Raw genomic sequence first — 92588 nt, forward strand, 5'->3', positions numbered from 1 at the left:
ACTGGCCGCCATCTCAACCTCCGGCGCTCTGCAGCACGCTGCAGGCTCCGCACGCCGCGCATCCGGCCTTCTGACCGCTACCGTGCATCCCGGCACGGCGCAGTTCAGCGGCGACGCGCCGGCTCACTTCAGCCAGCACCTGCGGTGCCGGTGGCCCGGCACCGTCGACATCGACCGCGAGAGTACCGGCCAGCGGGCGAAACGGTACAACGAACGGATAGACGCCCATCGCGATGAGTTCGCTTGCGCCAGCGACCAATTCGTCCGAGTCCTCGCCCAGCCCGACGAGCAGATAGGTCGACACTCGATTGCGGCCGAACACCCGCACGGCCTCGGTCCATGCGGCACGGTAGTCCGAAAGCGGGACCGTCGACTTACCGGGCATCCATCGCGCGCGGACGTGATCATCGAGCGATTCGACATGAATACCGATGGAATCCGCGCCGGCTTCCCGCAACTCGGTGAGTGCGGCCAGCTCGCTGGGTGGTTCGCATTGCACCTGGATCGGCAGCTGCGGCACCGCCGCCTTCACCGCCCGCACGCAACGCGCCAGATGCCGCGCGCCACGATCGGGTGCGGCCGAGGTTCCGGTTGTCATCACCATCTGGCGGACGCCATCGAGCCGAACCGCAGCCTCGGCCACCTCCGCGAGCTGCTCTGGGCGCTTGACCGCGATGGTGCTTCCGGCCGTCAGCGATGCCTCGATGGAGCAGAACCGGCAGCGCTGCTCCTCGTCGTAACGGACACAGGTCTGCACGACCGTTGTGGCCAGTACATCGGCGCCGTGCAGCTTCGCGATCTGGTCGTAGGCGATGCCATCCGCGGTGTGCAGGTCATAGAAGTGGGGACGCTGAACCGGCTCGATGACCATTCCGAGGTCGGTGCCGTCGAGTAGCAACCGGTTGTCGATGACCTCGTAGGGACTGTCGGACCGGATGGGGATGGCAGCGCCGACACCCCCGATCAGCACATGACCATCGTCGCTGGGACCGGCACCGGAGCGGCGCTGCACCGGCGCATCGGCACGGATACCAAGGAGTGCGAGATCTACCCGCGTGGACAAGTCGGCCATGGTTATCGGACTACAGCTGGTAGGTGGAGTTGATGATGGCGCCTTTACGGGCGTAATGGATCAGCGCGTCCTGCACGTCCAGAGGGTGCGCGGGGATCACGCCCTCGATGAGGTCTTCTTCGCGCGCACCGTGCAGGGCCAGGCCGAACCGGCACGCGAAGACCTTTCCGCCCTCGTTGATGAACGTGGCCAACGCCTCGTTGATGTTCTGCTCGCCGGGGAAACCGCTGTCGCCGGTGGTCGGAAAGCCGCGCGTACCAAGGCAATTGATGGCCCCAGGGCCATAGAAGTAGATTGCGGACTCGAAGCCCTTGCGCAGCGCGCGGGTCGCCTGAAGGATCGCCACGAAGCTCACCGACGACTCGTGCGCGATGCCGTGGACGAGCGTGAAGTAGGTCTCGCCGGCCTCGGCCTGGTAGTCCGGGAAGATCTTGGTCGACCCGTAGAGATTGGTGCCCTTGGGCAGCGACGGATGCGCAATTTCGGCCAACGATTGTGCGATGTTGTCCTCGATCGCCTTGTCGATCTCCGCGGTCGACTTCATTGCAGCAGACATGTTCGTTCTCTCCTGGAAGCGGTGCTGTGTAATCGCTGAATCGGCCGTCCGATCCGGTGGGGCTCGGTCTGATCGGCCGATGAATACAGTTCAGGCCGGGAATGTTTCCTGATGGTCACAACGGGAAGAATTGGGTATTTCACGGGTTAATCGTTCTCAGCACGCCGGGAAGTCTTCGAAATATGTTGCTACAGAACACATTTCAGTGACTGCGTGATTCCCGCAGTGATCATCCGCGATGCTTCGAGTCTTCACCACGTAACCGTCATTCTGGCGATTCGCCGGTGACCCGTAACAATTGTAAGCGGCGGATCCGGGTGTTGAAACATTCCCGTAACGTGAGCGCTCGGATTCGGTTCGATTTATTCTTCAAAAACGCGTCGGATACGACGCCGACACAAGACGGCACGAATGTTCGTATATTCACTCTCGGCGTTTCCGCGGCACGCGAAGCTGAACTCTCCGAGGCCATCCACTACGGACAACTTGCCATCGCAGGCGACAGGAAGTCGGTGCCTTCGATCCTCATGGTCTCCCGCGACCTGACCCCCGCACTGGCCGAGCTATACGCGAGCGAACTCAAAGCAAACGACTACCGCGAGCGACTGCAACTACAGCTCCCACCATCAGCTAGCGATCGAGTCACGTACAACTGGTACAACCCGTACACTCGAGTCCGCCACGCGAGTAATGCTGGCGGTGGGACGGCGTTGCGCCGACGCCCCACCTGGTGGGTTTACTTAGTCCACAGCCAGCGGACCAGCATGAGCGCCCCGGCGATCACGGCAGCAGCTACCACGAGCATGCCGTAGTCGACCGGGGTCTTGAGCACTGTAGCTTCACCGGTAGCACCAGAGCCCTATTACGCGAAGGGCGCGCACGCTCTGCGACGGCGCAAGGGTGGCGGCTCGATCTACTTCCGCACCCGCGACGGCTTGTGGCTGGGTACGTGACGATCGCGACCTCACCGCTAGGTGCTGGCTCGCCGTTCGAGGGCTGTGGAGATGATCTCGCGCGCTGCCGCCCCGGTGACGGACTGCTCACCAAGCGTCCTGAATGCCCGGCTGTAAGTTGCTATCTCGCGCGGCTGGGTGATGGTCAACTCTGCGGCTGTCCCCTCGACCATGACAAGCCTGTTGTCGAACATGACAAAGTTGGTCGACACGACCAGCGCTTCAGCCGTGGCCGGGACTATGCCAAGGGTGACGCGAGGCATCCCGAGTATCGAGGAAAGCCGATCAAGCTGTCCGATCATGACCGCGTCGGTGCCAACCGTCGTGTAGAGGGACTGCTCGCCGATGAGGAAATGAAACCGGTGGTCTCGCTGGTAGAGGATCCGTTGCCGCTCCATCCGCTTCGAGACAGCTTCGTCGACATCGTCGGGCACCTGGTGGAATTCGATGCCCCGCCTCAGCTTGGCCGCTGCGTACTCGGCTGTTTGGAGCAGACCGGGGATGATCTGTGGTTGATAGTCGCGGATGAACGTCGCTTCGGATTCGAGCTTCAGAGACTTCTGCTGTCGCCGCTCGAGGCCGGTGCCGAGGACTTTGCGCCATTCGAGGTATGCGGCGTCGATGTTGTGCAGCGTCGCCAGCAGGTCGGGAAGTTGGTCGGTTGCGTTGCCGTGAAGACAGTACGCTCGGATATCTTCGTCGGATGGCTTGATCCGGCCGAATTCGATCTTCGAGACCTTCGACTCATGCCAGCCGGATAACTGGGCAAGTTTCCGATTCGTGAGCCCAGCTGCGCGGCGAAGCTCCCGGAGCCGTGCCCCCAGAGCTTCCCGCGCGTCGTGAACGTTATTCATCACTGGCTGACGTACTCCGCGAACGGAATTGCCAATGACCATAGCCGGTCCTTGACGGCGCGGCAGTACCCGATAATCTCCGGATCGGCGGTTACCGCAAGGCCCGCCGGCTTCCCCTTCTGGTTGACCAGGTTGTAGACGACCCGCTCGTTGTCGATCAGCCACCAATCATCGGGCGGTACGTCGCCGGCAAGATGCCGCGGCAGGTAGCGGATATCTTCGCCCGCGGCCGTGTTGCTGTCGGTGACCGACAACAGCCAGCGGTGATAGTCGGTGTGGGGAACGGTCACCACTCGCACCCTGCTCACGGTCACGCCGCGGTCAGTTGTCTCTCTGATCAACTCGTTCCACCGGTCCTTGTGCTCGTCCAGCAAGGCTGGCTCTCCGGCGAGGAAGCGGCGGAACCGCTCAGACTCCGTGGGCACGGCGTAGGCGTCCCGGACCTCTAGATGGAACGCCTCGGCTGTGCAAGCACGGAACAAAGCCGCCCAATCCGGCGGCTCAGACTGAAGGTAGAGCACCGTAGAACGTCCTCCTGATCTTCGGAACTTCAATCGCAGTCTCGTTGTGCGCAAGGTCGAGCAGAGCCAGCGTCTCAGGCTCGACGATCGGACGACCGATGAGGGTGAAGGTGCCCCTGCCGGTGTCCGTCAACGTTGCCCCGATGAACGTATCGGCTTCAGCGAAACCGGTTAACAGGTGCGGGATTTCGATAGATTCTGGTGAGCCTGTCTGCCATCCCTGGACGAGATACGAGCCTTGGTCTGTGGCATACAGCGTTGGGCATCCGCCAACGTCCGAGCCACCCTTGCCGAGGAACTGTAGGCGCATGTTCGTGCCCCCCTGTCTAGTCCTGAGCACGAGTTTTCCCGTGCTACCTACATGATCCCTGGAGAAGCCTGGTTATGTTGGCTGATAGACGACTTCGAGCAAAGTCGTGCACACTTCTAGCGTTCCTGCACGGCAAACCCATACCTTTACCGCCAGCGCTCGGCGCCGGGGTGGTGCCGGACCCTTATCGGTGGGGACAGAGCCCTCGACGTCGAGCGCACACCAAGTGGACACGACGCGCAGAGGGGTACCCGAGATGCCCGCAATTCTTCCCGCCATCGTGATAGGTGTAGCCGGATTCGTGCTCACCGTCATCTGCTACGCCGCGGCGTACGTGGTCGACCGGCACGAGCGGCGCGACACCACCAGGAGCGAGCGGTGATGGCCCACGCTGGTCAGGAGGAAATCGACCGGTGGGAGTTGCGCGCCGGCAACTGTGACGCCGGGGTCGTCGTCGAGGGTGTAGAACACGCCCGCTGGCTGTTGGCGAGGCATTCCGGGCACGGTAGTGGCTGCCGGCCCTTCCAGGACGCGTTGAGCGCTGTCTCGGTGGCGATGGGATGAGCGAACCCATCGGGATGATGCAGTCCCACATCGACGGCACGATGTACATCGTTGGCGCGGACGGATTTCCATACACTGCCGAGGAGTACGCCGAGTTGCTCAGGGGCGCCAACGACGGCCGGTCACTGGATCAACTTCTGCGTTTCGCCGCAGCGCTCCGGGAATGGGCAGGGCCACGGGATGTCTCAGTAAACGATCATTAACCCGCCCTCGGCCGATACCGCAGTGGTGTGCACTCGTGGTTATTTCCATGCCGGGAGAGTCGGAAGGTCGCCGGTGAGGTCGGTGCCGGGGCTGCGGCCGAGGAGCCAGGCGGCGAGGGACGGGGCGGGGCCGGAGATGGTGTGGGTGGGGGCGGGGCCGATGGTGGCGGTGAAGTCGGTGTCGGTGGCCTGGATGGTGACGGCGAGGGGGGTTTCGGCCGTGAGACGGGTGAGGTCGGCGGTGGCCTGCGGGAGGATGCGGGCCACGAATGCGGCGGGCCAGTGGGCGGGGTGGTAGTTCGCGTTCAGGTCTACGTGGTGAATTTCGACCTCCTGCAAGCGCATCCACCGGACTTCGGTCGCGGGGATGCGGCGGCCCTGGCGGGTGCGGACCTGTGCTCGCCAAGCGTCGTCGGTGAGTGAGTGCGCGATGCCGAGAAATCGGGTCGCAGCGGCCTCGTTGTCGGCGAGTTGCTCGGCGAGCGGACGGGGTGCGCCCGCCTCGATGTCGGCGTCGCGCAGCAGCGGGTGGGCGTACTGCGGGATCTCGACGCCGGTGTGCGCCCACAGCAGGAGGTTCATCAGGCTGTCGGCGTTGCGGGCGAGATGGGACAAGACGTGGCCGCGGGTCCAGTCGGGCAGGAGGGAGGGTTCGGAGACGGCGTGCTCGTCGAGGCCGCGGATGGTGTCGAGCAGGCGTGCGGTCGCCTCGGCGACGGTGTCGAGTCGCACGGGGGTCTGCGCGGCGGTGGTCACGGTGTCGACCCTAGCGAGAGAGAACCTCGTCCGCCGCGAACGACGAGCCCCGAAACGTGATACGACCGAACCGCCGCGGGCCTGCCCGGCCATGCCGTTCGTGTCGGCGACGAACCGGAGCCCGGCTCAGCGCTGGATGCCTGGCAGGCGCCGGCTGGGGGAGAGAACCCGCGGGAAGCCCGCTCGGTGACCTACCCGCCGACGATCGCGTCGGCCTCGATCTCCACCAGCAAGGCCGGGGTGATGAGGGCCTTGATCTCGTACATCGCCGTGGCCGGACGAATCTCGCCGAAGACCTCGGCGTGCGCCTTGGCGACCTCGGGCCAGCGGGCGATATCGGTGACGAAGATGCGGGTGCGTACCACGTCGGTCAGGCTCGCACCCGCCTCCTCCAGCGCGGAGGCGATGCGCCGCAGGGTTTCCTTGGTCTGCTCGCCGATGTCGTCGCCGCCGATCGCCCTGCCGCCGGGAGCCGACGCGGTCGTGCCGCTGACCGCGACGACATCGCCGAGCCGGACCGCCCGCGAGTAGCCGACGATGTCCTCGAACTCCGAATCCGAGGCGATGTTCACGCGATCACTCATGTCCGAGAGCATCGCACACTGTTCGTCGGGGACGTTCGAAGGTTTCCGTTCCTCCACGATCACCGCGGCGGCCAGCGCGATCAACCACAGCGACATCGCCCCGACCTGGATCCGCTGGGCGATGCCGAGGGCATAGTTTCCCGGCAGGTTGTCGGCCACCAGCATCCATACCGTCGCGAGCGACCCGACCACCAATACCACCAGGCCGAATTCGCGCAGTACCCGCCAGCGCCGGTAGCGGAAGGCCGCGAGGCTGAAGGCGAACGCGGCAACCGCGATCGAGGTGACCGCCAGGGTGCTCGTCAGCGCGTGCGGCTGGTGCAGTTGCGGGAACAGTTCGCTGGGGCCGCCGCATCCGCTCTCGCCGGGGACGCAGTCGTGCAGTGGCAGCAGGACGTCGGCGACGGTCGCCGCGCCGAAGCACAGCAGCGCGACCCAGCCGACGTCGGTCAGCATGCGGCGGGGAAACAGCAGCAGCCCGGCGATGGCCCCGGGTATGAGCGCCGCCCCGACGATCAGGTCGGCGGTCGCGAACACCTCCCGGTACGGCTTGCCCTCCGCGTCCAGTTCGCTGAGGAACGTGTTGACCGGGTCGAGGTCGATGCCGAGCACGAATTGCAGTACCCAAGACGAATAGCAGACCCCAGCGATCGCGATCGCCGCGGCGACCAGCACCGTCGCCGGTCGCAGGCGCCGAACGGAGATCTTCGGGCCACTCGTCACGCCTTCATTCTGCTGGTCGCTCGAGCGCGCCCGACAGCGGCGGGCCGCACACATCATTACCATCCGGCACACAGGGTCTTGCCGGCTTCGCCCGGCACGCTGGTCGACAGCTGCAACTCGAGGAGGTCCACATGCTCGGTTTCGCAACTGCCGCCGCCGGAATCGCCGTCATGACGGTGATGGTGGCGTCCGGCTATCTGGCCGCACATGCTCCCCGTTCACTGGTGCGGGTGCGCCACCGCTGACAGCTCGGCCTGAACGCGGTCGGCCGCGCTGACGGGATCCTCGTGCTCCCAGACGCGGACCACGTGCCATCCCGCGGCGATGAGCGCCGCGTCGGTGGCCCGGTCCCTGGCGACGTTGACCGCTAGTTTGGCCGCCCACCATTCGGCGTTGTTCTTCGGATCGGTGGCGTGCTGCGGGCAGCGGTGCCAGAAACACCCGTCCACGTAGACCGCGACGCGCCTGCGCGGGAACACCAGGTCGGCGCGCCTGCGCTGTCCTCGGATCGGTGCGCGATCGACGAAATAGCGCAACCCGCGCCGGTGCAGTTCCCGGCGCAAGGCCAGCTCCGGGTCCGTTCCGGTGCGCCGCTGACGCGCCATCCGTGCGCTGGTGGCCGCGTCGGTCGTGGGCTTGCGGGTCATGCCGCCGATCCGCCCATCCTATCGAGGTGGCTTTCCACGTCGGCGAGAAAGCCCGGCGGGAAACGCAGACTGCCCATGGTGGTGCGGCGCAGGAATCCGGCCGTCGCGCGGGCGGAGAGCAACTGCGCGTCGGTGAGGTAGTGGGCCAGGTCCTCGTACGGCTCGTGCACCGGCCAGGTGGAGACCGGCACCCGGTATGCGGCGCCGTTGTGCCCCCACGCGGCGACCGGCCACGGGGTGCCCGGCGCCAGCGGCTGATCGCCGGAGATCGGTTCGAGCGGAGCGGCCAGCCGCGAGCCGACCCACGCCGCCATCCGGACGCTCACCGCGTTGCCCACCAGTTTCCAGCGATGGCCCTTCCTGATGCCGGGCACCTCGGTCGCGGGCGCCGTCCAGCCGGCGTCGAAACCTTGCAGACGTTCGGCGTCGGCGATACCGGGCGTGACGATCTCCCCGGACGGCAGTCGCACCGCGGGCGGGCTGGCGATGCCGAGCGCGGAGCCGCCCTTCAGCGTCGGAACCGCGTTCACCGCCCAGCCCAGCCCGCGCACCCCCTCGGTCCAGTAGAAGCCGCAGGGATCGGCCGCGGGGTCGCCGATCGCGCGGGGACCGGCGTCCTCGCCGAACAGCACCGCGCGCGGGTCCTCGGTGCGGGAGGCCAGCATCAGCACCCGCTGCCTGCGCTGCGGCAAGCCGAACGCGCGGGCGTCCACCACGCGGTAGGCCCAGGTGTAGCCGAGCTCGTCGAGCGCGCCCGTGATGTGCCGCATGGCCGCGCCGCGACCGAGTTGCAGCATGAACGGCACATTCTCGATCAGCAGCCAGCGCGGGCCCCGCTTGCGGCGGACCAGGCGGAACACCTCGTCGACCAGACCCGACCGCGTACCGGTGATACCGGCGGTGCGCCCGGCCTGGGAGAGGTCCTGGCACGGGAATCCCGCCGCGACCAGTTCCGTTCCCGCCGGGATGGCGCGCAGCCGGGTGATGTCGGAATGCAGCGGCACGTCCGGGAAACGGGCAGCGAGCACGCCTTGGGCCCCGGGCTCGATCTCGCACAGCAGCTCGGTGTGCCAGCCGTGTCTGCCGAGGCCGAGTTCGAGTCCGCCGATCCCGGCGAACAGCCCGACCATCCGCGCGCCCGTCAACGACCTTCCCTTTCTCGCGTCCACACCGGACGCCGCCCGCGCGTCCCGTGCCCGGGGAGCAGGTTACTCGAGTCGTCCGAAGCGATCCCCGAACAACGCGACCATCGTCCCCGGCACCTGGTACGGTCCGCGTGTCACGCCGTGCGATCGGTGCGCTTTTCCAATAATGCACAAGGAAGATCGCACCCGGACGTGATGACCGGCCGATCCGCCTGCGCTCCAGTGCCATCCGCACGGGCCGCCCACGATCCTGGTGGCGCGCTCGCGCATTGCTTTTGCTCGACGACGTTCCAGAGCGACGCCAGGGAAAGTGAGCGAGACATGCAGATGCCTTCCACCAGAAACGGACAGTTTCCCGCTGTCGTGGTCACCAGCCTCGCGGCGACCACGTCCATCGCGGGTGACGTGGATTCCACGTGGAAAGGCCTGCTCAACGGCGACAGCGGCATCGACGTCCTGGAGGACGAGTTCATCGATGAATTCGAGCTGCCGGTCCGGATCGGCGGGCATCTGAAGGTCCCGCCCACCGCGTGTCTGGATGCCGCGCAGGCCCACCGGCTCGCCTACGTGGAGCAACTGGCCGTCGTGCTCGGGCGAGAGGTCTGGCGCAACGCGGGCAGCCCGGAGGTGGACAAACACCGGCTGGGGGTGTCCGTCGGCACCGGGCTCGGCGGCGCGGAGGCGATCGTCCACGCTCGGGACAAGCTGCGCAACGGCGGTTACCGCAAGGTGTCGCCGTACACCGTCCAGGCCGTGATGCCCAACGGCGCCGCGGCCTGCGTCGCGATGGAGCTCGGAGCGCGGGCTGGGGTGACGACGCCGGTCTCGGCCTGTTCCTCCGGTGCGGAGGCGATCGCCAACGCGTGGCGGATGATCGTCCTGGGCGATGCCGACGTGATGGTCGCCGGCGGTGTGGAGGGTTCCATCCAGGCCCTCGCGATCGCGGCGTTCAGCATGATGCGCGCCATGAGCACCCGAAACGACGCGCCCAAGAGTGCCTCGCGTCCGTTCGACGCCGACCGCGACGGCTTCGTCTTCGGTGAGGCGGGCGCGCTGATGGTGCTGGAGACCGAGGAGCACGCCAAAGCGCGCGGCGCGACCGTTCACGCCCGGCTGATGGGCGCCGGCATCACCTCGGACGGCTTCCACCTGGTCGCGCCGGATCCCGAGGGCACCGGCGCCGCGCGAGCGATGACGCGGGCGATGCGGACGGCCGGTCTGGACAAGACGGATGTCACGCACGTGAACGCGCACGCGACCGCCACCCCGATCGGCGACACGGCGGAGGCGCGCGCGATCTGCGCGGCCGTGGGCAATCACGCGTCGGTCTACGCGCCGAAATCGGCGCTCGGTCATTCCATCGGCGCGGTCGGCGCGCTGGAATCGGTGCTCACGGTGCTCACCGTGCGGGACGAAATCGTGCCGCCGACGCTGAATCTGGACAATCAGGATCCCGCGATCGATCTGGATGTGGTGCACGGCCGCACCCGAACCGGCCGTATCGATTACGCCTTGAACAACTCGTTCGGATTCGGCGGGCACAATGTGGCGCTCGCCTTCGGCCGGTATTGACCGCCGGGTGGCCGGGACACCCGCTAGCCTTCCCGGCGCTTCGTTATCGACCGGTGTTCGATGTCATTGCACGACCTGAGTGATCGTGCGCTGGAAAAGGATAAGGCGATGATCGACGAAACCTTCGACGACTATCTGGACGATCAGGGCAATATCAGAATTCCCGGGGACAAGACCCTGATCGACTTCGTCGACAAGCACAGCGTGGAGAACGGCGACGATCTCGCCTACCGCTTCATCGACTATTCCCGGGAACGGGACGGTGAATACCACGATCTCACCTGGCGGCAGTTCGGCGTGCGCTTGCGCGCGGTGGCGGCCCGGTTGCAGCAGGTCACGCGCCCGGGGGACCGGGTGGCGATTCTCGCTCCGCAAGGACTCGACTACGTGGTCTCGCTCTTCGCCGCGGTGTACGCGGGCACTATCGCGGTTCCGCTGTTCGACCCGGAGGAACAGGGCCACACCGACCGGCTGCACGCGGTGCTCGGCGACTGCGAGCCCGCCGCGATTCTCACGGTGGGCTCGGCGGCGAGCGGCGTGCGGAAATTCTTCCGGCACCTGCCACCATCAGAACGTCCGCGCATCATCGCGGTGGAGGCCATCCCGGACGGTGTCGGCGCTTCGTGGGTGCGCCCGGATGTCGACATCGACAGCATCGCCTACTTGCAGTACACCTCGGGTTCCACCCGGACGCCCGCGGGCGTGGAGATAACCCACCGCGCGGTGGGCACCAACCTGCTGCAGATGATCGACGCCATCGGCGTCACCGAGAATTCGCGCGGGGTCACCTGGCTGCCGTTGTTCCACGATATGGGTCTGCTGGCGGTAATCCTGCCGACCGTCGGCGGCGGATTCATCACCATCATGTCGCCGAGCGCGTTCGTGCGCCGTCCCTATCGCTGGATCAAGGAATTGGCCGCCGCCTCCGACGGCGCGGGGACTTTCGCCGCCGCGCCCAATTTCGCGTTCGAGCACGCCGCGGCGCGCGGCAAACCGAAGCCCGGCGAGAAATTGGACCTTTCCAATGTGATCGGACTGATCAACGGCAGCGAGCCGGTGTCGGTGTCATCGATGAAGAAATTCAACGAGGCGTTCGCGCCCTACGGGTTGCCGGAGACGGCGATCAAGCCGTGCTACGGCATGGCGGAGGCGACGGTGTTCGTCTCCGCCACCAGGGCCCAGGACAAAGCGAAGGTCGTCCATGTCGACCGGGCCGAGCTGAACGCCGGGCGCATGGTGCAGGTCCCCGCGGACGCGGACAACGCGATCGCGCAGGTGTCCTGTGGATACGTCGCCCTGTCGCAGTGGGCGGTGATCGTGGATCCGGAGCACGGCACCGAGCGGACTGACGGCGAGGTCGGCGAAATCTGGCTGCACGGTGAGAACATGGGAATCGGATATTGGGGCCGCCCCGAGGAGACCGAGGCCACCTTCCGCGCCCAGCTGACCGCGCGGTTGCCCGAGGGCAGTCACGCGGAGGGCACCCCGCAGGACGCCAACTGGATGCGCACCGGAGATTTCGGCGCGTACCTCGACGGCGAGCTGTACATCACCGGACGGGTCAAGGACCTGGTCATCGTCGACGGCCGCAACCACTATCCGCAGGATCTGGAGTACTCGGCCCAGGAATCAAGCACGGCGTTGCGGCCCGGCTTCGTCGCGGCGTTCTCGGTGCCGGCCAACGAGCTGCCCGCGCTGGTCTTCGAGCAGGGCAGCCACTCCGGCCTGACGTTCGACGCCGAGGACACTTCCGAGCAGTTGGTGATCGTCGCGGAGCGCAATGCTCGCGCGGGCAAGCTCGAGCCGGAACCGGTCGCCGACACCGTGCGCGCGGCGATCGCGCGCCGCCACGGCGTCATGGTCCGTGACGTGCTGCTGGTGCCCGCGGGTTCGATTCCGCGCACCTCCAGCGGCAAGATCGCCCGCCGCGCCTGCCGGGCGGCCTATCTGGAGGGCACGCTGCGCGGCGGTCATCAGCAACAGGCTTTCCCGGACGCGCCCCAGGGTTGGGAGCCGGAGACCGCGGGCGTGGGCTAGAGCCTGATCTCGGTTCCGGCAGCCATCGGTGGCGCGGGCGAGCGCCACGACTTCCCGGCAGCTGTCGAGATAGCGGTCGCGATCGGTGACGCGCAGGTATCCGGCGACGATCAGCATGCCGGGGAGTCTAGATCCGCGCGGCTGGATCTCGGGTTCGCCAGAGGTGGTCGACTGGGTGGACGAGTGCCGAATCCGTCGCCGCGACGAGCCGTGCGTGCCGGGCGGCGGACGGAAAATCGGTTGGCCGGTGCGCGTTCTGGTGCGACCCTGAAATGTCGGACCCTGCTGCCAACATCACCGTGGGTCTCGTTCTCCGCCGCCAGCCACACCTCGAGGGGGAGTCTTGTCTGTCGCACTGGACGTTTCGTCGGCCGAACCGGAGGCCGACAGAACGGAGCGGCCCGCCGCCACGGGCCGCTTGCATTCCTTGCGCCGGTTCTGGCCGTACCTGCATCCGCATGTCCGCATGTCGCTCGCCGCGAGCGGTCTGGCGCTGCTGTCCGGCCTGACGGCCGTCGTCATCCCGCTGATGATCGCGCGGATCATCGATGGCCCGATCGCACGCCGCGATCTCGCGGGCGCGCTCGGGCCGGTCGCCGTGGTGCTGGCGCTCGGTCTACTGGAGGCCGGTGGCATGTGGGGACGCCGCTGGCTGATCGCGGCGCCCGCGACGCGTATCGAGATCACGCTGCGCGCCGCGATCTTCCGGAAGCTGCAAGCCTTGTCGATCGGCAGGCACGACGCGTGGGAGTCGGGTCAGTTGCTCTCACGTGCGATCGACGATCTGGCCACTATGCGCCGGTTCGTCTCGTTCGCGGGGCCGTTCTTGCTCATCCACTGCCTGATCATCCCGGTGGGCCTGCTCGTGCTGATCGGGCTGAGTCCGCAGATCGGCCTGATCTTCGCGGTGATCGCCGTCCCCCTGGTGTTCATCTGCGTTCGCTTCGAGCGCCGGTACTCGGTGGCGTCGCGGCGTTCGCAGGACCAGTCGGGGGACCTGGCCACCACGGCGGAGGAATCCGCCCAGGGCGTGCGGGTGCTCAAGGCGTTCGGGCGCGGCGTGTTCTTCGGTCGCCGTTTCACCGCCCAGGCGCAGGAACTGCGGCAGACCGAACTGCTGAAAGCGCGCCTGGACGCGACGTTGTGGTCGAGCATGCTGAGCATTCCGCAACTGGCCATCGCGTTCGCGCTCGGCTATGGCGGATACGCGGTGGCGCACGGCACGATGACGCTGGGCACCTTGATCGCGGCCATCACGCTCGCGACTTTCCTGCAGTGGCCGATCATCTGGACCGGCTTCCTGCTCGCGGAGCTGAACGACGCGCGCACCGCGGCGGACCGGTACTGGGAGATCATCGACACCCCGGTCGACATCACCGATCCGGCCGATCCGGTGCGCTTACCGGACCGCATCCGTGGCGAATTACGGCTGGATGCTGTGCGTTTCGCGTTTCCCGACGCGGAGCGCGAGGTGCTGCGCGGGGTGTCGTTGCGGGTGCGCCCCGGCGAGACCGTGGCGCTGGTCGGCGCCACGGGAAGCGGCAAGACGGCGCTGCTCAATCTGATTCCGCGCTTGTACGACGTGACGGGCGGCGCGATCACTATCGACGGCATCGACATCGCGGCGATGCGGGTCGCCGACCTGCGATCGCTGGTGTCGGTCGCGTTCGAGGAGCCGGTGTTGTTCTCGGCGAGTGTGCGGGAGAACGTCGCGCTCGGCGACCCGTCCGCCACCGACGCCGGCGTGCGCCGCGCGCTCGAGGTCGCGCAGGCCACCGAGTTCGTCGACGACCTGCCCTGGGGCTTGGACACCAGGATCGGCGAACAGGGCCTGAGTTTGTCCGGTGGCCAGCGGCAGCGTCTCGCGCTGGCTCGCGCGGTGCTCACCGGCGCGGGCGAGGGCAGGCGCAGCCGGATCATGGTGCTCGACGACCCGCTGTCCGCACTCGACGTGGAGACCGAGGAGCGGGTGCAAGCACGGCTGCGCACCGTGCTGGCCGACGCGACGACGCTGCTCGTCGCGCATCGTCCGTCCACGGCCGCGCTGGCCGATCGGGTGGCGGTGCTCGCCGACGGCCGGATCGTCGCGGAGGGCACCCACGATCACTTGCTGCGCACCAGCAGGACCTACCGCGAACTGATGGGAGGTGAGTAGTCGTGAGTACCACTATCTCGAAAGATGAAGCGCCCGTGGACGATCCGATGGGCGAGGAAGGCGCGGCCGACTGGCGCGGCATCGCGGGCGAGGACAAAGAGGTCACCGAGACCGGCAATCTGGTGCTGGCCGGACGCTCCCGGCGGCTGCTGCTCGACCTGGTCAAGCCCTACCGCACCCTCGCGGGGCTCGCGCTGGCGCTCATCGTGCTGGACAACGTCGCGAAAGTGTCCGCGCCGCTGTTCGTCGCGCACGCCCTGGACACCGGTATCGCGCGCGGTATCGCGGGCGATTGGGCGCCGCTGGCTCGCACCGTGGCCGGTTACCTCGGCTCGATCCTGCTCGGCTCGGTCTGTACGTACGCTTTCCTGCGGGTGACCGGCAAACTCAGCCAGAGCGTGTTGTTCGACCTGCGTGTGCGCGCGTTCACGCACGTGCAGCGGCTCAGCGTCGCCTTCCACGAGAAGTACACCTCGGGCAAGGTGGTGGCGCGGCTCACCGGCGACATCGAGACGCTGCAGGAACTGCTGGAGAGCGCGCTCAACCAGGCGCTGAGCGCGATCCTGTCGGTGCTGACCATCGCGGCGCTGCTGATCTACCTGGATCAGGCGCTCGCCGCGATCGTGCTGGTCGGGTTCGTCCCGCTGGTGCTGGTCACCCGTTGGGCGCAGCGCAGGCAGCGAGCGGGCTACCGGCGCACGCGCGCCGCGATCGCCAAGGTGGTCGTGCAGTTCGTCGAGTCGATGGGCGGCATGCGAGCGGTGCAGGCGTTCCGCCGGGAGCAGCGCAACGAGTCGGTGCTCGCGATCGAGGACTCCGAATACCGCCGGGCGACCACCGCGGCCATGCGCGGTATGGGCGACTACGCGGGCCTGACCAAACTGCTCGGCAACCTGACCACGGTCACCATCATCGTGGTGGGCGCCTGGCGGGTGATCGAGGGCGATCTCGCGGTCGGCGTGCTCGCGGCCTACCTGCTCTACCTCAACGAGTTCTATGGGCCGTTGGACGAGCTGGCGCAGGTGTTCAACGCCTACCAGTCCGCGGCGGCCGCGCTGGAGAAGATCTCGGGCGTGCTCGAAGAGGAGCCGTCGGTGCCCGAGCCCGCGCGGCCGGTCACTCTGCACAAGGCCTCCGGCGCGGTGCGGATGGAGAAGGTGTGGTTCGGCTACTCGGCTGGTTCGACCGCCGACGGCGGCCCATCCGCGGAGCAGGTGGATAAGGGCCAGGTGGGCGACGGCGTGCGCGCGGATCACCGCACGCGACCGGTGCTGCCGGAGTTCACCCTGGACATGCCGGCCGGCCAGGTGATCGCGCTGGTCGGTGCGACCGGCGCGGGCAAGTCGACGCTGGCGAAGCTGCTGACGCGGTTCTACGACCCGTCCGGCGGCGTGGTCACGCTGGACGGCATCGACCTGCGCGAGCTGTCCGACGTCGACCTGCGCCGCAATGTGGTGATGGTCACCCAGGAGTCCTACCTGTTCTCCGGTTCGGTGGCCGACAACATCCGGTTGGGCAGGCCGGAGGCCACCGACGCGGAGGTGTTCGCGGCGGCCCGCGCGGTCGGCCTGTACGACTTCGTGCGGGCGTTGCCCGAGGGCTTCGCCACCGACGTGCGCAAACGCGGCGGCAGGCTCTCGGCGGGGCAGCGGCAGCTGGTCGCGTTCGCGCGGGTATTCCTGGCCGATCCCGCCGTGATCGTGCTGGATGAGGCCACATCGAGCCTGGATATCCCCAGCGAACGGCTGGTGCAGCACGCACTCGAGACCCTGCTGCGCGGGCGCACGGCGGTGATCATCGCGCACCGGCTGTCCACGGTGGCGATCGCGGACCGCGTGCTGGTGCTGGAGTACGGCCGGATCGTCGAGGACGGCGCGCCGGATGCCCTGATCGCGGGGACCGGCCGGTTCGCCGGCTTGCACGCGGCGTGGCGGGAGTCGCTCGTGTGATGAGGGGCGCTTCTACGGGCCTGGGCCGGATGTCGCTTACGGTAGATACGTGATGACCCCAGCCTCCGACCCCGAGAGCCCCGCCGCGAGCACGCAGGAATCCCGGTGGCCGGCGATCCTCACCTGGCGCGCCCCCGACGCGACCCGGATGGAGTCGGTGCGGGTGCAGCTGAACGGCAACCGCATCCGCGCCACCGGGCGCATGATCGGCGGCGCGAGCGCGGACCATCCGGCGTTCAGCGCGTCGTACGACCTGGTCACCGACGAGAACGGCGCGACGAAACGGCTGTCGCTGCGCACCACGACGGCCGCCGGGGAGCGGCACGCCTCCATCGCCCGCGACGAGGAGAACTACTGGCTCGTCGACGCGGGCGGCAACCATGTGCGCTCCACCTTCGCCGGCGCCCTCGACGTCGACGTGGTGCTCAGCCCGTTCTTCAACACCCTGCCGATCCGCCGCTACGACCTGCAGCACGCGGTCGAGGACGTCCAGGTCCCGGTGGTCTACGTCCGCCTGCCCGACCTGCTCGTCCAGGAGGCCACCCTGGTCTACAGCAGCGCCGCCGACGGCATCAGTGTGCTGTCGCCGGTCTCCAGCGCGACGGTCACGGTGGACGCCGACGGGTTCCTGCTGGACTACCCGGGACTGGCCGAACGGATCTGACGCGGTCAGCTCAGCCGGGTGATGACCCCACCGCGCTCGCCTGCCGCCCGCAGGTCTTCCAGCCAATCGCGGTCGCCGGGACGGATGTCGGTGATCTCCCAGCGGCGCGCGGATTCATAGCGTTGTCGCGCGTTGTGCCCGGCCTCGACGAGGTCCGCGAGGGATCGCTTGTCGCGCAGGCTATCGCGCGCCGCGCCGAGCACGGTGAGTGTTTCGTCCAGAACTTCCAGTAGTGCCGCGGAATTCGGTTCGCAGATCGCGCGAACCAGGTCGGGCGCCGTGCCCGCGACGCGGGTGCCATCCCGGAACGACCCGGCCGCGAGTCCCAGCGCGAGCTCACCTCCGCCGGCGCCTGCCACAGCCAGTGCCTCGGCGAGCACGTGCGGCAGGTGGGAGATGCGGGCCACAGCGCGATCGTGTTCCGCGGCCACCACCGGTACCACCACCGCGCCGCAATCCAGCGCCAGCCGCACCACGCGGGTCCACGGGTCCACCCCCGTGCCCTCGTCGACGCCGATCGCCCACACCGCGTCCCGGAACAGTGCGGAATCGGCGGCTGTCCAGCCTGATTCCGACGTACCGGCCATGGGATGGCCGCCGACGTACCGGCGGGCCAGACCGTGGTCGCGCACAGCCGCCGCGACCGGCCCCTTCACGCTCACCACATCGGTGATGGCGCACTCCGGCGCGTAGCGGGCGATCGCCGAGAGCATGTGGTCCACCGCGGGCATCGGCACCGCGACGACGATGAGCGCGTCGGTCTCGGCGGCGCGGCGCAGCGCGGCAGGCAAGTCTTCGGTGACGTCGAATCCGTCGGCGCGGGCGGCCCGCGCGCCCACCGCGGAGCGGTTGTACCCCCAGCAGTCGTAGCCCGCGGCGACGGCCGCGCGCAACAGCGACCCACCGATCAAACCGGTCCCGAGGACGCACACGGGTGCTTTCTTCGCCGAAGTCACCGGAACAGATTGGCATACGACTTCAACATTTCAGCTCGAGCAGACTACCGTTGCGGCCATGGCAGCACAGCGCTCGGGCACGAACAGGGCGGCGTCGGACGATTACGACGACGTGGAGGGGTTCGCAGTGGCGGTTGTCCGCGAAGAAGGCAAGTGGCGGTGCAGTCCGCTGAGCCGGGACACGCTCACCGATCTGTCCGCCGCGGAAACCGAACTGAAGGCATTGCGCAGTTCCGGAGCGGTGTTCGGGTTGCTCGACATCGACGACGAGTTCTTCATCGTGCTCCGGCCCGCGCCGAGCGGAACCCGGATGCTCGTCTCGGACGCCACGGCCGCGATCGATTACGACATCGCCGCGGACATCCTAGAGGCCCTGAACGTGGAAATTCCCGACATCGATCCGGATGAACTGGACGACGTGGAACCGTGGGAGGAGGGCGACCTCGGTGTGCTCGCCGATCTCGGCCTGCCCGAACCGGTGCTGAGCGTCATCCTCGCCGAGACCGATCTCTATCCCGACGAGCAGCTCGGCATGATCGCCCAGCGTCTGGGCTTCGCGAACGAATTCGCCGCGGTGCTGGACAAGCTACCGCGCTGACGTGGGCGTTCTCCCGGACGCGTTCCCCTCGGACACTGACATGGTGCGCGCGGCCATCGATGCCGCGGCGGCCGCGGGGGAGCGTGACGTACCCGTCGGTGCGGTGGTATTCGACTCCGCCGGAAGGGAACTCGCTCGGGCCGCGAACGCGCGGGAGGCGTTGGGCGATCCGACCGCGCACGCGGAGATCCTGGCGCTGCGCCGCGCCGCCGCGGTCTACGGCGACGGATGGCGGCTGGAGGGCGCCACGCTCGCCGTCACGCTGGAGCCGTGCACCATGTGCGCTGGTGCGCTGGTGCTCGCGCGGGTGGGCCGCCTGATCTTCGGCGCGTGGGAGCCGAAGACCGGCGCCGTCGGCTCGCTGTGGGACGTGGTGCGTGACCGCCGGCTCAACCACCGGCCCCAGGTACGCGGCGGGGTGCTCGCGGACGAATGCGCGGCCTTGCTCGACGAATTCTTCCGCACCCAGCGCTGAGCCCACCGCACCCAGGTTATACAGGGGATTTAGTGATCTGGCACCGGTCCGGTATGGTTGTCGGCGGTGGCGTGTCCGAGCGGCCTAAGGAGCACGCCTCGAAAGCGTGTGAGGGGTAACCCCCCTCCGAGGGTTCAAATCCCTCCGCCACCGCCATAGCCCTTCATCTGTTTACACAGGTGAGGGGCTTTTTCATGCCGCAGTAGCGTCGGTTTCCTCGTCCGTGGGCACATTTTGGGCACACTCGCCCGGTCCATACGCCGCGTCGATGGCGTCCGCGAGCTTGTCCAGGTCGTCGTCGAACAAGTCCGCGTAGGTGTTCAACGTCTCCTTGGCGTCCTTGTGCCCGAGCAACCGGGCCAGCGCCAGCACGTTCGCCCCGGCCGAGACAGCCAGCGACGCGCACGTGTGCCGTAGGTCGTGGGGCGTGATCGGCTGCACTTGCGCCCGCTTCACGGCCCCGGTGAACCACCCGCCTTCCGTCTTCGGCCGCGGCAGGAACTTGGTCGCGTCGTCCGGATGCGGGAACACCAGCGCGTCACCCTGCTTGCCCTTCATGTGCTCCTTGAGCTGATCGAGGATGAACCGCGGCACGGGTACGGTGCGGATCTCCTTGCCCTTGGTCTGGCCCTCCGCGTGCTCGACGCCGAGCTGCACGGCGTTGTTCTCCACGGTGATGCGCCTGCGCGGAATGTCGATGTCGCGTACGCGTAGCGCGATCAGCTCGCCCCATCGAGGCCCGCAGTAGGCGAGCATGAGCACCAGGAGTCTGTGTCGACCGGCCTCATTCGCGAGCCGCTGCACGTCGTCGGCATTGAGGTAGACGTGGCGTCTCTTGCTCTTCGTCGGCAGGACCTTTGAGACCTGCTTGCCTCGAGCGTGATTTTTCGGAATGAGCCGCTTCGTGTCCACGGCCATATCGAGAATGCCCGCGAGAACTCCGAATGCGCGAATGATCACGGTCGCACCGGCATTGATGTCCGGCTTGCCCTTCTCCTTGGCGCGTTCCTGCGCGACCAGGCGCATGTCGATGATCCATTCCCGCACCGAATCTTGGGTCACGTCGCCGATTCGGATGTGTCCCCATCTGGGCTGTACGTGGTTGCGCCAAGCCGCCTCGAGCGTCCGGTAATTCGATGGTGCGACGCTCGCCTTCTTCTCCTTCAGCCAGTCCAGCGCCAACTCATCGTGCGTGATCCTGCCGAGCGACGGCGCGATGTAGTCGCCATCTGCCTTTTTGACCTCTACCCGGTTGGCGAACGCCTCGGCGTCGGTCTTGCGTCGGAAGCCGCGGCGCTTGGTCTGCGCGCCGTTCGGCTTGCGGTAGCGCACCATATAGCGGATCTCAGGCTTGCGGAGCTTGCCGTCCTTGCCGCACTTAGGTGTCAGTTCGTAGCTCTCAATCGTCGCCATCGTCTGCTTCCCCCTCATCGTCGGGTGCGGTGACCAGGAAGACGTTCGGTGCGCCCGCGACTCCTTGCAGGGTGGGGTCTGAGTTCAACCTGTACTGGGTTTGAGCTGCACGTATGCGGTCGGATCGCCCGAGCTTTGGAAAGGCCGCTTCCAGCATCTCGCCGAGAAGCAGAGGCCGCTCGCCCTTGCCCCAATCCCACACTTCCCACCCCGGCCGCATCTCCGCGCCCGTGATGGTCACGACGTGCTCAACGCTGGTCGGCGGTAGCAGCAATGCCAGCGGCGAGCAGTTCAGCGCGACACTGAGCGCAACTAGGTCATCGACTGTTACGCGGCGTTGGCTCTCCTCCATCCGCCGAACACCTACAGGTGAAATATCCCATTCGGCAACAGATTTCAGCCGTTCTGACACCTCCTTGTAGTTCAGATCCAGCGCCTTCCGCAGCCGAGCGATGTTCGCCCCGACTGTCTTGGCGGTCGGGCCATACTCCGGTTCTCTGCCTGCCATGACCGCGATACTTGCATAGTTTGCCATTCGCAATCAACAGTTGACTACGGAGAACTTTAGTGATTCCATGTCAATCATCGTCAAAGTAAGACGATAAGTGACATGTAACGACACTAAGAGGAGTTCGCGTGAAACGGACCCGCCTCCCGATCGAGAAGGCAGTCATCCCCCAAGAAACGACCGCGCCGGACAACGCACACGCCACACCTACCGATCTGGCGCGGCACTGGCAGACCACCGAGGCCGCCTTGGCGCAACAGCGATACCGAGGTGACGGGCCGGAGTACATGATCATCGGGCGCCGCAGGATCTTGTACTCCTGGGAGGCCATTCACGCCTACGAGGCCGAGAACACCGTCCGGCCAGGGGCCGCCTGATGCCCGATTCACCGCCCCGAAACGGGAGCGACCCGGGAGCGGATGCCACCGCGTCCCGGGCCGTCGAAAGAACATCACCCTCACCAAAGGATGTGCAGTGAACAGCGTACCCTTCCCCGGCCCGTCCACGGCAGCTGCCATCGGCATGGGCCACGTCGCCGAACAGGACCGCGAGTTCGGCCAGTTCGCGCGATCGGTCAACCACAAGGTCAAGCGAGCCATTGTCGAGTCCGGCCTGTCCATCTCGACCGTCAGCGCGCTGACCGAGATCACGGAGGACCGAATCAACGTCTGCTTGGACGGCAAAGAGCCGTGGCTGATCGATGAGGTCGGACTCATCGGCGCACATCTCGGCGTCAGCGTCCTGAGCTTGCTGGTCGGCCCCACCTTCGCCAAGGAGGTCGAGCTCGCGCTCGCCGATGTGGAACCTGCGGAGCTCACCGAGCAGCAACGCGACGGTCACGCTTGCCGCAAGTGCGGTCGTGAGTTCGGCGTCGGATCCACGTCCAAGCCCGCGGGCTACAGCAACGGACGCCAACTGTTCGAGTGCAGCGACGGCTGGGGCTGCTCGGCCGAAGTCGTCGAATGGATTGACCTACTCTGCTCGACCTGCACCGCGGTCGTCGGCACCGCACCTGCTCCGTTGCCGGATGTCGCGGTCAAGTGCCAACAGTGCAACCGGGCCGCCACCTGCGCGTTGTTCTGCAATCTGGGCGACGGACACCTGGGCGAGATGCTCGACGACGACAGGGTCTGCTGGGGACCTGACCACTTGGTCCCGCTGACGTTGGAACCCCAGTACTACCCCCAGGCAATGCCCGCCGTGGAGGTCTCTGCACATCGTCAGTGGGGCGGCAGGGACTCTGTCTACTTGGCGTGCCCGAACGGTGACGTGGACATGACGGTTGCCGAGGCCCGACGGCTCGCGGCTGTCCTGATGGAAGTCGCCGAACAGGTCGAAGCCGAGGGGGCGCGGTCGTGACTCACCCCCACGTGGCCCCGTCGATCGGTCGGCCGATCTGCTCGCCCGACGACGCCCGGGAACTGTGGCGCAAGCACTTCGGCGACCGCGCAGTTCCGGCCGACAACCCCCGGGTGCCCCGACGCAGTGAGCAGGCATGGCGGGAGCGAGTGCAACGGTCCCAGCTCGCCGCGCTGACCCAGCGGCTCGCCGCGGTCGACGGCATGTCGATGCCCGAGGTGGAGCGGGCATGGGCCGATGCATTCCGCACTGTCCGTGCGCTGTTCGGCAGCGACGAGACGACCGACACCCCGAAGGGAATCAAGCATGGATGACATGCCCGACGTGAGGCTGATCGTCAACGACGACGGCACCCCGCGCGGCGTCCTCGACGTCTCGCGGATCCAGTCCGCCGCGACGGTGATGATGTACGAATACGCCTGTGCCGCAGGCGATGACGCCGCAACCGATAGCGTCGGCATCGAATGGGCGCAGACCCTCCCGCCGGACGAACTCGGCTACACCACGGCCTGCGCGCTGGCCTTGCTCGTTCGGAACGTCATCGCGCCGATTTTGGAAGTCGTCGCCACGCTCGCCCCCGAGGTGGAGCGGGATATCCGCTCCAAGTTGGCCGAGTCTCGCGACTATGCGCAGGCCACCCTTGGCGGTGGCCGTTGACCGACACCTGCGAAACCCGAGGCGCTGCGGCTGATGCCGCTGCGCCTTCGGGCGCAATCCTCAGCGAACACACAGAAGCCGTTGTCGAGGCTCGATTACTGGAAGAGGCTCGGCGGCAGGGGTTCAGCCTTGCTGTCCGCTGCACGCGGTGTCGGCACTGGCTGATCTCCCGCCGAAGTGTCGCAACGCATTTGGGTCCGCGATGCCGCCGCAAGATCGCGCTCGAGAAGGACGGGCGGATTCAACTTGATGATCGCGGTGACAGCGCGATGGTCCCGAACCGGGGGGATGCCGCGTGACCATGCTAGAAGATGCGTTGACCTACGCGCGTGCCGGGGAGGAAGTGCTCCCTGTAGTTCCATGCGGCAAAAATCCAGCGACCGAGCACGGGTTCTACGACGCCACTGCCGACCCCGAACGGATCGCGACATTGTGGCGGATGAACTCGAACTACAACATCGGGATCCGTCCGCCCTTGGGCATCGTCGTGTTGGATGTCGACGTTCAGAACGGGGGCGCGAAGGAAGATCTTGGAGCACTTCCTCCCACGCGGGTTGCCCGCACCGGCTCTGGTGGATATCACTTGTGGTTCCGATACCGAGGTCCGGTTCGAGGTGCGCTCGCAGACGCGGTCGGCATCGACATCAAGTCGAACAACGGGTATGTGATCGTGCCGCCCAGCGTGCACAAGAGCGGTCGTCGCTACGAGTGGATCAGCCGGGCCCCGATCGCGATGCTGCCAACGCATCTTCGCCCTCGAGTAGCCAAGCCGAAGCCGCCGCGGCGCAGGGTGTCCGTGGAGCTGACATCCTCCGATACCTGGGTAGCTGGACTGGTTCGGACCGTGGCCGAAGCCGCGCCGGGCAACCGCAACCACCTGTTGTTCTGGGCGGCTTGCCGGGTGGTCGAGCGCGGCGCCGATCCGGCGGTGATGGACCTTCTGCGCGCCGCGGCTGCCACGGTGGGGCTCAGCGGCGGCGAGATCGAACGCACCGTGAATTCCGCAGAGAGGCGCCGGGCGTGACCGATCAACTACGAGGAGCGCCGCGGAAGCACTGCGCCGAACACCCCGACGGCCCGTTCGTCGACTGCCTGGACTGCACTGCGGCATGTGCCGCGCGAGAGGCGTGGATCCGCACCAAGCTCGACGCCGACCGAAGGGACTCGCCCACGCTGCTCGGTGGGCTCCGTGACGGCCGTTGGCTCGACGCGCAGGAGTTCCCGCCGCTGTCGTGGTGCGTCCCCGGCGTCGTGTCCGAAGGGTTCGGTCTGCTCGTCGGGCCGCCCAAGGCTGGCAAATCATGGATGGTCGCTGATGTCGCCCTGGCGTGCGCGCGGGGCGGGCTCGCCTTCGGCCGTATCCAGGTGCAACAGCGTCCGGTGCTGTACCTGGCGCTCGAGGACGGCCACCGCCGCTTGCAATCACGGTTCCGCACCCTGATGCAGGACCAGCCGATACCGGCCGGAATCTCGTTCATCGTCAAGGCCGAGCAGAACGTCATCATTGCCACAATCGCCGAATTCATGACCCGCAGCCACGGCGCGGCGCCGCTGGTCATTCTCGACACGCTCGGCAAGGCCCGCCCACCGAAGGCGCGCGGCGAAGATTCTTACGCCGCGGATTACGCGTTCGGTACCCAGTTGAAGAACGTCGCCGACAGCATGCCCGGTGCGTCCCTGCTCGTCGTGCACCACACCCGCAAGGCAGAAAGCACCGATTTCGTCGACGCCGTGAGTGGAACGCAGGGCATCGCCGGATCCGCTGATTTCGTGCTGGTGCTCGCCCGCAAACGCAAGTCCGCACAGGCAGTCCTCTCGGTCACCGGGCGGGACATCCCCGAGAACGAATACGCCCTCATCACCGAGGACGGCCGATGGTCGCTCGACGGCATGGACCTCATGGACGCAGCCGCAGCAGTCGAGACCCGGCAGCAGACAAGCCAGCTCGGCGACCGCACGATGGACGCTCTCGCGTTCGTTGCTGCCCGGCCGCTCGGCACCCGCGCAACCGACCTCGCCGAGAAGCTGGGCATCAGCAACGACGACGCGGGCAAGTACCTCCGCCGACTGCTCGACAAGGGCCTCATCGGCAAGCGGACACGCGGTGTGTTCGTACCTGTGTCCGAACTGTCCGAACGGTCCGAAGGACTGGATAACCCCATCTCCCAGGGTGATTCTGTTTCGGACACCGACCCGCAACTTTCGGACACTCAATCGTCAGTGTCCGAACGGGACGTGCATGTGTCCGAAACGAATAGCGTCGCTGACCTGCAAGAACGAATCGGTTCGGACCGTTCGGACACATCGGACAGGACGGTTACACCACTCGATGCATCACGCAGGAGCGAGCACCGCACACGTGTACGGAAACGCACGCGCGGTGGTGTTCCCACCGAAGGGGACGCGAGCTAGTGCGCGCCCTGCACGCCGGTCGCCGCGCGGTTGCTGACACCCGGCGACCGCACGGCGTCGGCACCCGGGGGGAGGCGAGCCTATGACGGGACTGAACCTCGATGGGATCGAGATCCGCGCGGCCTATTACTGCTTGTCGGAAATGATGCGCCACAGACGCCGTGCGGGTCTCCCGATCCCGGACTCGGTGCGGCGTCTGTATGACAAGCTCGATTGGGAAATCCGATTCGGCACTGAGCCGAGTTTTTCGCCGGTCGCTGAAATACCGGATGCGATCGGCACGGACGAAGCCGCGCGGATACTGTGCATGTCGAAGCGATACGTGCGGCAGATCGCATCCGATTTCGACGGCGTCCGAATCAGCGGCACATGGCATTTCAGCCGGAGAGCCGTAGAGGAATACGCGAATATGCAGCGGAAACACCGCCGACGGAACTGACTTCGACCTCTCTCCGCCAGTCTCGAGGAAACCCGGGACCGGTGGAAAGGGGCCGACGTCATGAGGAACTGGAACGGTTTCGCTGCGATCAGCGAACCACCGGTCGCGCCGATCGATTACCTACTCGACGGCGTCGTGAACTATCTGGCGTCGCTCACTGCGCGTGACCTCGCCGCGCTGCTGGCCCAGGTCCGGCCCCCGAACCCTCCCGGCGCCGAGTCGACGCCGGCCGGGCGGGAGGTCGCGTAAATGGCGGTAGAGGTCGCGACCGCGTACGTGTCGCTGGTCGTCGATACCCGTGGCATCCCTGCGCAGATTCGCAGCGCGTTCGGGCAGAGCGAGCGCGACGCGCAACAGAGCGGCCAGCGGATGGGCAATTCGTTGCAGCGCGGCGCCAGCTCCGGCGCGGGAGGTATCTCCGGGGCGCTGCGGCGGGTGTTCGGTATGGGTGAGCGGGACGCCGAGGCGAGCGGCCAGCGGATGGGCAATCACCTGGGCCGCGGCATCGGTGGCGCTCTGGGCAGTCTCGGCCCGGCGCTGCTCGGGACTTCCGCTGTCGCTGGGCTGGCTGCGTCGTTCGTGCAGGTCGTCAAGGTCGGCAACGAGTACACGACCAGCCTGAACACGATGAAGGCTGTCACGGGGGCGACAGCCAGCGAGATGGCCGCGGTGTCCGAGCGCGCCAAACAGCTCGGCAACGACATCACCCTGCCTGGTACATCGGCCAGCGACGCCGCTGCCGCGATGACGGAGCTGGCGAAGGGCGGATTCAGCGTCCAGCAGTCGATGGACGCCGCCAAAGGCTCACTACAGTTGGCGGCTGCGGCGCAAATCAGCGCGGGGCAGGCCGCGACGATTCAGTCTCAAGCGTTACAGGCTTTCGGTCTCCAGGCGTCCGACGCGGGCCGTGTCGCCGATGTGCTCGCCAATACCGCGAACGCGACTTCGGCCGAGATCACCGATGTTGCGTTGGGTCTGCAGCAGGGCGGCACGGTAGCAAAACAATTCGGCTTGTCGATCGAGGACACTGCCACCGCGCTCGGTCTTTTCGCCCAATCCGGTATCAGGGGATCCGATGCCGGAACCCTGCTCAAATCCGCGATGCTGGCGATCACCGACCGCGGCAAACCGGCGCAGGCCGCGATCGAGGAGCTGGGGCTCAAGCTCTACAACGCGCAGGGCCAGTTCGTCGGGTTGCGGAGCATGTTCGACCAGCTGTCGCAGGCGTCGAAGCGGATGTCGCCGGAGATGTATCAGGCGGCGACAAACGTGTTGTTCGGCTCGGACGCCATGCGGCTCGCGGCGGTCGCCGCAGATAAGGGCGTCGCCGGCTACGACCGGATGCATGACGCCATGAGCCGGACCGGTTCGGCGGCGGATGTGGCGAAGGCCAAGATGGAGGGCTTGCCGGGTGCGATGCAGACGGTCTCCAACGCCACCGAGAACCTGTCCCTGGAGGTGTACGACCTCATCAAGGGCCCGTTGGAGAAGTTCGCCACGAACGCCGCCAAGAGCATCACCGACGCCACACCGGGGATCGTCGACGGCCTGCACACCGCCTCCGACGCTCTTGTGTCGACCGGCCGGGCGGTCGGCCCGGTAGTCGGCTGGTTCCGCGGCTTGCCCGCTCCCGTTCAAGCCGCAACGGCCGCGCTGCTGGTGTTCAAGACCACCATGGTCGGAACGTGGGTCACCTCCGGTGCCGCTGCGCTGCAACGGTATGGGGCCGTGGCGAGCACGTTTGCCACAACTGTGGCGACCGCGAACGGCCGCGTCGTGCAGCTGGCCGGAGTGGGCGCAACAACCCTGGGCCGGTTCGGGTCCGCTGTCAACCAGCTCGGCACATCCGTGCCGCTGATCGGCCGGATGCAGACCTCGTTCTTGAATACGACGGCCGCGGCGACCGCTTTCGCTCGCACGCAGGGCACTATCGCCGCTGCGGCCACCGGTATGCGAGGAGCGGCCAGCGGCTTGGTCAGTTTCCTCGGCGGCCCCTGGGTGGTCGCTACCGTGGCTGCTGGTGCGGCGCTGTTCCAGCTGTGGTCGGAGATGAAGAAGGGTGAGGAGCACGCCAAAGCGCTGCAGTCGTCGCTGCGTGAACTCTCCACCACCCGTAGCGAACTCGCCGAAATTTTTGCGCTCAACGGTGGAGCGTTCAACGACCAGGCGATCCAAAATGTGACCCGGCAAATCGGGACCATGAAGAAAAGCCTGGACGATGCCGCGAATTTCAAGTCGGGATTCTTCGAGAAGGCCAAGGGGGCGGTCACATTCACCCTCGGCGACGCCTATAACAAGGACTGGTACGCCGAGCGGTGGGCGGGCGCGAAGAAGATCATCGACGACCTGAAGATGTCCGACCAGCAGCTCGCCGCGACCCTGGCCGATCAGTCGAAGTTCGATGATTTGGCGGGCCGGCTGCGCGGCATGGGGCAGGACGGCCGGTTCGCGCTATCGGAGCTGCAGGCGCTGCGCGACGGCATCGTGCGGATCCAAGACGCGGCCAAGAACACCACACCGGGGTTCGCGTCGCTGACCAATGCGGTGAAGACGCTGGCCGATGAGTCCGCCGACGCAGGCGACCGCGTCAACGCGATGAAGACCGCGCTGGATGTGATGTCCGGCAAGCCGATCGCCGCGCAGGACGCGCTGGCCCGCTACAACGATCAGCTGCGCGACACCGCGAAAGCCACCCAGGAGGCGTGGGACAACAGCCAAGGCTTCGGCCAGCAGTTGATCGGCCAGAACGGGCAAATCGACACCGCCACCGCGAACGGCGGCAGGCTGTATACCGAGCTGACCCGGATCCGTGACGCCACGATCACCGCGGCCGAAGCCGGGGTGGAGCTGGGTCCGGTGTTTCAACGCAACACCGACGCTTTCGGTGACCTGGCCCGCGCGACCGGTTTGACCGCCGAGCAGGTGCGGCAGCTGGCCGCCCAGGTCGGCTACCTACCGGACAACATCACCATCCTCGCGCAGCTTCGGGGCGCTGACAGTGTGGAGCAGCAGCTCATCGCGGTTCAGGGCCTGCTGCGCAACAACGCGCAGGGCGTCACCATCCCCACCGACGCGCTCACCGAGGAGACCAAACGCAAGCTCACCGACCTGGGTGTCCAGATCGAGGCCGTCAACGGCAAACCCGGAGTGGTGAAGGTCAGCGCCCCGGATGCGCAGGCGGTGATCGCGAAACTCGATGACCTGATCGCGAAGAATCTGCCCGACAAGACGCAGAGGGTGAAGGTCGAGTACGACGACAGCGGCTACCACCTGCCTCAGAGCACCCGTGAGCGGATGCACGAGAACATCGACTCCGTCCCGGTCGCACCCCGCGCCGACGGCGGAATCGACGGCCCCCTACCGTCGCAGGCCACCATCCAATCCCCGCGGGCACGCCTGTATCAGTGGGCGGAACCGGAAACCGGTGGCGAAGCATTTATTCCGCTCGGGCTGGGGAAGCGGTCGCGGTCGGTGGGCATCCTCGGCCAGGTCGCCGACATGTTCGGATTCGGGCTGGTGAAGATGGCCGACGGCGGCGTCATGCCCAAAGGCATCAAAGACGCCCTCGCAGCCGCCGGATCCGCGTCCGGGAAAAAGTACGTGTGGGGCGGCACCGGCCCGACCGGATTCGACTGCTCAGGGTTCATCGGCTGGCTGCAGCAGATCGCTATGGGCATCGTCGGTTCCACTCGCCGGATATACACCACGATGTCGCTGCTCGGTGGCGCGATGGCCGGATTGGAAGCGGGTCTCGGCCCGTCCGGGACCTGGTTCCGGGTCGGTGTCTCCCAAGAGCACATGGCGGGCACCATCAATGGGCAGGCCGTGGAGTCGGGCGGCGCGTTCGGCACCTCCGGGATCGGCGGCGGCCGCGCCAAGGCGGAGGACTCGCAGTTCCCGTTCAAATTCCACCTGCCGAACGAGCTGATCGCGGGCTGGGTGGAAGGCATGGACGCCGGCACCAGCGGGAGCCGGTCGAAGAGTAAGCGGAAGAAAGCCGAGTGGACCGACGCCGACGAAACGAACCTCGAAAGCGCGAATGTCGCTGTCCAGCAGGCGAAAGAGCGCCGCGACAAGGTGTATGCGGACAGCAAGAAGTCCGACGCCGACCGCCAGCAGGCCGACCTTGCGGTAAAGAAGGCCGAGGATCGTGTCGTCAAACTCCAGCAGAAGAAGGATGACGCCGCCGGGCAGGTGGAGAATGGCCCGGCGCCGCAAGCTCCCGCGCTGGAGCGGGCCTACAGCGACGAGGAGTTGGACCGCATCGACGCGCAAGTCGCTGTCGATCAGGCCAACGAACGCCGCAACGAGGTCTACGACGACATCGACGCCACCGACACCGACCGGCTGAAAGCGGACGCCGATTTGGCGCGCGCCCGCAACCGGCAGGCCGAGGTCGTGCAGGGCAAGAAGGACAAGGGCAAGGATTCGAAGGAATCCCAGATGTCGGGCAGGCTGCGGGACTTCGTCACCGGAATGGCCGGGATCGCGTTCGACGCGGTGCTGGAGATGATGCCGTTCGGGTTCGGTGAGCTACCGATCTGGAAATTCGACTGGTCGGTGTTCGACCCGAACAAGAACAAAGACAAAGACAAAGACAAGGACTCGAAGGCCGCGGAGAGTCCGCAGCAGGCGATCGGGCCGCTACCCACCTTCAACCAGGATCAGATCCTGCAGCAGTGGGGATTCAACCCCGCCGCCGGCACCCCGGACTGGGTGCCGGACTGGATACGCAACATCAAGGTCTTCGACACCGGTGGCTGGCTGGAACCGGGCGAGGTCGGTATCAACCTCAGTAGCCGACCGGAACCGATCTTCAACAGCCCCGCTCAACTGCAGCAGTTCGCGGCAGGAACCGTCAGTGCGTCCACCGGCCCGACGATGACCGTCAACAACTACGGCATGGACCCGCAATCGTCCGCGCGGGCGATGGAACGGCAGTGGCGCCGCCGAACTCTGGCCGACCAGTACGGAGGGGGGTTCGGGCGTTGACCATCGACCCACCGAACCCCACCACCCAACAAGGGAGAGAAAACATGACAAGCGTTCTCAACAACGACGGCCCGACCACCTACCCCAGCAACACCACGGCTCTCGCAATCGACCAGGCCGCCCCACCTGCCGACAACATCGCCACCGTGCCCGCGCCTTACTCGGTCGCACCCACGGTCAGCGGCGGCAGCGCCGTCGACCGCGCACAAGCCACCATCGAAGCAGTCGAAAACCAATTCGGGAAATACCTCGCCACCATCCGCGCCGAGCATTACAGCCCGGAAGGACTGCGCGCACAGATCCGCGCCTTCGCCGACACCCACGCCGGCCGCGCCATCGACAGCGCACTCGATGCCGCACGCCAGCGACGAGACGACGCACACACCGCTGTCGACCACGCACGCCGCGAACTGTCCCCCGACGGAGACACCGCCGCCGAACTCCGCGCCAGCCGGTACTGGAACCGCACCCAGCGGCTGCTCGACAGCCTCTCGCCGACCAAGGCCAGCGATGCCGCGACCACCCTGATCAAGGACGCAAACGCCGCCGAACTCGCCACCCTCCTACAAGAGCTGCTGCCCTACCTCCAGTCCCGCGGCATCGAAGCCGCCACCTACATCGACGCCGCACTCCGCGACCGCGCACCGGAGTACACCAACGCCAAGAAGCGCGCCACCGCCGCCGACAAGGCACTCATCGTCATGGAATACAACGCCAAAACCCTCCGCGAACGCATCAACGGGCTCACAGCACCGGGCGGATACCGACGCCCGATCCTCGTGGACGCTCGCCCGTACGACCCCGACCGCTGAACGGCCACCCGAGCAGTCACCGGCAATCGGCAGGCGGGCAGCCCAGGGGTGGCGCCCCACCCCCACCCAGGGCCCCAGCGCCACGGGTAGGCGGCTGCTGAAATCGCTGGCTACGTTTCCCCCTGATTCGGTCGGGGGGATGGCCTGGCGGCTCCAGGGAGGTGGCGCGGTTGGAGACGCGGTTGAATGCGTTGCGGTCGGGGCGTTCGGTGCTGGTGCATCGGTTCGAGTTGCCGCGGGCTGCGGTGGAGGGGCTGCCGGGGCAGTTGTTCGAGTTGCGCGGTGACCGCCTGTCGGTAGCCGAATACGAACGGGTCGGCTGACGGCACTGAACCGGAGTCCAGAGCAACCGGGCGCACACCTCCGCATAGAGAACCGGGGTACTCATACATGAGTACCCCGGTTCTGCGTTTCGGGATGCCGAGAGACGTTCACCATGAACGTCTCCTACAGCCCGACGCCGCGCTCCGTGCCCTGCCCCTCGCCACGCTCCTGTAGCCACCGCTGGGCGGACACCTTGCGCGGGCACGGCGGTGCGCAGGCGGCGTGGAGCTTCACCAGGCCGCGTGCGTGCTGCTCGTCGGCGGGCATGTTTCCGTCGTCGCAGTAGTCGTCGATCCAGTCGGGTTCGGTCACCGCTGATACTCCCGTGACGTGTCGGGCACCATCCGCCCGGCCGCGATGAGTGTGTGCCGCGCTGCCGCTTTCCGCGCGCAGCTGTCGGCGCGGCATCCTCGGTGCCGCTGCATGTCGCGGTGTGCGTCGGTCACGCTCATCGGGCCGGCGGGCGCATCGTGCGGCCCGGCCGGACGACCGGCCGCCCATTCCGCTTGCACGCGGTCGATGATCGCCTGCGGTGATGTCTCGTCCGGTTCGGCGTTGCGCCACCAATCGAACCCCATCGTGCACCCCTGTCGCGTTTCCCTGTGTGGTTGGTAGGCACCCGGCGCCGAGGAGTTCGAGACTCGACCCGACGCCGGGTGCCGATCTCAGTCTCAGGCGGTTCACCTACTTGTGACCCCGTTGCCGTGTTGACAGGTGTTTTCCATCGCTACCGTGAGGAAATGGACCAGGGGGCACTACTGCGTACGGCGCGCGAATCAGCGGGGGTGTCGCTGCGCTCGATGGCGCGGATGACGAACTACAGCCCCGCGTACCTGAGCCTCATCGAGTCCGGGAAACGTCCCGCCACACACGAGGTGGTCTGCGCCTACGAACGGACACTAGGCGCGGATCTCGAACGGCTGGCAGCGGTTTCGGAATCGCCCGCGAAGGTCGATTCGAGCAGCCTGGATGACGTGGCGGTCATGTTGTCAGCAACGCGACGCATCGAGGACGCTGCCGGTCCGGCGTCGGTTCTCGGCGTGGTGCAAGGCATGTCGACGATGGCGGAACGGTTCGCCGACCAGGCCCGCGCACGTCATGCTTCCCGCGCCGCGGCGCTGGCGAGTGAGGTCACGCAGTATCGCGGTTGGCTCGAGCACGCGACGGGTGCCGGTAAAGCCTCCCTGCGCAGCCTGGACCGATCCATTGCTCTGGCGGAGCAGGCCGGCGGTAGCGATCAGCTGGCGCACGGGCTCAGCTTCAGCGCGTATGTCCGGCTCGAGCGGGGACAGCTAGACGACGCCGCGCAGCTGGTCGACGCCGTCCTGTCCGTGCCGCGTCTACACCCCCTGATTCGCGTATACGAGCGCTACCAGCACGCGCGGGTGCTCGCGATGGCGGGCGATCGGCACGGCGCGGAGCGTGCCCTCATACAAGCCGATGCGGACACTGACGCGGCCGCAGACGAGCCACCGCCCGACGCCGGATACTGGTACACCCCGGGATTCTTCGGTCTCCAGCGTGCCCGGGTGTTGCGGACGCTGGGCAATGCCGAACGCAGCCGCGAACTCGTGGCGCAGTCGCTCGCGTCGATGCCTGAAGACCACCGCACTGCCGAATGGGCGGCGAAGTGGCGGCGCGCGGCGGCCGGAGACGACGACGTACCGCACTGAAGCGCGGGCACATTTTGGGCACAATGTGCCGCGAAATAGGGTGATCTGGAGTGAATTACAGTGATGTGTTTTTCCAGCTCAGAGCAGGTTTGATGCCCTGGCCAGGGTGGCGGAAAGGGTTCAAATCCCTCCGCCACCGCCATAGCCCTCCACTTGCTTCCCGCAGGTGGAGGGCTTTTTCTTGGAGCGGGTAGCGGCCCGGCCACTAGAAGTAGTCTTTGAGCATTTCCGTGGACCACGCAGCTTGCCGGGCGTCTCCGCGTGGGCCGAACTCCGCGAACCAGGGTTTGATGTCCAGCACGGGCGTGCCGTCGACGGCGTCCAGCTCGGCGACATGCAGGTCCAGGCCGTCCACTCGGAGCAGGCGACAGCGTGAGACGCCGAGCCAGTTGATGCGTCGCATGTTCCTGTGCCCGAAGATGCCGACCTTCGGCCATTCGGGATTGTCGCGGGCGCTGCGTGCACCGAAATGCAGGTCCGTCGGGTCGGTGAGGTGGAACCGGACACGATCTCCAGGTGGCTGAACTCCTCCAACCCCTGTACCGACTCTTCGGTGAAGCGCGGGTCGTCGACGCGAATGATCGCCTCGGTGCCGCCCCAGTGATCATCAGTTGGTTCACGTCGGCCACCTACCACGTGGGCGACCGGCACTACTTCGAACACCTCGTCAGCCATAAGTCCTCTGTCCTACTTCTGGTTTGCTGCTAGATACTCGGCTGCCTGCTCGTCGGTCTCGCGGACACCGGGAATGGACTGGCCTCGGTACGGTGCCAGCGTTGAGCGTATGTCGCGGGCGACGTTCCGGGTGCGCCCGGACTGCACCCCGCCCATCGCGTCGAGTGCGGAACGCCAGCTCGCGCAAGCCTGCTCGATTTCGCCGCTGCGGGCCTGCACCGTGCCGAGGTATGGATTGCGCCGGATTTCATCTGTGGCACACCGCGCCGGGATCGGCCGCGGGAGAGCGTCACGGGGCATCAACCGCTGGATAACATGTCGCGGAAGTGGTTCGGTTGGCCTGTGGGTGAGGATGAACCAGAGGTCGGCTGCTCCGTTCAGCGACGAGCGAAGTCGCCGAACAGGTCGCCGGAATGGCCCAGTTAGTACGCGCGGCCGAAGATCACTCGCTTGCCGTACTCCGCCGCGACGCCGCATCGCACGCATGTTCCGGTCTCCGGCTCACCGTTGAGAGGGATGCAGCGGGGGGTAGCGGCTGTTTCCGCTTTGATGTCCTCCTCGCACTCGCGCCGACCGCAGTGCAGAGCCAAGGCCCACCCGGTGGCGACGGCCGTGCCGAACGCCTCCCAGTCGTCGACCGTGGTGGTACGAGCGTCGCGGAACTCGGTTGCGCGCTGCAATAGGTACTGCTGGAAGTCGTCGAGGATTCCGGGCAAGACCTCTGGGGCGGTCGCGATCGGCACCGGTTGCTTTCCTTCGTCCCCGAGTCGTTTGACCATCAGCGCCGTGCCGGATTCGATGTCGCGGGGGCCAAGTTCGAGGCGGATGGGCACGCCGCGCTGCTCCCACTCGTTGTATTTCCAACCCGGAGTCAGCTGTGGCCGCGAGTCCATGTGAACGCGAATTCCAGCGGCCTTCAATCGCCTCGCGAGTTCGGTGGCCGCATCAAGGACCCGGTCAGCCTTGTCGCCTCGGGCGATCGGGACGATCACCACCTGGTAAGGCGCTAGCCGGGGCGGCAGCACCAGGCCGCGGTCGTCGCCGTGGGCCATGACGATGCCGCCGAGCATTCGCGTGCTCATGCCCCAGGATGTGGTGTGCGCGAAGGCTTGTCGCTCTTCTTGGGTGGTGTAGCGGATATTGAACGCACGCGCGAAGTTCTCTCCCATGTAGTGGGAGGTCCCCGCCTGCAATGCTTTTCCGTCCCGCATCATCGCTTCGATGGTGAAGGTTTGAACCGCGCCGGCGAACCGCTCGCCGGGTGTCTTCTCTCCGGGCACCACGGGGATGGCGGCCATGTCCCGGGCGAAGTCGGTGTAGAAGCCTAAGGCGAGCATGGTCTCGCGTACCGCGTCCGCTTGGTCGGCGTGCGCGGTATGGCCCTCCTGCCAGAGGAATTCGGTAGTGCGCAGCAGCATCCTGGGCCGCAACTCCCAACGCACGACGTTCGCCCACTGGTTGAGCAGCAACGGCAGGTCGCGATGGGACGTGATCCACTTGGCCATCATTTCGCCGATGACGGTCTCGGATGTCGGGCGGACGACGAGAGGTTCCTCCAACTCCTTGCCGCCCGCGTGGGTCACCACCGCGAGTTCGGGGGAGAATCCCTCGACGTGGTCGGCTTCCCGGTTGAGATAGCTCTCCGGGATCAGCAGCGGGAAGTAGGCGTTCTCGTGGCCGGTTTCCTTGATCCGGTGATCCAGGTCGGCTTGCAGCAGCTCCCAGATCCGGTAGCCGTACGGGCGGATGACCATCGTGCCTTTGGCAGGCCCGCGATCTACCAGCCCCGCCTTGGCCACGACCTCGTTGTACCAGGCCGAGAAGTCCTCATCCTGCGAGGTCACGCCTTGCTCGTTGCGTCCCATGGGCGCGCAGTTTACTGAGTTGCCGTCGCCGAGCCGGGTCCGGACCGTCGCTCTGGCTCGCTCGGCAGTGCGGGATTTCCTACTCGACGTTGGACTGCGGGTCCAGTATGTCCCGGGCGCGGTCGATTGCGTCGTCCTCGAGGATCTCGGCGTGCTCTTCGGGCGTGCGGGGCCAGCCATCCGGACCGACGTATTGCGCGGTTCCGTCGTCTGAGAACCCGCAGAACCGAAGTGTGTCATCGTGCGGCTGGGCTGCGTTCATCGCAGCGCCTTCGCCGGTTTCACGCGACCGGCCTCAACGAGCACCCGGAACGCAGCTGCCTTGCAGTCGCAACTTTCGGCATCGCAGCGGATCAACTTCTGCATGACGATCCGGGCCTGCGGAACCGTGAAGGGCACGACCGGTGCGGGATGGCAGTCGTATTCGGCCCGATCGGGTAGTCCACCGTCAGGAGTCAGGGCGGACCGCTTGTCGCCGCGCTCGAGGAATCGGGGCAGGCCGTCGAATATCAACCAGAGCCCGGCCAGAACAGCTGCGATGACGACGAGCGTGGTGATGAGCTCATCGGTCACGGGGCCCCCTCGGTGCGCTGTGGTGGTGTGGGTCGGCACCCGACGCCGGGGAACTCGGTGGCTCAGCCCGGCGTCGGGGCCTGCCAGGAAGGTTCGCGGACGGCAAGGTCACCGAGGGACAGTGCGGGGACAGCGGGCCGCGATCGATCTACCCTCGAGGCATGAGCGACAGCGTGGGGCAGCGGATCGCATCCGAACGGAAACTCGCAGGGCTCAGTCAAAGAGCGCTAGCTGCGCGCGCGACCTACAGCCTGAGCATGGTGAAAGCGGTGGAGCAGGGACGGGAACCCGCTTCCCCCGGCTTCATCTCGGCAGTAGCGCGTGCTCTACGGGTGACGCCGGAGCAGTTGACCGGCGCACCCTACGACGATGGAAAGCCGTTGTCCGACGCGCTGAACGAACTGTCTGTGCTGTTGACCGAAGGGCGGCACGCCCGCGCGTTCGACCCCGGTCTGCCGGCGCAGCTCGATGCCGATCTCTCGGCCGCGCAACTGCTGTACCGCCGCGACCGGACACGGCAGACCATCGAGGTATTGCCCGGCATCATCCGCCGATTGCACGGTGCCGTGCGCGAGCTATCCGGCGACGAACAGGCGCACGCCTATACCCTCCTGACAGCCGCGTACCTGCTCGCCGAGTGGTCGGTCCGGAGAACCGGTCACCTTCTGCTCACACTGCCCGCGCTCGACCTTGCCGACACCTACGCGTCGCTGGCCGATGATCGCAACTGGGGTGCGTTCTCCGTCCTGGCGCGTGCACGAGTCCTCACCCATTACGGGGAATCGGAGGTCGCCGGCCAACTCATCGACACGGCGATTTCTGCCGCGGACGACACCCGGGCCGGGCTGGTCTTGGGCGGGTACTCCCATCTTGCCGCTGCGGTGAACGAGGCCCGGAGGCTGAACTATCCGGCCGCGGTCGACCACATCGGCGCGGCGCGGACAATCGCGGCGCGGACCGGTGAGACCGACTTGTACATGACGGCGTTCGGTCCGCTGAACGTCGAGATCCACGCTCACGCTATCGAGATGGAATCCGGCGACCCGAACCGGGCCGCGATCGAGGGCGCGGAGCTGGTCTACTCGGACGGGGCACCGCCCACCCGGATCGGGCATCACTGGCAGGACAACGCCCGTGCCTGGTTGATGTCGGGGAAGCCGGACAAGGCGCTGGTTGCATTGAACAAGGCACGTGCAGCGGCACCGCAACAGACCCGGTTGCACCCCGGGGTGCGGGAGACCGTTCACGGGATCGCCGCGGCACAGCGGCGGCAGAGCGAGGGTTTGGTGGGGTTCGCGTCCTGGCTCGGAGCGACGCTGTGAGCAACGCCAAGATGAAAATTATCGGAATGGCCCGCTGCACCACCCGAATCCGCCGACCCGAACTTCGACAGCTCTGCTGATTTCGCCGCAGCCCGCCAGTTCTATCAAATCGAGTGTCTCGAGCGAGGGTACCAGCTTGTGGCATGGGGTTTATCGCAGAACACATGGCGTACCGGTGCGGGTTTGCTGGTTCCGTAGGATGAGTTCGTCACGGCTGAAGGAGGTCGAACGGTGACCGAATGCGACCACCACTACTGGATGAACCGGGCCATCGAGCTCGCGCGTTTGTGCCCGGTGGCGGAGGGCGCGTTCTCGGTGGGTGCGGTGATCGTCGCCGACGGTGTGGAGGTCGCCACCGGCTACTCGCGCGAGTCCGATGCCAAGGAGCATGCCGAGGAGGCCGCGCTCCGCAAGGTCGACCCGGCTGATCCTCGGCTGGCGCGCGCCACGATCTACAGCACGCTGGAACCCTGTTCGGAGCGGGGGACGAAGGGCCGGCTGCCGTGCACGGACCGGATACTGCGGGCCGGTATTCCGGTCGTGGTGATCGCGTGGCGCGAGCCGTCGACGTTCGTGGCGAACTGTGTGGGAGTGGAGAAACTGCGGCAGGCGGGCGTCGAGGTGGTCGAGCTTGCCGACCTGGCCGAGGCGGCGATGTCGATGAACCGGCACCTCGACCTGTCCTGATCAGTCGTAGTCCCAGTACTGCAACCAGCGCACCGACGCGAACAGCAGAAGCGTCAGTGCGTAGAGCACGACGACCACCGCCGCCCCGATGATGCTGATCCGCGGGCTCGCGCCGTCGACCGGATCGAGCCACCGGCGGAAACGCTTCGCGACCGCGGGCGAGAGGAAATAGCTCATCACGCCCACGCTGACGATCTGGCTGAGCCACAGCGCCAGCCACGGCCGCACTCCGAACCGGTCGAGCACCGGGCCGAGGAATCGGGACAGCACCATCACCGTCGGATACAACACCAGCAACACGAGCATGGCGGTCTTCCAGGTCGGCGTCATCCTGGTCTCGCCGTCGACCGTGCGCACGGTCGAGCCGAACGGTGTGGTGTGCGCGTCCACGGTGAAGTCTTCGGTCAGCTTCGAGCGCAATTCCGGCAGGGCGGCTGCGCGTTCGTCCGAGCTCAGCCATTCGGTCAGCTGCCGTTGCGTGCGGAATCGGAGCACCGAGAACCAGCGTCCGTCCTCCGCCGGGAAGAGCGCGGCGCCCTCGAATCCCGGAAATCTCGAACTGGCCGCGATGAGCCGCGCCTCCGTCGCCTCGAATTCGGATTCCTTGGCGCGCGCGACGCTGTGCCGGAATACGCAGATGCCCGGCGGTGGTGACTCGCCTTCGACGATGATCAGATCCGAACTCTTGTAATGGAAGCCGCGGGACGCGCCGTCGGACATAGTGGCCGCCCGTTCGGCCGAGTCCAGGAATTCGTGCAGCAATGGCTCGGATCGAAATGTGACGCTGAATCCCGGTTCGAGCAGCGGGCTCTCGGTCACCGCGACGGAGGCAGATATGAATCCGCGCATCGCGCGGGCGGTTTCGGTCAGCCGCGCCAGCCATTCCCGGAAAGCCGTGTCGTGCTCCGGTCGGTGAAAGACCGTTACGACGGTAGCGGCGGCGTTCATCGGCGCTATATGACGTCGACGCGACGGCCCCGCACGTAGACCTCGGTGATCGCGGGCTCGCGGATACCCATCAGCAGTGCGAACAGCGTCTGATCCCGGGCCAATACCGGGTCGTCGGAACGGATGCCGTACGCCAGCGCGCTTTGCAGCGCCGGAACACGCGCCGGTTCGACCACGAGGAAATCGGCTTCCTTACCGGTATCGAAATTCCCGAAACGGTTCTCCATATCCAAGGCGCGCGCACCGGCCAGCGTGCCGGTGAACAGCATTTCCGCGGGATGCATCGACACGCCCTGCTCGCCCGGTTCGGAGATGTGCACTTTGAAAGCGGCGGAGAGCACCTGCGGAATCAGCCATTCGTCGCCCCCGCCGTAATCGGTGCCCGCCGCCACTGTGACGCCGGAGGCGAGGGTCCGCTTCCACGGCATCGTGCCGGAGCCGAGGAACTGCTGCGAGACCGGGCAGTGCGCGACCGACGTGCCGGTTTCGGCCATCCGCCGCAGCTCGGCGTCCTGGCAGTGCACGCAGTGGGCGAGAACGGTGCGCCTGCCGAGCAGGCTCTTGCCGCCGATCGCCGACCCGGGCAGGAATTTCCCGTCGTAAGTGTCCAGGTAGGTGGCGACTTCGTAGGCCTGCTTGGTGGTGTCGACTTCGCCGGTCCCCGCGCGGTTGTTCTCGTTCAGGTGACTGTGGAAGTAGACGCCGCGTTCGCGTACCGAGTCGTAGAGATCACCCAGGTTTTTCAGCGTCGTGCGCGTGACCGCCAAAGAGAATCGCGGGACTATCGCCACGTGCAGCAGGGCCGTGTCCACGTCACCGGTGTCGGCGGCGTGCCAGGTGTCGATCTCTTCGCTCGTCAATCGGATGGCGTCGTCTTCGGTGGTGATCAGTGGCGCCGCCGCATCCGCTCCGGTCGTTTGGATACCACGACCCGCGACCATCCGCAGACCACGCCGCCGGGTTTCGGCGAACAGCGCGTCTTGCGCATGCGGGAACGCCGAGCCGAAGACCATCGCCGCCGTGGTGCCCGCGGCGATGCGCCGCGCACAGAATTCGATGGCCGCCGATCGCGCGAATTCGGGGTCGGCGTACCGTGATTCCGCGGGATAGATGCACAATTCGAGCCACTCCAGCAGCTGGCCGCCGCCATAGGCGTCGCCGGCGAAGGTCTGCGGGAAATGAATATGCGTGTCGACGAAACCGGGAAGCAGGAATCCCGGACGATGATCGAACACATTTTCGGCACGGTGCTCGGCCGGGATATCGGAGCGTGGTCCGCAGAATACGACCCGTCCGTTGTCGTCGATTATCAAAGCCCCGTCGGGCAGGTCGGCCAACGCGTCGGCCGCATCACCGGCAGCGGGACTCCCGGCGATGTGGAAAATGTGCCCCAAGTGGACTTGGCTCACCATTCGAGGAAAACACATATCGACCCGGCACGCGAGCGGATCGGATGAAATGCGGTCGGACGCCGCCGACTGCGCCGCAGCGGGAATCCGCGCTGTCGGCCACCACGTCGGCCTCGACGTGCCCAGTCGGGCGTGCGGCGCGCAGGCACCGGCCGGCCGCGCCGGATGCGGGGCGACCCGGCCGCCCTCGCTGAGAATCGCGGGCGCGCAGCGGTACCCGCTACCGCCCCGCGTCCCGGCGCAACACGACCTTGCGGCCGTCCAGATCGATCCCGACCAGCGGCGGCGCGCCCTGGTCCTGCTCGTCGCGCAACATCGACACCGATTCGCGGTGGTCGAGCTCCATGCGCTTGGTCGAATAGAACAGCGCGGTGAACTCGTCGGTGAACGTGCCGGAGACCGGGGTGCGGCGGCGCCTGCGGCGCTTGTTCACGGTCAGCTCGTAGACGGCCACCAGCACGAGCAGGATCACCCAGCCGGGGATCGTCCACTGGAACAGCGCTGCCATGCCACCGAAGCTACCAGCCGACGCGCCCCGGACCGGGGCGAAAACTGTCCGTTTCACGACGGGTAACCGATGCGATAGTGGGTATACGCCGGATACGCAAGTGCGGGAAGGACGCGATGCCAGATGCGCCGTCGGACAATCCGCGCGAGAACGATGCGCGAGTGAGATATGAGAATCGGAAGTGTAATCCTCTTGATCTGGTTGCTGATCGGCGTGGTCGCCGCAGCACAACGGCACTATTTCGACAGCGGGCCGGTCAACTGCGCCGGTGCGGGCACCATCGTCGTCACGGTCATCGCGGGGCCGCTCAACTACCTGGGCGTCAACCCGAAGATCGCGGATTGCAATGTCCCGCAACCGAGCCCGTAGTTCGACCGAGTGACCACGGACGGCCGGGTGGGTGTGCCACCCGGCCGTCCGCTTTTCGGTGCGCCCCGGTTCGCTGACCTGGCTGAAATCGTCGTCACCTGGTTGTGCGTTGGGTGACTGTCCGTGGGTCCGGGTATTCCCTCGACGGGGTGCACGGAAGGAACCGTTGAGATGCGCGATTACGAACGTCGTGGGCGTGATTACGATCGTCGTGCGCGTGCCGGGCGCGGCCCCGGCGCAGGCTCCCGGCTACTCGGGTTCCTGCTGCTGGCCTGGCTGGCGATCGGCTTGCTGGCGGCCGGTCAGCGCCATTATTTCGACAGCGGCCCCCCGAGCAACTGCGCTGGCTGGGGCACGATCGGTCTCACCGCCCTCGCGGGCCCGCTCAACTACCTCGGGGTGAATCCGAAGGTCGGCGACTGCGAATTGCCGCAACCGAGCCGATGAAACACAGTCGGCCCCGCATCCGGATGCGGGGCCGACTGCGTGATCTGCGGATCAGCCGACGCCGACCGGCACCTTCGCCGCCTCGGCGGATCGCCGCTGCAGCTCACGCAGCTTCGAGCCCTCGACATCGATGTCGGGCAGGATCCGGTCGAGCCACTTCGGCATCCACCACGACCACTTGCCCATCAGCACCAGCAGCGACGGAATCAACACCATGCGGACGAGGAACGCGTCCAGTAGCACGCCCGCCGCCAAGGCGAAACCGAACGACTTCACCGTCACGTCGGTTTCCAGCATGAAGGAACTGAACACCGAGATCATGATGATCGCCGCCGAAGTGACCACGCGCGCGCCATGGTGGTAACCGGCGACCACCGCGTCCTTGGCCGACCTGCCGTGCACGAACTCCTCACGCATCCTGGTCACCAAGAAGACCTGGTAGTCCATCGCGAGGCCGAACACCAGACCGATCAGCATGATGGGCATGAAGCTGACCAGCGGATGCGGATCCTCGATCAGGCCGAGCTTGCCCTCCTGGAAGATCAGCACGGTCGCGCCGAAGGTGGCGGCCATCGACAGCAGGAACCCGAGCGCCGCGGTGAGCGGCACCAGGATCGACCGGAACACCAGGATCAGCAGGACGAATGCCGCGCCCGCCACGATCGCCAGGTAGGGCACGATCTTGCTGAGCAGCACATGGTCCACGTCGGCGTAGATCGCCGTGGTGCCGGTGATGCCGTACTCGATGCCGTATTCGGCCTTCAGCCGGCTTTCGGCCGCCCTGGCGTCGCGCACCAGGTCCTTGGTGGCCTGATTGTTGGGCCCGGACTTCGGCACCCCGTTCAGCAGCGCGCCCTGCTGGTCCCGGCTCCACTGCGGCTCGGTCACGTAGTCCATGTCGGGGTAGGACGCGAGTTTGTCGCGCAGCGCCCGCACCGCGGCGTCCCGGTTCTCGTCGGGCACGGCGCTCAGGTCGGCGACCACGTTGAGCACGCCGTTGCTGCCCTCGCCGAAGCCTGCGGTCCGCAGCTCGTAGGCCTTCCGGATGGTGGAGGTCTTCGGCATGCTGTCCTCGCCGGGCAGGCCCAGGTTCAGACCGGCCGCGGGGGCGGCGAGCGCGCCCAGCACCACGACGCTCAGGATCAACGCCACCCACGGCGCGCGGCCGATCAGGCGACCGAAACGCATGCCGTTGGTCACCGAGTTCTCATCCTCGGGATCGTGCTGGGCGACCACCGGCAGCTTCGGCTTGAACAGGAAGCGGCCGAACGCGCCGAGCAGCGCGGGCATCAGCGTGATCGCGGTGAGCACCGCGAAACCGGCGGCGATCGCCCCGCCCAGACCCATGAACGTCATGAACTGGACACCGACGACGCTCAGACCCGCGAGCGCGATGACGACGGTCAGACCGGCGAACACCACGGCGGAACCAGCCGTGCCGAGCGCGGTGCCCGCAGCCTCTTCCGGCGAATCCTGCACCGCGAGTTCGTGCTTGTATCTGGACACGATGAACAGCGCGTAGTCGATGGACAGCGCGATACTGATCATCGAGGCGAGGAAAGGAGTGAAGCTGGGAATCTCGATCACCGACGTACCGAGCATGATCAGTGACGTTGCCGCGCCCAAGCCGATGATCGCGGTGACGATCGGCACGACCGCCGCGACGATAGCGCCGAACGTGACGATCATCACGACCAGCGCGACGGCCATGCCGATCACCTCGGACCTGCCGCTGGGCAGTTCCTGCTTCTGCGCGATCGAGCCGCTCATCTCGACCGTGAGCCCGGCGTTGCGGGCGTCGGCGGCGACGTCGTAGGCCGCTTCGCGGTTGGCGTCGGTCACGTCGGTGACCTTCGCGATCGTGAACGGGACGTTGATCACCGCGACGGTGGCGGGCGCGGTCCGACTGAGTATGTTCAGCGGGGCGCCACTGCACTGGGCGGGGTCGGGATTGCTCAGGCAGCCCATCTTCTCGGTCGTTTCGACCGGGTTGACGACGGGCTTGCCGTGGTCGACGATGTCGAGCCGGCCGAGTTCGGCGATGAACGCGTCCAGCGCCGCACGGTTGGCCGGATCGGTCAGCTTCTGTCCCGCCGGCGCGGCGGCGACGTAGGTGCCGGTGACCGCGTCGAATTCGAACGCCGCGGAGGCGCCGGGAAAGTGCTTGTCGAGGATTTCGTTGGCACGCTGCGAGGGCAGGTTCGGCATGCTGAAGTCGTTGCTCATCGGCTTGCTGAGCTGCAATCCCAGCCCACCGAGGAGCACGAACAGTACGAGCCAGACCGGAAGCACTATCCATTTCCGGCGGAAGGCGAACTTCCCCCATCTGTACAGATAAACGGACACGAGTGGTTACTCCTAGCGATGACTGGGATCGTGCTGGTTCTACGTGTAGACAGCACTCGCGGGGGTGCCCTGCCTGCCTCCGCCTCCACTGACGCTTTCTGCCTACCGTGCGGTAGGTAGACTACCCAGGCGATAAGCGGAGGTACAACCTCTGATTTGCGGGCGACCTTCGCCGCCTGCGAAGGTGATGAGAAGATCGTCGGATGGTTGGGCGTGACACATCCGGCGCTGTCGCAGCAGGTCGAAGCACCAAAAGTGCGATTCGGGACGCCGCGATGAAGCTGTTCGGAGCCAAAGGATTCGAACAGACGAGCCTGCGTGAGGTCGCCGATGCGGTGGGAATCACAAAGGCTTCGCTCTACTATCACTACGCCTCGAAGCTCGATCTGCTGCTGGCGATCATCGATCCGATCGTCGATCACATGCGTTCGGTGGTGGACGATCTCGACCGGCTGCCGCACGACACCGAGAGCATCCGCCAGGTGCTGCGGACATATCTGCGTGGTCTGATCCATCACCGTGACGCCGGAGCGCTGATCGTGCGCGATACGGTCGCGATCATCAATGCCATGGCCGACCGCTATCCCGATCTGAAGAACACCAACGAGGCGCTGCGCCAGTGGCTGGCCGGGCCGGACGCCACCGCGGCGGCGCAACTGCGCGCCTGCGCCGCGCTCGAGGTGATCTGTGTGGCGCTGGTGTCCAAGGAACTCGTGCCCGGTGCGGACGACGCACTGGTGGAAGCGTCCCTGCTGGACGCCGCGACCTGCGTGCTCGCAGGCAGCGGCGCCGCGTAGATTCGAGCCATCCCCCGATGCCAGGAGTCGCCGCCGTGCACATCACCGCGAAGGTCGATTACGCGGTGCGGACGCTGCTCGAGATCGCCAGTGCGCCGCGGCTGGACCAGTCCGTGGTCGCGCTCGGCGTACCCCTCGCGCAGGCCGCACCGGTGGTCAAGGCCGAAGCGATCGCCACCGCCCAGCGGATTCCGCCCAAGGTGCTCGAGTCCGTGCTCGGTGAACTGCGCCGCGCCGAACTGGTGATCAGCAGGCGCGGCCCGGACGGCGGCTATTGGCTGGCCAGGCCGGCCGCCGACATCTCCATCGCGGACGTGATCCGCGCGATCGAGGGCCCGCTCGCGTCGGTGCGCGGCGCGCGACCGGAGGACGTCCACTACGCTGGGGCGGCCGAGCCGTTGCAGCGGGTATGGATCGCGTTGCGGGTCAACATTCGCGCGGTGCTGGAGAACGTCACCGTCGCCGACATCGCGAGCAACCAACTGCCCGGATTCGTCGATGCCCTCACCGAAGACCCGGGCGCCTGGGCGCGCCGCTAGCACCGCACACCCCGACGGGAGAGCATCCATGCAGGTCGAAAATCCCTACGGCGTATCGCGCCGACAGCCGGTAGCCTGCGATTCATCATGCTGATCCGACTGCTCCGCACGCATCTGTACCCTTACCGCGCCCAGCTGGTGGGGGTCGTTGTGCTTCAGCTCACTTCCGTGATCGCGATGCTGTATCTGCCGAGCCTGAACGCGGACCTGATCGACAACGGCGTCACCAAAGGTGATCTCGGCTACATCTGGACCACCGGCTTGTGGATGCTCGCGGTCACGGGCGTGCAGATCGTCGCGTCGGCCGCTTCGGTCTATCTCGGCGCGCAGGCGGCCATGAGCGCGGGCCGCGATCTGCGCGGCGCCCTGCTACACCGCGTCGGCACCTTCTCCGCACGTGAAGTGGGCATGTTCGGCGCGCCCTCGCTGATCACCCGCAATACCAACGACATTCAGCAGGTTCAGCTGCTCATCGTGATGTCGGCCACCATCCTGGTGATGGCGCCGATCATGTGCGTCGGCGGCATCATCATGGCGTTGCGCGAGGATCTCGGCCTGTCCTGGCTGCTGCTGATCGCGGTGCCCGCGCTCGGTTTGTCCATGGCCGTACTGATCTCCAGGATGGTCCCCGGCTTCCGCGACATGCAGGCCAGGATCGACGAGGTGAATCGGGTACTGCGCGAGCAGATCACCGGTATCCGCGTGGTGCGGGCCTTCGTGCGGGAACGGCAGGAGACCTGGCGGTTCGGCCTGGCCAACACCGAGCTCACCGCTACCGCGCTGCGAGTCGGCCGGTTGATGGCGCTGATGTTCCCCACGGTCATGCTGATCAGCAACGTCACCGCGGTCGCGGTGATCTGGTTCGGCGGGCGCGCGATCGACGCCGGGCACATGCAGATCGGTTCGCTCACCGCGATGCTGTCCTACATCATGCAGATCCTCATGGCCGTGATGATGGCCTCGTTCCTGGCCATGATGGCGCCGCGCGCCGCGGTCTCGGCCGACCGGATCGGCGAGGTGCTGGAGACCGAGTCCTCGGTGCACCCGCCGCGCCTGCCGCAGCCGTTCACCGACGACCCGGCCGTCGTCGACTTCCAGTTCGCCGAGTTCGCTTTCCCCGGTGCGGAAAAGCCCGTGCTGAAAGCCATCCGATTCCAGGTGCGCCCCGGCACCACCACCGCGATAGTCGGCTCCACCGGCTCGGGGAAGACCACGCTGATCAACCTCATACCCCGGCTGATGGACGTCACCGACGGCGCCGTCTACGTCGGCGGCACCAACGTACGTCACGTCGACCTGGAGGTGTTGCGCTCGCAGATCGGCCTCGTCCCGCAGAAGGCGTACCTCTTCTCCGGCACGATCGCGAGCAACCTGCGTTACGGCAATCCGCACGCCACCGACGCGGAGCTGTGGCGCGCGCTGGAGATCGCGCAGGCCGCCGATTTCGTCCGGGAGATGCCGGAGGGGCTGCAAACCCCCGTCGCCCAGGGCGGTACCACTGTCTCCGGAGGTCAGCGTCAGCGGTTGGCCATCGCCCGAGCGCTGGTGAAGAAGCCGCGGGTGTATCTATTCGACGACTCGTTCTCCGCGCTGGACGTAGCGACCGACGCCAGGCTGCGGGAGGCGCTGAAGCCGGAAACCGCCGACGCCTCGGTCCTCATCGTCGCTCAGCGCATCGCCACCATCCGGGACGCGGACCAGATCGTAGTGCTGGAAGACGGCGCGATGGCGGGCATCGGCACGCACGAGCAACTCCTACGGGACTGCTCGGAGTACCGGGAGATCGTCGAGTCGCAACTGAGTGCCGAGGAGGCGCGATGAGACCCGGAATGCCCACACCCGGTGCGCCGGGCACCAAGGCGAAATCGTTCGGGCCCTCGCTGAAACGATTGTTGCGCAGGCTCGCTCCGGAGCGGTTGCAGGTCGCGCTGATCATCGCGCTCGTCATCATTTCGGTGGTGCTGAACACAATCGGCCCGTACGTACTGGGCAAGGCGACCAACCTGGTCTTCGACGGCGTTGTCGGCAAACAGCTGCCGCCCGGCGTGTCCAAGGAGCAGGCGATCGAAGCCCTGCGAGCCAAGGGTGACAACACCTTCGCCGACATGCTCGGCGCCATGAACGTGGTGCCCGGGGTCGGGGTGGACTTCGGCGCGGTCGGGCGAGTCCTCGCGCTGGTGCTGGTGCTGTACATCGGCGCGGCCGTCTTCGGATGGTTGCAGGCGTACCTGCTCAACATCGTGATCAACCGGACGGTGAAGCGGCTGCGCAGTGAGGTCGAGGACAAGATCCATCGGCTTCCGTTGCGCTACTTCGACTCCGCGCCGCGCGGCGACGTGCTCAGCCGGGTGACCAACGACGTCGACAACGTCTCGCAGGGCCTGCAGCAGACCATGAGCCAGCTGCTCGTGTCGGTGTTCTCGGTGCTCGGCATCCTGGTCATGATGTTCTGGATCTCCTGGCAGCTCGCGGTGATCGCATTGCTCACCGTGCCCGCCGCCGTCGTGGTCACCGCGCAGATCGCCAAGCGGTCCAAGCCGCACTTCGTCGACCAGTGGAAGTACACCGGCCTGGTCAACGCCCAGGTCGAGGAGGCGTACACCGGGCACGAGGTGGTCACCGCGTTCGGCCGCAACCGCGAGGTCGGCAAGGAATTCGACCAGCGCAACGAGCAGCTCTACCAGGCCAGCTTCAAAGCGCAGTTCATCTCGGGCCTGATCATGCCCGCGATCATGTTCCTGGGGAACGTGAACTTCGTGCTGGTCGCGCTGGTCGGCGGACTGAAGGTGGCCACGGGCAGCCTCTCGCTCGGCGAGGTGCAGGCGTTCATCCAGTACTCCCGTCAGTTCAGCCAGCCGCTGACCCAGCTCGGCGCGATGGCCAACCTGCTGCAATCCGGCGTCGCCTCGGCCGAGCGGATCTTCGAGATCCTCGACGCCGAGGAGCAGAGCCCGGACCCGGTGATGGCCGAAGCCCGCCCGGTCGACCGAGGCCGGGTGGAGTTCGAGGCCGTCTCGTTCCGCTACGAACCCGACAAGCCGGTGATCGAGCGGCTGTCCCTGGTGGCCGACCCCGGGCACGTGGTCGCCATCGTCGGCCCCACCGGCGCGGGCAAGACCACGCTGGTGAACCTGCTCATGCGGTTCTACGAACTGGACGCGGGCACCATCACCATCGACGGCGTCGACATCACCGAGATCACCCGCGACCACCTGCGCTCGCGCATCGGCATGGTATTGCAGGACACCTGGCTGTTCAAGGGCACCATCCGGGAGAACATCGCTTACGGCAACCCGAACGCGAGCGAAGAGGAGATCCTCGCCGCGGCGCGCGCCGCCTACGTCGACCGCTTCGTGCACGCGCTGCCCGACGGCTACGACACGGTGATCGACGACGAGGGCTCCGGCGTCAGCGCGGGCGAGAAACAGCTGATCACCATCGCGCGCGCGTTCCTCGCCAAACCGTCCATCCTCATCTTGGACGAGGCGACAAGCTCGGTGGACACCCGCACCGAGCTGCTCGTCCAGCACGCCACCGCCGCCCTGCGCCGTGACCGGACCAGTTTCGTCATCGCCCACCGCCTGTCCACCATCCGCGACGCCGACCTGATCGTCGTCATGGAAGCGGGCCGCATCGTGGAACACGGCTCGCACGACCGCTTGCTCGAGGAGCGCGGGGCGTACTACCGGCTGTACAACGCCCAGTTCGCTGGAGCTGTGTAGTTCGGCCGGCGGGCCGGAACGGCGAAAGCTCGGTCAGCTTCGCTCGGAACCTGGTGTCGCGGTGCGCTGGGCACGTCGACATTTGGGCAGGCCCAACGTGCGGGGAAGGCGCGTCGGAACAATTTTCGCCGCGACCGATGAATCCGCGCCAGAGCCGCAGTCCTCTCAGGTGAACGCGCTACCGGACAGCGCGACCGACCCTGGAGGAACGAACAATGACCACCATCGCCGCCGCGACCACCGCCACCGCCGTCCGCCCCGGCAAAGTCCGCAACCGTGTCCTGTGGGGATTGCAGATCTTCCTGGGCCTGTTCTTCATCGTCGCCTCGGGCTTGCCGAAGGTGCTCGACATGGTCCCCGAGGAGAACATGGCGGCGATGCGTGAGGCCGGTTTCGGCTCGCCCTGGTTCATGTACTTCGTGGGGACCTGCGAGATCGCGGGCGGGATCGGCCTGCTCGTGCGGCGCCTGAGCGGGCCGGCCGCGGTCGGCCTGTCGGTCCTGACCCTGCTTGCCGCGGCGACCAACCTCTTCCTCACGGATATGCCCGCCTACGCGCCCTTCCCGCTGGTGCTGTCGGGCATCTTCGCCTGGATCGCCTATGAGCGCCGCGACTCCATCCTCGCCCTGCGCTCGCTGCTCACCCGATGACACCACGATAGGCACGCAAAACGATCGGCAGGCTGCTGCGGCCCGCCGATCGTTTCCGGCGTCGCCAGGCAAGAGCGTTCAGGGTCCGCCCTTGCCCGGCAATACATTCGCAGGCCGACGCGGGGGCCAGGCGGGTCATGAGCCGCGCGTCGCACTCGACTTGCGGCGTACCGCGCTGCGGGTGCACCAGGAGCAGACCGAGCGGGTGTCGCGCCTCGGCGAATCCGACTGACCGGAGCCGATGCTTATGGTGAGCGGTGGCCTGGTTCGGGCGGCGTCCACCGAACTGCGAGGATAGCGGGGTGTCCGGTCCCGAATCCTTCTCCTTCACCGTCGGTACCCGCCTGGCGGGGCGGCACGGGCGGTCCGGGGTGATCGCCACGCCGCACGGATCGATCGCCACGCCCGCCTTCATCCCGGTGGGCACCAAGGCGACGGTCAAAGCGGTGCTGCCGGAGACCATGCGGGAACTCGGCGCGCAAGCGCTGCTGGCGAACGCCTACCACCTCTACTTGCAGCCGGGCGCCGACATCGTGGACGAGGCGGGCGGGCTCGGCGCGTTCATGAACTGGCCGGGGCCGACCTTCACCGACAGCGGCGGGTTCCAGGTGATGTCGCTGGGCGTCGGCTTCAAGAAAGTGCTCGCGATGGAGGCGGTCGACGTGCGCAGCGACGACGTGATCGCACCCGGCAAGGAGCGCCTGGCCACCGTGGACGACGACGGCGTCACCTTCCGCTCCCACCACGACGGCTCGGTGCACCGGTTCACGCCGGAGGTGTCGATGGGCATCCAGCACCAGCTCGGCGCCGACATCATGTTCGCTTTCGACGAACTCACCACGCTGCTCAACACCCGTGCCTACCAGGAACGATCGGTGCAGCGCACACATGAGTGGGCGCAGCGCTGCATCGACGAGCACGAACGCCTGACCGCCGCGCGCACGCATCGCCCGTACCAGGCGCTGTTCGCCGTCATCCAGGGCGCGCAGTACGAGGATTTGCGCCGGAAGGCATGCCGCGGCCTCGAATCGATTCGCGGAAACGGCGGAACGGGATTCGACGGCTACGGGATCGGCGGCGCGCTGGAGAAGCACAATCTTGGCGCTATCGTCGGGTGGTGCTGTGATGAGCTGCCCGAGGACAAACCGCGGCACATGCTGGGTATCAGCGAGCCGGAAGACATCTTCACCGCCATCGAGAACGGCGCGGACACCTTCGACTGCGTGAACCCGTCCCGGGTCGCCCGCAACGCCGCGATCTACGTCGACACCGGCCGGTTCAACATCAACACCAGCCGCTTTCGCCGGGACTTCACCCCGATCGACGCGAACTGCGACTGCTACACCTGCGCCAATTACACGCGCGCCTACCTTCATCACCTGTTCAAAGCCAAGGAGATGCTCGCGGCCACGCTGTGCACGATTCACAACGAGCGGTTCACGGTTCGCCTGGTCGACCGCATCCGGCACAGCATCGAGGGCGGCTACTTCGACGAGCACAAAGCGGAAACGCTGAGCCGCTGGAAAAGTAAGGGAGGGCGCGGTCCGAACGGATGACCGGTGGCTCGACAGCGTCTTCGATCGTCTCGTGCGGCCCGCGCCCTCTGGGGTGGCGCCGGGAATATCGTCAGGTGTGCAGCGGATCCGCTTCGGTCGGCGCGTAGCTCGGTTCGTGCTCCTTGAGCAACGCGATCACCCGGTAGGTGATCGGGAGCACGAACACCTCGCAAAGGGTCTTCCAGATGAAGCCGACGATCACATAGTTGACGAACTGCTGCCAGGTATCGATGCCGATGGCGCCCGCGGCGATCGAGCAGAAGATCAGCGTGTCGGCGAACTCGCCGACGATGGTCGACCCGATCAGCCTGGCCCACAGATGCCTTTCCTTCGTCCGCTCCTTGATCAGCACCAACGTCGCGGAATTCAGCAGCTGGCCGACGAAGTACCCGGCCAGACCCGCCATGACCAGACGCGGCGTCGTTCCGAGGACGGTGCGGAACGCCTCTTGGTTCTCGTAGAAACCCGCGGCGGGCAACTGGATCGCGATGGCGAAGCACACCACCGTCAGCAGCAGGATGGCGAAGCCGTAGTAGATGGCGCGCCGGGTGGCGCGGAAGCCGTACACCTCGCTCAGCACATCACCGAGGATGTAGGCGAGCGGGAAGAGGAAGAAGGCGCCGTCGGTGGCGATCGGAAGGATTTGCAGCGGCCCCAGCGACACCGACCGATCGCCGAAGAACTCCACCCCCTTGGTGGCGCAGATGTTGGAGATGATCAGGGTTGCCGTGAACAGGGCCACGATCGGTGCGTAGTACCCCCGCGCTACCTGGGCAAATGCCGCGTGGTCCGCGGGGCGCCCAGGCCCGCCGTGCTCTTGGGTGGTTTTCGACTCACTCACCCGCATCATCCAACCAGGTTGTGGAATACGCTGTAGCCATGACGAATCCCGGGGACTCCGACGAGTGGTGGAAGCAGTACGGTGGCCAAGGCGTGTCGCCGGAGTCCGGTGGACAGAATTCGGTCCCGCAGTATCCGAGCCCGGGGCAGCAGCCGTCGGGCTATCCGTCGGCGCCGCAGTACCCGGTGCAGTCGTCCGCGCAGCCGATGACGCCGCCTCCGCAGCCGCAGTACCCGTCCTACCAGCCGCCCGCGCAGCCGTACGCGCAGCCGCAATACGGCTACCAGACTCCGTACCAGCCCTATGGAGTCCCGGCCCAGGGCACCAACGGTATGGCGATCGGTGCGCTCGTTTCGTCGCTGGTCGGACTCGTCACCTGCGGGCTCGGCTCGATCGTCGGCATCATCCTCGGCGTGATCGCGTTGAACCAGGTCAAGCAGAGCGGCCAGGAGGGGCGCGGTATGGCGCTCGCGGGCATCTGGATCGGCGTCGGCGCGGTCGTGCTGGCCATCCTGTGGTTCGTCGTCGTGATCATCGCGGGGACGACCAGCACGTAGCGGCGCGGTCACCGAAAGCAACAGGGGCGCACCCGATTCGGGTGCGCCCCTGCGTGTTCGAGCCCGCTGCGGCGGATCAGGCCTTCACGACCTGGGTGCCGCCGGCGAACTTGTCGTGCCAGCCCTGCTTGTTCGGGTCCTGCGAGATGGTGACCATGATGTAGATCGCCAGCACGAGCGCGACGAGGTTGCCGATGCACGGGATAATGCTGGCCGCGATGAAGATGTTGCGCTTCAGCGAGGTAGCGGGGTCGATCTTCGCGGCGCCGCCCGGAGCGAGCACCTTCAAACCGAGGATCTTCTTACCGAGTGTCGTGCCCTGCGAGGTCTCCATGCCGACGAAGTAGCCGAGCTGGACCAAGGTCCACACCACGCTGAGACCGATGGTCAGGCCCAGCGACTTACTGACCAGGGTGTACAGGATGATGTAGGGGACGTAGAGGATGAGCGCGTCGATGACACGCGCACCGATACGGGTGCCGAGGTCGCCCGGTTGACCGCCGTAGTTGTTGAAGCCGGGCTGCTGCGGCGGGTACTGGCCGAACGGTTCCTGCCCGTACTGGGGCGGCTGCTGTCCGTACTGGGGCTGTTGCCCGAATTGGGGCTGCTGTTGCCCATATTGGGGCTGCTGTTGCCCGTATTGGGGCTGCTGGCCGTACTGCGGCTGCTGCCCGTACTGGTCGCCCCCCTGTGGGTACGGCTGCCCGTACGGCTGCCCGCCCTGCGGATACTGGTTGGGGTCGTACCCACCGCTTGTCATAGTTGTTTGTCCTCGTCGATTGATCAGTAGTTGGACAATGCGTACGTTACGGACATGGGCTGCTTCGCAACAACCCGTCCACGTCGAATACCGACGGTTCGCGGGGTAGCCGCCGGGTGTCGAAATGCTCGAGTAGCTCGGACGACGATGTCACGGTGAAGCCGAGCGAACCGGCCAGTGCCGAGATTACTTCCTCCGGCGTGTTGCCGAGCGCCAATCGTTCGCGGAGTGTCACCGCCCCATCCCGTTTCGCCAGCCGCCGCCGTTGCGTATTGAGCACCAGCGGCACATGGGCGTAGTGCGGCACCGGCAGATCGAGCAGCGTCGCGAGGTATGCCTGCCGCGGGGTCGACGGCAGCAGGTCGTCGCCGCGGACCACCTGGTCGACGCCCTGCGCCGCATCGTCCACCACGACGGCGAGGTTGTAGGCGGGGATGCCGTCGGCGCGCCGCAGCACCACGTCGTCGACCGGGCCCCGGTAGCGACCGTGCAGCTCGTCGTGCACCTCGAACTCGGTGGCCATGGCGCGCAGGCGCAGTGCGGCCGGGCGGCCCTGTGCGCGCAGCCGCTCGCGCTCCACGGGGATCAGCGTGCGGCAGGTACCGGGGTAGGCGCCCATGGGGCCGTGCGGCGCCGTCGCGGCTTTCTGTATTTCTCTTCGCGTGCAGAAGCATTCATAGGTGAGCCCGGCGGCGGTGAGGCGTTCGATGGCCACTTCGTACACCGGCAACCGATCGGACTGGCGAACCACGGGCCCGTCCCAATCGACACCGATCGCGGCGAGATCCTCGAGCTGCCGCTGCTCCGCACCGGGGCGAACTCGGTCCAGGTCATCGATCCGCAACAGGAAACGGCGGCCGGTGGAACGAGCGAATGCCCAAGCCAGCAGAGCGGTGCGGAGATTGCCCAGGTGCAGGTCCCCGGACGGGCTCGGCGCGTACCGGCCCGCACCCGGCTCAGTCACGGGCTCGCCTGGTGGTCGATGAGATGCGCACGTCGGCCATGGTAGAAGGCGTACCTCCGCCTTCGCTCCGGCCGTGCGCGGGGCTAAGGACGGACTACGTCCGGCTGCGCCCGTTCTGCGTACCTCCGCCTTCGCTGCGGCCGTGCGCGGGGTTGAGGACGGACTACGTCCGGCTGCGCCCGTTCTGCGTACCTCCGCCTTCGCTGCGGCCGTGCGCGGGGTTGAGGACGGACTGCGTCCGGCTGTGCCTTTTTATGCGTACCTCCGCCTTCGCTGCGGCCGTGCGCGGGGTTGAGGACGGACTGCGTCCGGCTGTGCCTTTTTATGCGTACCTCCGCCTTCGCTGCGGCCGTGCGCGGGGTTGAGGACGGACTGCGTCAGGCTGCACCCATTAGGCGATCAGCAGCGCAGCCGCGGCCGCAGGTCGGCGTCCGCCGGTTCGTCGCCCGCGTCCAGTGTGGCGAGCAGGGCCTCGGCGTGGGCGACCAATCCGGGGAGGTCGATATCGTAGGGCGCCTGCCCGCCGTCGAGTCGGTATGCCGTCAACCGCGACACCGCGCGGGCGAGCAGTGTACGCGCTCCCTTCGGATTTCCGCGCTGGATGTGCGTCAGTCCGACAGCGAACTGCGCGAGCGCCTGCCACAGCATCCGCTCAGCTAACGGCCCGCTCTTCCATGCGGCCTCTAAAACCTCGTGTGCATTGAACGCAAGTCCCTCGTCCAGCAGTTGCTGGGCGAAGGTCAAGGTTTGCTGGGGCGGAAGATCGAGATCGTCCGGAATTCGGGCAACTCCGGTGCTGCCGGGAGGCAGTGGGCGCCCGAGTCGGTCGCGCGGACGGGCGCTACGGGCGCGACCTGCGTCGTCTCGATCGCGTTCGACCATAGATTCCATCATGCACGGCCGCTGCGCGTCCGTCGACGCGGCCTGATGCGCGCGGTGAATTGCCGCTGATAACAGAGCAATCACATCCGCCAAAAAAATTGTGGTACGCCAGTGTTAGGAATGAATACCAGGGGTCTGGCAATGTTCCCGCAACTCTTCTGATCCGGAGGTGTCTTCGGTCGCGATGATTGAATAGGCAAGAGATGGGCAAACTTTCGAAGGACCTGCTAGTGTTACCGCGCGAGGACGGGCCTCGCGCGAGGTCAATTTCCGCTCTAACTCGATGTGCGATATCGACGCACCGGGAAAGTGGGCTCCGGCAAAGGGTCCACCACGGGATTCGACTTTCCAGTCGGGTGCCGATGCTAGCTGGAACGATGTCAGGAGAAATCTCGCTCTCGACGCAGCAAAGGAGCTAGTACCGTGGAGGTTGGTTGGACGGACGCTGGATGGCGCAAGAGCACATACAGCGGTCCGGATGGAGCGTGTGTGGAAGTCGCTTTTCTCATCGACGGCCGTGTCGCGGTTCGTGACACCAAGCACAGTGGACGTGGCCCGGTCTTGGCGTTTGCGCCGGGCGAGTGGGATACATTCCTAGTGGGGGTCTCGACGGGAGCGTTCCGGCGCGGCTGAACTGCTTCGGAATCGCCTGAACAAGGCAAAGCGGGCCCCGGGTCGCGTGGACTCGGGGCCTTCGCGGTTTTCCGGCGGGTTGCGCGCCGGGTCGAATGTTCAGTGCGCAGTACCATTTCCGTCGCCGTTCGCCCGTTCCTGGACCTTGCGCAGCACGGCGAGCTGCTTGCGTTCCTCTTCGTGCTCGATTTCGAAGTGCCGGTCGCTCTCGTCCCGTGGATCCGCGCGCAAGAAGCTGCCGGTGCCCGGCTTGCCCGCCGCACCCAGCTTGCTCATCTTCTTCGGCACGGGCGCGCCCTGGTACGCCAGCGGGATCGGGTGACCGTGCCCGTCCACCGGGCCCAGCGGCTGATGCACCTCGATGTACTCACCATGCGGCAGACGCTTGATCACACCGGTCTCCACCCCGTGCTCGAGCACCGCTCGGTCGCTGCGCTGCAGGCCGAGGCAGATGCGATAGGCCAGGAAGTAGGCGATCGGGGGCACGAGCAGCAGGCCGATGCGTCCGGCCCAGGTCGTCGCGTTGAGCGAGATGTGGAACTTGTACGCGATGATGTCGTTGACGCACGACAGCGTCAGCACCGTGTAGAACGCGATGGCCATCGCGCCGATGGCCGTGCGAACGGGCACGTCGCGGGGGCGCTGCAACAGGTTGTGGTGCGCGCTGGTGTCGCCGGTCAGCCGCTTCTCGATCCACGGGTAGGCGATGAGTACGGTGAAGACCAACCCCATGATCACGGCGACCCAGAACACCGCAGGCACGGTGTAGCGGCCCGGATACAGCTCCCACGGCGGCATCAACCGGGCCATGCCGTCGGTCCACATCATGTAGAAGTCCGGCTGCGAACCCGCCGACACCTGCGACGGATTGTACGGACCCAGGTTCCAGATCGGGTTGATCTGGAAGATGCCGCCGAGCAGGCCCACGATGCCGAGGGTGAAGGCGAAGTAGGCGCCCTGGTCGGCGGCGAACACCGGCACGATCCGCGCGCCGACCACGTTGTTCTCCGTGCGGCCCGGGCCGGGGAACTGGGTGTGCTTCTGGTACCACACCAGCGCCACGTGCGCGGCGATCAACGCCAGGATGATGCCGGGGAACAACAACACATGCGCGATGTACAGCCGCGGAATGATGATGTCACCGGGGAAATCACCACCGAAGATCAGCCAGTGCAGCCAGGTGCCGATGATCGGGATCGAGATCGTGATGCCAGAGAACGCGGCGCGCAGGCCGGTGCCCGACAGCAGGTCGTCGGGCAGCGAGTAGCCGAAGAAGCCCTCGAACATCGCCAGGATCAGCAGCAGCGAGCCGAGTACCCAGTTCGCCTCCCGCGGCTTGCGGAACGCGCCGGTGAAGAAGATCCGGAACAGATGCACGATGATCGACGTCGCGAACAACAACGCCGCCCAGTGATGCACCTGCCGCACGAACAAGCCACCGCGCACCTCGAAGGAGATGTTCAGCGCCGTCTCGTACGCCCGCGACATGGTCACCCCACGCAGCGGCTGATAGGCGCCGTTGTAGACGACCTCTGTCATCGATGGGTCGAAGAACAACGTCAGGTACACACCCGACAGCAGCAGGATGATGAAGCTGTACAGCGCGATCTCACCGAGCAGGAACGACCAGTGCGTCGGGAAGACCTTGTTGATCGACCGCTTGACGAACGCGGCGGCCCTATATCGCTCGTCCGCCTCATCGGCTTGGTTGGCGATTTTGCGAGCTGGATCTATAGCCATGGCCGGCACCCCGCCTGGATGAGTGGTATCCGTTCCTACTACAGACGGTAGCAGAGCCGCGTCCCGGAATCGATGGGGTTTTTCGGAGGTAATTGTGGAACAAGATCATTCACATTGCTCGGACCGACGGACACGATCGGGTCGGCGTCGATATCGTTTTACTCGTGAGCGCGATGGCACCGCAGGACGCGACGATGTATTGGCTGTCCGAACGCACGCGCAACGACCTTTTTCTGTTGTACTGCTTCGTCGATCGCGGACTGCCCACCGCGGAACTGCGCGCCGCCGTCGCCGAACGGAGCGCGCGTATCCCCGATCTTCGGGTCCGGCTGCGCAAACTGCCCGCGGACATCGATTACCCGTCCTGGACACGATGTGAATTCGAGGCCGAGCAATTCGTAGAACATGTACTAGTGGAGCGCAGATGGTCGTGCTTGCTGAAGGTTCTCGGCGATCTGCTCGGCACCGGCGTCGATGCCGCCGTGCACCCGTGGCGACTGCATGTGTTCCGTGCGATCGACGACGCTCCGGGGCTGGACGGCGAGCCCGCGCTGGTGGTGGTACTTCAAATGTCGCATGCCCTGGCCGATGGACGGCGGTCCTCGGCGATCGCGCGTGCTCTGTTCTCGGCGACTCCCGCGGTCGAGGACGCAAGCCGGACCGGCTCTGCGGTGCCCGATACCGGCATAGAAGCGGATGAGGCCAGCAGCGCGCTCGGATCGCGGCTGTCGCGGTGGCCCTGCGGGCGAGAGGTCGCGGCACGTGGGCGGACCATCGGTGCCGCGGTGTCGGCGAGCCTGTCGTCGGCCGGGGTGCTGGTCGACTCGGCGGCCGGGGTGCTGCGCACGCCGGTTCGAGTGGCCGCGACCGCGGTGCGCGGCTACCAGGCCTTCCGAGCACAGCAGCGGCTGGTGGAGTTGACCGAGTCGGGTGACGTGCCGCCACCTGCGGACGGTTTCCCGCCCAGTGTGCTGAATCGATCGTCGACGCACGGCATAGCGCGGCACGAAGCTCGGATGCTGGTGTTCCCGTCCGCCGACTTGCGGGTGCCCGGCCGTACCGTCACGGTTGTCGTCCTCACCGCGGTGTCGCTGGCGCTCGCCCGCTACCTGGCGGAGCTGGACGAGCCGGTGCGGCGGCTCGGTGCGCAGGTGCCGATGGCTCTTCCCGAGGCCACCCGCGCACGTAACAACTATCGCGGCCTCGGCGTCGACCTGTTCATCGACGAACCGGATCTGCGCCTGCGCGCCGACAAGATCGCCGCGGCGCTGGCCGACCGGCGCCTGCGCGCACGGCACCCACTGCTGTCCGCGCAGGATCGGGTCACCGCGGCCATGCCGGCCCCGCTGCTGCGCCGGGACGTGGATCGCTACCCCCTCGACGCCGTCCCCGACTCGATCGCCGGCCACACCGTCGTCTCCAGCGTCGACCGCGGCCCGGCCGATCTTTCTTTCGGTGGCGGCGCGGTGCGTTTCACGGCCGGGTTCCCGGCTCTCGGCTCCGTCATGCATCTGACTCACGGTGTGCACGGACTCGGCGACACCGTCACCATCTCCCTGCACGCCGACCCGGCAGTGCTGCCCGGCCTCGACGCCTACGCCGCCCACCTTCGTGTCGCGCTGCTCGAAGCGCACGGCACCCGCCTCGACCCCGCTCCGCCGTCGTCATCGGCGTGACGAGCTCGCCGGTCAGGAACGGGCGAGGGCGGGCTGCGGCGCGGCCTGGTGCACCTCGGCGGAGATCCTGATATCCAGCTCCAGCCGGGTGGCGTTGATGACCGACCGCTCCTCCTCGACGGTGTTCTCGATCGCCCGCGACCACAGTGCCTGGATCTCGGTGATCTCTTCGGGGGTGGCCTCCCCGTCGAGTTCGATCCGACGGCGCTGCAAGCTGATGTTCAGCGCCGCGGTGAGCGTACGCATCAGATCCTCGCAGCGATTGGGGATCTTGCGATGCGACAGGACGCGCAGGTTGCTGATGTAACCGCGCGAGCCGGTGATGAGCTGCCGGATCTCCGCATCGACCGCATCCAGTTCGTCCGCCTCCCAGTGCTCGCAGTGCAACAACTGCCTGCGGACGTCGCTGGAAATCGACAGCACGGACGAGACCGCGGTCAACACCGACTCCCGCCGCCACTTGTCGTGCTCCCGCCGCTCGGCCGCCGCGTTGGTCGATTCCACCGTGCGCTGCGCCGCGTCCAAGGTGACCCGGTTCCGCTCGTCCGCGGCGGTGAGCGCCGCCCGGTTCGTGCGGTTGTTGACCAGCACGCCGACCAATGCCGCCATGGCAACGATAAGAGAAGCGAAGAGCGGAAGCCACTGAGTCACGGAGAAGATCATTCCATCGGAATGGGAAGTCGCACAGCCCAGATCGCGCGACTGGGGCGTCAGCTTCGTGCGGCACCTTCCGGCCACACGACATCGACCGGCACACCGCGCGCACGCGCGAGTTCGACCACCGTCCCGGTGCCCGCCTGCTGCCCGGCATCCCCATCCCACACGGCGACCAGTCGATCGACCGACCCGACCACGACATCGTTGGCCGCCTCGTACGCTTCGCGTCCCGCGTCATCGAATTCCAGCACCCGCACGGTGGTCGCGCGTTGCACCAGATCGTCGAACAGCTCGGCGTGATCCGGTTTCACTTTCCGCTCGCGGTAATTCCGGGACGGCAACACCACCTCCAGCCGGCCGCCCGCATCGAGCACCGCTCGAGCGAAGCCGCTTGGGAAACGAATGTCCGCAGCTCCAAAAATGCTCTGAGCAGGACTGATGGCAAGCAACGCTGGATATTCGCCGGTGTGGACAGATTACGGAAAACGCCTCTGACCAGGAAATATGTTCCGGTCAGAGGCGTTTGCCCTGGCGGAGGATAGGGGATTTGAACCCCTGAGGGCGTTAACCCAACCCGCGTTCCAGGCGAGCGCCATAGGCCACTAGGCGAATCCTCCGTGGAGCAGCATACCGGTAGCCCCCGGCCGGTCGCCAAATAGGTGGGGTGACGTGGGGGAAAGGTCTGGTCGGCCGGGGTGATGGACCCGGAAGTCGGGTTTGCGGGCGGGAGGCGCTACACTGGCCGACGGATCCCGCGCGGCGCGCATCCTGTGAACCCCCCCAGGGCCGGAAGGCAGCAAGGGTCAACGGGCTCTGCCGGGTGCGCGGGGTCCCCTTTCGAAGGCCTCGCGCGAGTGCCAGGCCGGTGCGGGTCGCGGACGGGCCCGGCTCGGTGCCGCCTCTGCCTCCGTCCCTCGGATAACGCCTCCAATTCCGGGCGCTGCACGGGTAACGTGAACACCGTCCGCGGATGCGTGTGCGTCTGCGCGGACAACTGTTCGGTCGCCGCCGCACATCGGTCCGGCCAAACCATCGTCCCTTCGCTGCTTGAAAGGCTGCCCAGGATGCCCCGGCAAACGCAGATCGGTTTGATGAGCCATGAGGAGCTCGTGCTCGAGCACGACACCCAGACCGCGAACTACGCGACGCTCGAGACCGAGAAGCTCACGCTGGACCTGACCCGGGGAAAACCTTCGCCGGAACAACTCGACCTGTCCGCCGAACTGCTGCGTCTGCCCGGTGACGGCGATTTCCGCGACGGCAGCGGCACCGACTGCCGTAACTACGGTGGCCTGCACGGTCTCCCGGAACTGCGCGCCATCTTCGGCGAACTGCTCAACATCCCGGTGGACAACCTGCTCGCGGGCAACAACGCCAGCCTCGAGCTGATGCACGACGTGATCACTTACGCGATGCTCTACGGCACCAACGATTCCGAGCGCCGCTGGGCCGCCGAGGACACCCTGAAGTTCCTGTGTCCCGCCCCCGGTTACGACCGGCACTTCGCGATCACCGAGGCGCTCGGCTTCGAGATGATCCCGATCCCGATGCGCCACGACGGCCCGGACACCCACGTCATCGCCGAGCTGCTGGCGAACGACCCGCAGATCAAGGGCCTGTGGGCGGTGCCGAACTACTCCAATCCGACCGGCGTCGTCTTCTCCGAAGACGTTGTCCGCGAATTGGTTTCGATGCCAGCCGCGGCGCCCGACTTCCGGCTGTTCTGGGACAACGCGTATGCGGTGCACCCTCTCACCGACACCGCGGCCCCGGTGATCGACGTGCTCGGCTCGGCCGCCGCCGCCGGGAACCCGAACCGCCCGATCGTGTTCGCCTCGACTTCCAAGATCACCTTCGCGGGCGCCGGCGTCAGCTTCATCGGCGGTTCCACCGCGAATCTGGACTGGTACCTGAGCCACGCCTCGAAGAAAAGCATCGGCCCGGACAAGCTCAACCAGCTGCGCCACCTGCGCTTCTTCCGCGATGCCGACGGCGTGCGCGCGCACATGCAGAAGCACCGCGCGATTCTGGAGCCGAAGTTCGCGCTGGTGCTGAAGATCCTCGAGGACCGCCTCGGCGCGTCCAAGGTGGCGTCCTGGACCGAGCCCAAGGGTGGCTACTTCATCAGCCTGGACGTGCTCGAGGGCACCGCGGCGCGGGTGATCGCCCTCGCCAAGGATGCGGGCATCGCCCTCACCGCGGCCGGTTCGGCCTTCCCGTACCGGAACGATCCGGAAGACAAGAACATTCGGATCGCCCCCAGCTTCCCGAAGCTGCCCGAGCTGGAGAAGGCGATGGACGGCCTGGCCACCTGCGTGCTGCTGGCGGCCACCGAGAAGCTGCTCGGCAAGTAGGAGCGGCCGCGGACAACGCCCGGCACGGATCTCGTGCCGGGCGTTCCCGTCTATATCGAACGCCGGAGGCGCGGCCGAATGAAGGAGACAGTGTTCCCCGATCGAGGCGGGACGGCTGGCCGCGCTGCCGGGGAGTCCGCTTCGAGCCGTGCTGCGACGCGTGCACCGCCACGCCTCGATGGCGCGTCGGTTGCGTGCGCTGCCGGGGAGTCCGCTTCGAGCCGTGCTGCGACGCGTGCACCGCTGGGCGCCGCACAGTTGGCAGCACTAGCGGAAACCGTGCCGCGAACGGGACCTGACCGAGACCCGACGCCTACCCGGTCTCCAGCAGTTCCTTCAACCGCGCCAAGTCGGCGCGATTCGCCCGTCGAATCGCTGCTTCCAACACGGGTGCGGCGAGCTTGCGGAAACCGCGCGGCTCGCCCCGGTTGCGCAGCGTCATGCGGGTGCCGCCCTCGGGCGTATCGGCCCAGGTATAGGTCGTCTCCATCGGAAACGGCCCCTGCGCGGTGCGCATGACCAGCCGCACGCCGGCCGCGTAGTCCGCCACCTCATAGGTATAGGTCAGCCTGCCGCCCAGGAAGTGGGCGACGAACGTCATCCGCGAGCCCACGCGCAGCGGCGGCTCCGTTACCCAGGTGACGCTGTGGATGCGCGAGTACCAGGCCGGAGCGTGCGTCGGATCGGCCGAGTACGCGGCGACCAGCTCGCGTGATCGGTCGATCACGACGTCGGTCAGTACGTCGACGGCCATCGGCCGGTCAGCGCGGTTTGTGCGCGAGGACGGCGAACATGGTCACCGAAAGGTGGATGTCGCCGTTGTCGGCGCCCGCATCCAGGTCGGCGAGCAGGCGATCGCGCTCCGCTTCGGTGATCGCGCCGCGCGCGACCGCCATCGCCGAGATCCTGGTGATCAGCGACCCCGCGCCCACACTGCGGTCCTGCACCAGAGCCTCCGAGCCGATGTCGTCGACCACCAGGCCCGCCTTGCTGAGCAGACCGGGCAGACGACGGCCCGACAGCGGATTCGTTGTCGCCGACACGAGCGTGTCGATCACCTCGCGGACGACGCGCCGGTCACCGGGGTGCACGATCGCCGTGCCCCAATCGCTGTCCACCACGACCACGCGGCCGCCGGGACGCAGCACGCGCGCGATCTCCTTGGCCGCCCGCGCCGGGGCGGTGAGGTGCTGGAAGACGCGCTCGCACAGAACGGCGTCGAAGCAGTCGGCGCCGAACGGCACGCCGTAGGCGTCCCCGGATTGGAATTTGGCCGCCGAGCCGACCTCGGCGGCACGGCGCTCGGCGGAGGCGAGCAGCTGCGGGTCCGGCTCGACGCCGACCGCGCTGCCGTTCGGGCCGACCGCGTCGGCGAAGGTGATTACCTCCGATCCCGTGCCGGAGCCGATGTCCACGGCGTGTTCGCCGGGCCGCAGCGCGAGCGCTTCGTGCGCCCAGGTGCGCAAGCGGCGGATACCGGGCAGCGCGGCCTGTAGGTCGCGCACGTCGACGAGCTGATCCTGGCCCGCTCGGTCGAACCGATCGGGGCGCACTGCGTAGGTGTTCATGGGCCCGTGTCCATCCCTGGCCGTTGCCGTCGTCTTGGTCGGTGTCGCCGTCGTCTGAGGCATGGCCTGGAGCCTACGCGGCAGGTCATGTACCCGCGCGTAGGGGATGTGAGGTGAGTCACTATGGTTTCTGAGTAGTCTGGTACGGCCCGAAGATACGGAGAGGCGGGACAGTGACGCGCACGCTGTGCCTGGCGCAGGACGCCGAGGCGGACCAGCTACTGACCGAGGACCATTTCGCCACGCTGCTCGGTATGCTGCTGGATCAGCAGTACCCGATGGAGCACGCCTTCCGCGGCCCGAAGAAGATCGCCGACCGGATGGGCGGGTTCGACATCCAGCGCATCGCCGAGGCCGATCCGCGGGAATTCGAGGAACTCGCCGCGACCCCGCCCGCGATCCACCGCTACGGCCGGTCGATGGCCCGGCGTGCCCAGGAGCTGGCTCGCTACGTCATCGAGCACTACGACGGCAAGGCCGAGAACATCTGGACCTCGGGCGACCCGGACGGCGCGGAGGTATTGCGCCGCCTGAAGGACCTCCCCGGCTACGGCGAGCAGAAGGCGAAAATATTCCTGGCCCTTCTGGGTAAGCAACGGGGCGTGCGGCCGGAAGGCTGGCGCGCCGCGGCGGGCGCATACGGTGACGAAGGCTCGCGCCGTTCGGTTGCCGACGTGACGGACGCCGAATCCCTCGCGCAGGTAAGGGAATTCAAGAAGCAGGCGAAAGCGGCGGCCAAAGCGAAGTAGCTCGGTGAGCGTAACCTCACGGTTTCCTATTTGAAATCGCCCTGCGTTTTTTCCTCGTGATCACGGGATCGGTGCCCGATGCTTTTGGCTGGTAGGGCTCCACCTGAGATGAGGGATTGCAGGACATGAGGATGAGAAAGCTCGCCGTGGTCGCGGCGCTGGTGACCATTGCGACCGGAGTGGCCGCGGGTACGTCGGGTGCGGCGCCGGCGGAGGGAACCGCCGACAGCGGCGTGGTCAACTACACCGCGGAGGCCAACCCGGTGTCGACCATTATCAACACCGACGCCGGCTCGCTGGTCAACGAGGATGGCGTGTTCAAGATCAAGGCCGCCAATGGGACCACCGTGGCCGGCGCCGAGCTGAAGTTCCGCGTCGACGACTTCGAGTTCCCGATCGCCGCCGACATCTCCGACCACACCGCCGTCCTGACCCCGCAGTTCGACAAGGAGCACGCGGTCTACAAGCCCGTCGCCCTGCCGTTCGAGGACAAGGCGCCGTGGAAAACCGAGTACGACCGGGAGCTTGCTGCCTGGAACCGCCTGACCAGCACGATCTCCGCGGGCGCGACGGTCGGCACCCTGGTCGGTGGCCTCAGCGGTGCCGCCCTCGGCTGCCTCGCGGGCGGTGCCGCCGGCCTGGCGCTGACCGGGCCGCTGCTGGGCCTGTTCGGCGCGGGCCCGATCGCCGGCTGCATCGCCGGTGCGGCCGCCGTCGGCTTCCTGGGCACCCTGGCGGGCCAGCTGTTCGTGACCGCTCCGGTCGCGATTCTCGCCGCGATCCAGTACTTCACGACGATCAATCAGCCGTTCGTGCCGGCGAAGTAATCCTTCCGCGGGAAAGACTCCGCTCCGCCCGTCTTCCGGGGGGAGCGGAGTCTTTTCGCGTGCTCGCGACCTGGGGAAACAATGTGCGTAAGCGCACAGCGGCGCGTCCACGATTGGTGCGTCGCGGAAATCGGTGTTAATTTCAATGACATGTCTGCCGGCCGATCGAACCTCCTGCGCGTCACTTATGTGACCGCCTCGCTGGGTCTGCGGCTGCCGCTGACGCGCGAACTGTGTCGCCTCTCTTGCTGCAGCTGAGCTGTTTTTCCTGCTCATTTGCTGCCTCCTCGCCCATGTAGGCATGTCCCGTTCGATTTCGGGACTTCAGCAAGGATCTGCACAATGTCCCTTCCCATTCTCGAACGATCCGTCTCCAGGGTTGCGAGCAGCCGTGCCCGCGTCCAGCGCCCGGTCGTCGCCCCCGAACTCCGCATCGGCGACAACCCGGCGGCCGCGGTGCTGCGCGCCGCGACCGGCGGTCCCGTCTCCCGCGACAACGCCGCGCGGACAACGGGTTTGAGCATCGCGACGGTCAATCGGCAGGTCTCCGCACTGCTCGCGGCCGGCCTGCTGCGGGAACGTCCCGACCTGACGGCCTCGGGTGCGGTCGGACGCCCCCGCGTCCCCTTCGAAATCGATCACGACGCCTACCTGACCATCGGCATCCACATCGGCGCCGCGGTCACCAAGATCGTCGCCGCGGATTTGCGCGGCCGCATCCTCGGCGGCCTGGCCATCGCCACCCCACAGACCGGCCAGGAATTCGCCACCACCACCGTCGCCCGTAGCGCGAAGGCGTTCCTGCAGCGCTGGCACCGGCGCAAAGCGCTGTGGGCCGGTGTCGCCATCGGTGGCCGGGTCGATCCGCTGACCGGCGTCGTCGACCACCCGAAGCTGGAGTGGCATGGCGCACAAGTCGGTTCGGTGCTCGGCGAGGTGCTGGAGTTGCCCGTCTCGGTCGCGCCGCATGTCGAGGCGATGGCGGGCTCCGAGCTGTTGCTGCCCACCGCTGAGCCGAAGGATCAGGCCCGCGTCGAGCGCGGCAGCAGTCTGTACTTCTACGTGCGGGAAACCGCCGGTATCGCAGTGACTTTGGACGGCCGGGTGCACACGCCGAGCAACGGCCCCGGATCGATTGCGCACCTGCCGACGGGTTCGGATGTGGAATGCACCTGCGGACGGCGGGGCTGCTTGGAGGTGACCGTCGGCGATCGGTCGCTGCACTCCAGGGCCGTCGGCCGCGGCATCATCCCGGCGCACAACGGCACCGCGGGCTCGACCATCGCCGATCTGTACCGCGCCGCGGAAGCCGGTTCGGAATCCGCGCGCGAGCTGCTCGCCGAGCGGGCCACCATTCTCGGCCACACCGTGGCGATGGTGCGCGACATGCTCAACCCGGATCGGGTGATTCTCGGCGGTCAGGCGTTCACCGGCTATCGCCCCGCCGTGGCGCATGTGGCGCGGGCGTTCAACCAGGGTTCGACGCTGCCGCCCACCGATATCCGGATCAGCGGATTCGGCGGCAAGGTACAGGAATACGCCGCCGTGGTGACCTCGTTGAGCGTCCTCTACGCCGATCCGCTGGCAGCGGTCCGGCGAACCGCGTTGAGCGACTGAGTAATTCGGCGAAGGGCGACCGGACGCGCGGTCCGGTCGCCCTTTTCGTGCGGATGCGGGTTCACCGATGCGGGTCGCCCGCGGTCGCGAACAGGCCTTCCAACGCCGTGATGAAGAACGGGAAGTGGCTTGCGAAGCGTTGCAGGTTGCGGTCGCGTTCGAAACCGCCGAACCAGTAGAGGCCGGGTTGCGCGTCGGCAGACGGATCGAGGTCGCGGAAAGCGCGGATCCAATTGTCGGCGCGTGCACCGAGCACCGTGAACGGTAAGGCGCGGGAGAACACGGTTTCCTGGTCGATCGGCGGAATCTGTTCGCGCCGGATGATTTCCAGGCCGCGCTGCAGCGCGCGGATCTGCCGGGCGAGTGCCAGCCCTCGGGTCGTCCGCACCGGCAGATACTTCGGCGAGAGCAGAGCCGCGACGCCGCCGAGTGCGATCGCCACGCCGACCAAGGCATGCCCGGAGGTGAGCGCGAGCGCCACGGTCGCCACCGCCCCCGCGACCACCAGCGCTGCACCGAGCCACACCGCGAGGCCGGGACGGCGGCGATCGAGGAAATTGCCGCGGGCGACGGCATCGGCGACCAGGGCCGCACGGACCGGACCGGACGCCACGCGCCCCGGCCTGCGCAGCTCGCCCAGTGTCACGGCGTCCGCGCCGTCGGGCAGCAGCGCCTGGTAGACGGCCTTCTCGTAGTCGCGCAGCTGATCGTCGGGCGTATTCACCCGGGTGATCCGCCAGTCGCTGTCGCTGAGCGGCATGACCCGGAGGTACCGGCGCACCGCGAGATCCACCACCGTGGCGGCGATGTCGACCGGATCGACATGCCCGTCCAGCAGCAGACCGGCCTCGCCGGGCAGCGCGCCCTCGGGTGAGGTGAACTGCACTCGATCGCCGTCGCGCAGCAGTGGGTCGAGCGACTCCGTCCCGTCGCCCACGGTCGCGTCCAGCCGGCGGGCGCGCAGTACGAAGGCGGCCAGCCCTGCCAGCGCGAGCAGCAGGACGCCGAACGCGACGAGCACCGGGGCGGTGATCGCGAAGGGGCCCGCGTCGCCGCTGCCGCGTACGTCGGCGTTGCTCGGCACGGTGCCGGGCGGCAATTGCAGCGTCAGGTCGATCGCGTCGCCCTTGTGCAGGTCGGTCTGTTCCAGGAACAGGACGCCATCGGACTCGATCTTGACGTCGGCGCATGGCCGGGCCTTGCCGGGCGGGCCGAGTTTGCAATCCACGATGCCCATTTCGAAGCTCGGGCTGATCAGCGAGGCGCTGATCGACGCGATGTCGGCGCCCAGCACTCCCAGCCAATGGAACACCTGGGTGCCCGGCGCGTCACTGACGGTGTTCCGCACGGAGTACTGAAAGGTGGACTTGCCCGGCCGCGCCTCGATGGTGAACTGGTCGTTCGCGACGGTCGCGGTCCCCGGGCCTTCGGTGTTCACATCGGTGACCCGGAAGACGCGCTCGGCGTCATCGCTCACCTTCAGCCGCAGCGGAAGCGACATCCGGAACGAGCCGTCCTGCGGCACCGAGACCTGTTCCACGACTTCGAGGACGCCCTCGCGATTCAGCTTCAGATCGGCGGTGATGGTCACGCCGTCGGGTGTGGGCTGGGCCTGGGCGACCGGGGCCGCCGCGAACACTGCCGCGATGGCGAGAAGCAGCGCGCCTAGGGCGGCCCCCCGAAAAGTCAGCATGGCTGCCTACTTTAGACAGCTTGCTATTCTGCGTCAGCGGCTGTCGGCGATCACTGAGACGAGGGGGTACGGGGGCGTGACACAACCACCGTACGGACACGGACCGGTCCCGCACCGGGGGCGTCCGGTTCCTCCGCCGCCCGGCTACGGTGCGCCCGATGGACTACGCCCCGGTTACGGTCCGCCATCTGGATACGGCCCGCCTCCTGGTTACGGCCCCCCACCGGGGTACGTTCAGCCCGGTTACGGCCCGCCGCCGGGCTACGGCTCTCCGGTCCCTCCGCCGATGCCCTATGGTCCGCCCGGGCGGCCTCCTTACCCGCCGCGGCGCAAACGCGGTGGCGGCGGATGGGTGGTGCTGCTGGTCGTCGTCGTATTCCTGGTCGCGGCGGGGCTGGTGCGCAACGCGATCTCGGTGGGACGTGGCGACAGTGACGCCTCCGGTCCCCGACCGAGCTTGACGTTCGACGCCCAGCCCGATGCCGTGACCGGACCGTCGGAGACCGGCGAAAACCCGCTGCTGACCGACCCGAGCAGGACACTCGTTCCGGCGCGGTGCGATTACTCGCCGTGGGGCACCCAGGTCGACGCCGCCCGCAAGTTCTTCGAAAGCGCCGCGTCGTGCCTGGAGGCGGCGTGGAAACCCGTACTGCGCGAGGCGAATCTGCCGTTTCAGCCGCCGGCGCTGAACGTCAGCGCGACCACGATCGGCATCACCACGCCGTGCACCGGCTCGACCAGCAATTTCGCCGCGTTCTACTGCCCGGCGAACAAGACGATCTACATGCCGATCAGCCAGTTGCAGACCGACTACTTCAAGAACAACTGGGTGGTCTACCTCTCGGTCTTCGCGCACGAGTACGGACACCACGTGCAGGCGATGTCCGGCATCCTGCGCAAGGCCAACAGCGAGCGGGCCGATGCCGGGCCGCGCACCGCGAAGGGGCTGGAATTGTCCCGCCGAGTCGAATTGCAGGCCAACTGTTTCGACGGCATGTACCTCTCCTCGTCCTCGAAAGGCGGCTCGCTGACGGATCCGCAGGTCACGGTGGCCCGGAAGGACGCCTACGGGCGCGGCGACCAAGGCGGGGACATGCGCGACCACGGGTCGGCCGAGAACGGCGGTCAGTGGTTCGAGACGGGTCTGGACAAGAATCGTGCGGCCCAGTGCAATACGTTCACCGCGTCGGCGAGTTCGGTGAGCTGACCGCCGATCAGTGCTTCGGATCGTCTTCCAGCGGGCGATCGGTGTGGGGATGCCCGACCTGCCCCTCACCGAGCCTGCGGGGCGCGTGCCCGTGCACTCCTTCGGCGTACGCGGTCTCGGCGTGCAGGGCGAAGTCGATCCCGGTGGTCTCGTCCTCCTTGCTGACCCGGAAGCCGACGAGCCGGTCGATGCCCTTGCCGAGCGCGAAGGAGACGCCGAACGCGTAGGCGGCGACGACCAGAACCGCCACCAGTTGCTTGCCGAGCTGGGCGAATCCACCGCCGAAGAACAGGCCCTCGACGCCGCCGGTCATCACCGCGGTGGCGAGCAAGCCGATCAACACGGTGCCCACGACGCCACCGACGAAGTGCACGCCGACCACGTCGAGCGAATCGTCGTAACCCGCCTTGAACTTCCAGCCCACCGCGAACGAACACACCACGCCCGCCGCCAGCCCGACCAGCACCGCGCCGAGGGTGTTGACCGATCCGCACGAAGGGGTGATGGCGACCAGGCCCGCCACCACGCCGGAGGCGGCGCCGAAGGTGGTCGGCCTGCCGTCGCGGATCTGCTCGACCGCCAGCCAGCCGAGCATGCCGAGGCAGCCCGCCACCAGGGTGTTCAGGAAGACCGCCGCGGCGAGGCCGTTGGCCGCCAGCGCCGAACCGGCGTTGAAGCCGAACCAGCCGAACCACAGCAGGCCCGCGCCGAGCAGCACGAAGGGCAGGTTGTGCGGGCGCATCGCGTCGGTACGGAACCCGATGCGCGGGCCGAGCACGAGCGCGAGGGCCAAGGCCGACGCGCCGGAGGCGATCTCGACCACCAGCCCGCCCGCGTAGTCGAGCGCGCCGAACCGTGCGAGCCAGCCGTCCGGCCCCCACACCCAGTGGGCGATCGGTGCGTACACCACCAGCGCCCACACCGGCACGAAGATCATCCACGCGGAGAATTTGGCGCGGTCGGCGATGGCGCCGCTGACCAGTGCGGCGGTCAGTATGGCGAAGGTGAGCTGGAAGGTGACGAACAACAGCTCCGGCACCGAGCCGCGCACCGAACCCGGATCGATCCCGGCCATGCCCAGGTGATCCAGGCCGCCGATCAGGCCACCGCCCGCGTCGGCACCGAACGCCAAGCTGTAGCCGAAAAGTAGCCAGCTCACCGTGACCAACGGGATCGCGATGAAGTTCATCATCAACATGTTGAGTACGCCGGTCGAGCGCACCATCCCGCCGTAGAAGATGGCCAGGCCGGGCGTCATCAGTAGGACGAGGGCCGTGCTGATCAGCAGCCAGGCGGTGGCCGCGGGGTCGATGGTCGAGGACACGGGTTATTCCTTCCGCGCAGGTGCGCTGTGAGGTTACCGAACGGTCGCTCACGGGCTGACAGCCGATCGGGAAAGCGCCGTGCTCCGGTCAGGTGGAGGGGCGATCCTTCCGGACACCGCGCAGCCACGCGGCGACCGCGTCCGGCGTCGGCCGGTCTGTGCCGGCCAGGTCGAGCACGGTATAGCCGATGCATGCCGCGCCCAGCACGCGTGCGGCGGTCGCTTCCACGTCACCCCAGGGCAGGAAGGGTTTGGCGAGCAGCAGGGAGGCGATGCCGTGACCCACCGACCACAGTTCCAGCACGATCGGCAGCGGGTCGCGCGACGCTATCGTGCCCTCGTCCATGCACTTGCGTACGGTGGCCGCGAAACTCTGGAAAGCCCCGCTGGTGAGGACTTGGTCCACCGCGCCCGCGGTCTCGGTGGGCGCGGTCGCCAGCCGGTACTGCTCGGGATGCTCGAGGGCGAAGCGGACGTAGGCCATGCCTTGGTCGTGCAGCTGGGCCAACGGGGAGGCCGCCGGGTCGGCGGCGGCTCGCATCGCGTCGGCCAGGTCTTCGAAGGCCTGGGCGACGACCGCAGCGATGAGCTCGTCCTTGTCGGTGAAGTGCCGGTAGATCGACGGGGGGCTCACCCCGACCAGCTTGCTCACCGCCCGGATCGACACGGCTTCGGCGTGCCCGCTCCTGGTGAGCAGGTCGGCCGTGGCCCGCAGGATCTCCTCGCGCAGCTGGGCCCCGGTTCCGCGCGGCGACCGCGGACGCCTGCCACCGATCATGCGCGTCCCGCGGTTTCCAGCGGGCGGGCGGCGGCATGCTCTTCGCCCTCGGTCAGCCCGAGCTTGGCGTGCAGGCGGGCCAGCGGCGCGGGCGCCCACCAGTTGACCGGCCCGAGCAGGCGCATGAGCGCGGGCGCGAGCAGGCCACGGATGAGCGTGGCGTCGGCCAGCACGGTCAGCGTGAGGCCGAGGCCGAGCAGCTGCATGAACGACACCTTCGCGGTCACCAGGGCCCCGAGCACGATAGCCATCAGCACCGCGGCGGCGGTGAAGATCCGGCCCGTGCGGGCCAGCCCGATCGCGACCGCACGGGTGTTGTCGTGGGTGGCGAGCCACTCCTCGCGCACCCGCGACAGCAGGAACACCTCGTAGTCCATGGACAGGCCGAAGGCCAGGCAGAACATCAGGATCGGCATGGTCGGCACCAGGTATCCGACCGCGGTGAAACCGAGCACGCCGGACAGATGCCCTTCCTGGAACACCCACACCATCGCGCCGAAAGCGGCGGCCAGCGACAGCGTGTTCAGCGCGAGCGCTTTGATCGGCAGCACGACGCTGCCGGTGAACAGGAACAATACGACGAACGTGGTCAGCGCGATCAACGCGGCGGCGAGCGGCAGCCGGGCGCCCAGTGCCTGGAGCGAGTCGGCGTTGGCCGCCGCGGCGCCGCCGTAGAGCGCGTCGCCCGGCGCGGGGATCGCCCGGATCGCGGTCAGCTGGCGGTCACCCGCGGGGGAGAAGGGATCGAGTGTGGTCGCGACGCTCAGGTAGGTCCCGGTGTCGTTGATCATTCCGGGCGGAGGGGCCGCGACCCGCGCGCCTGCCACGTAGATGCCCGCGGCGGAGAGAACCGCGGGTACACCCTCCACCCTGGACAGTTCCGCGGCGTATCCGCCGAGCGCCGCGCTGTCGCCGCGATAGCCGTCCACCACGATCGTGGTACCTGCGACCGGATCGGCCTGGGGGAACTCGGTGCGCAGCACGTCGCCGACCTGGCGGCTGGCGGCGGAGTCCGGCAGCACCCGGTCGTCGGGATAACCGAACTCGACCGAGAGGAACGGTGCCCCGAGCGCAAGCAGCAGGGCGATGATCGCGACCGCGACCGGGGCGGCGTGCCGCATCACCACGCCGGCCAGCCGGTACCAGCCGGTGTCCTCCGGCGTCGGTACGCCGGGTGCGGGTGCGCCGCGACCGACCAGGCGGCGCAACGGAGCCCGCAGGTCGAGGGAGTTCACCCGGTGGCCGAGCAGCACCAGCGCAGCGGGCAGGACCACGATCGAGGCGAGCGCCGCGGCGGCGACCACCGCGACGCCCGCGTAGGCGAAACTCTTCAGGAAGTACAGGTCGAAAACGCTCAGCACGGCCATCGAGAGCGCGACGGTGAGCGCGGAGAACAGCACGGTGCGCCCCGCGGTCTGCATGGACCGGATGGTGGCCGCGGCCGGATCCGAGCCGTTGGCGAGTTCTTCCCGGAAACGGCTGACGATGAACAGGCTGGAGTCGATGGCCAGCGCGAGACCCATCGCCGTCGTCATGTTCAGCGCGTAGATCGAGACGTCGGTGAACAGCGTGAACATGCGCAGCAGCGCCAGCGTCGCCAGGATGGCGAACACCCCGATGGCCAACGGGAGGGACGCGGCGACCAGGCTGCCGAACACCAGGACCAGCACGATCATCGACAGCGGGACCGCGACGCCCTCGGCCAGGGCGAGGTCGCGTGTGGTCTGTGCGGTGACGTCCTGATAGATCGCGGCGATGCCGCCTTGCCGCACCGTGATCCCGTTGGCGACGCCCGCGAACTGCCGTTCCAGTTCGCTCGCGGTCTGCGCCACCTGTGTTTCGTCGCCGTCGATGAAGGCGACCACCAGGGCGCTTCTTCCGTCGGTGCTGCGCAACGCGTTCGCCAGCGGCTGCGGCGTGGTCCAGTAGGACTGGACGCCCCGCACATCCGTGCGGGATTTCAGCGAGTCGGCCAGCCCGGTGCCCGCCGTCTTGGTGGCCGGATCGTCCGCGCCCGCCTCGGAGCTGACCAGCAGCACGAAGTTGGGCGCCGCCCCGGCGAAGTTGTCCGCGATCAGTCGGGCGACGCGGGCGGATTCGGCGTCGTCGGAGGTGAAACCGCCGGATCTCAAGTGCGCGGGCGCGGTGGCGCCGAAGACGCCGCACAGCACGGCGACGGTTAGCGCCGCGGCCAGCACGATGCGTGGAGATCGAGTGATGAATCGGGCCATCCTGGTCAGCATCGCGGCTCCGCTCGCTAGGTCGGCGGCGTCAGAGTAACGCCGTTAACCTAGGCTGTCGACTCCCACGATGCGCCCGCGATCAGCCTCGGGACTTACGGATGGCGCGCAGGCCCCGGCGGCCGGGAACGGGAAGGTCCTCGCGCATCTCCACCCACTCCGCGGTGGTCAGCCACAGCTGCTGGGCACGGGCGTCGGCGGTGTTGTGGAAGATCCGGCGGCCCCGGTCGTCGCGCAGCTCCTGCGCGACCACCGACCAGCGTGGCGGTCGGCCGTGTTCTGCCTCGTAGTCGGCGAGATAGGTCGCGATCGCGGTCCCGATGGTGTTCACCGGACGCAACGACACCCGGTTGCCGTACTGGGCCGCGTAGAAACGCCGCGCGGCGCACAGCGACCGGGGATTGGCGTTGGAGGCGATCCATCCCGCGCGCTGGGCCCGTTCGATGAGCCAGAGGTGTTTGACCGCGGACGGTGAGATATCGCCGACGCGGGTGCGGATCAGCGTCATGATCTGCTCGGTGCACAGCACGTCACGGCGGGTGGGACCGTAGCCGTGCGCGGTCCAGTGCGCGTCCGCCAGTTTGGCGAGCGCCCGGCCGAAATCGTCGATGCTGCGCTGGGCGCGGCGGCCGAGACGTTCGATCCGCTCGGCCTCGCGGCGCATCTCGTTCTGCGCGGTCAGCGTGCGGATCGCCGCCATGGTGGGCACCTGGCCGCGTTCGAGGAGTTCGAGGATGGCGGCGGCGGTGGCCGGATCGGCGGCCGCGGTCACCGGCAGCGAGTCGCGCTTGATCGCGAACTCCTGGGGGCTGATGGCGCGGCTCAAGAGGGCGACGGCGGAGCGGTCGCCTGCGAAATCGGTGCTGGACAGCCAGGCGGCGGCGATGTCGTCACGCGACACGTGGACGGTCCTCCGGTGGAAGTGGGGAATTGGCGCTGGTCACCCGTGAGCTCTTTGGTTGTGCCCCGGTCGGGATGAGGGACCGGCCGGGGTCACCAACCTGATGAAGGTTTGGCTACCGAAGTTGCCGTCTGCCACGTTAGCCAGAGGATTGCGTCGCTGTCACCCATGGTGACAGTTTCGTTATTTCCAAAAAGTTGAGGTAAATCGGGGTCCGAGTCCGTCTTTTCCGGCCGCGGCGGGATGGCGCGGCGGTTGCGTCCGATATTCCCACGTGCGGCATGAGCGATAGCTATTTGGTTGCTGATAGGCATGTCACGGTCGGCCGCCGAAGAAGGATCGCTGTATGTTGTGACTTGAATCACATATATTGCCCGGTCCTGGTCGCCGACCGGGCGGTAGGCGGGAATGTGCGGTGTCGGTGGTCGCCGGTAACCTCTGGCCGTGGCTCTGTACCGGAAGTACCGACCGGCAACGTTCGCTGAGGTGGTGGGTCAGGAGCACGTCACCGACCCGCTGAGTACCGCGCTCGACACGGGGCGGATAAGTCATGCCTATCTGTTCTCCGGTCCGCGCGGCTGCGGCAAGACGTCGTCCGCGCGTATCCTCGCCCGATCGTTGAACTGCGTGGAGGGGCCCACATCGACGCCGTGCGGCACCTGCCCGTCCTGTGTAGCGCTCGGGCCGGGCGGCCCCGGCAATCTGGACGTCATCGAACTCGACGCCGCGAGCCACGGCGGTGTCGACGACACCAGGGAACTGCGGGACCGCGCTTTCTACGCACCGGCGGAGTCCAGGTACCGCGTGTTCATCGTCGACGAGGCGCACATGGTGACCACCGCGGGATTCAACGCGCTGCTCAAGATCGTCGAGGAGCCGCCGGCTCACCTGATCTTCATCTTCGCGACCACCGAGCCCGACAAGGTGCTGCCGACCATCCGTTCGCGCACGCATCACTATCCGTTCCGGCTGCTGCCGCCCGCCACCATGCGCGTACTGCTCGGGCGGATCTGCGAGCAGGAGCACGTGGCGGTCGAAGAAGCGGTGTACCCCTTGGTGATTCGCGCGGGCGGCGGCTCGCCGCGCGACAGCCTGAGCGTGCTGGATCAGCTGCTGGCCGGCGCGGGCGCCGAGGGTGTCACATATGCCCGCGCGGTCTCGCTGCTCGGTGTCACCGACGTGGCGCTGATCGATGACGCGGTCGAGGCGCTGGCCGCCGACGACGGCGCCGCGCTGTTCGGCACCGTCGACCGGGTGATGGAGGCGGGACACGATCCGCGTCGTTTCGCCGTCGACCTGCTCGATCGCTTCCGCGATCTGATCCTCCTGCGGGCGGTGCCCGACGCCACCGAACGCGGTTTGGTCACCGGGCCGGGCGACGTGCTCGACCGGATGCGCGACCAGGCCGAGCGATTGGGTTCGGCCACCTTGACCCGCTACGCCGAACTGCTGCACGAAGGTCTCGGGGAGATGCGCGGTGCGACGGCGCCGCGGCTGCTGCTCGAAGTCGTCTGCGCGCGCATGTTGCTGCCCTCGGTGTCCGATGCGGAATCCGCCACCCTGCAACGGTTGGAACGGCTCGAGCGTGGTCTGGCCGGTGGTTCCTTCGTTCCGGCTCCCGCCGCGTCATCCGCGCCCGCTCCCGCGCCGTCGGCGGCTGCTGGTTCGCCGTCGGACCCGCCTCGTCGGCGGGGTGCCGAAGCGCTGGCCGCGATGCGCCGAGAGAACCGTGGCCGCCCGGAGGACGCTGCTGCCGGTGACGCCACTCCCGCGAGCGGTCCGGCGCAGATCGGTGGTCCCAAGGGGCCGGGGTCCGCCGTGGGACCGTCCGCTGACGCCGAATCCGGTGATCGCTCAGCGCAGATCGGTAACGGGCCGGGGCGCAGTTCGTCCGGCGGTCCGGCGGGCTCCGGTCTCGCCGTGCCGGAGGGCGGCCCCGCGGCCGGTGGCGGGGAGTCTGCGGCCGGTGGCAGGGAGTCCGCGGGCGGTGGACGTCGGCCCGTGCCCGCTGGTGGTGAGCCGTCCACCGCGTCGATGGTGTCGGATGTGGGGTCGGAAGCCGGGACGGATCCGGTTGCTCCGGTTCACGATCCGGACTCTGCCGCGGTGTCCGGCAGTGGCTCGGCAGGGGTGCTGTCGGCGGGTGGGGCGAGCGCGGCCGAGCCGAGTTTTTCGGCGATCGGGACGGCCGACGCGCGGGCTGAACACCCGTCCGCGCCGGAGCCCGCCGCCGGTCCTGCCCCCGTTGCCGGCGGTGATCTACTGCGCGAAGTAGAAGCATCCTGGGCGGACATTCGCGCCAAAGTGCGTGAGTTCGGGGCGGCCGTGCAGGCGATGCTCGCCGGTGCGTCGGTCGCTCGGGTGGAGGGCGAGGTCATCGTCTTCGCACACCAGCACGCGCCGCTGGCCCAGCGCCTGTCCGATCCGCGCAATCTGGCGGCGGTGCGGTCGGCGGTGCGGGCGGTGCTCGGCCGCGACCACGAGGTGCGCTGGGAAGCGGCCGGCGCGGCGCCACGAGCTGCCCCGGCGCCGCGATCGGGTGGTGCCGCGAACCGGACCCGCGGGCAGGCGGGCAATCAGCCGGGACGTGAATCCGGCGACGCCGCGAGCCGCGGTTCGGCCGCTCCGCGCTTCTCCCGCCCGAGCCGGGCGAAGAACGTGAACGCCGACAAGCCGGGCGGTGCGGCGCGTCCGCGGGCCGGTGGAGCCGACCAGCGCCCGTACCCGGCCGACGACGATATCCCGCCGCCCGACTACCCCGACCTACCCGATGACCCCGGCCCCGCGGACTATCCGCGCTATGACGCCGGGCCGAGTGCGGACGACGCGGCGGCCGACCTCGACTGGGATCGAGCCCGAGTCGTTCCCGCCTCGACCCCCGAAGAGGAGCAGGAGATGATGGCCGCCGCGGCCGATCCGGTGGCTCCGGGCGACCGTCGCGACCCGGACGAGGTCGCCCTCGATTTGCTGAAGAGTGAGCTGGGTGCCACTCGATTGGATGGTTGACAACCACCGCTCTCACAACGTTAAGTTAACCGGAGTTCGCAGTCGACGGTAGAATGGACGGGTAACCGGGAGCTTCGGCGCGCCGACGTTCTATGGTATGCCCAGGCGCACGGGCGATCGGGCCGTATACGGCCTTGTCTGCCTTGTTTTGTACAGCGTTAGGAACGGTCGGCCGCAAGGCCGGTCGGCGAGGTCAGTCGCAGCCACGCCGCACCCGCGGTGTCGCCGCACACCCAGCGCTCGGACGGACGAGAGTCCGGCCGCCGCACATTGAGGAAGGAATCTCCATGACCACAGAGGCCTACATTTACGAGGCCATCCGCACCCCGCGCGGCCGTGGCAAGAAGAACGGCTCGCTGCACTCGGTCAAGCCGATCGACCTGACTGTCGGTCTGATCCAGGAGCTGCGCGGCCGCTTCCCGAACCTCGACGAGGACCGGATCTCCGACCTCATCCTCGGCGTGGTCATGCCCATCGGCGACCAGGGCGCCGACATCGCGCGCACCGCGGTCACCGTGTCCGGGCTGCCCGACACCGTCGGCGGATTCCAGCTCAACCGGTTCTGCGCCTCCGGCCTCGAGGCGGTCAACCTCGCTGCCCAGAAGGTCCGCTCCGGCTTCGACGACCTGGTCATCGCCGGTGGCGTCGAATCCATGTCGCGGGTGCCGATGGGCTCCGACGGCGGCGCCTGGGCGCTGGACCCGGCCACCAACTACGACACCTACTTCGTCCCGCAGGGCGTCTCCGCCGACCTGATCGCCACCATCGAAGGCTTCAGCCGTGACGACGTGGACGCTTACGCGGTGCGCTCGCAGGAGCTGGCCGCCAAGGCCACCACCGGCGGCTACTTCGCCAAGTCGATCGTCCCGGTCAAGGACCTGAACGGCATCGTCGTGCTGGACAAGGACGAGCACATGCGCCCCGGCACCACCGCCGAGGACCTGGCCAAGCTGCAGCCGTCCTTCGCGGTGATCGGTGAGATGGGTGGCTTCGACGCGGTGGCGCTGCAGAAGTTCCACTTCGTCGAGAAGATCAACCACGTGCACCACGGCGGCAACAGCTCCGGCATCGTCGACGGCGCCGCGCTGGTGCTCGTGGGCTCGGAGGAGGCGGGCAAGGCCTCCGGCCTGACCCCGCGTGCGCGCGTCGTCGCGACCGCCACCAGCGGCGCCGACTCCACCATCATGCTCACCGGCCCGACCCCGGCCGCCAAGAAGGTGCTGGCCAAGGCGGGCCTGACCCTCGACGACATCGACCTGGTCGAGATCAACGAGGCGTTCGCCTCCGTGGTGCTGAAGTTCCAGAAGGACCTGAACATCCCGGACGAGAAGCTGAACGTCAACGGCGGCGCGATCGCGATGGGCCACCCGCTGGGCGCGACCGGCGCGATGATCACCGGAACCATGGTCGACGAGCTGGAGCGCCGCAACGGCCGCTACGCGCTGATCACGCTGTGCATCGGCGGCGGCATGGGCGTGGCCACCATCATCGAGCGGGTCTGATACCCAACCGACAGCTGAGAATTCACGCGGCGTGAGCGTCAGGCCCGGAGGCGGCAGCCTGCGTAACCACGTAGGGCCGCGAACGCCGCCAATGCACTGAGGAGACACAGAGCTGTGAGCGAAACCAACATGATCGGTTGGGAGCAGGATTCGGACGGCATCGTCGTGCTGACGATGGACGACCCGAACCAGGGCGCCAACACGATGAACGAGCTGTACAAGAACTCGATGACCGCCACCGTCGACCGGCTGGAGGCGGAGAGGGACAACATCACCGGTGTCGTCCTGACCTCCGCGAAGAAGACCTTCTTCGCGGGCGGCGACCTCAAGAACATGCTGGCGGTCGGCCCGAACGACGCCCCGGCGTTGGTCGCGGAGGTCACCGAGATCAAGGGCGCCCTGCGTCGCCTGGAGCAGCTGGGCAAGCCGGTCGTCGCCGCCATCAACGGCGCGGCGCTCGGCGGCGGCCTGGAGATCGCGCTGGCCACCCACCACCGCATCGCGGCGGACGTGCCGGGTTCGCAGATCGGCCTGCCGGAGGTCACCCTCGGCCTGCTGCCCGGGGGCGGCGGCATCGTCCGCACCGTGCGCATGCTGGGCCTGCAGAACGCCCTGATGCAGGTGCTGCTGCAGGGGCAGCGCAACAAGCCGGCCAAGGCCAAGGAGATCGGCCTGGTCGACGAGCTGGTCGGCTCGGTCGAGGAACTGGTTCCCGCCGCCAAGGCGTGGATCAAGGCCAATCCCGAGGCCGGCGTGCAGCCGTGGGACAAGAAGGGCTTCAAGATCCCCGGCGGCACCCCGTCCTCCCCGGCCTTCGCGGCCAACCTGCCCGCGTTCCCGGCGAACCTGCGCAAGCAGCTCAAGGGGGCGAACATGCCCGCGCCGCGCGCGATCATGGCCGCCGCGGTCGAGGGCTCACAGGTCGACATCGACAACGCGTCGGTGATCGAATCCCGCTACTTCGTGCACCTGCTCACCGGCCCGGTCGCGAAGAACATGATGCAGGCGTTCTTCTTCGACCTCCAGACGATCAACAGCGGCGGCTCGCGTCCGAAGGATGTGCCGAAGAAGGAGATCAAGAAGGTCGGCGTGCTCGGCGCGGGCATGATGGGCGCCGGCATCGCGTACGTCTCCGCGAAGGCGGGCTACGAGGTCGTGCTGAAGGACGTCTCGATCGAGGCGGCCGAGCGTGGCAAGGGCTACTCGGTGAAGCTGGAGGAGAAGGCCCTCTCCCGCGGCAAGACCACCGAGGAGAAGTCCAAGGCGCTGCTGGACCGGATCAAGCCGACCGCGGACGCGGCCGACTTCGCCGGCGTCGACTTCGTCATCGAGGCCGTCTTCGAGAACACCGAGCTCAAGCACAAGGTGTTCCAGGAGATCGAGGACATCGTCACCCCCGACGCGCTGCTGGGTTCCAACACCTCCACCCTGCCGATCACCGGTCTGGCGACCGGGGTGAAGCGCCAGGGGGACTTCATCGGCATCCACTTCTTCTCGCCGGTCGACAAGATGCCGCTGGTGGAGATCATCAAGGGTGAGAAGACCTCGGACGAGGCGCTGGCCCGGGTGTTCGACTACACCCTCGCGATCAAGAAGACCCCGATCGTGGTCAACGACAGCCGCGGCTTCTTCACCTCCCGCGTGATCGGTACCTTCGTCAACGAGGCGATCACCATGCTGCAGGAGGGCATCGAGCCCGCCACCATCGAGCAAGCCGGTCTGCAGGCGGGCTACCCGGCCGCGCCGCTGCAGCTGTCGGACGAGCTGAACATGAAGCTGATGCTGAAGGTGGCCAAGGAGACCGAAGAGGCCGCCCGGTCCGGCGACACCACCCTCGGCGCCAAGCGGCATCCGGCGCTGGACGTCATCGACTACATGGTGGCCGAAGGCCGTCCGGGCCGCCTGGAGAAGGCGGGCTTCTACGAGTACGACGAGAACGGTAAGCGCACCGGGCTGTGGCCGGGTCTGCGTGAGCACTTCAAGACCACGGCGGACTTCGGTGTCCCGCTCCAGGATCTGATCGACCGCATGCTGTTCGCGGAGGCGATCGAGACCCAGAAGTGCTTCGACGAGGGCGTGCTCACCTCCACCGCCGACGCGAACATCGGCTCGATCTTCGGCATCGGCTACCCGGCCTGGACCGGTGGTGTGCACCAGTTCATCGTCGGTTACCCGGGTGGCCAGGAGGCCTTCGTGGAGCGCGCCGATTACCTCGCCAAGACCTACGGCGAGCGCTTCGAGCTCCCGGCCTCGCTGCGTAAGTAGTCTCGCGCCGTAATGCGACGGCCAAGCCCGCCACCGCTTTTCGCGGTGGCGGGCTTCCGCCGGTTTCCGTCCGGTTCACCTTCGCGTCCGTTCAGCGCGCTAGGTTGGCAGCCGTGTCGAGACGTAGTCGCCATGTTCTGATCGCCAGTTGCGCCCTCGCGCTCGCATCGGCCCCGGTGGCGGTCGCCGATCCGGTGGCGGCAGCGCCATCGGTGCGCTTGCTGGGCGAACAAGTCGTCGCATCGGGCCTGGACTTCGCGGGCACCACCGTGGGAGGCCTGTCCGGGATCGATTACTCGGCGCGAACCGGTGAATTCGTGCTGATCAGTGACGACCGATCGAACAAGAACCCCGCGCGGTACTACACCGCGCGGTTCGAGGTCGGCGAGCGCGGAGTCGGACCGGTAACCTTCACCGGCACGCGACCGCTGCTGACCGCGGCGGGCGCGCCCTACGCGCCGATGTCGGTGGACCCGGAGGAAATCCGGATGGACCCGTGGACCGGCGACTACTACTGGACCCAAGAAGGCGAGCGGGACGGCGCCGTGCTGCAAGACCCGTCGATACGGATCGCGCACCCGGACGGCTCCTACGCCGGTGAGCTGCCGATCCCGGAGAACGAACGGATGCGCCCCGGCTCCGGCCCCCGGCAGAATCAGGCGCTGGAGGCCGCGACTTTCCTCGCGGGCGGCGCGTTGTTCGCCACGGCCACGGAAGGGCCGCTGCTGCCGGACGGGCCACCGGCGACCACGACGAGCGGGACGCTCACGCGAATCACCGTCCAAGCTCGATCCGGGCCGCTGCTGGCCCAGTACGCATATCCGCTGGACCCGGTCTTCGCCGAGTCGCGGCCGGAGCCCGGCCGCGGCGCGAACGGGATCGCTTCCATGCTCGCCGCCGATCCACTCGACCCCACGAAACTTCTTGTGCTGGAACGGTCCTTCTCACCGGGCACGTCCACCAAGATCCGCGTCTACGAGGCCGACCTGAGCGCCGCGACCAACATCCTCGATGCCCCGATCGGCGCAGCGCGCCCGGTGACCAAGCGGCTGCTGGTGGATCTCGACGACGTCGGGCTCACCGCCGTCGACAACGTGGAGGGCATGACCTGGGGTCCCCGCCTGCCCTCCGGCGAGCGGAGCTTGGTGCTGGTCAGCGACGACAATTTCGACAGCCGCCAGATCACCCAGATCATCGCCCTCGCCGTCGCTTAATGGGTGCGGTCGGACGCAGTCCGTCCTCAGCCCCGCGCATGGCCGGAGCGAAGGCGGAGGTACGCATAACGGGCGCAGCCGGACGCAGTCCGTCCTTAGCCCGCGCATGGCCGGAGCGAAGGCGGAGGTACGCCTGATGGGTGCGGTCGGACGTGGTCCGTCGTCAACCCCGCGCATGGCCGGAGCGAAGGCGGAGGTACGCATAATAGGCGCCGCCGGACGTAGTCCGTCGTCAACCCCGCGCATGGCCGGAGCGAAGGCGGAGGTACGCATAACGGGCGCAGCCGGACGTAGTCCGTCCTTAGCCCCGCGCATGGCCGGAGCGAAGGCGGAGGTACGCCTAATCTGTGGGACGCAGCTCCTCGGCGGCGGCCTGGTACGCGGCGGCCGCCCTGGTGAAGTAGTCGAACAGCACCTCGCGCTGCTCGGGTGGGTAGCCGCCGATGATCTCGGCGATGCGCTGCCGCGCCGGGGCGAGCATCTCGTCGAGATCGGCGGGCTTGCCGATCAATTCGACGATCACCTTGCGGCGGTCGCCCGGGACCGGCGCGCGGCGAACATAGCCCGCGTCTTCCAGGCGGTCGATCAGCCGGGTGGTCGGGCCGGTGGTCAGGCCGCTGCGCGCGCCGAGTTCGCCCGGCGTCATCGGTCCGGCTAGTTCGAGGATGTTGAGCGCGTAGAGATCGGTGGCGCCCAGATCGACCGCCCGCGCCCCGGCTTGTCCGTGCAGCATGACCGCGCTCAGGTAGCGCCGGTACACCTCGTGGGCGTCCGAGCGGAGACCGCGCGCCGCGGGCTCCTGGCCGGGTTCGGATGTCGACACGGGGATACCTCCGCAGCTGATGTCTGCTAATCTAAAGATAGTTCGTTAACGAAGAAAGTTCTCTCAAGAAGTAACTTATCATGGCCGGTCACTCCGGGTATCCGCACCTGTGGACCTGACGTGGCGACCGATGATCACAATCGAGCGACACCTGCAATGGTGAGCGCGAGCCCTTTTCGCGGCGAAACACGCCGACTCGGGCACATCCGACCGGTTCGGAAACGTCACACGCGCGATACCGCACCGCGCTACGTTGGAGTATGCGCAGGCATACCGGGCACGGCGTCCGGGAGTCGGCGCGGAGTTGGTCGCCGATGTCGCCGATTCGATGTGAGTGTTCGAGGTGATCACATGAATCCACAGACGCGTTCGGGCCGGGTGCGCCCGGAATTACCTGCGGCCGAGGCGAAGACACAGCGGCAGACGCCCGTCGACATCGCCGACGAACTGGAGGCGATGGGCCTGTCCGGCGCGGTGGAGATCGGCCGCGGTGGATTCGGGGTGGTGTACCGCTGTATCCAGACCTCGTTGGATCGCGTGGTCGCGGTGAAGGTGCTTTCCTCGGAGATCGACCAGGAAAGCCGAGAACGGTTCCTGCGCGAGGAACAAGCCATGGGCAAGCTGTCCGGCCACCCGAACATCGTCGACATCCTCCAGGTGGACGTGACCGCAACCGGAATGCCGCTCATCGTCATGCCGTACTGCACTCATGGATCGCTGGAGCAGCTGATTCGTGATCAGGGCCCGTTGACCTGGGCGGACTCCTTACGAGCCGGAGTCAAGCTGGCGGGCGCCATCGAGAGCGCGCACCGCGCCCGGATTCTGCACCGCGACGTGAAACCGGCGAATGTGCTGCTCAGCGGCTACGGCGAGCCGCAACTGACGGATTTCGGCATCGCCCGCATCCCGGGCGGGTTCCGCACGTCCAGCAGCATGATCACCGGCTCGCCCGCGTTCACCGCGCCGGAGGTCCTCAAAGGCGACGAGCCGACCATCCGGTCCGACGTCTACGGCCTCGGCTCGACGCTGTTCGCCTTGCTCACCGGGCACGCGGCCTTCGAGCGGCATGCGGGCGAGCGGGTGGTCGCGCAGTTTCTGCGGATCACCACCCAGCCGGTGCCCGATCTGCGCGAACAGGACATCCCGCCGGATGTCGCCACCGTCATCGAACAGGCCATGTCCCCCAATCCGCGGGATCGCCCGGCCAGCGCCTACGAGTTCGGCGAGATGCTGCGCACCGTGCAGCGCGGCCACGATCAGTTGCCCGACGAGATGGCGCTGCTGGAGACCCCGCCGGTGCCCGAATCGACCACCCCGGGCGCCGGTGAACAGACGGTGGCGTGGACGGGTTCCGCTCCCGCGGTCACCGCGCGGCGCAGCTGGCCGCTGACGCTACGGCCCGCCGTCTCGCAGCATCCGATGGCCGTATCGACGGCGCCGCCGACGGCCGTGACGAAGTTCCGCCCGCATACGCCCACGCGCGAGCCGATAGTACGGCCACGTCTGCTGGAGGTCCTGCGTGCGGGCGGGCGGCGCAGGCTGGCGGTGATCCACGCGCCCGCGGGTTTCGGCAAGAGCACGCTGGCCGCGCAGTGGCGCGCCGAGCTCACCGAGGGCGATGTCGCGGTCGCCTGGATCGGTATCGACCGGGACGACGACAACGAGATCTGGTTGCTGGCCCACCTGATCCAAGCCATCCGCCGGGTGCATCCGGACGTCGGCGCCGGACTGGACCAGGTGCTGGAGGAGCGGCCCGCCGACGCCGCCGCGTTCGTGATCCCCACCCTCATCGACGAGATCCACGCGGCGGGCAAGACGGTCGTGGTGATCGTCGAGGATTGGCAGCGGATCACCGACATGGGCGCGCATCGCGCGATGGAGGCCCTGCTCGACAACTGCTGCCACCACCTGCGCTTCGTCGTGACCAGCCGTGAGCAGTCCGGCCTGCCGACCAGCCGGATGCGGGTGCACGACGAACTGGTCGAGATCGGCTCGGCCGCGCTGCGTCTCACCGAAGCGGAAACCCGTCAGATTCTGGTGGAACGCAACGGATTCGACCTGACGCCCGAGCAGGTCACCGAGATCCACACCGCCACCGACGGCTGGCCCGCCGCGATCCAGCTGGTCGGCCTGTCCTTACGCGGCAACGCCGATCCCGCTCAGTTGATCGCCACCCTCTCCGAGGGCGACCACGGCATCCGCCAATACCTCGCCGAGAACGTCTTGGACACCTTGGCACCGAAGATGCTCGAGTTCCTGATGTCGATCGCGGTGACCGAGCGGGTGTGCGGCTCGCTCGCCGCGGCGCTGTCCGGGGAGCCGGACGCCGAACAGCTGCTCGAGCAGGCCGAGCAGCGCGAGCTGTTCCTGCGGCGCATCGAGCACGACCCCGAGTGGTTCCGCATGCAGCCGCTGTTCGCCGAGCATCTGCGGACCCGGCTCGACCGCGTTCACCCCGGGAAGCTGAAGTCACTGCACCGCAGGGCTTCCCGCTGGTATGCCGAACACCAGATGCTGCGCAAGTCCGTCGACCACGCACTGGCCGCGACCGACCTGAAAATGGCGCTGGACCTGCTCGAGAGCGGCGGGATGGATCTGATCGATGGTTCCCGCCTCGCCACGCTGCTGGGCAGCGTGTCGAAACTGCCGATGCAGCAGGTGGCATCGCGCTCGAAGTTGCTGATAGCGGTGGCCAGAGCGAACGTCGACCTGCAGCAGTCCGGCGCGGCACGGAATGCGCTGGGCAGGCTGTCCAACATCCTGGCTCGGGGTTCCACCGGCGACGCCGATGTGCGCGCGCAGCGCTGCCAGGCGGCGGTACTCGCCGCGTCGGACCAGATCGCGCGTGACCACACCGAGGGTGTGCTGGATCGGGTGGCGGACTGCCTGCGCGAGCCGGACGATCTGCCCGCGTGGACGGTCTCGACCGCGGCGAACCTGACCTCCTTCGTGCGCCTGTGCGGATTCGACTTCGAGGGCGCGCGGAAGATCCAGGAGTGGGCCGAGGAGTACCACGAACGCTCGAAAGACCCGCTCGGCCTGGTGTTCGGCCGCTGCGGCCAGGGCGCGGCCGCCTATGAGCAACTCGACGCGGCCACCGCCACGCGCTGTTTCCAGCAGGCCTGGGACTGCGCACGGGAGCGGTCCGGACCGCGCTCGCGCGCGGTGCGCGTGGCCGCGGCGCTGCTCGGCGAGATGAGCTACCGCAGAGGCGATCTGGACACCGCCGATCGACTGCTCGACGAAAGCCACGAGCTGGTCACGCGGGTCGGGCCGGTGGATTTCCTGATCTCCACCTTCGTGGTCGGCGCCCGGGTCAAGGCGGTCGGGGGCGATCTGTTCACCGCGGCCACGCGGCTGGACGAGGGCGCGCGCATCGCCGCCGACAACCGGTTGCCCCGGTTGGCCGCGCACATCAGGGCCGAACGGCTGCGCCTCGGCATGCCGCTGGAGGCCGCGGATCGCCGGTACACCGATCTCAGCGAATCCACGCCGCTGGAAGCGGGGCATCGGCTGACCGGCGCCGCCCTGCTCACCGCCGAGGCCGAGGAGCTCGCCGCGATCCGCGCGCTGCTCGCCGAACACCGGCTCGGCTCCGACGACCGGGCGGTGCGCCGCGCCCGCGCGCTGTACGACCACACCCGGCAGAAGCACCGTCCGCGCGCCCAACTGGACGCCGCGCTGCTGCTCGCGGAATGCCTGGCTGCCGCGGGCTGGGTGGGCGAGGCCACCAATCTGCTGTTGCCCGCGGTCACGGCCTGCGCCGACCTCGGTTGGACCCGGCCGCTGCTGGACGCGGGCCCCGGCGTGGTCGGCATCCTGCGCGTGCTACGCGCCGATCTGCCCGCCTCAGCCCAGGTCGGCGAGGTCGAACTGCCCGCCTCGTTCCTCGATGAACTCCTGAACGAGGCGGGCAGCAAGGCCTTCTGAACGAACCTGGTCTACGGCTGCCACCACGGGCGCAGCGGTACGGTCCAGTCGCCGTCGGCGGGCAGCTTGACGCCGAGCACCTGATGCAGCTGAACCACGTTGCGCTGGAACCCGAGCCGGCAGCCCGCCATGTACAGCCCCCACACCTTCGCGGTGCCCTCGCCGACCTCCGCCACGCAGGCGTCCCAGTTGGCGACCAGGTTCTTGCACCATTCGTGCAGGGTCAGCGCGTAGTGCTCGCGCAAGTTCTCCTCGTGCAGCACCTCGAGCCCGACATTCTGGATCTCGGAGATGATCCGGCCGGAACCGATCAGCTCGCCGTCGGGAAACACGTAGCGGTCGATGAAATCGCCCGCCTTGGTGGTGCGGGTGTTGTCCGGGCGGGTGATGCAGTGGTTCAAGAACAGGCCGCCGTCGCGCAGCTTGTTCTTGATGTACTCGAAGTAGTACGGGTAGTTGTGCACCCCGATGTGCTCGGTGAGCCCGATCGAGGACACCGCGTCGAACTCGCCCTCCGGCACGTCGCGGTAGTCGGAATGCCGCACCTCGGCGAGCTCGGCCAGCCCCTCCTCGGCGATCTTCTTCTGCGCCCAGTCCGCCTGCTCGGCCGAGAGCGTCGCGCCGATCACCTTGACGCCGCGTTTGGCGGCGTAGCGCACCATGCCGCCCCATCCGCAGCCGATGTCGAGCAGCCGGTCGCCCTCCCGCAAGCGCAGCTTCTCGAACACCAAGCGGTATTTGTTCTCCTGCGCCTGCTCGAGCGTCCAGTTCTCGTCGCCGTAGGCAGCGCAGGTGTAGGTCATCGACGGACCGAGTACGTACTCGTAGAAGGTGTTCGAGACGTCGTAGTGGTGGTGGATGGCTTCGGCGTCACGGGTCTTGGAGTGGCGCAGGCCTTCGAAGGCGATCCGACGCCAGCGCGGCAACGTCTCCTGCGGCGGCGGGGCGACCGGCTTCAGCCGCTCCCAGCCCAGCGAGCGCGCTATGGTCACCAGGGCCAGCGCGGACGGACGGCGGAACTTCAGCCCGTCGATCGCCTTCAGGATCTCGTACGGATCACCCGGGTGCACGCCGCTGGCGGCCATGTCGCCTGCGATGTAGGCGCGGGCCATGCCCAGGTCACCGGGGGCGGTGGCCAGATAGTTGATGCCACGCGGGGTCCGGATGTCCAGTGCGAACTGCGAGTCCTCCGGTCCGGTCGCGCTGCCGTCGTAGGCCGTCAACCGGATCGGGACCTCGCCTTCGACGAGGGTCTCGAAGATCTCGGCAATGCTGAGTTTGGTCCCGAGATCGGCGAAGACATCGGAACGGTCCTTGAATGTCGTCATTTACGTTGCACCGCCTTCGAATACAAATCCAGCAGGCGCTGGTCCGGGTCGTAGCGTTTTTTCAGTTCGGTGTAGGTGCTTCCGCCGTAGAGCGCCGCGAACTCATTTTTGTCGTAGAAGGAATCCGAGTACAGCGACTTGTGCCCGTCGAATTCGGTCACCTTGTGTTCGATGGCGCGGTTGGCCGCGCCCTCCCGCTGCCCGGGGACGGTGGGCACGGCCGACCAGAATCCGACATTCACGTAGGTCCGGTCCGGCTCCAGGGGATACAGCGGCCAGGCACGTCCGTCGGGTCGATCGGTGCGGCCGGCCTCGCGCAATCGCAGCGGGCACAGCCAGATCGGTTCGATCGGGATCTCGCGCAGGAACCACTCCACGAAGTCGGCGGTACGCTCCACCGGCACCTCGATGTCCTGCACGACCCGTTCCCGCGGGGGATTACCCTTTCGGGCCTCGAGCTTGTCGCCGATGTCGTACTTGTGGTCCAGCGCCACCAGCTTCCAGTAGAAGCTGCTGCGCCGGTAACGCTTCGGCCAGAACCGGCGGATCTTCGGATTCTGCGCGCCGAAGGCGCGCGAGCACCAGAACCAGTCGGTGTCCCAGCGCCACAGGTAGTCGTGGATGGTCAGGCGATCGCGCTTGGGCGTGTCGCCGTCGTGCTGGATGGACCGGTAGTAGATGTCCATTCCGGTGTAGTCGCTGACCGGACCGGGCTCGTCGGTCCGGCGGCCCAGCGTCAGGTAGCTCTCCGCGGCGGAGAACACGACGCCGTCCAGGTAGTCCACCGGCTCGCCCGCGTAGGCCCGATCGGTGACGATCGCCGCCAGGGTGGCCTCCAGTTCGCGCAGGTCCCGGAAGCGCAGGTGCCGCAGCGCGACGTACGGCTGGACTTCTTCCAGCTCGATCTTCAGCCGCACCGTGTAGCCCAGCGTGCCGTAGGAATTCGGGAAGCCGCGGAACAGATCGCCGTGCTCGTTGTCCGGCGTGGCGGTGAGGATCTCGCCCGCGCCGGTCAGCACGTCCATCTCCAGCACCGACTCGTGCGGCAAACCGCTGCGGAAGGAGGTGGACTCGATGCCGAGGCCGGTGACCGCGCCGCCCAGCGTGATGGTCTTCAGTTGCGGAACGACCAGCGGCGCGAGCCCGTACGGCAGGGTGGCCGCGACCAGCTCCTCGTAGGTGGTCATGCCCGCTACGTCGGCGGTCTTCGCGACCGGGTCCACCGCGATGACCCTGGTCAGCCCCGATACGTCGAGGCCGGGTGCGGTGTTCTTGGCCCTGGCGCGGAAGAGATTCGAGGTCTTCTTGGCCAAACGGACGTTGGCGTGCTCGGGTATGGCGCGGTAACTCGCCAGAAGGCGGTCCACGCCCGCTCGATGCGCGGCAAATCCTGATTCGCGTGCGGCCGGTGCGGGTCCGGCCTTCCCCAACAGACTCACTGCCACTCCTCGACGCTAGTACGGACTATTCGGCGGGGCCACCGCGAGGTCACGGTCACGGAGAAATGTCACGCATATGTTGCGAAAAGGAATACCGAATCGTTCGGAGAAGTTCGCCACACGCTTCGCCCTCGCCACTTCGCTCCGGCGCGGACAGGGCAGGATGGAGATCCGTCGAGATACCACATCCGGACAAGGAGCTCATTGTGGGACAGGTCAGCGCCAGTAGTTCGATCGACGTGGCGGCGGATCCGCAGCGCGCACTGGAGGCCATCGCCGACTACGACACGGTGCGCCCGCGCATCCTCTCGTCGCACTACCGCGACTACAAGGTGGTCGAAGGCGGCAAGGGCGCGGGCACCGTCGCGGAATGGACGTTGCAGGCCACCCAGAAGCGCTCGCGTAATGTGCACGCGGTCGTCACGGTGTCCGATTCCATTGTCACCGAACGGGACTCGAATTCGAGCTTGGTCAACACCTGGACCGTCACACCGGAGGGTGCGGGCTCGCGGATCACGCTGCGCACCACCTGGAAGGGCGCGGGCGGCATCGCGGGCATCTTCGAGGGCATCTTCGCGCCGCTCGGCCTGAAGAAGATCCAGGCCGAGGTGCTCGGCAATCTGCAGCGCGAGCTGGCCTAATCGTACGGACCCGGGGGGGGGGCGCGCGGGGGGGGCGGCGGGGGGGGGGGGGGGGGGGGCCGAGGCCGCGAACCGGCGGGGGGGGGCTCGCCCCCCCGGCCCTGGGGGCTAATGTGCCCGCGCCCGTTTCGGCCCCCCCCCCCCCCCCCCGCGTTTTGGGGGGGGGCGGGCTTCCG

At 67.4% G+C, this 92588-nt stretch carries 85 protein-coding genes, 2 tRNA genes, 1 other RNA gene and 2 pseudogenes (1 of these 90 running past the window's edge); 48 read left to right on the top strand and 42 right to left on the bottom strand.

Features of this window, described 5'->3' with window-relative positions:
• The 3 genes in view from ACT89H_RS20855 to ACT89H_RS20865 are tightly spaced (at most 10 nt apart) and all read right to left on the bottom strand, a layout consistent with a single transcriptional unit that may run on beyond the window.
• Positions 1 to 12: the start of an MSMEG_0567/sll0787 family protein gene (locus ACT89H_RS20855; protein WP_445110290.1), read on the bottom strand. It extends 1470 nt beyond the left edge of the window; only the first 12 of its 1482 coding nucleotides appear in the window; it begins with the start codon at positions 10 to 12; the stop codon falls past the left edge of the window.
• Between the two features lies 1 nt (position 13).
• Positions 14 to 1072: an MSMEG_0568 family radical SAM protein gene (locus tag ACT89H_RS20860; protein WP_445110291.1), complete on the bottom strand. Its 1059-nt coding sequence runs from the start codon at positions 1070 to 1072 to the stop codon at positions 14 to 16.
• A gap of 10 nt (positions 1073 to 1082) precedes the next feature.
• Positions 1083 to 1616 (bottom strand): MSMEG_0572/Sll0783 family nitrogen starvation response protein, encoded by a 534-nt coding sequence (locus ACT89H_RS20865; RefSeq protein ID WP_445110292.1) that lies wholly within the window; start codon positions 1614 to 1616, stop codon positions 1083 to 1085.
• A 350-nt stretch (positions 1617 to 1966) separates the two neighbouring features.
• Between ACT89H_RS20865 and ACT89H_RS20870 the strand changes: the two genes are divergently transcribed.
• Complete coding sequence (locus tag ACT89H_RS20870; protein ID WP_445110293.1) at positions 1967 to 2440, top strand: hypothetical protein; 474 nt, start codon at positions 1967 to 1969, stop codon at positions 2438 to 2440.
• A 158-nt stretch (positions 2441 to 2598) separates the two neighbouring features.
• Here ACT89H_RS20870 and ACT89H_RS20875 read toward each other — a convergent pair whose 3' ends face one another.
• Genes ACT89H_RS20875 through ACT89H_RS20885 form a run of 3 tightly spaced genes read right to left on the bottom strand, consistent with a single transcriptional unit; the run spans position 2599 to position 4266 of the window.
• Positions 2599 to 3477, bottom strand: coding sequence for a helix-turn-helix domain-containing protein (locus ACT89H_RS20875; protein ID WP_445110294.1), 879 nt, complete (start codon positions 3475 to 3477; stop codon positions 2599 to 2601).
• The gene (locus tag ACT89H_RS20880; protein WP_445110295.1) at positions 3435 to 3956 is read right to left on the bottom strand and encodes a DUF6879 family protein; all 522 of its coding nucleotides are present in this window, start codon (positions 3954 to 3956) and stop codon (positions 3435 to 3437) included. Before ACT89H_RS20880 ends, ACT89H_RS20875 begins: the two co-directional genes overlap by 43 nt.
• Positions 3937 to 4266: a hypothetical protein gene (locus ACT89H_RS20885; protein ID WP_445110296.1), complete on the bottom strand. Its 330-nt coding sequence runs from the start codon at positions 4264 to 4266 to the stop codon at positions 3937 to 3939. Before ACT89H_RS20885 ends, ACT89H_RS20880 begins: the two co-directional genes overlap by 20 nt.
• A 256-nt stretch (positions 4267 to 4522) precedes the next feature.
• Between ACT89H_RS20885 and ACT89H_RS20890 the strand changes: the two genes are divergently transcribed.
• Both ACT89H_RS20890 and ACT89H_RS20895 read left to right on the top strand, forming a co-directional pair.
• Positions 4523 to 4648, top strand: a complete 126-nt coding sequence (locus tag ACT89H_RS20890) for a hypothetical protein (protein WP_445110297.1) — start codon at positions 4523 to 4525, stop codon at positions 4646 to 4648.
• The gene (locus tag ACT89H_RS20895; RefSeq protein ID WP_445110298.1) at positions 4645 to 4830 is read left to right on the top strand and encodes a hypothetical protein; all 186 of its coding nucleotides are present in this window, start codon (positions 4645 to 4647) and stop codon (positions 4828 to 4830) included. The genes ACT89H_RS20890 and ACT89H_RS20895 overlap by 4 nt, the downstream gene beginning before the upstream one ends.
• A gap of 242 nt (positions 4831 to 5072) precedes the next feature.
• On the opposite strand, the gene ACT89H_RS20900 is transcribed toward ACT89H_RS20895, so the two are convergent.
• The 5 genes and pseudogenes from ACT89H_RS20900 to ACT89H_RS20920 form a co-directional block, all read right to left on the bottom strand.
• The gene (locus ACT89H_RS20900) at positions 5073 to 5789 is read right to left on the bottom strand and encodes a maleylpyruvate isomerase family mycothiol-dependent enzyme (protein WP_445110299.1); all 717 of its coding nucleotides are present in this window, start codon (positions 5787 to 5789) and stop codon (positions 5073 to 5075) included.
• A gap of 191 nt (positions 5790 to 5980) precedes the next feature.
• Complete coding sequence (locus ACT89H_RS20905) at positions 5981 to 6373, bottom strand: RidA family protein (RefSeq protein ID WP_445110387.1); 393 nt, start codon at positions 6371 to 6373, stop codon at positions 5981 to 5983.
• A gap of 78 nt (positions 6374 to 6451) precedes the next feature.
• Positions 6452 to 7159, bottom strand: a pseudogene (locus tag ACT89H_RS20910) (DUF998 domain-containing protein); the annotation flags it as partial.
• A 155-nt stretch (positions 7160 to 7314) separates the two neighbouring features.
• Positions 7315 to 7743 (bottom strand): very short patch repair endonuclease, encoded by a 429-nt coding sequence (locus ACT89H_RS20915; RefSeq protein ID WP_445110300.1) that lies wholly within the window; start codon positions 7741 to 7743, stop codon positions 7315 to 7317.
• Positions 7740 to 8873, bottom strand: coding sequence for a DNA cytosine methyltransferase (locus ACT89H_RS20920; protein ID WP_445110388.1), 1134 nt, complete (start codon positions 8871 to 8873; stop codon positions 7740 to 7742). Before ACT89H_RS20920 ends, ACT89H_RS20915 begins: the two co-directional genes overlap by 4 nt.
• Positions 8874 to 9209: 336 nt before the next feature.
• On the opposite strand from ACT89H_RS20920, the gene ACT89H_RS20925 reads away from it, so the two are divergent.
• The 5 genes from ACT89H_RS20925 (at position 9210) to ACT89H_RS20945 (ending at position 17265) form a co-directional block, all read left to right on the top strand.
• A complete protein-coding gene (locus ACT89H_RS20925) occupies positions 9210 to 10460 on the top strand; it encodes a KasA/KasB family beta-ketoacyl-ACP synthase (protein ID WP_445110301.1) in 1251 nt (416 codons plus the stop codon).
• Between the two features lie 108 nt (positions 10461 to 10568).
• A complete protein-coding gene (gene fadD32 / locus ACT89H_RS20930; protein WP_445110302.1) occupies positions 10569 to 12497 on the top strand; it encodes a long-chain-fatty-acid--AMP ligase FadD32 in 1929 nt (642 codons plus the stop codon).
• Positions 12498 to 12840: 343 nt separating this feature from the next.
• Positions 12841 to 14652: an ABC transporter ATP-binding protein gene (locus tag ACT89H_RS20935; protein ID WP_445110303.1), complete on the top strand. Its 1812-nt coding sequence runs from the start codon at positions 12841 to 12843 to the stop codon at positions 14650 to 14652.
• A gap of 47 nt (positions 14653 to 14699) precedes the next feature.
• Positions 14700 to 16601 (top strand): ABC transporter ATP-binding protein, encoded by a 1902-nt coding sequence (locus ACT89H_RS20940; protein ID WP_445110389.1) that lies wholly within the window; start codon positions 14700 to 14702, stop codon positions 16599 to 16601.
• Positions 16602 to 16653: 52 nt separating this feature from the next.
• Positions 16654 to 17265 carry a putative glycolipid-binding domain-containing protein gene (locus ACT89H_RS20945; RefSeq protein WP_445110390.1) on the top strand — a complete coding sequence of 204 codons (612 nt, stop codon included), beginning with the start codon at positions 16654 to 16656 and terminating at the stop codon, positions 17263 to 17265.
• A gap of 5 nt (positions 17266 to 17270) precedes the next feature.
• On the opposite strand, the gene ACT89H_RS20950 is transcribed toward ACT89H_RS20945, so the two are convergent.
• Positions 17271 to 18221 (bottom strand): prephenate dehydrogenase, encoded by a 951-nt coding sequence (locus ACT89H_RS20950; RefSeq protein ID WP_445110304.1) that lies wholly within the window; start codon positions 18219 to 18221, stop codon positions 17271 to 17273.
• A 58-nt stretch (positions 18222 to 18279) separates the two neighbouring features.
• Between ACT89H_RS20950 and ACT89H_RS20955 the strand changes: the two genes are divergently transcribed.
• The 3 genes from ACT89H_RS20955 to ACT89H_RS20965 all read left to right on the top strand — a co-directional run bounded on the left by ACT89H_RS20955 (position 18280) and on the right by ACT89H_RS20965 (position 19450).
• On the top strand, positions 18280 to 18819 hold the full coding sequence (locus ACT89H_RS20955; RefSeq protein WP_445110305.1) for a tRNA adenosine deaminase-associated protein: 540 nt from the start codon (positions 18280 to 18282) through the stop codon (positions 18817 to 18819).
• 40 nt (positions 18820 to 18859) lie between these two features.
• On the top strand, positions 18860 to 19294 hold the full coding sequence (locus ACT89H_RS20960) for a nucleoside deaminase (protein ID WP_445110391.1): 435 nt from the start codon (positions 18860 to 18862) through the stop codon (positions 19292 to 19294).
• A gap of 65 nt (positions 19295 to 19359) precedes the next feature.
• Positions 19360 to 19450, top strand: a tRNA-Ser gene (locus tag ACT89H_RS20965).
• Between the two features lie 36 nt (positions 19451 to 19486).
• On the opposite strand, the gene ACT89H_RS20970 is transcribed toward ACT89H_RS20965, so the two are convergent.
• Positions 19487 to 20707 carry a tyrosine-type recombinase/integrase gene (locus ACT89H_RS20970; protein WP_445110306.1) on the bottom strand — a complete coding sequence of 407 codons (1221 nt, stop codon included), beginning with the start codon at positions 20705 to 20707 and terminating at the stop codon, positions 19487 to 19489.
• Positions 20694 to 21215 (bottom strand): helix-turn-helix domain-containing protein, encoded by a 522-nt coding sequence (locus ACT89H_RS20975; protein ID WP_445110307.1) that lies wholly within the window; start codon positions 21213 to 21215, stop codon positions 20694 to 20696. The genes ACT89H_RS20970 and ACT89H_RS20975 overlap by 14 nt, the downstream gene beginning before the upstream one ends.
• A gap of 128 nt (positions 21216 to 21343) precedes the next feature.
• On the opposite strand from ACT89H_RS20975, the gene ACT89H_RS20980 reads away from it, so the two are divergent.
• The 11 genes from ACT89H_RS20980 (at position 21344) to ACT89H_RS21030 (ending at position 32209) form a co-directional block, all read left to right on the top strand.
• The gene (locus ACT89H_RS20980) at positions 21344 to 21592 is read left to right on the top strand and encodes a hypothetical protein (protein WP_445110308.1); all 249 of its coding nucleotides are present in this window, start codon (positions 21344 to 21346) and stop codon (positions 21590 to 21592) included.
• 97 nt (positions 21593 to 21689) lie between these two features.
• A complete protein-coding gene (locus tag ACT89H_RS20985; protein WP_445110309.1) occupies positions 21690 to 22574 on the top strand; it encodes a hypothetical protein in 885 nt (294 codons plus the stop codon).
• Positions 22571 to 22888 (top strand): hypothetical protein, encoded by a 318-nt coding sequence (locus tag ACT89H_RS20990; RefSeq protein ID WP_445110310.1) that lies wholly within the window; start codon positions 22571 to 22573, stop codon positions 22886 to 22888. Before ACT89H_RS20985 ends, ACT89H_RS20990 begins: the two co-directional genes overlap by 4 nt.
• Complete coding sequence (locus tag ACT89H_RS20995; RefSeq protein ID WP_445110311.1) at positions 22881 to 23231, top strand: hypothetical protein; 351 nt, start codon at positions 22881 to 22883, stop codon at positions 23229 to 23231. Before ACT89H_RS20990 ends, ACT89H_RS20995 begins: the two co-directional genes overlap by 8 nt.
• A 301-nt stretch (positions 23232 to 23532) precedes the next feature.
• Positions 23533 to 24255 carry a bifunctional DNA primase/polymerase gene (locus ACT89H_RS21000; protein WP_445110392.1) on the top strand — a complete coding sequence of 241 codons (723 nt, stop codon included), beginning with the start codon at positions 23533 to 23535 and terminating at the stop codon, positions 24253 to 24255.
• On the top strand, positions 24252 to 25643 hold the full coding sequence (locus tag ACT89H_RS21005; protein ID WP_445110312.1) for an AAA family ATPase: 1392 nt from the start codon (positions 24252 to 24254) through the stop codon (positions 25641 to 25643). The genes ACT89H_RS21000 and ACT89H_RS21005 overlap by 4 nt, the downstream gene beginning before the upstream one ends.
• Positions 25644 to 25725: 82 nt before the next feature.
• Positions 25726 to 26082 carry a hypothetical protein gene (locus tag ACT89H_RS21010; protein ID WP_445110313.1) on the top strand — a complete coding sequence of 119 codons (357 nt, stop codon included), beginning with the start codon at positions 25726 to 25728 and terminating at the stop codon, positions 26080 to 26082.
• Positions 26083 to 26142: 60 nt separating this feature from the next.
• Positions 26143 to 26331, top strand: coding sequence for a hypothetical protein (locus ACT89H_RS21015; RefSeq protein WP_445110314.1), 189 nt, complete (start codon positions 26143 to 26145; stop codon positions 26329 to 26331).
• Positions 26332 to 31074, top strand: a complete 4743-nt coding sequence (locus ACT89H_RS21020) for a phage tail tape measure protein (protein WP_445110315.1) — start codon at positions 26332 to 26334, stop codon at positions 31072 to 31074.
• Between the two features lie 44 nt (positions 31075 to 31118).
• Positions 31119 to 31886, top strand: a complete 768-nt coding sequence (locus ACT89H_RS21025; protein WP_445110316.1) for a hypothetical protein — start codon at positions 31119 to 31121, stop codon at positions 31884 to 31886.
• A 170-nt stretch (positions 31887 to 32056) separates the two neighbouring features.
• Positions 32057 to 32209, top strand: a complete 153-nt coding sequence (locus tag ACT89H_RS21030; RefSeq protein ID WP_445110317.1) for a hypothetical protein — start codon at positions 32057 to 32059, stop codon at positions 32207 to 32209.
• 124 nt (positions 32210 to 32333) lie between these two features.
• On the opposite strand, the gene ACT89H_RS21035 is transcribed toward ACT89H_RS21030, so the two are convergent.
• Together ACT89H_RS21035 and ACT89H_RS21040 are read right to left on the bottom strand one after the other, a co-directional pair.
• Positions 32334 to 32522 (bottom strand): hypothetical protein, encoded by a 189-nt coding sequence (locus tag ACT89H_RS21035; RefSeq protein WP_445110318.1) that lies wholly within the window; start codon positions 32520 to 32522, stop codon positions 32334 to 32336.
• Positions 32519 to 32788: a hypothetical protein gene (locus ACT89H_RS21040; protein WP_445110319.1), complete on the bottom strand. Its 270-nt coding sequence runs from the start codon at positions 32786 to 32788 to the stop codon at positions 32519 to 32521. The genes ACT89H_RS21035 and ACT89H_RS21040 overlap by 4 nt, the downstream gene beginning before the upstream one ends.
• Before the next feature lie 162 nt (positions 32789 to 32950).
• Between ACT89H_RS21040 and ACT89H_RS21045 the strand changes: the two genes are divergently transcribed.
• On the top strand, positions 32951 to 33883 hold the full coding sequence (locus tag ACT89H_RS21045) for a helix-turn-helix domain-containing protein (RefSeq protein ID WP_445110320.1): 933 nt from the start codon (positions 32951 to 32953) through the stop codon (positions 33881 to 33883).
• 205 nt (positions 33884 to 34088) lie between these two features.
• Here ACT89H_RS21045 and ACT89H_RS21050 read toward each other — a convergent pair whose 3' ends face one another.
• From ACT89H_RS21050 to ACT89H_RS21065, 4 genes are all read right to left on the bottom strand, one after another.
• Positions 34089 to 34484: a TrmO family methyltransferase domain-containing protein gene (locus ACT89H_RS21050; protein WP_445110393.1), complete on the bottom strand. Its 396-nt coding sequence runs from the start codon at positions 34482 to 34484 to the stop codon at positions 34089 to 34091.
• 496 nt (positions 34485 to 34980) lie between these two features.
• Complete coding sequence (gene proS / locus ACT89H_RS21055; protein ID WP_445110321.1) at positions 34981 to 36423, bottom strand: proline--tRNA ligase; 1443 nt, start codon at positions 36421 to 36423, stop codon at positions 34981 to 34983.
• 79 nt (positions 36424 to 36502) lie between these two features.
• Positions 36503 to 36685 carry a hypothetical protein gene (locus ACT89H_RS21060; protein WP_445110322.1) on the bottom strand — a complete coding sequence of 61 codons (183 nt, stop codon included), beginning with the start codon at positions 36683 to 36685 and terminating at the stop codon, positions 36503 to 36505.
• Positions 36682 to 36996 carry a hypothetical protein gene (locus tag ACT89H_RS21065; protein ID WP_445110323.1) on the bottom strand — a complete coding sequence of 105 codons (315 nt, stop codon included), beginning with the start codon at positions 36994 to 36996 and terminating at the stop codon, positions 36682 to 36684. The genes ACT89H_RS21060 and ACT89H_RS21065 overlap by 4 nt, the downstream gene beginning before the upstream one ends.
• A 161-nt stretch (positions 36997 to 37157) precedes the next feature.
• On the opposite strand from ACT89H_RS21065, the gene ACT89H_RS21070 reads away from it, so the two are divergent.
• Together ACT89H_RS21070 and ACT89H_RS21075 are read left to right on the top strand one after the other, a co-directional pair.
• A complete protein-coding gene (locus ACT89H_RS21070; protein ID WP_445110324.1) occupies positions 37158 to 38318 on the top strand; it encodes a helix-turn-helix domain-containing protein in 1161 nt (386 codons plus the stop codon).
• A 231-nt stretch (positions 38319 to 38549) separates the two neighbouring features.
• Positions 38550 to 39005: a deaminase gene (locus tag ACT89H_RS21075; RefSeq protein WP_445110325.1), complete on the top strand. Its 456-nt coding sequence runs from the start codon at positions 38550 to 38552 to the stop codon at positions 39003 to 39005.
• On the opposite strand, the gene ACT89H_RS21080 is transcribed toward ACT89H_RS21075, so the two are convergent.
• From ACT89H_RS21080 to ACT89H_RS21090, 3 genes are all read right to left on the bottom strand, one after another.
• A complete protein-coding gene (locus ACT89H_RS21080) occupies positions 39006 to 39953 on the bottom strand; it encodes an antibiotic biosynthesis monooxygenase (RefSeq protein WP_445110326.1) in 948 nt (315 codons plus the stop codon).
• 5 nt (positions 39954 to 39958) lie between these two features.
• Positions 39959 to 41365, bottom strand: coding sequence for an amidohydrolase family protein (locus ACT89H_RS21085; RefSeq protein ID WP_445110327.1), 1407 nt, complete (start codon positions 41363 to 41365; stop codon positions 39959 to 39961).
• A 217-nt stretch (positions 41366 to 41582) separates the two neighbouring features.
• Positions 41583 to 41870: a DUF6191 domain-containing protein gene (locus tag ACT89H_RS21090; protein ID WP_445110328.1), complete on the bottom strand. Its 288-nt coding sequence runs from the start codon at positions 41868 to 41870 to the stop codon at positions 41583 to 41585.
• Positions 41871 to 42038: 168 nt separating this feature from the next.
• Between ACT89H_RS21090 and ACT89H_RS21095 the strand changes: the two genes are divergently transcribed.
• Together ACT89H_RS21095 and ACT89H_RS21100 are read left to right on the top strand one after the other, a co-directional pair.
• Positions 42039 to 42239, top strand: a complete 201-nt coding sequence (locus ACT89H_RS21095) for a hypothetical protein (protein WP_445110329.1) — start codon at positions 42039 to 42041, stop codon at positions 42237 to 42239.
• Positions 42240 to 42410: 171 nt separating this feature from the next.
• The gene (locus ACT89H_RS21100; RefSeq protein WP_445110330.1) at positions 42411 to 42686 is read left to right on the top strand and encodes a hypothetical protein; all 276 of its coding nucleotides are present in this window, start codon (positions 42411 to 42413) and stop codon (positions 42684 to 42686) included.
• Between the two features lie 51 nt (positions 42687 to 42737).
• Here the strand turns inward: ACT89H_RS21100 and ACT89H_RS21105 are convergent, their stop codons facing one another.
• A complete protein-coding gene (locus ACT89H_RS21105; protein ID WP_445110331.1) occupies positions 42738 to 45032 on the bottom strand; it encodes an MMPL family transporter in 2295 nt (764 codons plus the stop codon).
• A gap of 203 nt (positions 45033 to 45235) precedes the next feature.
• Here ACT89H_RS21105 and ACT89H_RS21110 point away from each other — a divergent pair, with 203 nt between their 5' ends.
• From ACT89H_RS21110 to tgt, 6 genes are all read left to right on the top strand, one after another.
• The gene (locus ACT89H_RS21110; protein ID WP_445110332.1) at positions 45236 to 45829 is read left to right on the top strand and encodes a TetR/AcrR family transcriptional regulator; all 594 of its coding nucleotides are present in this window, start codon (positions 45236 to 45238) and stop codon (positions 45827 to 45829) included.
• A 35-nt stretch (positions 45830 to 45864) separates the two neighbouring features.
• Positions 45865 to 46368, top strand: coding sequence for an RrF2 family transcriptional regulator (locus ACT89H_RS21115; RefSeq protein WP_445110394.1), 504 nt, complete (start codon positions 45865 to 45867; stop codon positions 46366 to 46368).
• Between the two features lie 87 nt (positions 46369 to 46455).
• Entirely contained in the window at positions 46456 to 48189 is a 1734-nt protein-coding gene (locus tag ACT89H_RS21120; protein WP_445110333.1) for an ABC transporter ATP-binding protein, read from the top strand.
• A complete protein-coding gene (locus ACT89H_RS21125) occupies positions 48186 to 50090 on the top strand; it encodes an ABC transporter ATP-binding protein (protein WP_445110334.1) in 1905 nt (634 codons plus the stop codon). The genes ACT89H_RS21120 and ACT89H_RS21125 overlap by 4 nt, the downstream gene beginning before the upstream one ends.
• Before the next feature lie 215 nt (positions 50091 to 50305).
• Positions 50306 to 50740 (top strand): DoxX family protein, encoded by a 435-nt coding sequence (locus tag ACT89H_RS21130; protein WP_445110335.1) that lies wholly within the window; start codon positions 50306 to 50308, stop codon positions 50738 to 50740.
• Between the two features lie 302 nt (positions 50741 to 51042).
• Positions 51043 to 52296: a tRNA guanosine(34) transglycosylase Tgt gene (gene tgt / locus ACT89H_RS21135; protein WP_445110336.1), complete on the top strand. Its 1254-nt coding sequence runs from the start codon at positions 51043 to 51045 to the stop codon at positions 52294 to 52296.
• 70 nt (positions 52297 to 52366) lie between these two features.
• Here tgt and ACT89H_RS21140 read toward each other — a convergent pair whose 3' ends face one another.
• A complete protein-coding gene (locus ACT89H_RS21140) occupies positions 52367 to 53146 on the bottom strand; it encodes a queuosine precursor transporter (protein ID WP_445110337.1) in 780 nt (259 codons plus the stop codon).
• Between the two features lie 29 nt (positions 53147 to 53175).
• Here ACT89H_RS21140 and ACT89H_RS21145 point away from each other — a divergent pair, with 29 nt between their 5' ends.
• On the top strand, positions 53176 to 53694 hold the full coding sequence (locus tag ACT89H_RS21145) for a DUF4190 domain-containing protein (protein ID WP_445110338.1): 519 nt from the start codon (positions 53176 to 53178) through the stop codon (positions 53692 to 53694).
• Between the two features lie 76 nt (positions 53695 to 53770).
• Here ACT89H_RS21145 and ACT89H_RS21150 read toward each other — a convergent pair whose 3' ends face one another.
• The 3 genes from ACT89H_RS21150 to ACT89H_RS21160 form a co-directional block, all read right to left on the bottom strand.
• Positions 53771 to 54454 carry an RDD family protein gene (locus tag ACT89H_RS21150; protein WP_445110339.1) on the bottom strand — a complete coding sequence of 228 codons (684 nt, stop codon included), beginning with the start codon at positions 54452 to 54454 and terminating at the stop codon, positions 53771 to 53773.
• A 46-nt stretch (positions 54455 to 54500) separates the two neighbouring features.
• Positions 54501 to 55418: a tRNA glutamyl-Q(34) synthetase GluQRS gene (gluQRS, locus tag ACT89H_RS21155; protein ID WP_445110340.1), complete on the bottom strand. Its 918-nt coding sequence runs from the start codon at positions 55416 to 55418 to the stop codon at positions 54501 to 54503.
• Between the two features lie 399 nt (positions 55419 to 55817).
• Positions 55818 to 56300 (bottom strand): DUF309 domain-containing protein, encoded by a 483-nt coding sequence (locus tag ACT89H_RS21160; protein WP_445110341.1) that lies wholly within the window; start codon positions 56298 to 56300, stop codon positions 55818 to 55820.
• Positions 56301 to 56723: 423 nt separating this feature from the next.
• Here ACT89H_RS21160 and ACT89H_RS21165 point away from each other — a divergent pair, with 423 nt between their 5' ends.
• Positions 56724 to 56933, top strand: coding sequence for a DUF397 domain-containing protein (locus ACT89H_RS21165; protein ID WP_445110342.1), 210 nt, complete (start codon positions 56724 to 56726; stop codon positions 56931 to 56933).
• Between the two features lie 99 nt (positions 56934 to 57032).
• On the opposite strand, the gene qcrB is transcribed toward ACT89H_RS21165, so the two are convergent.
• The gene (gene qcrB / locus ACT89H_RS21170; protein ID WP_445110343.1) at positions 57033 to 58673 is read right to left on the bottom strand and encodes a cytochrome bc1 complex cytochrome b subunit; all 1641 of its coding nucleotides are present in this window, start codon (positions 58671 to 58673) and stop codon (positions 57033 to 57035) included.
• Positions 58674 to 58846: 173 nt separating this feature from the next.
• Between qcrB and ACT89H_RS21175 the strand changes: the two are divergent.
• Positions 58847 to 59542 (top strand): annotated as a pseudogene (locus ACT89H_RS21175) (wax ester/triacylglycerol synthase domain-containing protein); the annotation flags it as partial.
• A gap of 819 nt (positions 59543 to 60361) precedes the next feature.
• Here the strand turns inward: ACT89H_RS21175 and ACT89H_RS21180 are convergent.
• The 3 genes from ACT89H_RS21180 to ACT89H_RS21190 all read right to left on the bottom strand — a co-directional run bounded on the left by ACT89H_RS21180 (position 60362) and on the right by ACT89H_RS21190 (position 61623).
• Entirely contained in the window at positions 60362 to 60958 is a 597-nt protein-coding gene (locus tag ACT89H_RS21180) for a hypothetical protein (RefSeq protein WP_445110344.1), read from the bottom strand.
• A 101-nt stretch (positions 60959 to 61059) separates the two neighbouring features.
• Positions 61060 to 61380: a hypothetical protein gene (locus ACT89H_RS21185; protein ID WP_445110345.1), complete on the bottom strand. Its 321-nt coding sequence runs from the start codon at positions 61378 to 61380 to the stop codon at positions 61060 to 61062.
• A gap of 155 nt (positions 61381 to 61535) precedes the next feature.
• A tRNA-Ser gene (locus ACT89H_RS21190) sits at positions 61536 to 61623 on the bottom strand.
• Positions 61624 to 61750: 127 nt separating this feature from the next.
• Here ACT89H_RS21190 and ffs point away from each other — a divergent pair.
• Both ffs and ACT89H_RS21200 read left to right on the top strand, forming a co-directional pair.
• Positions 61751 to 61845, top strand: an RNA gene (gene ffs, locus ACT89H_RS21195) — signal recognition particle sRNA small type.
• 225 nt (positions 61846 to 62070) lie between these two features.
• Positions 62071 to 63360 carry an aspartate aminotransferase type Ic gene (locus ACT89H_RS21200; RefSeq protein WP_445110346.1) on the top strand — a complete coding sequence of 430 codons (1290 nt, stop codon included), beginning with the start codon at positions 62071 to 62073 and terminating at the stop codon, positions 63358 to 63360.
• A gap of 313 nt (positions 63361 to 63673) precedes the next feature.
• On the opposite strand, the gene ACT89H_RS21205 is transcribed toward ACT89H_RS21200, so the two are convergent.
• Complete coding sequence (locus tag ACT89H_RS21205) at positions 63674 to 64114, bottom strand: SRPBCC family protein (RefSeq protein ID WP_445110347.1); 441 nt, start codon at positions 64112 to 64114, stop codon at positions 63674 to 63676.
• 7 nt (positions 64115 to 64121) lie between these two features.
• Positions 64122 to 64928: a methyltransferase domain-containing protein gene (locus ACT89H_RS21210; RefSeq protein WP_445110395.1), complete on the bottom strand. Its 807-nt coding sequence runs from the start codon at positions 64926 to 64928 to the stop codon at positions 64122 to 64124.
• A gap of 173 nt (positions 64929 to 65101) precedes the next feature.
• Between ACT89H_RS21210 and ACT89H_RS21215 the strand changes: the two genes are divergently transcribed.
• From ACT89H_RS21215 to ACT89H_RS21225, 3 genes are all read left to right on the top strand, one after another.
• Complete coding sequence (locus ACT89H_RS21215; RefSeq protein ID WP_445110348.1) at positions 65102 to 65677, top strand: HhH-GPD-type base excision DNA repair protein; 576 nt, start codon at positions 65102 to 65104, stop codon at positions 65675 to 65677.
• Positions 65678 to 65802: 125 nt separating this feature from the next.
• Positions 65803 to 66504: a DUF8020 domain-containing protein gene (locus ACT89H_RS21220; RefSeq protein ID WP_445110349.1), complete on the top strand. Its 702-nt coding sequence runs from the start codon at positions 65803 to 65805 to the stop codon at positions 66502 to 66504.
• A 342-nt stretch (positions 66505 to 66846) separates the two neighbouring features.
• Positions 66847 to 68121, top strand: a complete 1275-nt coding sequence (locus tag ACT89H_RS21225) for an ROK family protein (protein WP_445110350.1) — start codon at positions 66847 to 66849, stop codon at positions 68119 to 68121.
• A gap of 61 nt (positions 68122 to 68182) precedes the next feature.
• Here the strand turns inward: ACT89H_RS21225 and ACT89H_RS21230 are convergent, their stop codons facing one another.
• A complete protein-coding gene (locus ACT89H_RS21230) occupies positions 68183 to 69814 on the bottom strand; it encodes a DUF2207 family protein (RefSeq protein ID WP_445110351.1) in 1632 nt (543 codons plus the stop codon).
• Positions 69815 to 70100: 286 nt separating this feature from the next.
• Here ACT89H_RS21230 and ACT89H_RS21235 point away from each other — a divergent pair, with 286 nt between their 5' ends.
• A complete protein-coding gene (locus ACT89H_RS21235; protein WP_445110352.1) occupies positions 70101 to 71021 on the top strand; it encodes a neutral zinc metallopeptidase in 921 nt (306 codons plus the stop codon).
• A 7-nt stretch (positions 71022 to 71028) separates the two neighbouring features.
• Here ACT89H_RS21235 and ACT89H_RS21240 read toward each other — a convergent pair whose 3' ends face one another.
• From ACT89H_RS21240 to ACT89H_RS21255, 4 genes are all read right to left on the bottom strand, one after another.
• A complete protein-coding gene (locus tag ACT89H_RS21240) occupies positions 71029 to 72345 on the bottom strand; it encodes an ammonium transporter (RefSeq protein ID WP_445110353.1) in 1317 nt (438 codons plus the stop codon).
• Between the two features lie 88 nt (positions 72346 to 72433).
• Positions 72434 to 73123 (bottom strand): TetR/AcrR family transcriptional regulator, encoded by a 690-nt coding sequence (locus ACT89H_RS21245; protein ID WP_445110354.1) that lies wholly within the window; start codon positions 73121 to 73123, stop codon positions 72434 to 72436.
• Entirely contained in the window at positions 73120 to 75366 is a 2247-nt protein-coding gene (locus ACT89H_RS21250) for an MMPL family transporter (protein WP_445110355.1), read from the bottom strand. The genes ACT89H_RS21245 and ACT89H_RS21250 overlap by 4 nt, the downstream gene beginning before the upstream one ends.
• 79 nt (positions 75367 to 75445) lie before the next feature.
• Entirely contained in the window at positions 75446 to 76264 is an 819-nt protein-coding gene (locus ACT89H_RS21255) for a hypothetical protein (RefSeq protein WP_445110356.1), read from the bottom strand.
• 444 nt (positions 76265 to 76708) lie between these two features.
• On the opposite strand from ACT89H_RS21255, the gene ACT89H_RS21260 reads away from it, so the two are divergent.
• The 4 genes from ACT89H_RS21260 to ACT89H_RS21275 all read left to right on the top strand — a co-directional run bounded on the left by ACT89H_RS21260 (position 76709) and on the right by ACT89H_RS21275 (position 84251).
• Positions 76709 to 79270: a DNA polymerase III subunit gamma and tau gene (locus ACT89H_RS21260; protein WP_445110357.1), complete on the top strand. Its 2562-nt coding sequence runs from the start codon at positions 76709 to 76711 to the stop codon at positions 79268 to 79270.
• A gap of 287 nt (positions 79271 to 79557) precedes the next feature.
• On the top strand, positions 79558 to 80772 hold the full coding sequence (locus ACT89H_RS21265) for an acetyl-CoA C-acetyltransferase (protein WP_445110358.1): 1215 nt from the start codon (positions 79558 to 79560) through the stop codon (positions 80770 to 80772).
• A 114-nt stretch (positions 80773 to 80886) separates the two neighbouring features.
• Positions 80887 to 83037 carry a 3-hydroxyacyl-CoA dehydrogenase NAD-binding domain-containing protein gene (locus ACT89H_RS21270; protein ID WP_445110359.1) on the top strand — a complete coding sequence of 717 codons (2151 nt, stop codon included), beginning with the start codon at positions 80887 to 80889 and terminating at the stop codon, positions 83035 to 83037.
• A 113-nt stretch (positions 83038 to 83150) separates the two neighbouring features.
• Positions 83151 to 84251 (top strand): esterase-like activity of phytase family protein, encoded by a 1101-nt coding sequence (locus tag ACT89H_RS21275; protein ID WP_445110360.1) that lies wholly within the window; start codon positions 83151 to 83153, stop codon positions 84249 to 84251.
• A gap of 340 nt (positions 84252 to 84591) precedes the next feature.
• On the opposite strand, the gene ACT89H_RS21280 is transcribed toward ACT89H_RS21275, so the two are convergent.
• On the bottom strand, positions 84592 to 85074 hold the full coding sequence (locus ACT89H_RS21280; RefSeq protein WP_445110361.1) for a MarR family winged helix-turn-helix transcriptional regulator: 483 nt from the start codon (positions 85072 to 85074) through the stop codon (positions 84592 to 84594).
• A gap of 351 nt (positions 85075 to 85425) precedes the next feature.
• Between ACT89H_RS21280 and ACT89H_RS21285 the strand changes: the two genes are divergently transcribed.
• Entirely contained in the window at positions 85426 to 89004 is a 3579-nt protein-coding gene (locus ACT89H_RS21285; RefSeq protein WP_445110362.1) for a protein kinase domain-containing protein, read from the top strand.
• A gap of 11 nt (positions 89005 to 89015) precedes the next feature.
• Here the strand turns inward: ACT89H_RS21285 and ACT89H_RS21290 are convergent, their stop codons facing one another.
• Entirely contained in the window at positions 89016 to 90332 is a 1317-nt protein-coding gene (locus ACT89H_RS21290) for a class I SAM-dependent methyltransferase (protein WP_445110363.1), read from the bottom strand.
• Positions 90329 to 91771, bottom strand: a complete 1443-nt coding sequence (locus tag ACT89H_RS21295) for an FAD-binding oxidoreductase (protein WP_445110364.1) — start codon at positions 91769 to 91771, stop codon at positions 90329 to 90331. The genes ACT89H_RS21290 and ACT89H_RS21295 overlap by 4 nt, the downstream gene beginning before the upstream one ends.
• Before the next feature lie 206 nt (positions 91772 to 91977).
• Between ACT89H_RS21295 and ACT89H_RS21300 the strand changes: the two genes are divergently transcribed.
• The gene (locus tag ACT89H_RS21300) at positions 91978 to 92412 is read left to right on the top strand and encodes an SRPBCC family protein (RefSeq protein WP_445110365.1); all 435 of its coding nucleotides are present in this window, start codon (positions 91978 to 91980) and stop codon (positions 92410 to 92412) included.
• Positions 92413 to 92588 lie beyond the last annotated feature (176 nt).

The sequence above is a fragment of the Nocardia aegles genome (assembly GCF_052545135.1).

Coding starts and splice junctions, on each gene's coding strand:
- ACT89H_RS21230 (WP_445110351.1), bottom strand. CDS start 69,814: ATGCTGACTTTTCGGGGGGCCGCCCTAGGCGCGCTGCTTCTCGCCATC.
- ACT89H_RS21145 (WP_445110338.1), top strand. CDS start 53,176: ATGACGAATCCCGGGGACTCCGACGAGTGGTGGAAGCAGTACGGTGGC.
- ACT89H_RS21285 (WP_445110362.1), top strand. CDS start 85,426: ATGAATCCACAGACGCGTTCGGGCCGGGTGCGCCCGGAATTACCTGCG.
- qcrB (WP_445110343.1), bottom strand. CDS start 58,673: ATGGCTATAGATCCAGCTCGCAAAATCGCCAACCAAGCCGATGAGGCG.
- ACT89H_RS20865 (WP_445110292.1), bottom strand. CDS start 1,616: ATGAAGTCGACCGCGGAGATCGACAAGGCGATCGAGGACAACATCGCA.
- ACT89H_RS20940 (WP_445110389.1), top strand. CDS start 14,700: ATGGGCGAGGAAGGCGCGGCCGACTGGCGCGGCATCGCGGGCGAGGAC.
- ACT89H_RS21100 (WP_445110330.1), top strand. CDS start 42,411: ATGCGCGATTACGAACGTCGTGGGCGTGATTACGATCGTCGTGCGCGT.
- ACT89H_RS21045 (WP_445110320.1), top strand. CDS start 32,951: ATGGACCAGGGGGCACTACTGCGTACGGCGCGCGAATCAGCGGGGGTG.
- ACT89H_RS21040 (WP_445110319.1), bottom strand. CDS start 32,788: ATGGGGTTCGATTGGTGGCGCAACGCCGAACCGGACGAGACATCACCG.
- ACT89H_RS20905 (WP_445110387.1), bottom strand. CDS start 6,373: ATGAGTGATCGCGTGAACATCGCCTCGGATTCGGAGTTCGAGGACATC.
- ACT89H_RS20955 (WP_445110305.1), top strand. CDS start 18,280: ATGGCAGCACAGCGCTCGGGCACGAACAGGGCGGCGTCGGACGATTAC.
- ACT89H_RS21250 (WP_445110355.1), bottom strand. CDS start 75,366: ATGCTGACCAGGATGGCCCGATTCATCACTCGATCTCCACGCATCGTG.
- ACT89H_RS21225 (WP_445110350.1), top strand. CDS start 66,847: ATGTCCCTTCCCATTCTCGAACGATCCGTCTCCAGGGTTGCGAGCAGC.
- ACT89H_RS21205 (WP_445110347.1), bottom strand. CDS start 64,114: ATGGCCGTCGACGTACTGACCGACGTCGTGATCGACCGATCACGCGAG.
- ACT89H_RS20970 (WP_445110306.1), bottom strand. CDS start 20,707: ATGGCGACGATTGAGAGCTACGAACTGACACCTAAGTGCGGCAAGGAC.
- ACT89H_RS20860 (WP_445110291.1), bottom strand. CDS start 1,072: ATGGCCGACTTGTCCACGCGGGTAGATCTCGCACTCCTTGGTATCCGT.
- ACT89H_RS21025 (WP_445110316.1), top strand. CDS start 31,119: ATGACAAGCGTTCTCAACAACGACGGCCCGACCACCTACCCCAGCAAC.
- ACT89H_RS21120 (WP_445110333.1), top strand. CDS start 46,456: ATGCTGATCCGACTGCTCCGCACGCATCTGTACCCTTACCGCGCCCAG.
- ACT89H_RS21180 (WP_445110344.1), bottom strand. CDS start 60,958: ATGGCGGCATTGGTCGGCGTGCTGGTCAACAACCGCACGAACCGGGCG.
- ACT89H_RS21090 (WP_445110328.1), bottom strand. CDS start 41,870: ATGGCAGCGCTGTTCCAGTGGACGATCCCCGGCTGGGTGATCCTGCTC.
- ACT89H_RS20890 (WP_445110297.1), top strand. CDS start 4,523: ATGCCCGCAATTCTTCCCGCCATCGTGATAGGTGTAGCCGGATTCGTG.
- ACT89H_RS21095 (WP_445110329.1), top strand. CDS start 42,039: ATGAGAATCGGAAGTGTAATCCTCTTGATCTGGTTGCTGATCGGCGTG.
- ACT89H_RS21060 (WP_445110322.1), bottom strand. CDS start 36,685: ATGAACGCAGCCCAGCCGCACGATGACACACTTCGGTTCTGCGGGTTC.
- ACT89H_RS21085 (WP_445110327.1), bottom strand. CDS start 41,365: ATGGTGAGCCAAGTCCACTTGGGGCACATTTTCCACATCGCCGGGAGT.
- ACT89H_RS21210 (WP_445110395.1), bottom strand. CDS start 64,928: ATGAACACCTACGCAGTGCGCCCCGATCGGTTCGACCGAGCGGGCCAG.
- ACT89H_RS21070 (WP_445110324.1), top strand. CDS start 37,158: ATGAGCGACAGCGTGGGGCAGCGGATCGCATCCGAACGGAAACTCGCA.
- ACT89H_RS20920 (WP_445110388.1), bottom strand. CDS start 8,873: ATGGTCGGGCTGTTCGCCGGGATCGGCGGACTCGAACTCGGCCTCGGC.
- ACT89H_RS21000 (WP_445110392.1), top strand. CDS start 23,533: ATGCTAGAAGATGCGTTGACCTACGCGCGTGCCGGGGAGGAAGTGCTC.
- ACT89H_RS21160 (WP_445110341.1), bottom strand. CDS start 56,300: ATGGTCGAACGCGATCGAGACGACGCAGGTCGCGCCCGTAGCGCCCGT.
- ACT89H_RS21140 (WP_445110337.1), bottom strand. CDS start 53,146: ATGATGCGGGTGAGTGAGTCGAAAACCACCCAAGAGCACGGCGGGCCT.
- fadD32 (WP_445110302.1), top strand. CDS start 10,569: ATGATCGACGAAACCTTCGACGACTATCTGGACGATCAGGGCAATATC.
- ACT89H_RS20885 (WP_445110296.1), bottom strand. CDS start 4,266: ATGCGCCTACAGTTCCTCGGCAAGGGTGGCTCGGACGTTGGCGGATGC.
- ACT89H_RS20975 (WP_445110307.1), bottom strand. CDS start 21,215: ATGGCAGGCAGAGAACCGGAGTATGGCCCGACCGCCAAGACAGTCGGG.
- ACT89H_RS21290 (WP_445110363.1), bottom strand. CDS start 90,332: ATGACGACATTCAAGGACCGTTCCGATGTCTTCGCCGATCTCGGGACC.
- ACT89H_RS21020 (WP_445110315.1), top strand. CDS start 26,332: ATGGCGGTAGAGGTCGCGACCGCGTACGTGTCGCTGGTCGTCGATACC.
- ACT89H_RS20875 (WP_445110294.1), bottom strand. CDS start 3,477: ATGGTCATTGGCAATTCCGTTCGCGGAGTACGTCAGCCAGTGATGAAT.
- ACT89H_RS21110 (WP_445110332.1), top strand. CDS start 45,236: ATGGTTGGGCGTGACACATCCGGCGCTGTCGCAGCAGGTCGAAGCACC.
- ACT89H_RS21015 (WP_445110314.1), top strand. CDS start 26,143: ATGAGGAACTGGAACGGTTTCGCTGCGATCAGCGAACCACCGGTCGCG.
- ACT89H_RS21245 (WP_445110354.1), bottom strand. CDS start 73,123: ATGATCGGTGGCAGGCGTCCGCGGTCGCCGCGCGGAACCGGGGCCCAG.
- proS (WP_445110321.1), bottom strand. CDS start 36,423: ATGGGACGCAACGAGCAAGGCGTGACCTCGCAGGATGAGGACTTCTCG.
- ACT89H_RS21220 (WP_445110349.1), top strand. CDS start 65,803: ATGAGGATGAGAAAGCTCGCCGTGGTCGCGGCGCTGGTGACCATTGCG.
- ACT89H_RS21265 (WP_445110358.1), top strand. CDS start 79,558: ATGACCACAGAGGCCTACATTTACGAGGCCATCCGCACCCCGCGCGGC.
- ACT89H_RS20915 (WP_445110300.1), bottom strand. CDS start 7,743: ATGACCCGCAAGCCCACGACCGACGCGGCCACCAGCGCACGGATGGCG.
- ACT89H_RS20945 (WP_445110390.1), top strand. CDS start 16,654: ATGACCCCAGCCTCCGACCCCGAGAGCCCCGCCGCGAGCACGCAGGAA.
- ACT89H_RS21010 (WP_445110313.1), top strand. CDS start 25,726: ATGACGGGACTGAACCTCGATGGGATCGAGATCCGCGCGGCCTATTAC.
- ACT89H_RS21150 (WP_445110339.1), bottom strand. CDS start 54,454: ATGACAAGCGGTGGGTACGACCCCAACCAGTATCCGCAGGGCGGGCAG.
- ACT89H_RS20925 (WP_445110301.1), top strand. CDS start 9,210: ATGCAGATGCCTTCCACCAGAAACGGACAGTTTCCCGCTGTCGTGGTC.
- ACT89H_RS21080 (WP_445110326.1), bottom strand. CDS start 39,953: ATGAACGCCGCCGCTACCGTCGTAACGGTCTTTCACCGACCGGAGCAC.
- ACT89H_RS21130 (WP_445110335.1), top strand. CDS start 50,306: ATGACCACCATCGCCGCCGCGACCACCGCCACCGCCGTCCGCCCCGGC.
- ACT89H_RS20995 (WP_445110311.1), top strand. CDS start 22,881: ATGGATGACATGCCCGACGTGAGGCTGATCGTCAACGACGACGGCACC.
- ACT89H_RS21235 (WP_445110352.1), top strand. CDS start 70,101: ATGCCCTATGGTCCGCCCGGGCGGCCTCCTTACCCGCCGCGGCGCAAA.
- ACT89H_RS21200 (WP_445110346.1), top strand. CDS start 62,071: ATGCCCCGGCAAACGCAGATCGGTTTGATGAGCCATGAGGAGCTCGTG.
- ACT89H_RS20960 (WP_445110391.1), top strand. CDS start 18,860: ATGGTGCGCGCGGCCATCGATGCCGCGGCGGCCGCGGGGGAGCGTGAC.
- ACT89H_RS21125 (WP_445110334.1), top strand. CDS start 48,186: ATGAGACCCGGAATGCCCACACCCGGTGCGCCGGGCACCAAGGCGAAA.